The following is a 92,001-nucleotide window of genomic DNA, read 5'->3' as shown; positions in this document are numbered from 1 at the left end:
CGCCAACTGGCACCTTTCGCTCTCTGAGGTGATAAAGACGGCGACGATCGGCGAGGGTGAACTGCTGATAGCAAAGCGACATGCCAAAATCTCCAAAGTGAAGCCATTGAAATTACTGGCATGTCGCACTTGGAAATAGAATGTACCCCACTACACACAAAGATCGCATAAGATAGGTTATGGAACTAAAAGCCGTACCCTAAACCGCACCCACTACTGCGCCGCCTGCATCTCCGGCTGTGGCCACCGCTGCAGCGCTTCCCGTCCAGCATCCGTCAAGCCATAGACGCCTCTGTCGAGTCGTTCGAACCAGCCATAGACGTTGGACAGCAGGATCTTGCCGGCCTCCGGTACACCGGATCTGATGTCACGCACACGCAACGGCCCAGATGCCAGCGCCGCAGCGCAGCCAAGCGCCTGCTGGCGATATGCCGTCATGAGCGGTGTGCGCGTGCTGCCGCCGAGCGCCGGGTCGCCGCGGCGTTTCTGGTGCTCGCGCATCAGCCGCGACCGGCGCTTCGGATTGGTCCGTGGCATCGGCGATACGGAGCCGACGATCACGCTGACGTCGCCGCTATCCGAAATGCCGAGCATGCCGATGCCGAGCCTGCGGCAGAGATCGCGGTAGCGTTTGTCGGCTTCCCGGCCTTTACCCTTGGCGGAAACCCGGCCCGCGATCCAGACCTCGTCAGAGACAGCCGCGCGATCGACTGCTTGCAGGATGAGTTCGAGATTGAAGCTGAGCTTCAGCTCGCAGACCACCACCACAGGCGGATCGTCGTCACTCAGGCCAACCAGATCGCAGCCGCCGACTTCGCCCTTGACGACGTAACCTGCCTTTTCGAGAAAGCCTTTGACGGGCAGATAAAGCGAAGTTTCCATGGGCCTGCGGATCGAAGAAAAGAATCGTTCCATAATCTACATCGATCCGTCCATGCGGGACACCGCATCGATCACATCCGCCCGGATTACACGGCATGACCGTGGACGCAGTCGTCAACGCATCCCTTCACCGGTTGACGGAAAACCCTCAAGACGCTAGCACGCTCGAAGCATATCCGGGGGTAATTCAATATGGATATTTTCACAGCGGCCGGTGTGACGGCCCTGCTGCAGGTCATTGCTATCGACCTTGTTCTCGCCGGCGACAACGCCGTCGTCATCGGCCTTGCTGCTGCCGGCCTGGAAGCCACGCAGCGCCGCAAGGCAATCATTGTCGGCATTCTGGCGGCAACGGTGCTCCGCATCCTGTTCGCCTCTGTCGCAGTCTATCTTCTGGCGATTGTCGGCCTTCTGCTGGCCGGCGGCTTGCTGCTGCTCTGGGTCTGCTGGAAGATGTGGCGCGAGCTGCGTGCCGGCCATGGCGAAGAACATGCGGCCGAGGCTGGCGCAGCTGCGCCGAGGAAGACCTTCTTCCAGGCTGCGACACAGATCGTCATCGCCGACGTTTCCATGTCGCTGGACAATGTTCTTGCCGTTGCCGGCGCCGCTCGCGAACACCCGAGCGTGCTGGTGCTAGGCCTCGGTCTTTCCATTGCGCTGATGGGCATCGCCGCGAACTTTATCGCCCGCCTGCTCAACAAACATCGCTGGATCGCCTATGTCGGCCTGTTGATCATTCTCTATGTCGCGCTCGACATGATCCATCGCGGATACCTCGAGGTTGCTCCATTTATCGGCAGCTAAACCTCGACTTGGAAGCTCATCTGGTCGAACGCCGGCACCACATGATCCGGCGTTTGCGCCATGACTACATCATAGTCGAGCGGCGTGTGCATATGCGTCAGGATCGCCCGCTTCGGTCTTAGCCGCTCGATCCAGTCCAGTGACTGTTCCAGCGAGAGATGGCTGGGATGATAGGCATATTGCAGGGCGTCGATGATCAGCATGTCGAGGTTCTGCAGCCTCTCCACCGTCTGCGGCGGGAAGTCGCTGATATCGCTGCAATAGGCCACATCGCCGATGCGGAAACCGAGCGAATGGATGTCACCATGCTGCTGCAGATGCGGCATGAAGGCGATCGTTCCGCCTGGCCCGTGGATTTCAATGGGCTCTTCCAGATCCTCGATCACGATCGGCAGCACGATTGGCGGATAATTGCTGCCCGGCGGCGTCTCCAGGCAATAGCCGAAGGCATCGCGCAGCCGGCTCATGGTGAACTGGTCAGCGAAGATCGGCACGCGCCGGCGGGTATTGTGAAAATAACCACGCAGATCGTCGATGCCGTGGATATGGTCTGCATGCGGATGGGTGTAGAGGACCGCGTCGACATGGTCGACCCCTGCCATGATCATCTGCTCACGAAAATCCGGCCCCGTATCGATGACGACGGTCGTTGCAGCGCCATCATCAGAAAACTGCTGCACCATAAAGGCAGCGCGTGTTCTTCTGTTCTTTGGATTGTCCGGATTGCAGGCGCCCCAGTCGCCGGTGATGCGCGGCACGCCGGGTGACGACGAACAGCCGAGAATGGTGAACCGCTGCCGTCGTGCCACGCCGCTAGATCCTCGGCATCTTCGAAAACAGCCTGAACGCATTGTCGGTGGTGATCCGCGCGACCTCCTCGTAAGGAAGGCCGATCGTATCGGCCAGTACCTCGGCCGTATTCACCACGTAAGATGGCTCGTTGCGCTTGCCGCGCCAGCGCTTCGGCGCGAGATACGGCGCATCCGTTTCGACGAGCAACCGGTTGTGCGGAATGGTCTTGGCGATGTCGCGCAGCTCTTCCGACTTCGGGAAAGTGAGAATACCCGAAAAGGAAATATAGCCGCCGAGCTCGACGCCCGTCTTCGCCAGCTCCGGGCCGGCCGAGAAGCAATGCAGAATGAAGGGGAAGGCCCCCTTCCCTGTTTCCTCGGTCAGGATCGCAGCCATGTCGGCATCAGCGCTGCGGCTATGGATGACGAGCGGAAGCTGCGTTTCCCGTGCCGCGGCAATGTGGCGACGAAAGCCCGTCTGCTGGTCTTCGGGCTTCTGCGTATCGTAGAAATAATCGAGACCGGCCTCGCCGATCGCGACGACCTTCTGATGGCCATTCGCGAGCCGTACCAAATCTTCCGTCTGGATATCCAGTTCGTCACCCGCATTGTTGGGATGCGTGCCGACCGAGCAGAAAACGGAGGGATATTTTTCAGTGATGCCGAGCAGCCCGTCGAGCTTGCGCACGCGGGTGCAGATCGTCACCATCTGCGCCACGCCCGACGCATGGGCGCGCGCCACTACTTCGTCGCGTTCCGCCTCGAAATCGGCAAAGTCCAGATGGCAATGCGTATCGATCAGCACGGCCTTAAGCCTCCGGAGCCACGTAGCGCGGGAAGACCGGCTTCGGCGCTTCGAGCGGCGTTCCCGGCACCAGACGGCCGGCTTCGCCAAGCGCTGCGAAGTCGCGCTTGTCGGCCGGCGCAGCCACCAGGTCGAGCAGCTTGCCGGACGATTCCGGCATGAAGGGCTGCAGCAGGATGGCGATCTGGCGTACCACTTCGGCAGTGACATAGAGCACCGTGCCCATGCGCGCCGGATCGGACTTCTTCAGCGCCCAAGGCTCCTGGCCGGCGAAATAGCGGTCGGTCTCGGAGACCACGGCGATGATCGAGGCCAGCGCGCGGTGGATGAGCTGCTTGCCCATGTCGTCGCGCGTGGAAGCGTGCAATGCATCGGCCTGTGCCAGCATCGCCTTGTCCTCATCGGTCAGCGGTCCGCATTCCGGAATCTGGCCATCGCAATTCTTGACGATCATCGACAACGACCGGCTGGCAAGGTTGCCAATGCCGTTGGCGAGGTCGGAATTGATGCGCGTGCCGATCGCCTCTTCGCTGTAGCTGCCGTCTTGGCCGAAGGAGACTTCGCGCAGGAAGAAGTAACGCACCTGGTCGAGGCCGAAATGGTTCACCAGATTGACCGGATCGACGACGTTGCCGAGCGACTTCGACATCTTCTCGCCCTTGTTGAGCAGGAAGCCGTGAGCAAAGACGCGCTTCGGCAGCGGCAGCTTTGCCGACATCAGGAAGGCCGGCCAGTAGACGGCGTGAAAGCGGATGATGTCCTTGCCGATGATATGCACATCGGCAGGCCAGTATTTCGCTCGCGGTCCGTTGCGGTCTTCGATATAGCCGGTTGCGGTAATGTAGTTCGTCAGTGCATCGACCCACACGTACATGACATGATCAGGGTCATTCGGTACCTTGATACCCCAGTCGAAGGTCGTACGCGAGACCGAGAGATCCTTGAGACCGGACTTGACGAAGGAGATCACCTCGTTGCGGCGTTCGGCCGGACCGATGAAATCGGGGTTTTCCTCGTAATGCTTCAGCAGCCGGTCCTGGTACTCCGAGAGCTTGAAGAAGTAGCTCGCCTCTTCCACCCATTCGACAGGCGTGCCCTGAGGCCCATAGCGCACACCATCGGCTCGCAGCTCGGTCTCGTTTTCCTGGTAATAGGCTTCGTCTCGCACCGAGTACCAGCCAGCATAGGAATCCTTGTAGATGTCGCCATTTGCGGCCATCAGGTTCCAGATGTTCCGAGAAGTCTCGTGGTGACGTTCCTGCGTGGTGCGGATGAAGTCGTCGTTCGACGCATTGAGCAGCTTCGCCATCGCCTGGAATTCGCCGGAATTGCGGTCGGCAAGCGCCTGTGGCGTGATGCCTTCGGCACGCGCCGTCTGCTGCATCTTCTGGCCGTGCTCGTCGGTCCCCGTCAGGAAGAAGACATCCTTGCCGTCGAGGCGCTGGTAGCGTGCCATGGCGTCGGTCGCGATCAGCTCATAGGCATGGCCGATATGCGGCTTGCCGTTGGGATAGGAAATCGCGGTCGTAATGTAGAAGGGGGTCTTGTCTGTCATGGCGGCCAATTCCGGCTTACTCTATAAAAATCGTCAGCCGCTATTAGCGCATGTCTCGCACAAGCGAAACATCAAGTTTGGCAGCCGCCTACGATTTCAGGGGCGCGCGGTGAGGAACTTGACTCGCGTTCTGGCGCAATCTACCCCTTGTCCGGCAAGAGGGCGGGACAAAAAGCGAAGTGCTATTTTTCATCGATCGCAATAGTCATGGCCTCGCGCCGTCGGAGGCGCGTATTTGACGTTCGAGCCTCTCTATTCCCTGTCCGGTCTTGTCGTAGGAGCGCTGGTCGGTATCACCGGCGTTGGCGGTGGTTCGCTGATGACGCCCCTGCTCGTGCTCCTTTTCGGTGTCCATCCGGCGACGGCCGTCGGAACCGATCTTCTCTACGCAGCAATCACCAAAACGGCCGGCACGGCTGTTCACGGCATGCATGGCCGCGTCAACTGGAAGATCGTCGGCAGTCTTGCGGCCGGCAGCGTCCCTGCCGCGCTTTCGATGCTCTGGCTGATGGCCGGCGTCGACCGAAAAAGTATTGGCGTCACGAATACCATCACCACCGCGCTCGGCTGGCTTCTGGTCATGACCGCGATCATGCTGGTTTTCCGCGGCCAGATCCTTGAATTTGCCGGCCGTGCCATCGGCGAGCGCATGCCGCCGAAACCGGCGACCATCGCAGTCTTCACCGTCGGTCTGGGCGTTGTGCTCGGCGTGCTCGTCACCTTGACGTCGGTCGGCGCCGGCGCCTTGGGCGTGACGATCCTGCTCATCCTCTACCCCCGCCTCGACGTGCGCGAGATCGTCGGCTCGGATATCGTCCATGCGGTGCCGCTCACCCTGATCGGCGGCATGGGATACTGGTTCATCGGCGAGATCGACTGGGCAATGCTGCTTGCCCTGCTGGTCGGCTCCATTCCCGGCATCATTGTCGGCAGCCTGCTTGCGCCGAAACTGCACGAGCGCACTATCCGCATCGTACTGGCCGTCACGCTCGCCGTGGTTGCCTGGAAACTGCTGGCCGGCTGATCAGGCGCGCGGCTGCTTGATCTCGGAAAGCACTTCCATGATCGTCTGCTTGCGGTCGAGATTGTAAGCGTCGGAGACGGTCAGCTTCTCGGTGATTTCGGAATAGAGCCGCGCCAGACGTTCGGCCGCCGCAATCTGCCCCTCGCCCGCAGCAAGGCGCGCGCGGTTCATGATGTCATCGCCTACATGGCTGACGAAGAAATCGAAGATCGTATCGGCTTCCTTGCCCGAAAGCGCATCCGCAAGCCGGTGCATGGCCTTGCGTGCCGCCGGCCCCTCGGAGGACAGAACGTCGTTATAGGCCTGAATGATCTCACCGCCGCCGTAGTTCAGCAGTTTCAGCGCCTCACCGACGCTGCCCTTTGCGGCGGAAAGCAGCGCCTGCCCCTCCCCCTGAATGCCGAGATGGGCAAGTGCTGAAACCAGCGCACCATCGTCAAGGGGTGCAAGCTTCAGCGGCAGGCAGCGTGACCGGATCGTCGGCAGTAGCTTTCCCGGCGCATGCGACAGAACGAGGAACATCGCCCGCTTCGGCGGCTCCTCGAGGATCTTCAGGATGGCGTTTGCCGCATTCCGGTTCATGTCGTCGGCAGGGTCGATGATGACAATGCGCCAGTTGCCGGTGCCCGAGGTCTGCGAGAAGAACTTGCCGGCCCGGCGTACCTCATCGACAGTAATCGCCGATTTCACCTTCCCGGTCTTCTCATCCACGGGTCTGGCAAGATGCAGGAGATTGTGCGAGGCGCCTGAGGCAATCTGCCTGCTGATGGCAGATCCGAGATCCGGATCGGCGATGCGGTCCGGCGCGGTGGCCGGATCGGGATGCGACAGAACATGATTGGCGAAGCGGAAGGCCAATGTCGCCTTGCCGATCCCCTCAGGCCCTTCGATCAGGATTGCATGATGGCCTTTGCCGGAGCGGTAGAACTGCGCCAGGAAATCCTCAGCATCTTCATGGCCGAAGAGCTTAGTGTTCTCGGCCGGCCAGATGGCGCCGTCGAGCAGTCCGGGCCTGTCCTCACTCATGATGCGCCGCTTCCGGCATCCGCGCTTCGGCTGATGGTTTCAGCAACTGCCTGACTATGGTGAGGATCTCCGCGGCAATCGCCTCTTCCGGCTGCGTGGCGTTGACGACATGGCAGCGTTCCGGCTCGCGCGCGGCGATATCGAGATAGGCTTCGCGGCGCTTCTCGTGCGTTTCGAGCGTTTCCTTCTCGAAACGATCAGGGCCGTCGGCGTTTCGCTTGATAACGCGCTCCAGCCCCAGCTTGGCCGGAATATCGAGGATCAGCGTACAATCAGGCATCACGCCGTTGATGGCGATCCGCTGCAGCGTCTCGATGAATTCTGGCTCCAGGTTGCCGGTAACGCCCTGATAGACGCGCGAGGAATCCATGAAGCGGTCGCAGAGCACGATCTTGCCCTTGTAAAGCGCCGGCCGGATGACTTCTTCCACGTGATCGTTGCGGGCGGCGGCAAAGAGGATCGCTTCCATGCGGGTGCCAAAGGCTTCCGCAGCGCCCGAAAGCAGCACATGGCGCACCGCTTCGGCGCCCGGCGAGCCCCCAGGCTCCCGGGTCAACAGCACGTCATGGCCTTCGGCTTTAAGGGCCTCGGCAAGACGGCGGATCTGCGTGGACTTCCCAGCCCCCTCTCCGCCTTCAAACGTAACGAACAATCCTGTACCGGACGACAATGATACTTTCCCGCATTCTGAGCGCCACGCTCTGCCTCTATCTATCCGAAGATGGTGCGGAACGAAACCTTTTGCCGCGGCGACATATTCACCTTCCCCGGCAAATTGCGGCAAAATCCGCGGGCAAAAAGGATCTCAGCTCTGCTCGGACTTGTCCCAGAGCCATGAGAAGAACAGCGATTCGCCAAGCTCCAGCAGCGCGTCGACCGCCCGGCTGGTGAGCGATCCAACCTCCACCGATTGCACTGTATAGAGTGGCACTTCGCGCAACATCCTGTTGCCGGAAACGATGCGCAGCGTGCCGACTTCCGTGTCGGCCTTCACCGGCGCCATCAGCGGCCAGTGGTAGACGATGCGGGCTGCGAGCCGGTCTGGATTGTTAATCGGAACATAGACGCTGACCGGTGCCTTGGCGACGAGATCAACGGTGCGCGCCGTACCGCCATAAACGCTTGCAGCACCGATGACTTCCTTGTCGGCAAAGACCTGACGGCTCTCGAAGGCTGTCAGCCCCCATTCCAGCACGCGCTTGGCTTCTTCTGTCCGTTCCTTGTCCGAGGCGATGCCTGCAAGCGCCACTAAAAGCCGCCGTCCGTTGCGCTGCACCGAGGCGACGATCGAATAGCCCTCGCCTTCCGTAAAGCCCGTCGCCAGCCCGTCAGCGCCGAGATCCATGCCGAGCAGCGGATTGCGGTTGCGCTGGAAGATCTTGTTCCATTCGAAATCCGCTTGGGCAAAATAGGGATAGAGATCGGGATAGGAAGCCTGCAGATCGACGGCGAGCGTCACCAACTCCCTAGCCGTCACCTTGCTCTTGCCGTCGGGAATCCCGGTTGAATTGCCGAAGATAGCCTTTTCCATGCCAAGCTCGCGAGCGCGCCGGGTCATCGATGCCGCAAACTGGTCCTCGCTGCCGGCCATGCCCTCGGCAAGGATGATGCAGCCGTCATTGGCGCCCTGGATCGCAACGCCCTTGATCAGATCCTCGACGCGAACCTTCGATTTCAGCGCTGCAAACATCGTGGCCGCACGCGAAGGCGCGCCGCCGGTACGCCAGGCATATTCGGAGACGGGATATTCGGTATCGAGCGAAATCTGTCCCTTGCTGACGGCACTGAAAACGAGATCCATCGTCATCAGCTTGGCAAGCGAGGCAGGCGCAAAGACCTGGTTCTCGTTCTTGGCGAGAAGCACAGTCCCGGTCGAGGCCTCGATCATATAGGCCTGCGCGGCCTTGGTGACGAAACCGGCCTCGGTGCCTTCTGCGGCAAAGGCTGCAGAAGCAGGCAAAAGCAGGCATGCAAGGAGGCGAAGCAGCGGCTTCAACATCGCTAATCCCATTGATCGTGCGGGTTGATTCAGGAGGGTAAAGCGAGCCGGAAGCCGATGCAATTACACTTTGTTGTAGGCTTTCATCGCACCTTTGCGCTGCCGCCATTCTGACGCTTGAAGGAGGCGAGGATAGACTCCTGCGTCAGGCCATCATTGCGTACCATCACAGCGTCGAAAGCGAGCGGAACGTTGACTGTCCTCGCCTCCTCCTGATAGCCCATGGCAAGCGATGTGCCCTTCGACCAGCCATTCGGACGCTCAAAGGGAATGGGTCCGATTTCCGGCAGAACCACCATCTGTTCCATCGTCTGAGCGCCATTGGTGAAGGCCGGCGGCGGCGTCAGGAAATGGCCGCCTGCCGGCGCCTGCATCGGCGCAGGAACTGGAGCCGCATTATACTTGGCGCTCGGCGTGGAGCCCGCATAGGCAGTCGAGCGGAATGGTACCGGCACGTTGGCCGGCGAAGGACTGGAGTAATCGCCGAGGCTCTGGAGTTGGTCGCCGGTGATTTTCTTGTTGTTGGAGGCGACCATGACGCCGGAGGCGATCTGGCCCCCGCCCGGATTGATGCCCGGGATGCGGCTACCCTTCGGAATATAGGAGGCCATCAGATAGGGCATGTCGTGACCGTCGAGCGGCGCCTTTCCGACATATTGCACGCGAACATTGCCCGTGCCGCTGTGCTGCAGGTCGAGCATGGAGGCGGTCTTGTTCGAAAGGTCGATGATGCGACCTTCGTGATAGGGCCCACGGTCGTTGACGCGGACGATCACGGAAGAACCGGTTTCGACGTTCGTCACACGCGCATAGCTCGGCAGTGGAAAGGTCGGATGCGCGGCTGAAAGATGCATCTGGTCGTAGACTTCGCCATTCGCCGTCAGGCGGCCGTGGAAGGCAGAGCCGTACCAGGAAGCGATGCCCACTTTGTTATAGGAGTAATCCTCCCTGGGGTAATACATCTTGCCCTTCACCACATAGGGATCGCCCACGATGTAGCGGCCGCCGCCCTTGGGAATATTGTTGCCGTTGGCAACGCGCGGGCTGGCTTTGACGCCATATTCGCTTTCGGAGAAATATTCCTTGCCGTGGGATTTCTTCTTGGGAACCGCCTGCGTCGTGCCGCAGGCCGCCACTGTTGCGCACATGGCCGACAATGCCAGCCACCGTGCCGTCGTTGCGAAAGACGCCGCCCCGTAATTCAGTTTCATATGCCCCACGCCACTCAAGACCGTTTTATGGTTAAGGAACTCATTCGTGAATGAGTTGGAGTTGCCTTATTCCCTGCCTGCCTAACGAGACTTTAATCTTGTGGATATCGTGGCTAATTTGCGAACAATTTCGGGGCGATAGCGAGAATTCTAATGGTTATGGTTAATATTTGGTTGATTTTAATCTGTGCGGGAATGAAATCGCGAATGTATTTCCGCATGTTGGACCGTTTCGGCTCGTGACAGCAACTTTCGGCGGACATGACCGCCCTGCCCCGCGTCAGAACATATTGAAGCAGTTTATCTGCTCAATTGCCGCCCGATCTGTCAGAGCACGTTGACGCTGAAATCCGAACCGCTATAAAGCCTGCCAAACCACGATTTGGCCGTCGTTGGAAGGAGGCTTCGTCAAAACGAAGGCCTGACAACAAAGACGAGCCGGATCAACTGGATGGAAGAGTGTCCGAGTGGTTTAAGGAACCGGTCTTGAAAACCGGCGTGCGGGAAACCGTACCGTGGGTTCGAATCCCACCTCTTCCGCCATAAATCGTTGAAATTATCAGTTATTTATCCTTCTGAAGCCGAATTTCCGCGTCGCTCGCGCCGACGAAGATGATCCAGGCTAAATGCATCGAATCGTATTTCATCATCCTCTTGATTTGGGATAGGTTCGCCCGAACGATACCTAAAAGCTGGATTGCGTTGTCTGAGCTCTCCAAAACGGCGAGTTCAATGGCGCAGTTGGAGGATGAGAGGGGAATTGCATGGCGGAGATGCTGGACCTCGACTGCGTCGTCGTGGGCGGAGGGGTCGTGGGGCTTGCAATAGCGCGCGAACTTGCAATGTCCGGCCGCGACGTGGTTCTTCTCGAGGCGGAGCCGATAACCGGCAGCATCACATCGGCCCGCAACAGTGAAGTCATCCATGCCGGGCTCTACTATGCCACCGGCAGCTTGAAGGCTGAACTCTGCGTTTCCGGAAAACACAGGCTTTACGACTATTGCCGGGAGCGAAATATCCTCCATAGAGCCTGTGGCAAACTCGTCGTCGCTGCGAGTGAGGAGGAAGTCGGATATCTTGAAAAGCTATCCAGGCAGGCCGCCGCCAATGGCGTGGAGGATTGCTATCTGATCGATACTGCGGAACTCGCCCGCAGGCAACCACAGATTAGAGGCTTTGCGGCGCTTGTTTCTCCCTCGACCGGCATCATCGACAGTCACGGCCTCATGCAGGCATACACTGCGGATATCGAGGCTAATGGCGGAGCCGTTATCTGCAATTCTCCTGTCATCGAAGGTGAATTCACTGCGGACAAGGTTCGCCTCGCAGTCGGCGGCCGCGATCCGGTAGAGATCGAGACACGCCTTGTGATCAATGCCGCTGGCCTGAATTCCTGGGCCTTGTCAGAAAGCCTGTCCGGGCTGGACGCCAGCACCATCCCGCCGCGTCACTACGCCAAGGGATGTTATTTTGCCCTGACTGGCCGCGCACCTGCAACGCAGCTGATCTACCCGGTCCCCGAACCCGGCGGTCTCGGGGTGCATCTGACACTCGACCTTGCTGGCCAGGCGCGCTTCGGTCCTGATGTCGAGTGGATCGAGACGATTGACTACGACGTCGATCCCAGTCGTGCGGACAAGTTCTATTCCGCAATCCGCCGCTATTGGCCCAATCTGGTGGATGGTGCGCTACAGCCTGCCTACTCGGGCGTCCGTCCGAAGATCGCCGGCCCGGCTGCGGGCGGTGGTGGTGACTTCGTGATCCAAGGGCCGGAGCAAACTGGTCACCCCGCCTATGTGGCGCTCTACGGAATTGAGAGCCCCGGACTGACCGCTTCGCTCGCCATCGGGCAGAGGGTCGCGCGACTTGCCGAATAGATAGCTTTCTATGTCCATCGGCCTTATGGCCAGCTGATATTTCGTCTCAGTACGCTGCTCGCTTTTTCGGCCGAGTTAGCCATGAGGCAAGAGCCGTGGAGGTGGTATCGACCAAAGCCTCTCCTTTGCTAATGCAAATTGAGAAAGCTCCGGTTCCAGATGATTTAATATTAGGTGTAATGCATGTTGCGTCGTGAAAATTTTACTTAAACTTCATGCTTAACTACTTATTAATAAGCAGCTTGCGCAGTTAAGGCGATGAATTATGCTTGCTCCCAACAACGGGAGGATTTGATGTTCACGAAGAGTTTGCTGGTGCCGGCCGGTTTTGCCGCACTGGCCTTTTCAGGACTGATGTTTCAGATCGCGGCTCATGCGTTTTCCGCGCCGGTTACATTACTTCATCCCTGACAGCGCTAAGCCGCTGCCATACCGGAACTTTTTTCGATTGCGCGCGTTCTATCCCACGTTTTAACCAGGAGGGAGATTATCATGGAAAACGCAGGTGTAGGTTGGATTGCAGCCATCATTATCGGCGGTTTCGCCGGATGGCTGGCGGAGAAGGTCATGCACAGCAATATGGGCGTGTTCATGAACATATTGCTTGGCATCATAGGCGCGATCGTCGCCAACTGGATTCTCGGTATCCTTCACATCCAGCCACTCAGCGGCTGGCTCGGATACCTGATCACGGGCTTTGTTGGCGCATGCATCCTGATTGCGATCGGACGCCTCATCCGCCGCTGACCTGACACGGAAAAGATTGCCAAAAAAGATTAAAGGCCGGACGTCCTGCGTCCGGCTTTTTTCGTCTATCGACGGCTGAGGAGACCAAAGAGATAGGCGACGCCTGCTGTAATGGCGATTGCGGTCAGCGGCTCTTCACGCACCTTGTCGCGGACACGCTCGGTCATGATGGAGGCTTCGTCGGTCACTGCGGTCTTTGCGCCCTGCCCCAGCGCAATCACGCTCTCCGAAAGGCGGGCCAGATCATCGCGCAACGCAGCAACCTGCGCGGACAGATCTTCGGCGGCTACTTCGGCCTTGACGCGCGCAGCGGTGGATTCGGCGGAAGCGGTTTTCAATTCGGCCATGGTCTGCTCCTGTTTGATCGAATGCCGCTTCAACGAAATGAAGACTGTAAAGGTTCCGCAACCAAGCATCTTTTGTCGCTTGCGGCGGGTTGGCGAGAGCGTGTGCAAGTCCCGCAAGCTTTTCATGCGAGAAGCCTTCATTTCCTCGCAGCTTTGTTTTATGGAACGACGAATGTCTGCCCTTCTGGGCCAATGATAATGCGAGGTTTGCGTTTCCATGTTCCATCTTCTGAGAAGAGCTGCTCAGACCTGGGTTGCCAAGCTGCTCCTGCTCCTGCTCGTCGGCTCCTTCGGCATCTGGGGCGTATCGCGAGAGCTGATAAGCGGCGGCAATAGCACGACGGTGGTCACCGTCGGCGACCAGCATGTGGACGTCAATGAATTCCGCCTTGCCTATCAGCGCCAGGTCGCCCAACTCGGCCAGCAATATGGCGTGCGCCTGACGCCCGAGCAGGCCCGCGCTTTCGGCGTTGAACAGCAGGTGCTTGCCCAGCTTCTGGCCGGTGCCTCGCTGGACCAGCTTGCCGATGATATGGGTCTCGGCCTTTCCGAAGACCGCCTTGCCCAGCTGATCGGCGACGATCCGGCTTTCAAGGCAGTCAACGGCCAGTTCGACCGCTCGCTCTTCACCTCTCGTCTGCGCAATGCCGGCATCCGGGAAGACGACTATATCAAGGATCGCAGCAAGCAGGCTGTCCGCAGCCAGATCATCGAAGCCGTAGCCAACGGCTTCCAGGCGCCTGCAACGCTCGTCAACGCGCTGAAACTCTATGGCAATGAGAGCCGCAGCGTCGATTACCTGCTGCTCACCAACGCCAATATCGAGCCGATCAAGGCGCCAGCCGTCGATGTGCTCTCCAAGTGGTTCGAAGACGCCAAACAGCGCTACCGCGCGCCGGAATACCGCAAGATCGCCTATCTGAAGCTTCAGCCTGATGATATCGCTGATCCCACGACCGTTACCGACGACCAGATCAAGGAAGCTTTCGACAAGGCCAAGGCGGCTTATACGACGCCGGAAAGCCGCACCCTGGAACAGCTGACCTTCGCCAGCAAGGATCTCGCCAATGCAGCCGAAACCGCGCTGAAGAGCGGCACGAGCTTCGACCAGCTCGTCACCGATCAGGGCAAGACCGCAAGTGACGTGCTGCTTGGTGAATTCACCAAGGACAAGGTTCCCGATCAGGCCGTTGCCGAGGCTGCCTTTGCGGTGAAGGCGGATGGCGGTACCACGGCTGTCGTCGACGGTACCTTCGGTCCTGTGATCCTGCGCGTGACCAATATCAAGCCGGAGACCACCAAGAGCTTCGACGAGGTGAAGGAAGAGCTTCGCAAGCAGCTTTCGGTTGCCAATGCTTCGCAGGAAGTCATCAACGTTCACGACCGTATCGAGGATATGCGCGCCGGCGGCACCTCTCTTGAAGAAATCGCCAACCAACTCAAGCTGAAGGCCGTCGTCATCGACGCCGTCGACATGACGGGTGCGGACAAGGACGGCAATCCGCTCAAGGATATCCCGGCACAGCAGCAGCTTCTGCCGGAAGCTTTCAAGACCGATGTCGGCGCTGATGCGGTCGCAATTTCCCTCGGCAATGACGGCTATGTCTGGTTCGACGTGCGCGACGTCATGCCGGATCGCGATCGTCCGCTCGCCGAAGTGCGTGACAAGGCCGTTCAGGACTGGACAGCCGAGCAGCAGAAGGCCGAGCTCGCCAAGAAGGCCGACGAGCTGAAGGCTCAGGCGCAGAAGGGTACCTCGCTTGCCGATATCGCCACCCCGCTCGGCATCGCCGTCGAAAGCAAGAGCGGCGTTACCCGCTCGACCGACGATCCCGTTCTCGGCCGCGCCGGCGTCAATGCCGCATTCTCCGGTCCTGTAGATACCGTCGCAACGGCCGTCGGCGCCGATCCGAGCACGCAGATCCTGCTGAAGGTGACCGACGTCAACGAAGAGCCGACGACCGATGCCTTGAACAACCGCGACCAGCAGATCGCCACCATCGCAAATCAGGCCGGTGACGATATTCTCGATCAGATGGTCAACCTGTTGCAGAGCCAGTATGGTGCAGAGGTCAACCGGACTCTCGCCGAACAGGCAACCGTCCGCTAGGGAGAAGCGACGCATGACCGATCTGAAGCCGCTTCTGGCCAAGGCAGCAAGCCGCGAGCCACTGACCCGTGACGAGGCCCGCCAGGCCTTCGATATCCTGATGTCCGGACAGGCAACGCCTTCGCAGATCGGCGGCTTCCTGATGGCGCTGCGCGTCCGCGGCGAGACGGTTGACGAGATCGTCGGCGCCGTCACCACGATGCGGTCCAAGATGCTGCGGGTGGAAGCGCCCGCCGACGCGATCGATATCGTCGGCACAGGCGGCGATGCCAGTGGCACCTATAACATCTCGACGCTGGCGGCGCTTATCGTCGCCGGCGCGGGTGTTCCGGTTGCCAAGCACGGCAACCGCGCGCTCAGCTCCAAATCCGGCGCTGCCGACAGCCTTGCCGCCCTCGGCGTCAATCTCGAAGTCACCCCGGAGATGATCTCGCGCTGCATTGCCGAGGCCGGCGTCGGCTTCATGTTCGCGCAGCAGCATCATTCGGCCATGCGCCATGTCGGCCCAACGCGCGTCGAACTCGGTACACGCACCATTTTCAACCTGCTTGGGCCGCTCTCGAATCCGGCTGGTGTCAAGCGGCAGCTTCTCGGTGTCTTCGCGCCGCAATGGGTCGTGCCGCTTGCCGAAGTCATGCGCGATCTCGGCTCCGAAAGTGTCTGGGTTGTCCACGGCGATGGCCTCGATGAAATCACCACGACCGGTAAGACCAGCGTTGCTGCACTCGAGAACGGCCAGATCCGCACCTTTGAGCTGTCGCCGGCCGATTTCGGCGTAACGCCCTGCGTGCTCGCCGATATCAGGGGGGGCGACGGCACGGTCAATGCCGCCGCGCTTCGCAATGTGCTCGGTGGCGCAAAGAATGCCTATCGCGATATAGCGCTCGCTAATGCCGCCGCCTCCCTCGTCATTGCAGGCAAGGCCGGGACGATCCGTGACGGCATGAAGCTCGCAACGGAATCGCTGGATAGCGGGGCCACGGCCGCAGCGCTCGACAAACTGATCGCCGTATCCAACGATATCGACTAGGATTGCCTCATGACCGATATCCTGAAGAAGATCGAAGCCTATAAGCGTGAGGAAATCGCTGCCGCCAAGGCAAAGACCTCGCTTGCCGATCTGAAAGCCATACAGGCCGGGCAGTCCGCGCCGCGCGGCTTCCACAAGGCGCTCGTCGCCAAGCGCGATGCCGGCCAGTTCGGCCTGATCGCCGAAATCAAGAAGGCAAGCCCGTCCAAGGGGCTGATCCGTCCGGATTTCGATCCGCCTGCGCTCGCCAAAGCCTATGAAGCCGGTGGCGCCGCCTGCCTTTCGGTTCTCACCGATACGCCGAGCTTCCAGGGCGCGCCGGAATTTCTGACGGCCGCGCGTGCTGCCTGTGCCCTGCCCGCGCTGCGCAAGGATTTCATGTTCGAGACCTACCAGGTCCACGAAGCCCGCGCCTGGGGTGCTGATTGCATCCTGCTCATCATGGCCTCGCTGACGGATGACGACGCGCAGCGCCTGCAGGACGAGGCCTTCTCGCTCGGCATGGACGTGCTGGTCGAGGTTCATGATACGCCGGAAATGGAACGTGCCCTGAAGCTGTCTTCGCCGCTCGTCGGCATCAACAATCGCAACCTGCGCACCTTCGAAGTCAGTCTTACGGTGAGCGAAACGTTGGCAGCCATGGCCCCGGATGACCGGCTTCTGGTCGGCGAGAGCGGCATCTTCACCCATGAGGATTGCAAACGCCTGCAAGCCGTCAGGATCAACACTTTCCTCGTCGGCGAAAGCCTGATGCGCAAGGACGACGTGACGGCCGCCACCCGCGCGCTGCTGTTTGGTGAAGCCGCCATCGCGGCCGAATGATATGAGCGGCGCAAAACCCGGCCTCACCCATATCGGCGCGTCCGGCGAGGCGCATATGGTCGATGTCTCGGACAAGGCCGAAACGGTGCGCATCGCCACCGCCGAGGGGCATGTGAAGATGGCAGCGGAAACATTGGCGCTGATCCGCGAAGGCAATGCGAAAAAGGGCGATGTGATCGGCACTGCTCGCCTTGCCGGCATCATGGCCGCCAAGCGTACCGCCGACCTCATACCGCTCTGTCATCCGCTGATGCTGACCAAGGTCACGGTCGAGATCGAGGAAGACGCCGCCCTGCCCGGCCTGCGCGTTACCGCAACCGCAAAACTCAGTGGCAAGACCGGTGTGGAGATGGAGGCGCTGACCGCCGTCTCGGTCGCGTGCTTGACGATCTACGACATGGCCAAGGCTGTCGACAAGGCAATGGAAATCGGTGGCATCAGGCTGCTGGAAAAATCCGGGGGCAAATCCGGCGATTTCCGCCATCCGGAGGCGAGATGAACCTTCTGCCGGTCGCCGAGGCCCTGAGCCGCCTGCTCTCCAGCGCAAATCCCGTCACGGCATCCGAAACGCTGCCCCTTGCCGAGGCCGAAGGCCGTGTTCTCGCCGTTGATCTGACGGCTGGCCTGACGCAACCGCCCTTCAATTCCTCCGCCATGGATGGCTATGCGCTGCGCCGCGAGGACGCGCCAGAGCCCGGCGCGGTGCTGAAGGTCATCGGTACATCGTCTGCCGGACATGGCTTCGAGGGAAGTGTCGGTCAGGGGGAGGCCGTTCGCATCTTCACCGGCGCGCCTGTTCCTTCGGGTGCCGATAGTGTCCTGCTGCAGGAGGATGCGGAAAAGATCGAAGGCGGGATCAGAACGAATTTTCCCGTACGGCAGAACCAGCATGTTCGCCCCCGCGGCCAGGATTTCGTCGAGGGTGAGGCCGTGCTCTCCGCCGGTACGGTGCTCGATTTCTCGCGGCTGACGGTAGCCGCCGGCATGAACCGGCCTGATGTCGAGGTGTTGCGTCGCCCGCTGATGGCGATCCTCGCGACCGGCGACGAACTGCTGCCGCCCGGAAGCACGCCGGGCCCGTCGCAGATCATCGCATCCAATACCCTTGGCATCACAGCTCTTGCCCGCAGGGCCGGCGCCGACGTGCTCGATCTCGGCATAGTGCCTGACGACAAGGCTCAGATCACTACGGCGATCGACAAGGCGCGTAACGCCAAGGTCGACGTGATCGTGACACTCGGCGGGGCTTCCGTAGGCGACCACGATCTGGTGCAGGCCACGTTGATCGAAGCCGGTATGGAGCTCGATTTCTGGCGCATCGCCATGCGCCCCGGCAAGCCGCTGATGGTCGGCAGCTTCGGCAAGACGCAGGTGCTCGGCTTGCCCGGCAATCCGGTCTCGAGCCTCGTTTGCTCGCTGCTTTTCCTTGAGCCGCTGATCCGCAAGCTCGCCTCGCTGCCAGCTGTCCAACGGGAGATAACGGTGGAAGCCGCCGCGACGCTGCGCGCCAATGATCACCGCCAGGATTACGTGCGCGCGAAGCTTTCGAAATCGGCCGCCGGCGGATGGTTGGTCGAACCCTTCGACAAGCAGGATTCGTCGATGATGAAGGCTTTCGCCCATTCGGACTGCCTGATCATCCGCCCGCCGCATGCACCGGAATTGCCGGCAGGAACCATCTGCCCGGTCATGCTTCTGCGGCCAGATCTCTTCGCCTGATATTTCCTGAAGTCACCGCGATCCAGAAGCAGATCTGAGCCAGTACGCTTGCGCCTAGAATGACGGTAGCAGCCGCAAGACCGGGATCGCTGCCGATGCCGGAAAGTGCGCTGCAGACGGCTCCAATAGCCATCTGCGTGAAGCCATAAAGGCCGGAAGCCGAACCGGTGACCTTTGGATTGACGCTGACGGCGAGCGTCAGCGCGTTGGGCGAAGCTACACCCGCCCCGACCGTATAGACCATGATCGAGGCCATCATCGGCAGCAGCGTCAGATGGTGGGTAGCGGCAAAGCCGAAGAAGACGAGCGCGGCCGCGATGCTGACGAGGTTGGACATCACCATCAGCCGCTTCATCGCAAACCGGCCGATCAGCCGTGTGGCGATCATGCTGCCGATCCAGTAGCCGAAGATCAGCAGCGCAAGACAAATGCCGACTTCGGTTGCCGGACGGCCGAGCTCGTTGATGACGATGAAGGGCGCAGACGCCGTGAAAGCATACATGGAGGTCGTCGCGCAGCCGCCGCCGATGGCGTAGCCGACGAAGGAGCGCGACGCGAGCAGGCCGAGATAATCGCGGCTCAGCGATTTCACCGAGGTCTCGACATTGCGCGTGCCGGTTTCCGGTACCTTGCGCCACGTCAGCAGGAGGTTAACGATGCCGAGAACGCAGAGCGCCACGAAGATCGAGCGCCAGCCAAGCGTGGCGGCAAGAGCGCCGCCGACGATCGGTGCAAGCCCCGGCCCGACCGTGACCATCAGGTTCATGATCGCAAGCCGCTTCGCCGTTTCATCGGGACTGGACATGTCGCGCACGATGGCGCGTGCAATCACGAGACCGGCGCAGCCGCCGAAGGCCTGAAAGAGCCTTGCTGCGATCAGCGCATGCACGCCGGGTGAAACCAGCGCCGCAACGCCGGCAATTGTATAGAGCACAAGCCCGCTCATCAGTACCGGCCGCCGCCCGTAACGGTCCGAAAGCGGCCCGTAGATAAGCTGGCCGACGGCAAGACCGAAGATGTAGAGGCTGACGGTCAGTTGCATTTCGCCGATCGATGCGCCGAGATCGGTTGCCGCTGCCGGCAAAGCGGGCACGAAAATATGCATGGCAAGCGTGCCGCTGAAGGTGATCAACCCGAGCAGCCAGATCGGTATGTGAAGCTTTGCGCCAAGCGGTCGGGCTTCGGTTATCGGGCCGGGATGCGAGTTCACTGTTCAGGCTCCTCAAGCTGCCGGGCAAGCACGTCGCTGATGTGATCGAGCACGCGCCATGTGGTTTCGATGTCCTCGCGCGGGAGAAGAGTAAGCGCCTCCTCGCGGATACCTTGTGCCACGCGCTCTACCTCCTCCACGGTCTTCCTGCCCTCCTCCGTCAGCAGAATCTCCTTGGCCCGCCTGTCCCCGCCTTCCCGCCGCTCGACGAGTCCGGCTTTCTCCAGATTGTCGATCAGGCGCACGACAGATGAATTGTCGAGCGAGAGCGAGGCGGCCAGTTCTTTCTGGTGCATTGCTGTCGGTGAACGGGCGATGCGCAGCAGCGGCAGCCATGTCGCTTCGGTCAGTCCGAAGGGCTGCAGGCGCAGGTTCGCGACCCGGCGCCAGTAGCGCGCGGTCTGGGAGACGAGGCTCCCGAATGAGGTTGTGATCTTGTCGTCGGTCATAGGAATATCGATGAGATAGCAATAGATGACATGTCATCTATTTTGGTGCAAGGCCAAAGTGTCGCCACGTAGCTTGATGAGAGGCATTCGCCTCGTTTCACCTCAATCGGAAAACCGCGCTACTGGCGGTCGAGTTGCCCTTGGCTCCGCCAAAATCCGGCACGGCATAGTCCGCAATCTGCAGCAGGGAGCTCATAGGAAGAGACGCCCTGCCCGGATCGCCGATGAGCACATCGAGACCGGCCGTGCGGCAACGTTCAAGGAAAGGCAGAACACGTTCCACCAAGGCCTCGTCATAAAAGATATCGCCGGCCAGGATTATGTCGGCGACAGGCGGGGCATCCTCGATGATGTCGCCGAGTCGCGTCTCGATCACGACATCATTGGCATTGGCATTCAGCTGCGCCGCAGCAATCGCCTTCGCATCGATATCGATGGCGAGCACATGGGCTGCACCGCATTTCATCGCTGCGATGGCGACGAGGCCGGAGCCGGTGCCGAGGTCGACGACATGTTTGCCGGCCACCTCTTCGGAATGGTCGAAAAGATAGCGCGCAAGCACGGCGCCGCCCGCCCAGGGATAGGCCCAGTAAGGCGGCATCAGATCGGAATCATCAGCCATTGCAAGGCGATAGAGGCCGCTCCTCGGTGTCGCCATATGCAGTCTTACGTTAGGGATGCAAGGAACACTCGCAAGCGGCAGGTTCGCTTCGATGAAGGCCGTCAGGTCGAGACGATCATCTGCTGAAACCGGTCTCATCTGGTATCAATTGCCCTCGTCGTGACAGGCTATCAGGCCCCGCTGGATGGCATAATACCTCGCTGGACCTTTGTATAGTTATGGAAGCCCACGTCTCGGGCTAACTTTTCTCGGGCGATCCCGAAGGGCATCGCCCCAGATTTCCTACAAGCCGGAGGACACGTTATGCAACCGATCACCAGACGCTCATTCTCGGCCGCGCTCGTTGCAGGGGCCGCACTCGGCATGTTTCCGGCTGCCGGCCGGGCCGCCGATATCGTCAAGGCGAAGAATGTCGTTCTCGTCCATGGCGCCTATGCCGATGCATCCTGCTGGCTGGACGTCATCCCTCATCTCCAGGCTGCCGGCCTGAATGTGATGGCCGTGCAGAACCCCCTCACCTCATTTGCCGATGACGTCGAGGCGACCAAGCGTATCCTGGCGCTGATGGACGGCCCGACCGTACTCGTCGGCCATTCCTATTCGGGCATGCTCGTCACCGAGGCCGGCGTTGATCCCAAGGTAACGGCTCTCGTCTATATCGCCGCCCGCGCCCCTGATGCCGGCGAGGATTATACCGCGCTCGCCAAACAGTATCCGACGCCGCCTGCAAGTGCAGGCCTCGTTCACAACGGCGGTTATGCGCAGTTGAGTGAAGAAGCTTTCGTCAGGGATTTCGCCGGCGATCTGCCGGTTGCCCGCGCCAAGGCGCTTTATGCCGTGCAGGGCCGCATTTCCGATACACTGTTCAACGCCAAGACGACCGTCGCTGCCTGGCGCTCGAAGCCATCCTGGTACGCGGTCTCGAAAAACGACCGCACCATCAATCCGGATCTCGAACGCTTCATGGCAAAGCGTATGAACGCAACGACGATCGAACTCGACGCCAGCCACGTTTCGCTGATTTCACAGCCGCTCGCCGTCGCCCATCTCATCCTCGCAGCAGCGGGTCAAAGCGACAAGATCTGAGACCGCTGCGGCCTGCCGGCCGCATCACCTTATTGGTGCGGCCGGCGACCCGCCTCAGCGGTCTTTCTTCTTGGTGAATTTGCCCTTGCCACCATCGAACTTGGGGCCATCGAACTTGGGACCGTCGAATTTTGCACCTTCGGACCTGTTCTTGCCGCCCTCGAATTTGGCGCCTTCGAATTTCGGCTTCGGGCCTTTCTTCGTCCAGGGCTTGTCGTCCTGACGCCCGGCGCCGACGGGCCTGTCCGTCCCGAACTTGCCCTTCGGCTTGTCGCTGCGGAAACGGTCTTCGCCGCGGTCTTCGAACGGCTTCTTGGCGTAGGCGGGCTTGGCCTGCTTGCTGAAATCGGGCGTACCGTTCAGCTTCACCACCCGGATGCCGCGCTCCATTGTCTTGTTCGGGCCGAGGGCGCCGAGAAAGCTCTCAGCGCTGTCAGCGGCGATTTCCACGAAGGTCTCATCCGGCTGCATCTTGATCGCGCCGATCTCCCGCTTGGTCACGTTGCCGGCGCGGCAGAGCATCGGGATCAGCCAGCGCGGCTCGGCATTCTGCTTGCGGCCGACGGAGACTGAGAACCAGACGCTGGGGCCGAAATCATCGCGGGGCCCTTTCTGCGCCGGCGCGAATTCGCGTCCCTCGCCATTGTCGCGGCGCTTGCGGGCGCGATCGTCCTGCACCGTAACTTCGATCAGGTCTTCCGGCGCCGACTGGTTGGCGCGGTAAAGACGCACGAAAGCGGCGGCAAGCGTCTCGGCGCCATGGCTGGCGATCAGCTTCTGCACCAGCCCCTGCTCTTCCTCCTGCGGCTTGTCGGCGAAGATCGGGTCCGCCAGCAGCCGCTCGTCATCACGCTCCGTCACTTCTTCCACGGAAGGCGGCCGCGCCCAGGTGGCGGCGATGCCGGCATTGTCGAGCAGCCGCTCTGCCTTGCGGCGAACATTGAGCGGCACGATCAGAGCGCTGACACCTTTGCGACCCGCACGGCCCGTACGGCCGCTGCGGTGAAGCAGCGTTTCCGGATTGGTCGGCAGATCGGCATGCACAACGAGGTCGAGGCCCGGCAGGTCGATGCCGCGTGCAGCAACGTCGGTTGCGATGCAGACGCGAGCCCGTCCATCACGCATTGCCTGCAGCGCGTGGCTGCGTTCGTTCTGCGTCAGTTCGCCCGACAGCGCCACAACGTGGAAATTGCGGTTGTGGAACCGTGCCGTGAGATGATTGACGGCAGCACGCGTCGAACAGAAAACGATCGCATTGCGCGCTTCGTAGTAGCGCAGCACGTTGATGATCGCGTTTTCGCGGTCACTCGGCGAGACGGCAAGCGCGCGATACTCGATATCGATATGCTGCTTTTCTTCCGCCTGCGTGCTGATGCGCACGGCATCACGCTGATAGCTCTTCGCCAGCTTGGCGATGGCCGCGGGAACGGTGGCGGAAAACATCAGCGTACGCCGCTCGTCCGGTGCCGCGTCAAGGATGAATTCCAGATCTTCGCGGAAGCCGAGATCGAGCATCTCGTCCGCCTCGTCCAGCACTGCGGCCTTCAGCTCGCTCATATCCAGCGCATTGCGACGGATGTGGTCGCAGAGGCGTCCCGGCGTGCCGACGACGATATGGGCGCCACGCTCCAGCGCGCGGCGCTCGCTGCGGATATCCATGCCGCCGACGCAACTGACAATCACGGCGCCAGTCACTTCATAAAGCCATTCCAACTCGCGCTTCACCTGCAGCGCCAGTTCGCGCGTCGGCGCGATCACAAGGGCAACGGGAGCGGCGGCGGGGCCAAACCGCTTCGCGCTTCCCAGAAGCGTCGGTGAGAGTGCTAGCCCGAATGCAACGGTCTTGCCCGAGCCGGTTTGTGCGGAAACGAGTGCGTCAGACGCTGCGAGCGCCGGATCGAGCATCGCCTTCTGGACAGGGGTGAGCTCGGTATAGCCGCGCTTCTGCAACGCCTTGGCGATCGCCGGAGAGACGCCGTTATAGTCAGTCATGTGTTCGATCTTTCGGAGCTGTCAGACGCATAACGCGTCGTAGCCGGAATCGTCCGGCCGAAGAGTTGGGCCGTTCCTACTCGCTCCGGCTGCGAATGTCAAAGTGTCTCGCCACGCCATGTGTAGATGGCGATGCTGCCGGAGCGTCCGCGAATCCTCGTCTCGAACGGTCCGGTCAACTGGCCTGCCTGCGATGGAACGGCCTCCGGACCCGCTGCGTTGAGCAGGTTCGCGCTGAGTGCAAGCTCCGCACCGCGGCTTGCCGCCACCTCCATGAGCCGCTGTGCGACATTGACGGTATCACCCGTCGCGGTGATCTGCTGCCGGTCGCCGCTACCGAGCCGTGAGGCGACGATCGGGCCGCAATGGGCACCGAGCTTGAAGCCTATCTTCCTGCGGCGAAGCTCCGGATGGCCTGCAAGGAAGCTGCGTGTGTGGTCGGCAAGCCGCACGGCGCAGGCTGCTGCCCGGGCTGCATCGTCCGCCGTTGGTTCGGGCAGCCCGAAGAGGATCATGGCTCCATCGCCCATGAAGCTGGTGATCGCCCCGCCAAGCAGCTGCACTTCCTCGTCGATCAGTTCGAAGAAGCTGCTGAGAATCTCCCGCACTGCGGCCGGTCCGACTGCCTCGCTGAGGCCGGTGAAGCCCGAGAGGTCGATGAAGACGATAGAGGCATTCTGGCGCACCGGCTCGGCTAGGAAAGCCGGGTCACGCGCCAGCCATTCGCCGAGGCCCGGCGCCTCGATGCGCTGCAGCCGCTCGGACTGATCGGCGAAGTGCCGCGCACGGCTGCGGTCGCGCCAGAGTTCTGCAGCCCCGAAAATAACTGCGGGTGGCAGGGCGGCCGCAATCGGCAATGCAGCACTCAGCCAATAGCCGTTCGCGAAGGCAGCAAGGTTGAGCATCGCCCAGACAATGACCGTCAGGCCGATGATGACGAAGCCGAGGGCGCTGCGGCGCCATGCGATCAGGGCGACCAGAAGAATAGGCAAGGCCGTCGCAATGCCGGCATCCGCCTGCCGTGTCCTGCTATCACGCACCATGCCGTCGCCGGCTATCAGATGCGTGATCGCGGTCGACATCACTTCGACACCCGGCAGGATTGGATCGAACGGGGTCGGAAAGACATCGCCGCCGCCGGTCACGGTCGCACCGATCACCACCACCTTGTCGGTGATGGCATCCGCCGGCAGCTTCCCATCGAACGCATCGGCAGCGCTGAAGGTGCGGATGCTGCCTGCAGGACCATAGAAGGTCAGCGGCAGGCGCTGGCCCGTGTCCGTTGGAATGCGGCGGGCGCCAAGCCGGATGCCATCGCTTTCGATCAATGGTTCGACACCGAGCGCAACCGAAGCGACGCGCAACGGAAAGGCTGCATCCAACCGGTCGGCGGCGCGAGAAAACAGCGGAATGAATCGCGGCACGCCGCTCTGGTCCGTCGCCACATTGACGATGCCGAGCGCTGCAGCCTCTGCGAAGCGGGGTTGCGGCAGCAGAAGCTGATGCGCTTCAGGGATCGCGGCAAGCGGATCCTCCGCATTCGCTGTCACTGATTGGAGACTCTGTGGGAAAGTCGCAGCGCCGGCGATGATGCTGGGCGTCGCCTTGATAGCCGTTGCAAGCGCCGCATCCCCCTCCTCCGTGTCGGGATCGACAAGCAATATATCGAGAGCCAAGGCCTTTGGTTTCAACGCGCCGATGGACGTGACGAGCTGCGCAAGCCTCTCCCGCTTGAGCGGATAGCCATGTGCTGCGGCGGTACGATCATCGATAGCGATAATGGAAACGATATCGGGCGGCGCGCGGACGCCGACGATCGTGCTGCGCAGATCGGCTAGCGTGGCCTCCATGCGCTCCATGAGGCCGGAGTCCGACTGCAGATGGAAATAGCCGAGCATAGCGCCCCACAGACCGGCGAGCAGCAACGCGATCACAGTCTGAAGCCGACGGTTCATGAGACGACTTATTGACCGAGGCGTGAAAGAAGGGCCGCGACGCGGGGCGCGGGCCACGTGCGGACGGTGAGCGCAGCGGTTCCGCGCGTTACGTCCACACCCTCGCCCGGTCCAAGCACGACAGCCGCACCTGCCGGACGCCGTACGCCAACGCGCCCGCGTGTGACCAGTACGGAGGTCGTGCCGCCTTTGACATCGACGGCCCATTGCGTGCCGCGAACGGCGGCGATCGCCTGCGGCGTCACCACCTGGAAGCCGCCGCGGTGCTGGCTGCTGTCGACGTCGACGAGAGCAGCCTTGCTGCGCAATGCAAGCGAATCCGGACTGCCATCGCGATTGCGGTCGGTGAGCTTGAAGGATGCGCCACGCTCAGCGGTGATGTTGACGCCACCAGGACAACGGAAAATCTGGTTGCCGTTTGCCGCACGCGAAATCGCGCAGCCGGCAGACTGGGCATAAGCTGTGCCATCAGGCAGCAGGCTGATGATCAGCACAGCGGAAAACAGGCTGCGGGAGATTGCTGACATGGCTTTCATGATCCGCCCCTCGTGACTCGCCGGTACATTCGCGAATGCGCCGGCCGGCCCATACTAGCTGAATTCGCCGGTTTCCCTATGCAAAAACGTGAAATTGCGCAAGCCATTCAGAGCGCGCGTCGCTCAACTCATGCGTCGGCTGGCGAAGGCCCGACATAGCGGGCACGCGGGCGGATCAGATGGCCGCTTTCGATCTGCTCCATTGCATGCGCCAGCCAGCCGGCGGTGCGCGCCAGCGCGAAGATGATGATCGGTGCCTCCTCAGGCAGGTCGAAGGCTGCGGTCATGGCGGTAAGCGCGAAATCGACATTGACCTTCTCGCCCACCATTTCTTCGCCGGCCAGCTGCACATCGCGAAAGACCGGCGGCACGTCGAAAGAGGAGAGCAGCACGCCCGCCCGCACATCGCCATCGGGGTAAAGCGGGTGCCCGAAGGCGACAGGCTTACCTCCCCGTAGCAGCAGGTGGCGGATCGCATGCTCCGCCCCAGCGCCGGATGCTGCCTTGGCAAGGGCATCGACGCTTCGCCATGCCGAACCATGCAATGGTCCGGTCAGCGTTGCGAGACCCGAGAGCACGGCGGCAGAAAGTGCTGGCCCCGTCGAAACCGTGACGCGGACGGCGAAAGTAGAGGCATTGAGCTCATGATCGGCGAGCATGACAAGCGCCCGCCTGAGGCAATCGGCAGCCTCCGGCCTGCCCCAGCATGCAGCAAGACGGTGATGCAGCGGATGATCCGTCGATCCCGGCGCCAGCGCATCGGCGACGGTTGAAAGCACGCTGCATGCTTCCATCTGCAAGGCAGCGCGTGCACGTCCGAGAGACGGCAGATCGGCGCTCACCCGTCCCGCCAGCGCCAGCAGCACGGCTTGAATGGACGGCGGCGCCGGCTCCAGGGCAGAGGCCGGTACGCAGGCAAAACTCTCTGCATTCCACAGTATCAGCGCCGTCTCCTCCAGCGTCGCATAGGCTGAAAGCTCCGCTGCATCCTGCCCCCGATAGAGCAATCGTCCTGCGGCGATGGTCGAGATTGACGATGTCAGTACCGGATCGCCCCAGCTGATCGCTTCGGCGGCGACCGTCTCGCTCTTGCGCCTGCCGGCATGCCGCTCGGCAAGCCGCTTGACATCGCTTTCCTGATAGAGGCTGCGGCGTGGATCGGCGGGGTCGGCCTTGGCGCGGATCCGCCCGCGGCTGACATTGGCATAAAGTGTCTGCGGCTTGGTGCCGAGTTCGGCTAACGCTTCCTCCGCTGTCAGCCAGCTCATGTCAGCCTCACATTGATCAATTACGTCAAGATTGACGTCAACTAAACTAGAGCCGATCTTTCATCCGGTAAAGGAGAAGACCTATGAAAAATGGTTTGGAAGATGTCATCGCCGCTGAAACCCAGCTCTCGGATGTCGACGGCGAAGCCGGCCGGCTGATCATCCGCGGCGTATCGCTGGATCATCTGGCAGGAAGCAGCGCCTATGAGGATGTTGCTGCCCTGCTGCTGGACGGCCTGATCGAGCCGCATCTTGACGCAAGCGAATTGCGCCGCCGGCTCGGCCAGGCGCGCATGGAAGTTTTCGCCGAAGTCAAGACTGCCGATACTCGCCTGCTAAAGCTGCCGCCGGTCGATGTTATGCGTGCTCTTGTTGCCCGCCTACCTGACGGCGAGGATATAGATACCGTGCTCCGTCTGCTTGCCGCACCCGCCGTCTTCCTGCCGGCGGTTCTGCGCCTGCAGCGAGGCGAAAAGCCGCTAAAGCCCGATGCGGGCCTCTCACAGTCGACCGACATCCTGCGCATGCTCTCAGGCGCGGTGCCGAGCGCCGAGCAAACCGCAGCCCTCGACACCTATCTCGTGACGATCTCGGATCACGGCCTGAACGCCTCGACCTTCGCATCGCGTGTCATCGCCTCCACGCGCGCCGGCCTTACCTCCTCGGCGCTGGCGGCGATCAGCGCGCTGAAGGGGCCGCTGCATGGCGGCGCGCCGGGACCGGTGCTCGATATGCTTGATGGGATCGGAAGCGAGGCCAATGCCGGCCCCTGGCTGCGTTCCGCGCTCGATCGCGGTGAGCGGCTGATGGGCTTCGGCCACCGCGTCTATCGCGTGCGCGACCCACGTGCGGACGCCCTGAAAAATGCGCTGAAGCCGCTCGTTGCCGCAGGCCAGGTCAATGCCATCAGAATCGCACTTGCCGAAGCCGTGGAGCAGGCAGCGCTCGCAATCCTCAGGGAACGCAAGCCCGACCGGCCGCTGGACGTGAATGTGGAGTTCTATACCGCGCTGCTCTTGGAAAGCCTCGGCTTCCCCCGCGACGCCTTCACTGGCGTATTCGCCATCGGCCGCACCGTCGGCTGGATTGCCCATGCCCGCGAACAGGCACTGGAAGGTCGCCTCATCCGCCCGCGCTCGGTCTATGTCGGGCCGTTGCCGGAAGCGGCGTGACGAAAAGAAAAAGCCGCTCCCTCGTTTCTGAGGGAGCGGCCGAATTTTAAACCAACCGGCTCTGTTCCGTCGCAGCTTCGATGAAGCTTGCAAAGAGCGGATGCGGGTCGAGCGGGCGGGACTTCAGTTCCGGATGGTACTGAACGCCGATGAACCAGGGATGGTCAGGATATTCGACCGTCTCCGGCAACACGCCGTCAGGCGACATGCCGGAGAAGACCAGGCCGCAATTTTCCAGCCGGTCCTTGTAGTCGATATTGACTTCATAGCGGTGGCGGTGACGCTCGGAAATATCGGTCGAGCCGTAGATATCCGAAATCTTGGTGCCCTTCTTCAGGGACGCCTTGTAGGCGCCGAGGCGCATCGTGCCGCCGAGATCGCCGGCAGCGTTACGCTTCTGCAGCTCGTTGCCCTTAACCCACTCGGTCATCAGACCAACGACCGGCTCCGGCGTCGGTCCGAATTCGGTCGAGGAAGCGTTCGGGACATCGGCGAGGTTGCGGGCAGCCTCAATGACGGCCATCTGCATGCCGAAGCAGATGCCGAAATACGGCACCTTGCGCTCGCGGGCAAAACGCGCCGCATGGATCTTGCCTTCCGAACCGCGCTCGCCGAAGCCGCCGGGCACCAGGATGCCATGGACCTTTTCGAGATAGGGAGCCGGATCTTCCTTTTCGAAGACTTCCGACTCGATCCATTCGAGCTTGACCTTGACGCGATTGGCAATGCCACCGTGATGCAGTGCCTCGATCAGCGACTTGTAGGCGTCCTTGAGGCCGGTGTACTTGCCGACGATCGCAATCGTTACCTCGCCTTCCGGCGTGCGGATGCGGTTGCAGACCTCTTCCCACTGGTCGAGGCGCGGCTTCGGAGCCGGTTCGATGCCGAAGGCCGCGAGCACTTCGTCGTCCAGGCCTTCCTTGTGATAGGCCATCGGCACGTCGTAAATATTGGCGACGTCGAGCGCCTGGATGACGGCGGAGGGACGCACGTTGCAGAACAGCGACAGCTTGCGGCGTTCAGCTTCCGGGATTTCCCGGTCGGCGCGTACCAGCAGGATGTCGGGATGAATACCGAGCGCCTGCAGTTCCTTGACGGAATGCTGCGTCGGCTTGGTCTTCAACTCGCCGGCTGCCGGAATATACGGCATCAGCGTCAGGTGGACGTAAACAGCCGTGCCGCGCGGCAGGTCGTTGCCGAGCTGGCGGATCGCTTCCATGAAGGGCATCGCCTCGATGTCGCCGACCGTGCCGCCGATCTCGCAGATGACGAAGTCGTAGTCGTCATTGCCTTCGGTGACGAAATCCTTGATCTCGTTGGTGACGTGCGGAATGACCTGAACGGTCGCGCCGAGATAGTCGCCGCGGCGTTCCTTGTCGATGATGTTCTTGTAGATACGGCCGGTGGTGATGTTATCGGTCTTGGTCGCCGAGCGCCCTGTAAAGCGCTCGTAGTGGCCGAGATCGAGGTCGGTTTCAGCGCCGTCATCAGTGACGAAGACTTCGCCGTGCTGGGTCGGGCTCATAGTGCCCGGATCCACGTTCAGATAGGGGTCAAGTTTGCGAAGCCGCACCCGATAACCACGGGCCTGCAACAACGCTCCGAGAGCCGCGGCCGCAATTCCTTTTCCGAGGGAAGAAACCACGCCGCCAGTGATGAATACGTATCGCGCCATGGGAGTCACCGGATACCTTTTCAAAAACGATTCCACCAGCCCAAAAATTCTTTTCCAGAACTTTTGGTGCATGGCGCAGGAATCTGAACAAAAGAAAACCGGCAGACCCGAGGGCCTGCCGGCGGTTTATTTTCAGGACCGGCTTATTGTCCCGTGGGGACGCCGGAAGGCTGTGCCGGCGCAGTCGCGGCCGGTGCCTCAGGCTGAGCCGGAGCCGTCGTCGTCGGAGCTGCCGGAGCAGTCGCCGCAGGGGCGCTCGCAGCCGGAGCCGGGGTTGCTGGTGCCGAAGCTGCAGGGGCAGCCGGTGCCGGAGCGGCAGCGCCGCCGTTCGGAATGCCGCTATTGTCAGCCGGCTGTGACGGAGCCGGCGTATTGGTGCCGCCGAGCGAATCGAGGATGCCGTTGCCCTGCCCGCTCGTTGCCGGAATGCGGTTGAGAATATCGGTCGGGCGGCTTTCGTAACGGGTCAGGATACCGAGGCCGAGCGAGGTGAGGAAAAACAGCGTCGCCAGGATCGCCGTCGTGCGCGTCAGCGCATTGGCCGTGCCGCGGGCCGACATGAAGCCCGATCCGCCGCCGATGCCGAGGCCGCCGCCTTCGGAGCGCTGGATGAGCACGACGCCAACGAGCGCGAGCACGATCATGAGATGGATGACAATCAATACGGTCTGCATGGGTCCAGTCCTGCCCGTCTGAGGACGGACATAAAGTAAAAATCTGGCGGCTCTTTACATGAGGTCTTGAGCTATTCCAAGCCCTTCGGCCAGGAATATACAATCGCCTCAGGCAAGCAGCGCTTCATATGTGCCGTAGATGGCGAGGAAGTCCGTGGCTTTCAAGCTCGCCCCGCCGATCAGCGCACCATCGACATTGTCGACGGCGAGCAGCTCGCGGGCATTTGCGGGCTTGACCGAACCGCCGTAGAGAATGCGCATACCCTTGCCCTCGTCGCCGAAGCGCAGGACGAGTTCGTCGCGGATGAAGGCATGGACGATTTCCACATCCTTTGCCGTCGGCGTCAGTCCCGTGCCGATCGCCCAGACGGGTTCATAAGCGATGACAGTATTTTCGGCCGTCGCCTCCTCGGGCAGCGAGCCGGAAAGCTGGCGCTTGAGGATGTCGAGCGTCTGATAGGCGTCACGCTCGTCGCCGGTCTCGCCGACGCAGACGATTGCGGTGAGATCAGCCAGATAGGCGGCCTGCGCCTTGGCCCGCACCATATGATCGGTCTCGGCATGGTCAATGCGCCGTTCCGAATGGCCGACAATCACATAGGTGCCGTAGCAATCGGCAATCATTTCGGCCGAAATGTCGCCGGTATGCGCCCCGGATTGCGCCTGATGGCAGTCCTGGCCGCCGATCGCGAGCGGGCTGTCGGTGGCGAGCGCGGTCGCCACATAAAGCAGCGTGGCCGGCGGGCAGATCAGGGCTTCGACTTTTTCCGACAAGGGGGAGCTGACGCCTTGGGCAATCGCCTTGATCTGGTCCAATGAGGCACGTGTGCCGTTCATCTTCCAGTTCCCCGCCACGAGCGGGCGTACGTCAGGTGTCATGCTGCTCCTCCCAAAATCCGCATATCGGGCGGCCTTAGCAAAAGCTTGCGGTAAAGGAAAGCGCCCCGCGTAACGTTGGGGGAATATGATCGTTTAAAAGCTCTGCGCGGTGTGAAATCCGTCCGTTCAGGACGCCAGAATCCAGTTCAGCACTTTCCGCCAGTCGATCATGCGGATCGGCGTCCCGTGGTTGCCATTCTGGAAGAGCGTGAAATGCGTCGGGTACTTCGCCTTGTCGAGCTTTTCGAACAGCGCCTGCTGGTCGGTTGCCGCATAAACAGGATCGCGGCTGCCATGGGCAAACCACAGCGGCAGCTTCGCTTTGTAGAACGGGCTCTTCGCAAAATCCGGATCAGAGACCCCGCTCATGATCAGCATGCCCTTCAACCGCTTGACGCTTTCGGCATCGCGCGTGATGCCCCAGCAGATCTGGCTGCCCATGGAGGCGCAGCTCAGAATGACCGGCCGGCCGGGCGATTGCACGCTCGCGTAGCGGATCAGCCCGGCAATGGCTGCAACGCCATTGGCGTCGAAGGTCCTGACGGTCGGCGAATAATAGACGCCGCCATTGCCGGCCGTAAGGTTCTTCAGCCGGTTGAAATTGCCGCCGAAGGAATAGTCGTTGGCGCCGAGCCGCCGGTCGCCGTCGCGACCGTGGATGAAAATGACCGTGAAGGCGGCATTCTGAGTCGGTCCCACCCTGGTGACATCGAGCCTGATGCCGTCGAGCGACAGCGTTTCATCTGCCTGCAGCTTCTTCACGCCAAGCGAGACATATTTCTGCTGCACCCGCTTTTGCGGGATCTGGTCGCGCCCGTTGATGTCGCGCATCTCGTCGTAATCGATCACATCGAAGGCGCCGTCATCGCCCGTCTGCAGCACTTTCTGCGTTGAAAACAGATCGTCCTTGTAGGGCGGCAGGGCATCGGCTGTGGCGGTCGTGATGGCCGCGGACAGGAAAAAGGCCGCAATTGCGGTAATTATGGTGCAATGACTTGTGGACATCGGCATGCGGATGGTTCCCAGAGAGCTGCCGCGACTTGCCATTCGGCGTCCAGCAACGCAAATCACATCTTGAAAAGCTCCGCAAATCCGGGGCGCGTCGCGTATCGGGGCGCTTTCTGTCAGAATCCCCCTGATTCGCAAATGCGATGCGGACTGTGACTATTGTGGGCCAGCGGCGGCCCTTCACGAGAATAAGATCTGAACGGTTCCATGGAAGACAGCAACGACCTCTTTTCCGGAATGCCCCTGTCACAGAAGCAGGAGGAGGCTGCAAAGCCAGCCGCGCCAGCCGAACGGCCCGCTGCAGCGGCACCGGCAGCCCCTCGCCCCGCCCCGGCGACGTCGAACGGCGATGATTACGGTGCATCCTCGATCCGCGTTCTGGAAGGTCTGGAACCGGTTCGCATGCGCCCCGGCATGTATATCGGCGGCACCGACGAAAAGGCGCTGCACCACCTCTTCGCCGAAGTCATCGACAACTCGATGGACGAAGCGGTGGCCGGCCATGCCGATTTCATCGATGTCCATCTGGATACCCAGGGCTATCTGACGGTCACCGACAACGGCCGCGGCATTCCAGTAGAGAACCATCCGCAGGTTCCCGGCAAATCGACGCTCGAAGTCATCATGACCAAGCTGCATGCCGGCGGCAAATTCGACGGCAAGGCCTATGAGACCTCGGGCGGTCTGCACGGCGTCGGCGTCTCTGTCGTCAACGCTCTGTCGGATCATCTCGAAGTCGAGGTCGCCCGTAACCGCAAGCTCTATCGCCAGCGCTTCTCGCGCGGGGTGCCGCAGGGCGGGCTCGAAGAGCTGGGCGATGTGCACAACCGTCGCGGCACCAAGGTTCGCTTTCATCCCGACCCGCAGATTTTCGGTGATCATGCGAAGTTCGATGCGGCGCGTGTGTTCCGCATGGCCCGCTCCAAGGCCTATCTCTTCGGCGGCGTCGAGATCCGCTGGAGCTGCGAGCCGGGAGTGCTGCCTGAGGGATCGGATCTGCCCGACAAGGCCGTCTTCCACTTCCCCGGCGGCCTCAAGGATTACCTGCAGGCAACGATGGGCAAGGAATTCACGGTCACCCGCGAGATCTTCGCCGGCAAGACCGAGAAGGTAGCCGGCCACGGTGCACTGGAATGGGCGATCACCTGGTATGGCGGCGATCCGCAAGTCCATTCCTACTGCAACACCATCCCGACGCCCGAAGGCGGCACGCATGAGGCCGGTCTTCGCATTGCGATGACCAAGGGCCTGAAGAGCTATGCCGAGCTGACGCAGAACAAGCGTGCCGCACAGATCACCACCGATGACGTGATGATCTCGGCAGTCGGCATGCTCTCGGTCTTCATCCGCGAGCCGGAATTCGTCGGCCAGACCAAGGATCGTCTCGCGAGCGTCGAAGCCCAGCGCCTTGTCGAAAATGCGCTGCGCGACCCCTTCGACCATTATCTCGCCGACAATCCGAACGAGGCCGAGAAGCTTCTCGACTGGGTGATCGAGCGCGCCGAAGAGCGCTTGCGCCGCCGCAAGGAGAAGGAAGTCAACCGCAAGACAGCAGTGCGCAAGCTGCGCCTGCCCGGCAAACTCGCCGACTGCTCGCAGAACACCGCCGAAGGCGCCGAACTCTTCCTGGTCGAGGGTGACTCGGCAGGTGGTTCCGCCAAGCAGGCGCGCAACCGCGCCAACCAGGCGATCCTGCCGCTACGCGGCAAGATCCTCAACGTCGCCAGCGCCGGCCGCGAGAAGCTCTCGGCCAACCAGCAGATATCCGATCTCGTCCAAGCGCTCGGCTGCGGCACGCGCTCGAAATACCGCGAAGAGGATCTGCGCTACGAACGCATCATCGTCATGACCGATGCCGATGTCGACGGTGCGCATATCGCCTCGCTGCTGATTACCTTCTTCTATCAGGAGATGCCTGAGCTGGTGCGCGGCGGGCACCTCTTCCTCGCCGTGCCGCCGCTCTATAAGATCACGCAAGGGGCAAAATCCGCCTATGCCCGCGACGACGAACATCGTGCCGAGCTGATGGAGACGGAATTCAAGGGCAAGGCCAAGATCGAGATCAGCCGCTTCAAAGGTCTCGGCGAAATGCTGCCCGCCCAGCTCAAGGAAACCACGATGGATCCGTCCAAGCGCACGCTTCTGCGAGTGCTGATCGACGAAGTGGATTTCGAGGGCACGCGTAACGCTGTCGACGACCTGATGGGGACCAAGGCCGAAGCCCGTTTCCGCTTCATCCAGGAGCGTGCGGCCTTCGCAGAGGATCTGGATATTTAACGCATGTCGCGCAAAAGTGTGTAGCGGTTTTGTGACGACGACATGCGAAAACAAAGGCTTAAAAGCGTGAAGCGGATCTGAAAGATCGCGGCCCGCTTTTAAGTCATGGCGAATTCATCGAACTGACGAAGAACCGTTACGAGTCCGTCAAATTACCGGCGCAATAGAACGGCCGGCGCTCTGTCCTCCAGCGAGGTCCACGCAGCGCCGGCCGTTCTGTTTCAACCCTTTGCCGGATATTTGCCATGACCAAGCGTTTTCTTGCGACTGCCGCTTTCGTTCTTCTGTCCAGCGCCGCTTCCGTTTACGCGACCGATATTGGCGCGACCGTCGAGACCGCCTGCCCGTTCGGCGATTGCGCGGCAGCGATCTCCCTTTCCTATCTCGGTGAATTCGTCATCCCGACCGGCCAGATGGAAAACGGCGTCGAATTCGGCGGCATTTCCGGCCTCGATTTCGATGCTGCGACCGGCCATTACATCGCCATCAGCGACGACCGCTCCGAAAAGGCCCCGGCCCGCTTCTACGATCTGGATATCGATGTCAGCGCCGAAGGCCTCAAAGGCGTCACCATCGTCAAGCACGTTACCTTTCAGGACAAGAACGGCCAGCCTTTCGCTATCCGCACCGTCGATCCGGAATCCATCCGCTTCAGCAAGGACGGCATCTACTGGGGCAGCGAGGGTGACGCCAAGGCGCTGATTGCCCCCTTCGTCCGCGTCACCTCGCCTGACGGTGCTTTCGTGCGCGAGTTCAAGCTGCCGGACGGTTTTGCACCGACCGCCGACAAGTCGACCGGCATCCGCGACAATCTCGCTTTCGAGGATCTTGCCGTATCCCCATCCGGTGACGTTTTCGTCGGCGTCGAGGCAGCCCTCTACCAGGACGGCCCGAACCCCAGTCTGACAACCGGCAGCCTCTCATGCATCATCCGCTATGACGGCGCAACCGGCGAGCCGAAGGCTCAATATGTCTATCCGGTCTCACCGATCCCACAGGCTGCCGCCAAGCCCGACGGCGGCAACGACAACGGCATGTCGGAAATGATCGCCCTTGACGATCATCGCCTGCTCGCCGTCGAGCGCAGCTATGCCCAGGGATTCGGCAACAACATCAAGCTCTTCATGATGGATCTCGACGGCGCGACCGACGTTTCCGGCATCGCTTCGCTTGCCAAGAACGACCAGCGCGTCGTCCCGGCTCGCAAGAGCCAGGTGCTGGATCTGCGCGCCATCGGCCTGACGCCTGATAATATCGAGGCCATGGCGATCGGTAAGGCAAAGGACGGGACCGACGTTTTGATCCTCGGCGCGGACAATAATTTCTCGACCGGCCAGAAGACTCAGTTCTACGCCTTCAAGATCAACCGCCGCCCGCAATAATATCTCAAGGATTTACGGACCAGATAACCACGCTTTGTATACGCTTTGTCCGGGCGGACCTTGAAACCGCCCGGTTCATAGCCCATAAACTAGGACAACAATAAAAAGAGGCGCGCGTGGGTGTGTTTGATCGTCAGAAAACCAATACGGAGCCGCGATGGCTGGGGCCGTCGGCGACGATACGTACGCCGCTGATACCCTCCATTTCGGCTGCCCGCTGGCTGCTCGTGCTTGTTGCCGCAGCCGGCGTCTATTTCTTCTATGGCTTCGTGGTGCCTGTGCTCGCAGCCCTCGTCATAGGCTTTGCGAGCTGGCCGCTTTACCGCAAGCTGGTTGCCCGCGTCGGTGGCAATACGACGATCGCCGCGACGATCGCGATCATCCTCATCGTCACCTTCCTCGTCATTCCGATCAGCCTTGCGGTTGCCTATACGACCGGTGAAGTGCGCACCTGGGTCGCATGGGCGATCCACGCCAACCGCTTCGGGGCGGAAACGCCCCAATGGATCGTCGCCTTGCCTCTGGCCGGTTCCTACCTCGACGAACTTTGGACGAAATATATCGGCAGCCCCGGGGCCATGGGTGAGCTCATCCAGGCCGTCAGCGGTGCCAATATCGGCAATATCTACCGCGCAATTCTAGCGGCCGGCGGTGGTGCCTTCCACCTGTTCCTGACGCTGCTCTTCATGCTGATCGCGCTCTTCTTCGTCTATCGCGACGGTTTCTCCTTCTCCAAGCAGATTGACATGCTCGGCGAGCGTATCCTGCCGAACCGCTGGGAGCGTATTTCCCGCGTCGTGCCTGCCACCATCAGCTCGACCGTCATGGGCATGACGCTGATTGCCATCGGCGAAGGCATCGTGCTCGGCGTTGCCTATTGGATTGCCGGCGTACCCTCGCCCGTCACCCTTGGCGTGCTGACCGGCGTCATGGCGCTGATCCCGGGCGGAGCGCCGCTCTCCTTCACCCTGGTATCCGTCTATCTGCTGGCCAGCGGCTCGCATGTCGCCGGTATCGGTCTGTTCGTCTGGGGCACGGTCGAACTCTTCATTGTCGACAAGACACTGCGCCCCAAGCTCGTTGGCGGACCGATCAAGCTGCCGTTCCTGCCGACCTTCTTCGGCCTCGTCGGCGGCGTGAAGACGATGGGCTTCCTCGGCCTGTTCATCGGCCCGGTGCTGATGGCGCTGCTGGTCGCGATCTGGCGCGAATGGATACATGAAGTCCGCGCCGCCGATGCGGGACCGCAGATCATCCTCGACGAGCAGGCGCCGCCGGTGCAGCGTGCTGCCGAAGGCTAGGGCCTTTCCGACTTAGGCCAGCCGCTTTTCCATGAAGAGGCTGAGCGGATCCGGCTGATAGGAGCCGAACGGCTCGATCTCGCGATATCCGTATTTCCTGTAAAGGCTGATCGCCTCCGGCTGATAGATACCGGTCTCCAGGCGGATTGCGTCGAAACCGTTCTCCCTGCCGATCTCCTCCAGCCGGTCCATCAGGCGGCTGGCGATCTTCAGGCCCCTCGCCTCGGGATCGACGAACATGCGCTTGATCTCGGCCGTCCCGTCACCTGCCTCCACCAAAGCACAGCAGCCGACGATCTCGCCGCCGTTACGCGCCACGAAGAAGCTCACGGATGGCTTTTCCAGCGTGGAGATATCGACGCGGTGGTTGCTCTCGGGCGGATAGAGCGACTGCGCATAGGCGTCGGAGAGATCAAGAAGGCGGATCACGCCATCCTGGCGCGGCGGTTCCAGAGCGATGGTGACGGACATTTTCTCTCTCCTGTTCCGGCGAAACGCGTGATTTTTCCCTTGATGACAAGGAGTTAATATCGCTGCCTTCATTCCGTTGGAATTGTGCTTTCGAAGGGGATGACACGCTCAATAGCCATGGAGGCAAAATATGCAAGCCGTCCTCATCGCCATGACGATCCTCGGTTGCGACGATTCCGTCAGCCAGTGCAATTACGTCGCCACGGTCGACAAACACTGGGAAACCGTCGTCGCCTGCGATGCCGAGGCCGAACAGCGGCTGAAGACCTATGCCAATGCCAGCTATCCGACCGTCATTGCCGTCTGCGAGGCGCCGAAGTCGCTTGCCGCTACCGAACCGGCCAATCCGGCGCCCGCTGCGCCAGCAGCGCCCGAGGTAGCCGAACAACGGGATGGCCTTGGCGGTTTTGTGGATACTATTGCCGGGCGCGTGCGCGCCAACTTGCCTTCCGGCCAGGACGTGAAGAACAGCCTGGCGAAACCGCTGCACTTCGTCTCTGCAAGCTATTCCTGGGCTGCGGCCCGGTTTACCGACTAGGCCGCTGCAAGCGAGGCATAAACACGGGCCGACCGGCGCTGCTCGGCCACATGAAGCTTCTCGACCATATCGAGCAACTCGCCGACCGCGTCATGCTGCCCGACCCGGCTGTGGAATTTCTGGAGCAAGCGCCCGCAGATGCTGCCGAGCAGCGAGGCCGAGGTGTTGCGCGAAGCCTCGCGCCACAGGAATGTCGCTTCCACGAAAATGATGCTGATATCGCGCGGCAGGCCCGCCGATTCATAGAGCGCGCGCACGGCATGCATGCGGCCCGTGGCAAGGATTGCCCGCACGCGCCGGTCGCTGCAACCTGACAGGTTGACGATGGCGCAGGCGAAGAATTCCACCTTGCCGCAGCAGAGCGCGTGCATAAGGAAGGAAGGCGTCAGCCGGTCGTTCAGGCGAAGATGTTCGACGAGATCTGGCACTTCGATCGGCGCGATATCGCCGGCGATGGAAACGATCGCCGCTTCCGTCGCCTCGCGGCTGATGCGCTGCAGCCTCTGCAGGCCGATTGCCGCCTGCGCCAGCGGCAGGCCGACCAGCGCATTGCTGACATGCTGCGTCAGAAGCTGGCGGGCATCGGCCGGCAAATCGATGCGGTCGAGAAGCAGGTTTCTGATGTCGCTGACATCACCGAGCCGTTCGGCAATCCGCTTCAGGGATTGGGCGGAAATCGCCGCGCCGTCATTTTCGAGCAGGCAGAGAATTTCGTCCTCGTCGCCGACTTCGGCAAGTGCCGCCGAAACGGGGCGGGTCAGATGGGCGCGTGCCGCAATCAGCATGCGCGTTGCACCGCTGCCGCGTGCTGCGAGATCGACGAGATCGGCATCGGTCAGGACCGGCGAGCAGGTCACCGCATGGCAGGCGATCTCCGGCTGGTCTTCGGCAAGCGAGAGAATGATGTTGCGCGGCGAATGCGGCGCCCAGGCGATCGCTTCGGCGAGCGCAAGCCGCACACGCGGCGACGGATCGTCGAGCAGGTAGGTCATCGCCTTTTCAGCAGCGTCGCGCCGCTCGTCCGACATTTCCGATTTGAGATAGACGCGTCCCAGAGCATTTGCAGCGGCCGCCCTGTCAGCCGTCTTGGCCGTTTCGACCCAACGAAGAAATGCTTCAATGATCACGACAACGCCCCAGCACTGAACGCGATTCCTTCGCGTCTTATTTAATACAAGGACGATAGCCGGAAAAAGTTTATGATTGGTTCACCATATTTATTAGGCTTTGTTCAAGCCTTGTGCCGAGGTCAGACCTTCGGCCTGAACATTTCGAAGACCTCGCTGCCTTCGCAATAGTCCATGTAGCCCATGCGTGCGATCGGCCGCGCCAGCGCCACATCGAACCGGCCATCTCTGACGATCGCCTCATCGATATGGATGCCGACGACCTCTCCGAAAACGAAGACATTCTCGGATGCTTCGCCGGACAGCGTCTTCGGCTCAATGATCTCGGTCACCTTGCATTCCAGCACGGCGAAGGCCTCTGTCACATAGGGCGCATCGATGAGCTCTGCCTGCTTTGGGGTCAGCCCGGCGAATTCAAACTCGTTGGTGCCGTAGGGCAAGGCGGCCGAGGTCAGGTTCATCTTCTCCGCGAGGTTGCGGCTGACGAAATTGCAGGTGAAGACGCCGGTCTCCCTCGCGTTTTTCTGGCTATGCTTGTGCCCGCTCGATGAGAACATCACCAGCTTCGGCTTGTCGGCTACCGCATTGAAGAAGGAATAGGGCGCGAGATTGATCGACCCGTCCCTGCCCTTGCTGCCGATCCAGCCGATCGGCCGTGGCGCGACGATCGCCTTGAAGGGATCATGCGCCAACCCGTGCCGGTTGGTGTCCGTTGTGTAGAACATCAGTCTTCACCGCCGAGCCAGGTGACCGTCTCGGTTAGCTCAGGGCGTGGACGCTCGACGGGTGGAAAGGTAGTGGAGCCGATGTGGATGAAACCGGCAACCTTTTCGCCCGGCTGGACGCCGAGCAGCGGATAGGCGCGCTCGTCGAAGGCGAACCATTCTGTCAGCCAGTTGGCGACATAACCATGCGCATTGGCAGCCAGGATGACGTTGAGGCACAACGCGCCCGCCGACATGATCTGTTCCCATTCCGGGATCTTGAAATGCGGACCGGCCTTGCTGACGATGCCGACGACGACAGGCGCACGGGTAAAGCGTGCGCGTTCCACCAGGATCATTTCCTCTAAGAGATCGGGTTTTGCTTCGAGCGCCAGCTTCAGCAGTTCTTCGCCCAGCCGCACGCGCTCTTCGCCGCGATAGACGATGAAGCGCCAGGGGGCGAGCTTGCCGTGATCGGGAACGCGCGATGCAAGGCGCAGGATTTCCTCGATCTCGTCCCTTGCCGGTCCCGGTTCGCACATCTGGAACGCAGGGATGGAGCGGCGCACGGCGAGATAATCGATCAGCTTGATGTCGGATTTCATGCGGGAGAAACTCTCATTTGTATGCAGAGGCTGGCCACAGGTCTTGAATTTGCCATGGCATTGGTCTTGAAGTGGACTCTGCGATTTCAGAAGTCAATCGGTTCACGAACAGGATGTTTGGCATTTTGCCTTTTGCACGGATCGGCCTTGCTGTTGCCCTGATGTTGCTGACGCCGTTTGGCGCCGCCGCCCAGGACGCCTTCAAGGAGTTCAAGCAGCTCGAATCGACGCCGAAAATGCCGAAGCTCAACGCGTTCATCGCGCCAGGCACGACGCAGGAGGGCGTGCATCTGCGTGACGTCTCGCTGGAAGCCAAGCTCACGGCCGATGGCGCGCCTGTCGAAGACGGGCTTTCCTGGTATGTATTCAGTCCCGTCGCTGGAAATGATGGCAAGCTGCCGCTCATCGCAAGCTCCCGCGGTGGCACCGCAGCCTTCCAGCTCGCTGCCGGCGATTATTTCGTCAACGTTTCCTTCGGCCGCGCCGGCGTCACCAAGAAGCTGACGGTGTCGGATGAAGGCGCAGTCGACAAGCAGGTGATGGTTCTCGATGCCGGCGGGCTGCTGCTCAACGCCGTCTCCGGCTCCGATGTCCGCATTCGGCCCAACCAGCTGAGCTTCTCGATCTATTCCGCGGAAGTCCGCGACGACGGCGAGCGCGGCCTTGTCATGGCCGATGTGCCACCGAATACGGTCGTGCGCCTCAACGCCGGCACCTATCACGTCGTCTCCGAATACGGCAATGTCAACGCGACCATCCGTGCCGACATCCAGGTGGAGGCCGGCAAGCTCACCGAAGCGACGATCCAGCACAGGGCGGCACAGATCAATTTCAAGCTGGTCTCGGAAACCGGTGGCGAAGCGATCGCCGATACCGCCTGGTCGATCCTGACGGCAGCCGGCGACAGCGTCGGCGAAAGTGTGAGCGCCTTTCCGGCCATGGTCCTGGCGGAAGGTGAATACACGGCGGTCGCCCGCAACAAGGACAAGATCTATCAGCGTGACTTCACCGTCGCTGCCGGCGTCAATACCGATGTCGAAGTGCTGATGAAGAACCAGCAGGCCCAGCAGCCGATTGCTCCGGCCGCCACAGCCGTGCCGCCAGGACAGGCCGCAGCCGGGCCGAAGGGTGTGCCCCAGCCGGGCGGCGAGATCCCGCCGCAGCCGCCCTTGCCGTCGTATGAAGATCTGCAAAGCGGCGACGGCGCCAGCCTCGACTGACGCCGCGTCCGAAATCTCCGGAAATGCTCAGCTTGCGCGCTTGAGGAAGGCCTTCTTCTTCGGCGCCATCGAGAAGACTGCGTCAAAGAGACGGGCGAGCAGATCCTTGCGGTCGCTGCCGCTGCTGAGTTCTTCCCAGGACAGTACCCTACCCACATGCGCGGTGATCGTGCTGCCTGAAAGACGGCGGAATTCGCGGATGAGCAGCGACAGGCGCAGCGTCATCGAAACCCTGCTGGCGAGATGGAAGAGCCGGCCGTTCTGGCCCTCGAAATAGATCGGCAGCACGCTGGCGCGGGTCGCCTGGATGAGCTTGGCCGGGAACATCTTCCACGGCAGGTCTTCGGCGCGGCCGAAGCCCTTCTTGGCGGTGGCCACGCCACCAGCCGGAAAAATCACGATCGTCGTGCCTTCCTTCAGCAGGCGAACTGCCTCGTGCCGGCTCTTCATGTTCATCGCCATCGCTTCCTTGGTCTCCTCGAAGGAGATCGGCAGCGAATAAGGCGCCATTTCCGGCACCTTCAGGAGATCATTGTGGATCAGTACCCGGAATGGACGACCAATCTGCTCGGCTAGCGCCAGCACTGCAATGCCATCGCCGATGCCGAAGGGATGGTTGGCGACGATGACGATCGGCTCGTCCGGCACCGGCTCGAGCGGCCAGCTGCCCTTCACATTGATCTCGACATCGATGAGGTCGAGCATCTTGCCGAAGACGCGGTCGCTTTTGCCGACAATGTCGGAGCGCCAGATGTCGTAGAGCCGTACATAGCGGTCACGGCCGGAAAGGCCCTCGATGGAGCGGATGAGCCAGCGCTTCAGGCGCGGATCCCGTTCGTTCGCGTAGGAAAGCTCTTTGAAGCGCACTCGAATGCCTGCCGGGATGAAACCCGTCCCCTGTTTTTTGGCGGCTATATTACTGTTGCATGTCAGATTTCTGACAGCGCCGAGCAGATCAATGCCGGGCGCTGCCAATATCCAAAAGGCAATTTTCAGGCTGCCTTGGCCTTCTTTGCCTCGAGCTTACGACGGATATCGGGCGCAGTCGCCTCCAGGGCAAGGCTTTCGACAGCCGAATCCAGCGACATCGATGTCTGCTCCTGGCTGCCGAGGCGGCGGATATTGACCGTGCGCTCCTCGGCTTCCTTCTTGCCGCAGACGATGATGACGGGAACTTTCGTAACGGAATGTTCGCGGATCTTGTAATTGATCTTCTCGTTACGGAAGTCGGTCTCGACATGCAGTCCGGCTTCGCGCAGCGCCTCGGCCACTTCCTGGCCGTAGCCGTCAGCTTCCGAGGTGATCGTGGCGACGACGACCTGCAGCGGCGAAACCCACAGCGGCAGATGGCCGGCGAAGTTCTCGATCAGGATGCCGAGGAAGCGCTCCATCGAGCCGCAGATGGCGCGATGGATCATCACGGGCTGCGTCTTTTCCGAATTGCTGTCGATGTAGAAGGCGCCGAAGCGTTCCGGCAGGTTGAAGTCGACCTGCGTCGTGCCGCACTGCCATTCGCGGCCGATCGCGTCCTTCAGCGTATATTCGAACTTCGGCCCGTAGAAAGCGCCCTCGCCCGGCAGGATGCCGGTCTTGATGCGTCCCTCGGACTGCGCCTCGATCGTCTTCAGCACATCGGTCATGACGGCTTCCGCCCGATCCCAGAGCGCATCGGTGCCGACGCGCTTGTCCGGACGGGTGGAGAGCTTCACGACGATTTCCTTGAAGCCGAAGTCTTCATAAACCGAGAGGATCAGGTCGTTGATCTTCAGGCATTCGGCTGCCATCTGCTCGTCGGTGCAGAAGATGTGCGCGTCGTCCTGCGTGAAGCCGCGCACGCGCATCAGCCCGTGCAGTGCGCCGGAGGGCTCGTAGCGATGCACAAGGCCGAATTCGGCGAGACGGATCGGCAGTTCGCGATAGGATTTCAGGCCATGCTTGAAGATCTGCACGTGGCCGGGGCAGTTCATCGGCTTTAGCGCAAAGACGCGGTTATCCGCTTCCTTGTCTTCGGGATGCGTCATGGCATGGGCCGATTTCACGGCGAACATGTTTTCCTGATACCAGCCCCAGTGACCCGAGGTTTCCCAGAGTGCGGTGTCGAGCACCTGCGGCGCGTTGACCTCTTGATAGTCGACGGCGAGCCGACGACGCATGTAGGAGACGAGCGACTGGAAGATGCGCCAGCCCTTGCCATGCCAGAAGACGACGCCCGGACCTTCTTCCTGGAAATGGAACAAGTCCATTTCGCGGCCGAGCTTGCGGTGGTCGCGCTTCTCGGCTTCGGCCAGCATATGCAGGTAGTTATCGAGATCGGCCTGGTCGGCCCATGCCGTGCCGTAGATGCGCGACAGCATGGCGTTGTTGCTGTCGCCGCGCCAATAGGCGCCGGCAACCTTCATCAGCTTGAAGGCGGTGCCGATCTGGCCGGTGGAGGCCATGTGCGGGCCGCGGCAAAGGTCGAACCACTCGCCCTGGTGATAGATCTTCAGATCCTGCCCTTCGGGAATCGCATCGACGAGCTCGACCTTGTACTGTTCGCCCTTGGCGGCAAAAACTTCCTTGGCCTTCTCCCGCGACCACACTTCCTTGGTGAAGGGCGCGTTGCGGGCGATGATTTCCTTCATCTTCTTTTCGATCTTGGGCAGATCGTCGGGCGTGAAGGGTTCGTTCTTGGCGAAGTCGTAATAGAAGCCGTTCTCGATCACAGGGCCGATCGTCACCTGCGTGCCGGGCCATAGTTCCTGTACGGCTTCAGCCATCACGTGTGCGGCGTCATGCCGGATGAGCTCCAGCGCGCGGCCATCCTTGCGTGTGATGATCTCGATCTTGCCGTCGGTCACGGCATCGGAAAGGTCGCGCACGGTGCCGTCGATCGCAATGGCGACGGCGCTCTTGGCAAGCGACTTGGAAATGGATTCGGCAACATCCTTGCCGGTCGCGCCAGCCGGGAAGCTGCGTACCGAACCATCGGGAAATGTCAGGGAAACGGATTGGGACATTCAAATTCTCCTTGTCCAGTCCCGCCAACGAATGCGGGTGGTTGAAACGGAAGCGTCATCCACCGGGAATGCCGCTGCCGCCTGATACTGATATTTGGTGTCTGAGTAAAGGAGAAGCGAGCCTAGAGGACCATATCGAAAAGGCCGCGCACTGTGTTCCAGTTGCGCATCGTCCCCACGCCCATGCGCTTGGTCGTGAGCGCCGATAGCAGCTTCGATTGGCTCGGCTTGCCGTGGAAATCGATCCAGAGATCGCAACCGACAAGCTTCATCCGCTGCCCTTCGGCAAGGAGCGGCTTCAGCGCTTCCACCTTGTCCGGGTCGATCGGCAGCCGGTTGACGCGCACGATCACCTGGTCGCCAACGCCGTCCTTGAAGGGATTGGCGCTGCAGAGCGCCATCCAGGTGCAGTCGCTGCGCACGATGATATCGACATGCTTGCCGAATTTTTCTTCAAAAGCCTCCTCCAACTGCTCTTCGACTTCGTGCGGCCGCATTTCATCTGCCTCGAACACGAGGTTGCCGGTGGAGACCAGCGTGCGCGGTTCACGATAGCCCAACTCTTCGGCAAGCTTTCGCAGATCTTCCATGATCACGCGCCGCTCGGAGGTCAGGACGATGCTGTGCAGAAGTGCGATGAAGGTACACACCTTATGCCTCCTTCCGCCCGAGCCCGAAATAGCGCCACGGCGTAAACCAGCGGAAACGGGATTCGAGGTTGTCAGGTACCGGATCGAGCCCACTTGTGCCGCCCGGACCGCACCGGCCGACGCGGAAGAGCGTCATCCAGCCGCCGGCCCAGAGCCCATGGCGGGCGACGGCCTCATAGCCATATTCGGAGCAGGTCGGGATATGCCGGCAGGAATTGCCGACGAAGCCGGAGAGCGTCAGCTGATAGAGGCGGATGAGCCCCATGCCGAAAAGCCGGTCAGGCGTCTTGCGGAACGGGCCTTGGTAGTTGCGCGAAAATCTCTGCAGCGGTCGGGCGCGAGGCTTCGGCGCGGCGGCACCGCCCTCGTCTTCCTCTTCTTCGCGCAGCAGACAGAATTCGCACATAGCTTACGCCTCGACGGTTTCAGCGCGCTTTGCCTCTATCTGGCCGATGGCATCGACGACGGCGTCGAAGGTCAGCATGGTGGAGGCATGACGCGCCTTGTAATCACGCACGGGAAGGAGATAGCGCATGTCGGCGAACCGTCCATCTGGCCCCTCGCCATCCGCTTTCAGCATGGCGAGCATATCCTCGCGCGCCTTGCGCACTTCGCCTGATGTCGCGCCGACAACATGGCGGGCCATGATCGAGGAGGAGGCCTGGCCGAGGGCGCAGGCCCTCACGTCATGCGAAAAGGCGCTGATCCTATCGCCATCCATTTTCAGCCAGATGCGCACTTTCGAGCCGCAGAGCCTGGAATGCGCCTGGGCGCTCGCATCCGCATCGTCAAGCGTGCCGGTCAGAGGAATATTGCCGGCAAATTCGAGGATTTTGCTGTTATAGATGTCATCCATGACGGATTTGGCTCCAAAAACGCCTAAAAGCGACGCTAATTCCTATGTGATTGTCATGTAAACAAAAAACACACAGTCAAACGACAGCATACTTACATACCAGGGTCGTCTTCCTATATGTATGTCGTTCGAGGGCCATTGAAATGCAATGGCCCCGGATAAGTTTGATTGGGAAACCGTGCCGGAAGGGTTCGAGAAAGCGAGCCTGGAAAGCCCCGGAGCCTGCCAAAGGTGCAAGAATTCCCGCTTGGGGTACCAGTGGCTAGTCCGAATAAGGTCCGCGTTGCGGACCAGGAGACCATTGAATATGGACGCCATCGTCAAGAATTTTCCGCAGACCGCCCGTGAATCCGATCGCCCCTCCCAGCAGGAGGCAGAGGACGCCGTTCGTGTCCTGCTGCGCTGGGCTGGCGACGATCCGTCGCGTGAGGGCCTGCTGGATACGCCTGCCCGCGTCGCCAAGTCTTATCGCGAGCTCTTCGCCGGCTACGAGATGAGCCCGGAAGACGTGCTCGGCCGGACCTTCGAGGAGGTTGCCGGTTATGACGACATGGTGCTGGTGAAGGACATTCCCTTCTTCTCTCACTGCGAACATCACATGGTGCCGATCATCGGCAAGGCGCATGTCGCCTATATGCCGGACGGACGCGTTCTCGGCCTGTCCAAGATCGCCCGCGTCGTCGAAATCTACGGCCGCCGCCTGCAGACGCAGGAAACGATGACCTCGCAGATCGCCAAGGCCATTGATGAGACGCTGCGCCCGCGCGGTGTCGCCGTCATGATCGAGGCCGAACATATGTGCATGGCCATGCGCGGCGTTCAGAAGCAGGGCTCGACCACATTGACGACAACCTTTACTGGAACGTTCAAGACTGAACCGGCCGATCAGGTCCGATTCATGACAATGGTAAGGGGCCGCTGAGATCAGCTCCCTCAGGAGGGCCGCGATGAGTGAACTGATTTTCAATCGGCCGTCGGACGACAAATCCGAGCTGGAGGATGCTGGCGATTTCACGCCACGCTTCGATGATCGCGGTCTGATCGCGGCCATTGTCACCGATGCCGGTGATGGCGAACTGCTGATGGTCGCCCATATGAATGCGCAGGCCCTGGCGCTGACCATCCAGACCGGCTTCGCCCACTATTTCAGCCGCTCGCGCGGCAAGCTCTGGAAGAAGGGCGAGACCTCGGGCAATCTCCAGACCGTCAAGGAGATCCGCACCGACTGCGATCAGGACGCCATCTGGCTGAAGGTCGAGGTCGCCGGCCATGACGCGACCTGTCACACGGGCCGCCGCTCGTGCTTCTACCGCACCGTCACCCTGGAAAATGGAAAGCCCATGCTGACCATCGTCGATGACGACCTGCATTTCGATCCCAAGGACATCTACGGAAAATAGGCCAAATATCCCAGCCACCTGCTCCTTATTGCGACGCCGGTCGTCTCTATATACAATTTGGAAAGGGTTCGGGGCGGTTAATAGGAACCCAGTGTTCTGCCGGGAGGAAGGAACGCCATGTTGGGCTGGAGTATGAATCGTCAAAGCTCCGATGGGGGCGGTTCCGGCTTGGCGGTGCGTGATGATACGCCCGTTTCTCCCGTGCTCGCCGTTCCCGAAAAGAAAGCAAAGCTTGCCCTGGCGCTTGGCGGCGGCGCCGCTCGAGGCTGGGCGCATATCGGCGTGCTGCGTGCGCTCGATGAGGCCCGCATCGAGATCGGCATGATCGCTGGCACCTCGATCGGCGCGCTTGTTGGTGGCTGCTATCTGGCCGGCAAGCTGGACGAGCTGGAAGGTTTCGCTCGTTCGCTCACTATGCGCCGCATCGCAAGCCTGCTCGACCTGACGATCGGCGGCTCCGGCCTCTTCGGTGGCATGCGGCTGACCAAACGCATGCAAGAACATCTGGAAGGACTGACGATCGAGGATCTCGACCGGCCCTTTGTCGCCGTCGCGGCCGAGGTCAACACCGGGCACGAAGTCTGGATCGCCAATGGTTCGCTGATCACGGCGATCCGCGCATCCTACGCCCTGCCCGGCATTTTCGAGCCGGTGCGCAGCAATAACCGCACATTGGTCGATGGCGCGCTCGTCAATCCCGTGCCGGTTTCCGTCTGCCGAAGCTACGAGCAGCCGCTCGTCGTCGCCGTCAACCTCAACTATGATCTCTACGGCCGTTCCGCCGTCGTTCGCCACAATGCCAGCCTCTCGCCTGCCGAAGTGCAGCAGCAGAGGGATGCGCCCTATGCCGCCAGGATGGGCATGACCGGCGTCATGGTGCAGGCCTTCAACATCATTCAGGACCGTATCGCGCGAGCGCGCCTTGCCGGCGATCCGCCCGATATCTCACTGCAGCCGCGCCTGTCGGACATCGGCCTGTCGGAATTCCATCGGGCGGGGGAAGCCATCGAACGTGGCTATGAAGAAGCCCGGGCAAGGCTGCCCGAGCTGCAGCGTATGCAGGAACTCTACGCCAGGCACCCCTGACGCCCAAGCAATTCCAGCAAAAGTGTGCAGCGGTTTTGCGTTCGGAATTGCGTAGAATAGAGAGTCACTCAGCTTGCAATATATGCCTTGATCTCTTCGGCTTCTCGCTCGACCTCGGCGATGCGCGACTTCACGACGTCACCGATCGAAATGATGCCGGCAAGCTTGCCGTTGGCTTCCACGGGAACGTGGCGGAAACGCTTGCTGGTCATCAGCTGCATAAGCTCGTTGACCGAGGTCTGCTCGTTGCAGCGGAGGACCTTCGAGGTCATGACGGAAGAAAGCGTCTGATCTAGCCCGTCCTTGCCGGACTTGGCGATGACATGCACGAGATCGCGCTCGGTGAACATGCCGGAAATCTTGTTTTCCATGCCGACGACGACGATCGCGCCGATCTTCTTCTTGCTCAGAATCGAAGCCGCCTCCGCAACCGTGGTGTTCGGCCCGGTGGTGACGACGTCACGACCCTTCAGATCGAGTATTGCCTTGACGGAACTGGCCATTTGTACCTCCCATGGCGAAAGTGAAACACTTGTCGGGAACACAGGCTCCGCGGCGGTTTCTCCTCCCATCGCGGATTGATCAATGGTGCACTGCTTGGGTCAGGATTGCAACTCGTCGTCAGGATGGGGCACGGGTTCTTCAGGCAGTTTCCGGTCGAAGAGAGCGAAAAGGAAGAAGCCGAAGACGAAACCGCCGATATGCGCATCCCAGGCAATCTCCTGGCTGCCGTCGCCGACGAGCGGGATGCCGACGGCGATCAGCGCGTTGCCGACCAGCCATAACAGCGTGAAGATGATCACCGTGCGGCTCTGCATCGCCTGCAGCACCGACAGTCGCGGATTGAGGTGCGCGGGGCGGACCATCTGCCGCCCGGAGGGGAAGGCAAAGCGGCAGGCCGCGCCCATGAGGCCCGAGACCACACCCGATGCACCGATCAGCAGCCCTTCGCTGCCCCAGTTCAGGGCCGCATGCAGGGCCGCCGAGGCGACAGAGGAAAGAATCCAGAAGACGATGAAGCGGAACGCGCCGATGCGGCGCACGACGGGCGCGCCGAAGGCCATCAGCCACAGGCCGTTGAAGACGATATGCTCGATGCTTCCGTGCAGCAGCGAATAGGTGACCGGCGTCCAGTACAGCTGCGGGCCCTGCTCTGCAAGCGAAACAGCATAGCGCAGCGGAATGAAGCCGAAGTTGAACAGGAACCAGGAAAGCCCGTCGGGAGACAGTAGTGACTGCCCGGCGTAGATCAGGATCAGAAGCAGCAGGGTGGCAAACAGCGCAGGCGGAAGATTGAAAACCGGCTGGCGTGGCGGCCTGGCCGGCGGTTCGGGCTGCATAGGCTGGAAAGCCTGATCAGGCCCGGACGTCTGTTCGTTCATGCTCATCTCGCCTCGTTGGAGGTCACAGCCATACAGGAGCCAGCTTCAAAAAAAAAGCCGTCCGGAACTGGCCGGACGGCTCGCCTGGGTTCCCCGAAGGATGCCCCTCCCCCTGGCAGTCCTGTGCAGAACTTCACTGTTCGAAGTGATGGAGAGACGGTCTCATGACAGGTCCCGGCACTCAAGCGAAACCCTTTCTTAACCTTAACTCGCCGGATTTGGCATGAAATCCGCAAGGTAGAAGGTGAAGGGGCGAAAACCGCGCCCCAATGAACCGAAATGAGACACTGCCATGCGCCTTCAGATCACGATCGACATATTCGACTACTGGAATGCACTGCGCGGCGGGCGGGATGCACCGCTGAAATCGCAGATCGAGCCCGGCGCGATCCCTCATCTCCTGTCGAGCCTCTTCATCTTGGAGACGGCGGCAGACCGGCATATCCGCTTCCGCCTCGCCGGCACCAAGATCTGCGATCTCTTTGGCCGCGATCTGCGCGGCGAGCGTTTCTCCGCCCTTTGGGCTAACGGCCAGCACGAGGATATCGAAAAGACGGCACAGGGCGTCATGGCTCACGCCATTCCAACGCTTTTCAACGCGACGGGCTACAGCACCGCCGGCCATCATGCGGCCTTTGAGATCATCATGATGCCGCTGCGTTCGCCCGAAGGTGGCTGCGACCGGCTGCTTGGCGCCATCGCGCCTGCCGCCGCTGCAAGCTGGCTGGAGATCGTGCCGCTGGAGCTTCTCGCCCTCGATCGCAGCCGGCTGCTGCACGACAAGTTCGGCCGCACGGCTGAGGCCGAACCGCGTCGCCCTGTCGAGGTCGCCACCGAAAAACAGGCCACGTTCGGCCGCGCCATGCTGCGTGCCATGTCGCATTTCCTGCATGGGGCAGCCGCTCGCTGACTGTCGCATTTTGGGTCGCCGCCCATAGTACTTTAGGGTTATGCGGCGGCTCGTTCCACAACCTTCTGTTAAGGGATTGCAGGTAAGGATTGGGCTCAGCGATTTCATAAAGAAGCCCTTTGATGCACTCGTTCCAGCCCGCTCAGACGCACCGGCCTGCGCCGCGCCCAGAACAGGGAGTGTTCCAGCGCGTGCCCATCAATATGCAGGGCCGGCTGATGCTTGCGAACTACGAGGAATTCGAGTGCGTGGTGATCGATATGTCGCCCGGCGACATGTATGTCACCTGCGCCGGCCGCCCACGCGCCAATGAACGCATCGTCGCCTACATCGACCATCTCGGCCGCGTCGAAGGTCATGTACAGACCGTCGATATGCGCGGCTTCACCATGTCGATCAACGCCACCGAGCGCAAGCGCGAGAAGCTCGCGGCCCAGCTCACCTGGCTTGCCAACAAACACGAGCTCGGCCTGCCGGAAGATCGCCGTCATGATCGTCTGACCCCGCGCGAGACCAAGACCGACCTCACGCTCGAAGACGGCACGCGCTACACCTGCCGCATCATGGACCTTTCGCTCTCGGGCGCCGCCGTCGATTGCGAAGTGCGCCCGCCGCTCGGCACGCCTGTTCGCCTCGGCAACATGCGCGGCCGCGTCGTTCGCCACTTCTCGGAGGGTGTTGCGATCGAGTTCCTGTCGGTCCAGTCGCGCGAGACGTTGCGCGAATTTCTCTAAAGCAATTCCAGCAAAAGTGCGCCGCGGTGTTGCGCCCGGAATTGCGTAAAACAAGAAACCAATTCCAGCAAAAATGATCAGCGGTTTTGCGCCCGGTTTTCGGGCCTGTACTACACGGGATAGGACTGACAATTTCAGTGTTGGGTTGAATAATCTCCTGCATCCCGTGTGGCAGATGCCATAGAATGCCGCCACTCTTGTCATTTATCCGTCACAGACTTGAAGGATACAGCGCACCTCAGCAAGCGGCACGGTCATGTCGGTCCTGTTTCCGGAAATCGAACCCTATGAACACGGCCTGCTCGATACAGGCGACGGCAACCTGATCTATTGGGAGGCCTGCGGCAATCCGGCAGGCAAGCCGGCGCTTGTCCTGCACGGCGGACCAGGCTCCGGCTTTTCCACCGCTGCACGCCGCTATTTCGACCCGTCCGTGTACCGCATCATCCTCTTCGATCAGCGCAATTGCGGGCGCAGCCTGCCGAATGCCGCCGACGCCGCGACCGACCTCTCCCGCAACACGACCGCTCATCTCATCGAGGATATAGAGAGGCTGCGCAGCCTCTTTAGCGTGAAAAAGTGGATCATCTTCGGCAATTCCTGGGGTTCGACGCTGGCGCTCGCCTATGCGCAATCCCATCCGGATCATGTCAGCGGCATAGTTATCGCAGGAGTCACCACGACACGGCGTTCCGAAATCGACTGGCTCTATCGCGGCATGGCGCCGCTCTTTCCCGAGGAATGGCACCGTTTCGGCAAGGCGCTGCCACCGGAGCTCCGTGGCATCGACAGGGTGAGCGCCTATCATCAACTCCTCAACGATCCCGAAGAGCAGGTACGGCTGAAAGCGGCGCGCGACTGGCATGAATGGGAAGCGGCGACAATCCTTCTTGCCGATCCCGCCGGTCTGCCCGGGCGCTGGTCCGATCCGCGCTACCTTCTGACGCGCGCCCGCATCATCACCCACTATTTCCGCGAGGGCGCGTGGCTCGAAGACGGCATCCTACTGAAGAATGCTGATCGCCTCGCCTGCATCCCCGGCTTTCTCATCCACGGACGCTTCGACATGGAAGCACCGCTTGTCACCGCCTGGGAACTTGCCCGCGCATGGCCGGGCGCCGAGTTCATCGTGCTGCCAAAGGCGGCCCATTCGACTGCAAATGCGGATATTGCCGCCGCAATCGTCGCTGCGACGAACAGATTCCGCGATCCCTGACGAAATTATTTTTACGGCGGAAAATCGGGACGTAAGGCGAAATCGGCTTTCTGCACGGCGATTCCGCCTGTTTGTACGCTTCAATCGGATCTCCGCCGGCCGCCATCCCCACTGCAGCTTGTTGCAGAAATTTATCCGGCTTATCGAAAATCGTTAACAGCCTGTCCGTTTTTCGGCCATTTCCCGCCCGAAAGCCTTTTTCCCAATCCTTCAATTTTAATCGAATTCGAGACGAATGCGCTTTTAATTTTAAGCGTATTCGATGTGGATTTGAATCAAGTTCGATGCGCTTTTGAATAAACTAAGCCATTAATTTGATTGCGTAATTTTGCGTGAGATAAAAACGTCCGTGTCATTGTCGTCCTCATAACGGGGAGACGATAATGTCAATTCGAAATCTACTGAAGAGCGGCCTTCTGGCCGTTAGCGTAACGGTGGCAATGGCGGGCGCAGGACAGGCATCACCCGCCAGCATGACACTTGCAGGCAATGCGAGCCCGCCGATCGGGCACTATGAATTCTGTCAGACCAATCCGAGTGAATGCGCTTATGCCGGCGGCGATGCCGGCCCGGCGATCCTGACCGAGGATCGCTGGAAGGAGATCCTCAAGGTCAACTACACCGTCAACTCGACCATCCAACCGATGACGGACATGGAGATCTATGGTGTCGAGGAGCGCTGGGCCTATCCGCGCACTGTCGGCGACTGCGAGGATTTCGCGCTGCTGAAGCGCAAGATGCTGATCGATGCCGGCTTCTCTCCATCAGATACGCTGATGACTGTCGTGCTGCAGCCGAATGGCGAGGGCCATGCGGTGCTGACCGTGCGTACGGATCACGGCGACTTCATTCTCGACAATATGCGCAACAAGGTGCTGCTGTGGTCGGATACCGAATACACCTACCTGAAGCGCCAGTCCGCCGATGATCCGGCCCGCTGGACGAAGCTGCAGGACGGCCGCGCCGTCGCTGTCGGTAGCGTGAAGTAACAGGCATACCGGCCCCGGTCAGTCCCCGCATCCCCGTCCCGACCGGCGCCCAGAGCCGTTCCCGCTGTCCCGGGAACGGCTCGCTTCTTTTGTGGCACTTCCTTTTGGTTGAGTTAACGGCCCGTTAACTCCCGCCGCTCCATCCTCATCAGGAGATTCTTCACCGGCACCGACGACTCGCGTTTTTCTTACGGCGGCCCGATATCCGAGGACGACGATGAGCAATTCCGCCGTGGGCCACCCTGGTGAGCAGCCCCTTCTTTCGACCCGCTTCCTGGTTCGCGTCACGGCGACGATTGCGGTCTTGGCGCTGCTGACGGTTGCGATCAGCGTTGCCGGCCGCTGGTTCGGCCGTCACATCTCGCTTGCGGGCAATACTGAAAGCACTGCCGGGATCACGCTCACCATCGGCCTCGACACGGTCGGCCTGCCTGCCAACACGATTCGCTTCCCCAGCGAACGTCATGACGGCACGGCCGAACGGGTCGATCTCTATCTCACCTGGCCGGAAATGGAGGGCTACAGCAAGGAAACGCGCCAGCGTTTCGACGACGTTGCCCAATCGTCAGGCCTGATTTTCCTGCAGATCACCCAAGGCACGATGTCGCGGGACATGTCGGGCCGGCTGGAGCCAATCTATTCGCACCTGATGGATGGTGCCTCGGAAACCTTTGCCCATGGCCTGACGCTGCACCGCCTGCGAGCCGATGCCGGCTACAACGGCGAGGTGCTGCTGACCGCGCCGCGCGAAGGAAGCGCCGATTACGTCGTGCGCTGCGTCCTGCCCTCGTCTGCGGAAATGGCAACCAGCGGCGATTGCCAGCGCGATATCAAGGTCGGCAAGGATTTAAGTGTGCTCTACCGGTTCTCGAGCCGTCATTTGGCCGACTGGGACCATATTGATGCCGCGATCAGGACTTTTGTGGGAAGCCGGCTTGTGAGCCGGTCTGCAACACTCCGCTAAAATCCCCGCAAATGTCTGAAGAAACGATTCATCATAAACGGATTGGTAACGCTGAACCGGTAGTTTTCCAAGACAGCCGGTTACGCAGTAGGGGGCGCGTGACCCGCCGAATATCCAAAATGCAAGCGAAGAGTGGAATAGTGTCAAGGTCAATTTCCTCCGTATCATCGCCGCGGTCTGCCGGTTTCCTCGCAAAGGTGCTGACGATCCTTTCGATGGCTATCGCGATCGTCGCGGTCGACTCGGTCAATGCCGAAGCGGAAGCTGCAAATCCGAAATATGCCGGTATCGTCGTCGATGCCCGGACGGGGAATGTTCTCTACAGCGAGAATGCCGACCGTCTGCAATATCCGGCGTCGCTCACGAAGATGATGACGCTCTACATGACATTCGAGGCGCTCGAGCAGGGTCGCATCCGCCTCGATACGCCCGTCCCCTTCTCCGCTCACGCTGCCGCCCAGGCGCCGACCAAGCTTGGTGTGCGCGCCGGCGGCACGATCACCGTCGAACAGGGTATCCTCGGCCTTGTGACGCTGTCTGCCAATGATGCTGCGACCGCCCTCGGCGAAATGCTCGGCGGTTCGGAAGATCGTTTCGCCCAGATGATGACAGCCAAGGCCCATGCGCTCGGCATGACGCGCACGACCTATCGCAATGCCAACGGCCTGCCGAATACCGCGCAGATGACGACGGCCCGCGATCAGGCCCGCCTCGGCATCGCCCTTCGCCAGCATTTCCCGCAATATTACGGCTATTTCAACACCCGCGCCTTCAAGTTCGGCAACCGCGTGATCCGCAGCCATAACCGTCTCGTCGGCTCCGTGCGCGGCGTCGATGGCATCAAGACCGGTTACACCCGCGCCGCCGGCTTCAATCTGGTCAGTTCCTTACAGGCTGATGGCAAGTCGATCGTCGGCGTGGTTCTCGGCGGTGCATCCACCCCTGCCCGCGACTCGCAGATGCGCAATCTGCTCGCGACCTACATGCCGAAGGCTTCCAGCAGCGGCGGCGCGCTTGTCGCCCAGTCGAAGCCGATGCCCGAGATGATCGAAACACCTGCTCCGGTTTCCCCTGCCAAGGTTGCCCAGGTGGCTGAAAAGAAAACGATCACAGCCAATCAGCCGCCGGTCACGGCAGCCGCTGCCGATCTCGGCCTGCCGCACAAGGGTCCGCTTCCGGACAGCCGTTATCAGACGGCTAGCACCGAAGTTGCCTATGCGGAAACCGCCGCACCCAAGACAAACAATCCCTTGCTGACGCAGCCGATGCCGTCTCCGACCAAGGTCAAGACCGTGCCGATCAAGCAGCAGCAGGAACAGGCTTCCGTCGCCGTGCCGACGCCGGCACCTGCCTATATACCGCCGGAACAGGGCGACACTTCCGTCGACGAGTTGACGACAGCCTCCACCAAGGCTGCCCCGGCAAAGGAAGTTGCCGCCAAGGAAGTGCCACAGCCATCCGGCTGGGTCGTCCAGATCGGCGTTTCCTCCAGTCGTGAAATGGCGATGGACCTCCTGGCAAACGCCAAGGCCAAGGGCGGCAAGGCGCTGAGCTCCGCCAAGCCCTTCGCCGTCGCCTATGCCAATGACGGCGATCAAATCTACCGCGCACGTTTCGGCGGCTTCGATGGCCAGCGTGATGCGGTCAACGCCTGCAAGGCCCTGAAGAAGGCCGGCGTCAAGTGCTGGGCGGCTGCTCAATGAGATATCCGGCGCTGCCTATGAATGATTTGGCGGCGCTCCCGCCTGCCGGCTGCGGTGTTCGCGCCGCCGGCAGTCGATCCTAGTTCGATTTGTATTGCGTACGAGGAAGATGATGTCGATCAACGAGAATATTCCAAATGCGCCTGCAGGGCGCCGGGCGGTCAACAAGGGCCGTTCCGGCCTGCATCCGCTGCACGAAGCAGCGCTGCGTCTTGCCGAAATCGGGCTGCAGCGCCCAAGAGCGAAGTCGCCGAAGACCCGTGATCTCATCAACCTGCTGCTGTGCCACGGTGCGCGCGCCTGGCGCTACTCGCAGCCGGAGGCGCATATCCACCTGCACATCACGTCGCCCGATGGCAATTCGCCGGTCGTGCTGCGTTTGCGCTGAGGCGTCAAAGCAATTCCAGCAGTGCGCAGCGGTTTTGCGTAAAAACAAACGGCTTTAAAGCAATCCGAGTTCCGACAGCTCGCGGCGAAGATCTGCTGGCATTTCGGCAATACCGGCGCCGAGACTGTGGAGATCGCGCGGCACATCCTCATCAGGATAATAACGCCAGCCCTGGAAGGCCCGCTTTGGCTGCACCGAGGTTTCGATCACCTCAGGACCGAGCACCAGATGGCAGCGGCCGATCCCCTCACCGTCCGTGAATGTCTGGATATCGAGGATCTTCTGGCGGGCTTGTACCTGCCCCTTGATCACCCAATAGAGCGAGCCGCCGTCGAGCAGTTCTTCCACGCGCTTCGGTACCATGCGGGTCGTATGGACCGAATGCGGTTCCAGTCCAGCGGCGATGGCGCGCAACGACCGTTCTGCCACCCATTCGCGCAGGTCTTCGATCGAGTCGCAGCCGACGCAGAGCTTGATGAGATTTAGTGCCATGCTGCCGTTGAAATCCTTTTGACCGGCAGCGTCAAGGAGGAAGCAACGGGCGTCCACAAACTCAGCATTCTACGACGTTGACGGCAAGGCCCCCAGTCGAGGTTTCCTTGTACTTCTCGCTCATATCGTAACCCGTCTGGCGCATCGTCTCGATGCAGGCGTCAAGCGGCACGAAATGCTGGCCGTCGCCCTTTACTGCGAGGGATGCGGCCGTGACCGCCTTCACCGCACCCAGCGCATTGCGCTCGATGCAGGGGACCTGCACCAGGCCGGCGATCGGATCGCAGGTCATGCCGAGATGGTGTTCGAGCGCGATTTCCGCGGCGTTTTCGATCTGGGCCGGCGTGCCGCCCATGACGGCTGCGAGGCCGGCTGCTGCCATCGCGGCGGCCGAGCCGACCTCACCCTGACAGCCCACTTCCGCGCCCGAGATCGACGCATTGTGTTTGATGATGCCGCCGATCGCCGCTGCGGTCAGCAGATAGTCGTGGATGCCGTTCCGGTCCCAGTCCTCGTGGAAATGCTCGTAGTAGCGGATCGTCGCGGGAATGACGCCTGCCGCGCCATTGGTCGGCGCGGTCACGACGCGTCCGCCGGCAGCATTCTCCTCGTTGACTGCCATCGCATAGACGCTGAGCCAGTCGTTGGCGAGCAGCGGGTTGACGCGGTTGCTGCGCCATTCTTCCTGCAGCTTGTCGTGAATATGCTTGGCCCGGCGTTTGACGTTCAGCCCGCCGGGCATGATGCCCTCGACCTTGAGCCCGCGCTCGATACAGGAGCGCATCGCTTCCCAGATGCGGTCGAGGCCGGAATCCAGCTCCTCGCGGCTGCGCTGGCTTTCCTCATTGGCGCGCTTCATCTGCGCGATCGACAGGCCGGAACGTTCTGCCATTTCCAGCATCTGCTTGGCACTGGCGAAAGGGTAAGGCACCTTGTAATTGCCTTGCGAGGTCTTCTTGCGCGCTCGCATCTGCTCCAGCTCCGTATCGGTAACGACGAAGCCGCCGCCGACGGAATAATAGATGCGCTTGACGAGAAGCCGACCGTCCTTGTCATAGGCGGAGAAGCTCATGCCGTTGGCGTGACCCGGCAGCGGCTGCTTCTTGTCGAAGATCAGGTCCGTCTTCGGCTGGAACTGGTAGGCCGGATGCCCCTCGGGCGTGATCCGGCCACTCTTTTCCACCCCATTGATGATCGCATCCATGCGATCGGGGTCGACCTTGTCGGGCGCCTCGCCCATCAGGCCGAGGATGACCGCCCTGCCTGTTCCATGGCCGATCCCTGTGTGGGCGAGCGAACCGTGCAGGCTGACCTTGATGGCGGCCACCTGTGCGCCGGTGGAAGGACGCGGCCATTCGTTGGACAGGATGAGTTCAAGGAACCGGTTGGCAGCCGTCATCGGCCCCATCGTATGCGAGCTCGACGGCCCGACACCGATCTTGAACACATCGAATACCGAAAGAAACATGGAAGCGCCTTTTAAATTTCACGATGCACACTATGCGAGCCCGGTTCCGCATCCGCGTGGCGGACCGACATCGCCTTGAACCGGTGCGACATCCGGCCGGACACTAGAGCCTTTCCCGGTCAGATTGAAGCATTCTGTTGGCTCAAACGGAGTCGGATGATCGACCGGCCGGCGCGCGTCGTAGCCCAGATCTACGGCCAAGCCGGCCGGTCGATCAGGCGGCCCGTTTCAGCCAACCCGAAGGGCCGGGCATCTTTCCGCCAGGATCAGAAGCGATCGGCTCGGACATACCCCAGAGGTATGCCCTTCGCCAATCGCTTCTGCCCTGACGAAAACCTGCTCCGGCAGAATGCTTCAAGCTGACCGGGAAAGGCTCTCGTTCGAAGCGGCCCATCTTGCTAGTCATTCTCATCTTTGCCGGTCATTGCAGCAATCGCATGCATATGTAGAGTGGCCACGTTTGATGCGGGAAATGAATCACTGATGATGACGACGGCGGATTATATCGCGCTTGCCTTCTTTATCTTTATCTGGATGGGCTATTCGTGGCTGTTGCACGGCCAGACCTTCTTCGGGCGCACCAGCCTGACCCATGCCATGGCAGAGCGGCGGCGTGAATGGATATATAATTCCCTGCGCCGCGATTTGAAGATGATCGATACCCAGATCATGGCCGGGCTGCAAAATGGCACCGCCTTTTTTGCTTCCACATCCATTTTCGCGATCGGCAGCTGCTTCGCCTTGCTCGGCGCCACGGAAAAGGTGGATGCGGTCTTCGCCGACCTGCCTTTCGTCTTCCACAGTGGCCACGCCGTCTTCGAAATGAAGGTCGGCGGCCTTGCTGCCCTTTTCGGCTACGCTTTCTTCAAGTTCGGTTGGTCCTACCGCCTCTTCAACTATTGCACCATTCTCTTCGGCGGCATTCCGATGGTGCATGATACGGAAAAGGACATCATTGCCGCCGAGCGGGCGGCGGAGCGTGTCATCCGCATGAACGTCATCGCCGGCAGCCATTTCAACGAGGGTCTCAGGGCGATCTTCCTGTCGATCGGCTATCTCGGCTGGTTCATTAACCCCTATGTTTTTATGGGTACGACATCAATCGTGGTTTTCGTCCTTACCCGCCGGCAATTCTTTTCGGAAGCGCGCCTCGCCATCATGGACGCAAACCCGCCACCAAATCTCCACCTTTCTCCTGTTCAGCGCAACAAGCCGTCAGCGAGTGACGGTGATGAGCTGTCCGAGGGATTGTGAATGATAGTGTCGGCAACGGAAGCGGCGGCTGCCGCAAAACCGCCGCGTATAGGCCTTGTGGATACGGTGCGTGGCGCGGCGCTCATTGCCATGGCCACTTACCATTTCAGCTGGGATCTGGAGTTCATGGGCTACCTTACGCCCGGAACGGCCGAGAGCGGCTGGCTGAAGATCTATGCCCGGGCGATCGCCACCACCTTCCTCTTCATCGTCGGTGTCAGTCTTGTGCTTTCCAGCCGGCCGGACATCCGCTGGCCTTCCTTCTGGAAGCGTTTCGCCATGATCGCCGGCGCGGCCGTGGTGATATCGGCAGCGACAGCCTATTTCGTGCCCGGCGGATGGATCTATTTCGGCATCCTGCATTCCATCGCGGTTCTGAGCCTGATCGGTGTGGTCTTCCTGCGCCTACCCTTGCCCGTGACCCTGCTCGTCGCGCTGGCACTGTTCGTCGCCTGGATCGCCGATGCCTTCGTCATGCCCGGTGTGCTGGATTCGCACCTGTTCGACCCGAAATATCTGGCCTGGATCGGCTTTGCGGCCACGCCAGACCGGTCGAACGATTTTGTGCCACTCTTCCCCTGGGCAACGCCCTTCTTCCTCGGCATGGGCCTCGCGCGTCTTTCCTTCCGTACGAACCTGCCGCAGAAGCTGGCATCATTGGGCACGGGTGGAACATGGCTCGCGCGCCTCGGCCGCCACAGCCTCGCCTTCTACCTCATCCACCAACCGGTGCTGATCGCCATCGCCTATGGCCTGACCTTCATCGTCGCGCCGCCAAAGCCCGATCCGGCCGCGACCTATCTGCGCCAATGCAACACGTCCTGCACGGTCGAGCAGGGCGAAGCGCTCTGCCGCGGCTTCTGCCAGTGCACGCTCGATCAGCTGCAGGCGCAACAACTCTTCGCGCCGTTCCAGGCCGGCGAGGTCAAGGCGGATGATGAGCGGATTATGGCGCTTGCAAGCCAGTGCAGCGCCGAAATAGAGCCTGCGCCGCAGTCACAGCCCGAGCCCCAACAATAATCAGGTGGTGACGCCGATCTCGGCGAGGCGGCCGAGGCAGGCCTCCTCGATATTGTCGAGCTCGGTAATCGTCTCGTCGATATCCTTGCGCTTCTGGCGCAGGTCTTCGCGCTTTTCGTCGACGCGCTTCATGAGCAGCTTGATCTGGCCAAGTTCGCCCGGCGGCTCCTTGTAGACCTGAATGATTTCGCGGATTTCAGCAATGGTGAAGCCGATGCGCCGGCCGCGCAGGATTTCCTGAATGAGGCGCCGGTCGGCAGGCCGGAACAACCGCGTGCGTCCGCGGCGCTCCGGATGGATCAAACCTTCGTCTTCATAGAAGCGAAGCGTGCGCGTCGAGACTCCGAATTCGCGCGTCAGCTCCGTTATGGTATAATACTTGTTCACTAACATCTCATCCCCGTCATCGACCCGGCATAATATTGACTTTTACGTAATAGTCAATTTCGGCATCTGCTCAGATACCGAACCACCATGTCGCGAGGCCGAGAAAGGCGAAGAAGCCGGTGCAGTCGGTGACGGTCGTGACGAATACGGACGAGGCGATTGCCGGGTCCGCTCCCATCTTGTCGAGCAGCAGCGGCAGCAGGATGCCGGCAAGCGCCGCTGCAATCAGATTGATGATCATTGCCGCTCCGATGACGGCGCCGAGCTGGTAATTGTGGAACCAGGTGCCGGCGATCACGCCCAGCAGCAAGGCGAAGAGCATTCCGTTCAGTATGCCGACCCCCGCCTCTCTGCGGATGATGCGGCCGGCATTGTAGATATCGAGATCACGGGTCGCGAGCGCACGCACCGTCACGGTCATGGTCTGCGTGCCCGCATTGCCGCCCATGGAGGCGACGATCGGCATCAGCACCGCAAGCGCGATCATCTTCTCGATCGAGCCGTCGAACAGGCCGATGACGCTGGCAGACAGCATCGCCGTGCCGAGATTGATCAGCAGCCACAGGAAGCGCGAACGCACGGTCGAGATGACGTTGTCTGACAGTTCTTCGTCGCCGACACCACCGAGGCGCTTGATGTCTTCGTCCGCCTCTTCGTGGATCACGTCGACCACGTCATCGATGGTGAGCACGCCGACGAGCCGTTCGTTTTCGTCGACGACGGCTGCGGAGAGAAGGTCATACTGCTCGAAGAGCTGGGCAGCCTCTTCCTGGTCCATCTCGGCGGGGATCGGATGGTTCGTTTCCCGCATGATGGTTTCGATCTTCATCTGCCGCTTGGTGCGCAGGATCTGGTCGAGATCGACCGCGCCGAGCAGCTTGAAGGTCGGATCGATGACGAAGATCTGCGAGAAGGAGTAAGGCAGATCCTCTTCGTCGCGCATGTAATCGATCGTCTGGCCGACCGTCCAGAATGGCGGTACGGCGACGAATTCCGTCTGCATGCGGCGGCCGGCGGAGCTTTCGGGATAATCGAGCGCGCGGCGAAGGCGCACGCGCTCCGTGAACGGCAGCTGCGCGAGAATCTCTTCCCGGTCTTCCTGGTCGAGATCTTCGAGAATGTAGACGGCGTCGTCCGAATCCAGTTCACCGATGGCAGCCGCAATCTGCTCGTTCGGCAATTGGTCGACGATCTCGCGGCGGATCGTCTCGTCCACTTCGGTCAGCGCCGTCATGTCGAAATCGTCGCCGAGCAGGCGCACCAGCGCCAGGCGCTGATCCGGCTGCAGCGATTCCAACAGGTCGCCTATTTCCGATTCGTGCAGGCGCGCGACATTCTGGCGAAGAAACAGCGTGTCGCGGTCGGCGATGGCGGCACCCAGGCGCGCCAGGAAGTCGCTGCGCACATTGCCGTCTTCGTTGTAGATGTCGACGTCCCCGTCGGCCGGACGTCTGCGATTGCGGTCTTCCGTGTCGGTCGTCGTCATATGCCGCCCTCGCATCTCAATTTGATTTCAAAGACTAACGAGCCGCATTCGAGAATGTCGGCTGAAAATGCATTGTCAACAAGCGGATAAGCGAATTCCGCCCTGCCCTTGCGGCCGTCGGAATTCTCATTGACCAGCTAGCCGAAAGCATTTCTGCCGTAAAGCGCAAACCTATGCTTTCTGATGACAATGCCTGCGGTCGGTTATAGTTTCCGCTGCCATTTGCCGAAAGGAAGCTTAGCTGTGCCGATCCGCCCGATTCTCCGCTATCCGCATCCCGGCCTGAAGACGGTCTGTGCCCCCGTGACGGTGTTCGATTCGGCCCTGTCGCAGCTTGCCGACGATCTGCTGCTGACGATGCGCGCAGCCCCCGGCGTCGGCATCACCGCTGCCCATACCGGCGTCTTCCAGCGTCTGACGGTGCTGGAGCTCGACAAGGCGGATGACGTGCGCATCTACGCCAATCCCGAGATCACGTGGTTTTCGGACGAGACGATGGTTCATATGGAAGGCAGCGTCTCCATGCCCGGCGCAACGGACGAGGTCACGCGCCCGAAGGCAATAAGGTTCCGCTATCAGGATCTGGATGGCCATCAGCACGAAGAAGAGGCATCGGACTTCCTCGCCATCTGTATCCAGCACGAAGTCGACCAGCTCGACGGAATTTTCTGGCTGCAGCGCCTGTCACGGCTGAAGCGTGATCGGCTGATCAGGAAATGGGAAAAGACGAAAAGCTGAGGTCCTGCTACGATCGGCCGAACCATCAGCACCCTTGCGGCGTTTGCCTTGCAGAACGAAACCCGGAAGGAGACGGAAATGGCAAAGTCAAAGATCGATGACAAGACCCCGCTTTCCCGCGAAGAGGATTACCGCGACTTCGAAGAACGCAATCTGGATGACGGCTGGCCCTATGCCGACGGCAGCGGCGCAAGGGCTGAGGCAACCGGAAACCGTGCGTATGGCGAAACCTCGGCTAATTTCGACCGCGACCGCAATAGCGGCTTCCGCATCGATGGCACGGATGAGGATGGCAATGAAAACCGCCTGAAGGATTCGCTTGAGCCCGATACGATCGACCGCGACGAGAGTGACGACCTCGAAGCCCGCGTGACCGAGACTCTGGAGAACATCCCTGACGTGGATATCGACAGTGTGGAAGTTCACGCCGACGGCCATACCGTGACGCTGGAGGGTTCCGTCGAAACAATCGGCATTGCCCGCAAGGTTGAGCTCGCCGCCCTGTCGGTGGATGGTGTTCGTCGCGTGCGCAACCGGCTGCAGATGACAGGTGTCGATGCCCACATCCCGAACGAGGATTAAGGCCGAAAAACACAAAGTTGCCGCATTTCAAAACCGGAAAGCGACCTGCTTTCCGGTTTTTATGTCTCTAAAATTACAAATAGTTAATCAATTAAAGATTGCAGGATTGTCATGTTGGCGAAAGCGCTGACATCTCAGGCAATTAACTGTGCCGGCTAAGGTAACGCGCCCCTCAAGAACATTGACAAATATGTGATTTCATTTGGACAAAACGTCGCAAGATGGCTGTCATCACTCTCACAAAATTGCCCGAATTGGGGAGCGGACTCGATCTTGCCGAGGGTTGGTTTTGCGTTGTTGAATTCAACAACAGATTGAGGAGATAGACCCATGCGCATGAAATTCGCCGTCGCCGCCACCCTGTTTGCCGTCAGCATGGCAAGTGCCGCTTTCGCGCAGCCGAAATTTATGGACGATTATTCCAACGATGGTGATGGCCTCTACCAGACGCCGGTCGCGCCGGCAAAGCCCGTCCACTACCCGACGCGTGTGGCCCCCCCGGCCTATTCCAGCGACTATACGAATGACAGCGACGGCTTCGCACCTGCCGCGATGTCTAAGCCCGCGAAAGTCGACAACACCGCGACCGCCAGCATCAAGCCGCTTCCGGATTGCCACAGCATGATCGGCCCGAAAGGCTCGCGTCAGAAAGGTGCCGATAGCGGTGCAAGCCGCACAGAGGCATGCCGCGCAATGCATTGACATGATCTAAGAAAGGGCCGGTTTCCGGCCCTTTTCTCTTGTAAATTCAATGTCCCGCGCCGCGTAATCCACACCTGTGGCAAGCTTTTAAAAAAAACTGTCACATCGCGCTTGTGTCCGTCTGAGGCTTTTGCTACATGCTGCCTCGCCGACGCAAATCGGCTCTACCACGATGCGGTCGTGGCGGAATTGGTAGACGCGCAGCGTTGAGGTCGCTGTGGGGCAACCCGTGGAAGTTCGAGTCTTCTCGACCGCACCAAAGAAACCCGCTTCGGCGGGTTTTTTCTTTTTTGGCCATAGGCTTAGTTCTCCGGTGCTGATGTCCTTGCCGCAAGACGAGCGCGCGGCAGCCCTTTCCCGCCGATACCGCCCCTCGTGGATATCACAGCAACGCCTGCTGGCACCGGCTGATTGCATCTGTGAGACGGCTGCCCGCCGCAAAGAGCGATTGAATCGCTCTGCGCCTGCGTCCATATAGAAGCCCGCGCCCGCCCTCTCTTTTTGCGGATAGCGTCAAGGACTGCCATGCTACGCACCGATCTCGACTTCTCCATGCTCCCGAAACTTGGTTCGCGCCCCGTTCGCTGGCGCATCGCCGATGGGCTCGTTCCCTATCAGGAAGCGGTGGAGACGATGGAACGGGAAGTGGCTGATATTGCAGATGGCGGCGACGAGCTTGTCTGGCTGCTGGAACATCCGCCGCTCTATACGGCGGGTACCAGCGCCGATGCTAAAGATCTCGTCCAGCCGGATCGTTTTCCGGTCTTCGCCACAGGACGCGGCGGCGAATACACCTATCATGGCCCCGGCCAGCGGGTCGCCTATGTCATGCTCGATCTCAAGCGCCGCAGGCAGGATGTGCGTGCCTTCGTCGCTGCACTGGAAGAGGTCATCATCCGCACGCTCGATTCGATGAATGTGCGCGGTGAACGCCGCGAAGATCGCGTCGGCGTCTGGGTCCGCCGGCCGGAGAGACCCCTGCTGCCTGACGGCACCATGGCGGAAGACAAGATTGCGGCACTCGGCATCCGCCTGCGCAAATGGGTGACCTTCCACGGCCTGTCGCTCAACGTCGATCCCGATCTCGATCATTTCAGTGGCATAGTGCCCTGCGGTATCTCGGCCTATGGCGTCACCAGCCTCGTCGATCTCGGCCTGCCGGTCATGATGACCGATGCCGATATCCGCTTGCGTGCCGCCTTCGAAGAAATCTTCGGCGAAACCGTCAACGATACCGGACACTGTCCCTGATTGCCGTCCTTGATTGCCCAGGCTTCCTGTGGTTCATGACACCATCCGCAAGAAGCAGCCATCATGTCCGAATCTCCCTCCGCACAGAATCCGCTCCAGGGCATGGCCATCATGGCCGGTGCCATGGCCATCCTGCCGACGATGGATGCGATCGCCAAATATATGGCGACCTTCGAGGGCATGTCGCCCGGACAGGTAACCTTCTACCGCTTCTTCTTCCAGCTCGTCTGCACCCTGCCGATCCTCTTTGCCATGTTCGGCATGCGGGCTCTGTCGGCCAAACGCCCGTGGATGAACCTGCTGCGCGGCGCGCTGCATGGTGCGGCGAGCCTGCTTTTCTTCGTCGCAGTCAAATACATGCCGCTCGCCGATGTCTTCGCCATCTATTTCGTCGAGCCTTTCATGCTGACGGCGCTTTCCGCGCTCTTCCTGGGAGACAAGGTCGGCTGGCGGCGCTGGATGGCAATTGTCGTCGGTTTCGGCGGCGCCATGATCGTCATCCAGCCCAGCTATGAGATCTTCGGCCTGAAAGCACTGCTGCCAGTCTTCTGCGCCTTTCTCTTCTCGCTCTATCTCTTCCTCAATCGCGCCATCGGCGAGGCGGATTCGCCGCTGACGATGCAGACCATGTCCGGCATCGGCGGCACGATCTTCATGACCGCGGCACTTTTCGTCGGAAACAGCATCGGCAGTGCCGACTTCACGCCCTCCCTGCCCGCCTCCTGGCTCGGCCTCGTGCTGCTGCTCATTCTCGGCACGATTTCGGGCTATGCGCACATGCTGGTTGTTAAGGCTTTCCGGCTGGCGCCGCTCTCGCTGCTCGCTCCGTTCCAGTATTTCGAGATCATTTCGGCGACCGTGCTTGGTTACGCCCTCTTCGGCGATTTTCCGAATGTTTCCAAATGGATCGGCATCGCCATCATTGTTGCATCGGGGCTTTTTATCATCTGGCGCGAGCGTCTCCAGGCGCGATCACTAAAATCCGCACGAAATGCGGCATCGAAGGTTAACCCTGCTTCTTGAGGGATCTTCAATTCGGGATCGCTAAAACCATTTCCGACTTCATGATGAAGTCTGGAGATAAAACATGAGTGAGTTCCGTCTCGCTTTTCCGGCGTGTGTCATCGCCGGGAAGCATCGGCTGACGGCCGAAGACATAGTGCTGCTGCGCAAACACACCTTTCCGGAGGGAATCCGGACATCCGATCATGTCGTGGTGATGTTAGCGCTCAATAATTCCTGCCCCGAAAAATGCGCCGAATGGAACACGTTCTTCGTTGAACAGCTGGCAGGCTTCATCGTCGATTATACCTATCCGCAGGGCTCGCTGGACGAGATCAACGTCGCATGGATCGTGCGCATGTTCACGACCGACGGCGTCGTGAATTCCGCGCTCGAGCTTGAGCTCATCCTGCACGTCATGGAACTCAGCGCTCACGTGCCCGATGAGCTGCGGGCGCTAGCGCTGGATCAGCTCCGCCTGGCGCTCGGCGAGGATATCGGCGGTTACAAGCTGACCCGTGCCACCGACCGCAGGAGCATCACACGGCAGGACGTGGATTACGTCATGCGCGTTTTGAGAAGCGTCAGCGAAGGCGGCGTCATCGGCGTTTCGTCGATCGAATATGGCGTCCTGCAGCGCATCGAGACGACAACGCTATCAGGCGCCAATCATCAGCGCTGGGGCGAGATCATGGCTTCGGTCGAACTCCGGGATTATGCCCAGCCGAGGCGCAGCCGCTGGCTGCGCATCATCGACGAAGAGCCTGTCGCCGCAGCCGCAGTTGCCTGATCTCCCAAATCTTCAGACTGCCTCTGATTCTTCAGCCCAATTGTGCGTTCCGGCTTTTTATGCGTAAAACTCCGGAACGCATTTCCTGGGTGGAGTCTCGATGTTCAAGAAAATCCTGATCGCGAATCGCGGCGAGATTGCCTGCCGCGTGATCAAAACCGCGCGCCGCATGGGCATTGCCACCGTTGCAGTCTATTCGGATGCGGATCGGGATGCTCTGCATGTCGAGATGGCGGATGAGGCCGTCCATATCGGCCCTGCTCCGGCCGCCGAAAGCTATCTTGTCGCTGACAAGATCATCGCCGCCTGCAAGGAGACAGGTGCTGAAGCCGTGCATCCCGGCTACGGCTTCCTGTCGGAACGCGCCTCCTTCTGCGAGGCGCTGGAAAAACAAGGCATCATCTTCATCGGCCCGAAGCCCAAGGCCATCATGGCGATGGGCGACAAGATCGAATCGAAGAAATTCGCCAATGCCGCCAAGGTCTCGACCGTTCCAGGCTATCTCGGCGTCATCGAGGATGTACCCCACGCTGAAAAGATCGCAGCCGAGATCGGTTATCCCGTGATGATCAAGGCCTCGGCCGGCGGCGGCGGCAAAGGCATGCGCATTGCCTGGAACGAAGCGGAAGTGCGCGACGGTTTCGACCGCGCCCGCTCTGAAGCCAAAAGCTCCTTTGGCGACGACCGCGTCTTCATCGAGAAATATGTCGTCGATCCGCGCCATATCGAAATCCAGGTTCTGGCGGATGCCCACGGCAATGTCGTCTATCTCGGCGAGCGCGAATGCTCCATCCAGCGCCGGAACCAGAAAGTCGCCGAAGAAGCGCCCTCGCCTTTCCTTGATGAAAAAACGCGAGCAGCCATGGGCGCACAGTCGGTGGCGCTGGCAAAGGCCGTCGACTATCAGAGCGCCGGCACGGTGGAATTCATCGTTGATCGCGACCGCAATTTCTATTTCCTCGAAATGAACACCCGCCTGCAGGTCGAGCACCCGGTGACGGAACTGGTGACCGGCATCGATCTCGTCGAACAGATGATCCGTGTCGCCGCCGGCGAAAAGCTGCCCTTCGCCCAGAAGGATATCAAGCTGAGGGGCTGGGCGGTCGAAAGCCGCCTCTATGCGGAAGATCCCTACCGCAACTTCCTGCCCTCGATCGGCCGCCTGACGCGCTACCGCCCGCCGGCCGAAGGCCGCAACGGCGATGTGATCATCCGTAACGATACCGGCGTCTTCGAAGGCGCTGAGATCTCCATGTATTACGACCCGATGATCGCCAAGCTTTGCACATGGGCGCCGAGCCGTCTGCAGGCGGTGGAAGCGATGGGACAGGCGCTCGACGCCTTCGTGGTCGATGGCATCGAGCACAACGTTCCCTTCCTCGCAGCACTGATGAAACATCCGCGCTGGCGCGAAGGGCGTCTTTCCACCGGCTTCATTGCCGAGGAATATCCTGAGGGCTTTGCGCCGATCGCGCCGGATGCTTCGGAGGAGGCAGCCCTTGCGGCTATCGCGCTGTCGGCGACCCTGGTCGATGCTATCAGGCGCGAAGGCTTCGCCGATCGCCTGCGTCACCCCAGCGGCCCGCTCCGCGAAGAATGGGTCGTCAAGCTCGGCGGCAATTATGTGCCGGTCAAACTGGTCGATGGCCTCGTCACCATTCCCTTCGAAATGGAAATGGAGGTCGGCGGCCGCACGGAAACCGTTGTCACCGATTGGAGACCGGGCGATCCGGTCTGGCACGGCAGGGTCGCCAGCCGGCAGGTGACGGCGCAGATCCGCCCGATCCTCAACGGCCTGCGCATCGACTGGCAGGGCCTGTCGGTCAAGGCGCGTGTCTTTACGCCCCGCCATGCCGAGCTTGACCGTCTGATGCCCGTCAAGCTGCCGCCGGATACGTCCAAGCTGCTGCTTTGCCCCATGCCCGGCCTCGTCGTTTCCATTGCCGTCTCCGAGGGCCAGGAGATCAAGGCGGGCGAAACGCTTGCCGTGGTGGAAGCCATGAAGATGGAAAACGTGCTGCGTGCCGAGCGCGACCTCGTTGTCGGCAAGATCAAGGCCGCTCCCGGCGAGAGCCTCGCGGTCGATGCCGTCATCATGGAATTCGCCTAAAGCATCAGCCCGAAAGTCGGAACCGATTTTCGGATGGCGCTCCAAGTCCTTTTTCCGCTTGAGCCATCCTTGCCGGGCGTGCAAGAGTCCGACACGCAAATCACGAGGAGATCGAAGATGGATGTTCGCGCCGCCGTTGCCGTTCAGGCAGGAAAACCGCTTGAGGTAATGACTGTTCAGCTGGAAGGTCCGAAGGCCGGCGAAGTGCTGGTCGAGGTCAAGGCGACGGGCATCTGCCACACCGACGATTTCACGCTGTCGGGCGCTGATCCGGAAGGCCTCTTCCCGGCAATCCTCGGCCATGAGGGCGCAGGCATCGTCGTCGACGTCGGCCCGGGCGTCACGTCCGTGAAGAAGGGCGACCACGTCATTCCGCTCTACACGCCGGAATGCCGCGAGTGCTATTCCTGCACCTCGCGCAAGACCAATCTCTGCACCTCGATCCGCGCGACCCAGGGCCAGGGCGTGATGCCGGATGGCACCTCCCGCTTCTCGATCGGCAAGGACAAGATCCACCACTATATGGGCTGCTCGACTTTCTCCAACTTCACTGTCCTGCCGGAGATCGCCGTTGCCAAGGTCAATCCGGACGCGCCCTTCGACAAAATCTGCTACATCGGCTGCGGTGTGACGACCGGCATCGGTGCCGTCATCAACACGGCCAAGGTCGAGATGGGCGCGACGGCCATCGTCTTCGGTCTCGGCGGTATCGGCCTCAACGTTCTGCAGGGTCTGCGTCTTGCCGGTGCCGATATGATCATCGGTGTCGATATCAACCCGGATCGGAAGGCATGGGGCGAGAAGTTCGGCATGACGCATTTCGTCAACCCGAAGGAAGTCGGTGACGACATCGTGCCCTATCTCGTCAACATGACGAAGCGCCACGGCGACCTGATCGGCGGCGCCGATTACACGTTCGATTGCACCGGCAACACCAAGGTCATGCGCCAAGCGCTGGAAGCGAGCCACCGCGGCTGGGGCAAGTCCATCATCATCGGCGTCGCAGGCGCCGGCCAGGAGATCTCGACGCGTCCCTTCCAGCTCGTCACCGGCCGCAACTGGATGGGTACGGCCTTCGGTGGTGCCCGCGGTCGCACCGACGTGCCGAAGATCGTCGACTGGTACATGGAAGGCAAGATCCAGATCGACCCGATGATCACACACACAATGCCGCTCGAAGACATCAACAAGGGCTTCGATCTTATGCACAAGGGTGAAAGCATCCGTGGCGTCGTGGTCTATTGATGGCCACGCCTGCCTACATGGCCGACCTCAAGGGTCTCGATGAGCTCTCCGCGCGGGAGCTCTACGATCTCTTGAGGATGCGTGTCGACGTCTTCGTCGTCGAGCAGAACTGCTCCTATGCGGAACTCGACGGCAAGGATATCGACGCCCTGCATCTGCGGCTGCTGGATGACGGCGAACTGCTCGGCTCGACGCGGCTCCTGAAGCCATACAGCGCGCAGGATCCGGTAAAGATCGGCCGCGTCGTCGTCTCGCCCACCCATCGCGGCAAGCGGCTCGGTGACGCGCTGATGACCGAATCGATCGCCGCCTGCGAGCGGCTTTATCCGGAAAATCCCATCGCGCTTTCGGCGCAGGCGCATCTGCGCCGCTTCTACGAATCCTTCGGTTTCATGAAAACCTCGGAGGAATATCTGGAAGACGGAATTCCCCATCTCGACATGGTCCGCCAGCCGGCCACCCAGCTGGCGTGAGGATATCGCCATGATCTATGTCGATGCGGACGCCTGCCCCGTCAAACCCGAAATCCTGAAAGTGGCCGAACGCCTCGGCATGGAAGTGACCTTCGTCGCCAATTCGGGCCTCCGCCCGTCGCGCGATCCGATGGTGCGCAACGTCATCGTCTCCAACGCCTTCGACGCTGCCGACAACTGGATTGCCGACAATACCGGCCCGACAGATGTGGTCGTCACCGCCGATGTGCCGCTTGCGGTTCGTTGCGTTGCCAAGGGCTCCTTTGTCACAGGCCCGACCGGTCGCGTCTTTGATGAAACCAATATAGGCATGGCAAGTGCCATGCGCGATCTCGGCGCGCATCTGCGTGAAACCGGCGAGAGCAAGGGCTACAACGCTTCCTTCAGCCCGAAAGACCGTTCGCGTTTCCTGGAAACCTTCGACCGTCTCTGCCGCCGGGCAAAGAATGCGTGATCATCGCCTCGCGTGCTGGAATCGGGTGGCATGGCAGCTATGCCAATTCCTAGCTTGAAGTCAGCCGTTCCCTCGTACATATGGGATGTGACGCAGACGACTGCGGCGCTCGGATCAGTCCGGGTCGCAAAGTCGCGGGGACGGCCTCGCTCTTGACAAGGAGAGTATGATGGCTTGGTTCCTGCTTTTTCTCGCTGGCCTTTTTGAATGCGGTTGGGCAATCGGTCTGAAATATACCGATGGCTTCACCCGTCCGATGCCGACGATCCTCACGGTCATTTCCATGGTGGTGAGTATCATCCTGCTCGGTCTTGCCGTCAAAAGCCTGCCCATTGGCACCGCGTATGCGATCTGGACCGGTATCGGCACGGTCGGCACTGTGCTGCTCGGCATCTGGCTTCTGGGGGACGCGGCAAGCGCCTCTCGTCTGATCTGCATCGCGCTGATCGTCGCCGGCATTGCCGGCCTCAAAATGACCGCCTGAAAGAGAAGTATCTGAAATGAAGAAGAGGCTGCGAGCGATGAAGCACCCGCAGCCTCTTCTGTTAAAGCATGTCGCGCAAAAGTGTGCAGCGGTTTTGCGACAACGACACGCGTAAAAACAAAGACCTAAAGCGCAGCAAGCCGATCTGAAAGATCGCGACGCGCTTTAGGCTGTCGCGTTTCTGTTATCGACGGACCATGCACCGGCGCCGGCAAAGAACAGGTAGAGGAAGACGAAGCAGAACAGGATCGCGCCGTCGCCCTGGTTGAGAGCCGGGAAAAAGCTGTGCGGCATATGCGCCATGAAATAGGCGATCGCCATTTCGCCCGACAGCAGGAAGGCCACCGGCCGTGTTGCGAAGCCGATGAGAATGAGGATACCGCCAAAGGTTTCCAGCAGTGCCGCTACCAGGAACAAAGTGGACAGCGGGCCGTCGCCCTGCGCTGCCGGGAAGCCAAAAAGCTTCATCGTTCCGTGCTCGATGAACAGAAGCGCGGTCATGATTCTGAGAGCGGCCAGACCATAGGGGCGGTAGGCGGATAGACGCTCGAAAGTTGACATAAAGACTCTCCTTAAGGGTGTACTGCCGAGCGTTACCGTGTCTCTAACAGGGATTGAAGACACAGTTTGCTGACAGGCGTTCACAACTTCGACAGTGGATAAACACCTGAAGAACCTCCTTTATTCGTTCACAACGGGATGTTGTCGTGCTTCTTCCAGGGATTGCTGAGATCCTTGTTCCGCAGCATCTTCAGGCCGCGAGCCAGTCGGCGCCGTGTCGAATGCGGCATGATCACCTCGTCGACATAGCCCCGCTCGGCCGCCACGAAAGGCGACAGGAAGCGATCCTCATACATTTTCGTATGCGCCGCGATCTTTTCGGGATCGGCGATATCCTTGCGGAAGATGATTTCGACGGCGCCCTTGGCGCCCATGACGGCGATCTGCGCCGTCGGCCACGCATAGTTGAGATCGCCCCGCAGATGTTTCGACGCCATCACGTCATAGGCGCCGCCGAAGGCCTTGCGGGTAATGACGGTCAGCTTCGGCACGGTCGCCTCCGCATAGGCGAAGAGCAGTTTGGCGCCATGCTTGATGAGCCCGCCATATTCCTGCGCCGTGCCCGGCAGGAAGCCCGGCACATCGACGAAGGTGACGATCGGAATGTTGAAGCAGTCGCAGAAGCGCACGAAGCGCGCCGCCTTGCGCGAGGCGTCGCTGTCGAGCACGCCGGCAAGCATCATCGGCTGATTGGCGACGAAACCGACAGTCGAGCCCTCGATGCGCCCGAAGCCGCAGACGATGTTCTTGGCGAAGCTCGCCTGTATCTCGAAGAAATCCCCCTCGTCCGCCACCTTCTGGATCAACTCCTTGATGTCGTAGGGCTTGTTGGCATTGGCCGGGATCAATGTATCCAGCGAATTGTCGGCATCGGTCACCGACTGGTAACATTCGATCTCAGGCACCGGCGAGGTGTTCGACTGCGGCAGGAAATCGATAAGCCGGCGCACCTGCAGGAGCGTATCGACATCATTGTCATAGGCGCCGTCGGCAATCGAAGAGCGCGTCGTATGCACGCTCGCGCCGCCGAGTTCTTCGGCCGTAACAGTCTCGTTGGTGACGGTCTTCACCACATCGGGACCGGTCACGAACATGTAGGACGTATCGCGCACCATGAAGATGAAATCCGTCATGGCAGGCGAATAGACGTCGCCGCCAGCGCACGGCCCCATGATGACGGAGATCTGCGGAATAACGCCAGAAGCCAGCACATTGCGCTGGAAGACCTCGGCATAACCGCCAAGGGCCGCGACACCTTCCTGAATACGCGCGCCGCCCGCATCATAGATGCCGATGATCGGCGCGCGGTTCTTCAGCGCCATATCCTGCACCTTGATGATCTTCTCGGCATGGGCTTCCGAGAGCGAGCCGCCGAAGACGGTAAAATCCTTGGCGAAGACGAAGACGGTACGGCCGTTGACCGTGCCCCAGCCGGTCACCACGCCGTCGCCGGCAATGCGGCTCTTGTCCATGCCGAAATCGGTGGAGCGGTGCTCCACGAACATGTCGAACTCTTCAAAGGAATCTTCGTCGAGAAAGAGATCGATGCGTTCGCGTGCCGTCAGTTTGCCGCGCTGGTGCTGCGCGTCGATGCGCGTTTGTCCGCCACCGAGACGAGCGATACCACGGCGGCGTTCGAGCTCTTCCAGAATATCCTTCATGATCTCCCCTCGCCGCCGTTGACGGCCGATTTTACAGCTAGAGCAATTCCAGCAAAAGTGTGCAGCGGTTTTGCGTCCGGAATTGCGTTAAAACAAAGAGATAGATCATTTCCGGGTTTCGAAGAAAAACGAAATGATCTAGCGTCCGCTGAGTGCGAAGGCGGAGCGCACGCGCGCGGCGATATCTTCCGCCAGAATGTCGTCGGCCAGGTTAGGATCGGCGGTCATGCTTGTGACTTCGAAGGAGGTCACGGCGATCACAGATCCGTCTTCCACGGAGGCGGCATCGATGCTCACCTTCGCGACATTGCGGTCCTTCTGGAACCCGAGGCCCTTTGCGACGGAAACGATGCGGATCGTCAGCACCACACGCGGCAATTCGCTGGTACGGACCGTCCCGCGAATCGCGGCATTGACACGATCGCTGATGCCGGAAAGCAATTCCGCCGACATAGTCGTGCTCGAGAGCACGACGGCGCCGCGCACGTCATAGACAGGCTTTTCCTGCTTCTTCGGCATGAGGCTGGCGCAGGCCGTTAGCGCCACGCATGCAAGCGCTATCAGGCAAAATCTCAACCTCGGCCAATTCATTCCAAATTCCCGCACATCCCCGTCTGGAGTCGCAGATTTGGTCATAAAGCCCATCAACGCAATATGATTCAGGCCCTTAGCGCGAAAAAAACATCCGTCGCGGCTTTGAAATCCTCAAAACGCTTGGCCCGGCGCTGCTCGGCTTCTTCGTCGCTTCCCCAATGTTCGATGGTCCAGTCCTCATCGAGATGGGCGAGCGACCAGGCTTCGTCAGGCGTGATCTCGCCTTCGGCAATGGCAAGCGCCAGCACCGCCGAACCGGTGATCGTCGTTACCGTGTGTAGGGCCGCCAGCTCCAGTGCGCTGTCGTGCCGGCGCAATGCCAAGCCGAAGGCGGCGATTGCCTCGCGTGGCTGCTCATGATGCATCACGCCCTCGACGAGGATGAAGCGCGCGCCGAGATCGGCGGCTGCCCAGTCGAGCACCGGATCCCAGCGCTCCGTCTGCCGCTCGACAAGCTTTTCCGGGCCATCGGCGCGGTAGCAGAGCAGGTCGCTCGACGAAAAGCGCAGGATATCCTCGAAGACGGCCTGTGTGTCGGTCGCGACACCATCGATTGCCGTGTTGACGAGGCGCGTCACCGGCATCAGCGACGGATCGATCACCTCGGCCTGCGCATCCCATTCGGCGGCAACGAGCTTTGCCAGCGTCTCGCTCGGTACGGCCAGGATCTGACGGGCCGGCGTGCGCACCATCTTGCCATCGAGTTCGATCGCAAAACGATCCTCGTGGGGCGCAACGGCAACGGCCTGATAGAAGCGCTTCGGCAGCGGCTTCTTCATCTGGATCTGCGCGCGGCGGATCGGATCGGGATGGCTCAGGCCTTCGGAAAGGTCGTTCAGCAGGTCGCGCATGGGCTCACCTCAGGAAAAATGGCGCAATATCTCGTTCGGATGGTAGGCAATCGCATCGGCGCCGTTGGCGATCAGCTCATCCACGCTGGCATAGCCCCAGGCAACGCCGATCGCCTTGGCACCGGCAGCCTTTGCCATCTGCATATCGTAAATCGCGTCACCGATGACAATGGCATCAGCGGCATTCATTCCGGTTTCGTCGCAGCACTCCGTCACCATGGCCGGATGCGGTTTGGAGGGGCAATCGTCGGCGGTGCGCGCGACGGTGAAATGCTTGTCGAAGCCGTGCGTTTCCATGACAAGGTTCAGCCCGCGCCGGGACTTGCCGGTCACCGCGCCGATCAACAGATCCTCGCGCCCGCTGATGGCGTCGATCATCTCGCGGATGCCGGGAAAGAGCGGCTCCCGGTAGTCGAGATCCTGCCGCACGACCGAAAACAGCGATTTGTAATGCGCCGTCATGTCGATATCTTCCTGCTCGACATGCGGCTTGCCCTGCATGCGGGCAATGGCGATATCGAGCGTCAAACCGATAATGGCCTTGGTGTCTTCAAACCGAGGCTCTGGCTTACCGAACTTATCGAAGGTGCGGCGCATCGTTTCGTGGATCAGCCCGGCACTGTCGACCAGCGTGCCGTCGCAATCAAAAAGCGCGAGCTTCATTCGCTGTCCCTTTCGGCGCCTGCAAGGTCGAGACCGAGGAGGTTCCAGGTCTGCACCATATGCGGTGGCAGTGGCGCGCTGATGCGCAGACGCCCGCCCGAAGGGTGCGGGATGTCGATGTGACGCGCGTGCAGATGCAGCTTCTTCTGGATGCCGCCGGGGAAATCCCAGTTGGGATCCTCGTCGTAATATTTCGGATCGCCGATGATCGGGTGGCCGATATGCAGTGCATGGACGCGCAGCTGGTGGGTGCGGCCGGTATAGGGCTCCATCTCCAGCCATGCGAGGTTCTGTGCCGCCGTCTCCAGGACGCGGTAGAAGGAAATCGCGTGATCGGCGCCATCCTCGCCGTGCTTGGCAATGCGCATGCGGTCACCATCGGCCGTCGGTTCCTTGACGAGCCAGGTCGAGATCTTGTCCTCGTGCTTGCGCGGCACGCCCTTCACCAGCGCCCAGTAGGTCTTCTTGGTGTCGCGCTCGCGAAAGGCGGCCGTCAGCTTCTGGGCGGCACCGCGCGTGCGGGCAATGACGAGTACACCTGATGTATCGCGATCGAGGCGGTGAACGAGGCGTGGCTTCTCGCCCTTCGGGCTGGTCCAGGCTTCCAGCATCTGGTCGATGTGCCTTGCGACACCGGAGCCGCCCTGCACCGCAAGGCCGGGCGGCTTGTTGAGCACGATGACCTTTTCGTCTTCATGCAGCACCATGCGGGAGAGAAGCTCGAAATCACTCGAATGCTTGAGGTCCTTGCCGGCGATCGGCCCGGACTTCGCCTTGGCATCGACATCGAGTGGCGGTATGCGCACCATCTGGCCGGGCTGCACACGCGCATCCGATTTGACGCGGCCGCCATCGACACGCACCTGGCCGGAGCGCAGCAGCTTCTGCAGCGGACCGAAGCCGAGCCCCGGATAGTGGATCTTGAACCAGCGGTCGAGCCGCATGCCCGCTTCATCGGGCTCCACCTTGATGTGTTCTATACCTGCCATGGAATTCTTTCGGAAAATATGGGCGCGGTCGGAGCCGGCGCCTCTCTTGCCGCTGCCTTTAGAGCATTTTTCACAAAACGGAAATCGGAATCGAAATCAGAGCCACACGCGCATCAGGCCGAGGCCGGCCATGACGGCAACCATCGAAAGCCCGACGCTTGCTGTGATATAGATGCCGCCGGCAAATACATCACCGCGCTCGAACAATGTGATCGCATCCAGAGAGAAGGCGGAGAAGGTGGTGAAACCTCCGAGAAAACCGGTGATCAGCAGCAGCCTCAGCTCCACCGATGCATTGAAACGGCGCATGATCATCTCGGCAAAGACACCGATGATGAAGCAGCCGACGACATTGACGATAAGCGTGCCCCAGGGAAAGCCCGGCCCCATGAGCCGCAACGAACCCAGGCCGACATAATATCTCAGAAGCGAACCGATTGCGCCGCCGACCGCGACGAGCAGAGCCTGGAACATGCCTCCGGTTTATTGCGATTCCATCCTGATTCCAATCGCATCTGCGGAATTCTTACCATTCGGTAAAATGCGAATGATTTTCTTAAGCCGAACGCGAAGATCGCACCGGTATGACGGGCGCATGACACAGCTTGTTTCCATATCGGCAAGTACAGCTGCCCTCGCCTTCGAATCCCTGCGCATTCCTCAGCGCGTGGCGACGGGCACGGCCGCGCGGGAGGCCCGAAAGATTGCCGAACGCCAGCTCAATCAAAGCGGCGAAGATCCGGAAGAATCGACCAATATCATCCAGAATACCGAAGTTGCGCTTGATCTCATGACCAAGGGTTATCGGCAGCCACAGGCAGGCTTGCAGCAGGCCCTGCAGTCCTACGAGGATGTCTGAGATTTAAATATTGCTGGGAGGAGCAAGGCTCGCGACTTTGGTCGCGGGCTTTTGTTTTTCAGCACTTATTTGCCTTGGGCCGACAGCACGTTGAGCACCAGATCGACCTTTCCAGCCTTTTCGAAAGTCAGTGTGACCGGTACTTTGTCGCCCTGCTTGAAGGGCGTCTTCACTTTCTGGAACATCAGATGCAGGTTGCCGGGCGAAAGCTCCACGGTCTGGCCCGCGGGAACCGCAATGCCATCCTTCAGCTCGCGCATCTTCATGACATTGTCCTTCATGGCCATCTCGTGAAGCTGTACCGCGCCGGCATCGGGCGACGTGACCGACACAAGGCGGTCATCGGTCGAGCCGTTGTTCTTCACTGTGAAGAAGCCGCCGCCAACGGGTTGGCCGGGCAGCATCGCTTTGGCAAAACCGCCGGAGACTTCGAGATCGCCGACTTTCACGACGTCGCCGTCAGCGGCCATGTTCATGGAACCCATGTTGCCCATGTCCATGCCCTGCATGTGCTGATGGTCCTGGCCGACAGCGGATCCGGCAAAGCCGCAAGCGCAAAGCAGCGCCGCCAAAGCTGATGTCCTGACAATCTTCATCGAATATCTCCTCGCTCTCAGAGCCTTTCCTGATCAGAATGTTTCAATCTGATCAGGAAAGGCTCTCGGCTGCCGATAGCCAATTTCGCCTACGAATGCAAAAGCCCATTTGCCGCGGACCGCAACCGGCTTTTCAGAGCCGCGACAAAAATTTGTGCGGTCGCGACATTTTGCTTGCCAAGCCCTGCCACCCCCGGATAATTGCCGCAACCTTGTTGGGAGAATCCGGCGCGCAATGCCGGTGCCGAAGGAGCAACCGCCCCGGAAACTCTCAGGCAAAAGGACCACAAGGGGCAGACGGAACTCTGGAGAGAGGCGTTCTCGAAACGTCCGCCGAAGGGATAACAATCTCAGGCACAGGGACAGAGGGGGCTCAAGGAGACAAGGCGCAACCGCGCCTTCAGTTTTGAGCCCGCGCCCGGAATATCCGGCGCAAACCCCGGAGGCGTCGTTTGGACGATACTGCTGCCCTCAAGAAAACCCCGCTACACGCGCTGCACCTGTCGCTCGGCGCCCGCATGGTGCCTTTCGCAGGCTATGACATGCCGGTGCAATATCCGGCCGGTGTCATGAAGGAACACCTGCAGACCCGTACCGCCGCCGGTCTTTTCGATGTCTCCCATATGGGCCAGCTCATCATCAAGGCGAAGTCCGGCAAGTATGAGGATGTGGCGCTTGCGCTCGAAAGCCTCGTGCCCGTCGATATTCTCGGTCTTGCCGAAGGACGCCAGCGCTACGGTTTTTTCACGGATGAGAATGGCGGTATCCTCGACGACCTGATGATCGCCCATCTCGACGACCACCTCTTCGTCGTCGTCAACGCCGCCTGCAAGGAGCAAGACATCGCGCACCTGCAGAAGCATCTTTCCGACACCTGCGAGATCACCGTCCTCGACCGCGCCCTGATCGCACTGCAGGGCCCGCGCGCCGTCGAAGCGCTGGCTGAACTCTGGGCAGATGTCGCCGCCATGAGGTTCATGGACGTGCGTCACTGCCGCTTGCACGACGTTTCCTGTCTCGTCTCGCGTTCTGGCTATTCCGGCGAGGACGGCTTTGAAATCTCCATTCCCACCGACAAGGCCGTGGATGTCACCAACCGGTTGCTCGAGCATCCCGATGTCGAGCCGATCGGCCTTGGCGCCCGCGACTCGCTGCGCCTCGAAGCCGGCCTCTGCCTCTATGGCAACGACATCGACACGACCACCTCGCCGGTCGAGGCGGCCATCGAATGGGGCATGCAGAAGGCCCGCCGCACCGGCGGTGCGCGCGCCGGCGGTTTCCCGGGTGCAGATCGCATTCTCGGCGAGCTGGACAAGGGTGTGGCCCGCAAGCGCGTCGGCCTGAAGCCTGAGGGCAAGGCGCCGGTGCGTAGCCATGCCAAGCTCTATGCCGATGCCGAGGGCAAGACCGAGATCGGCGAAGTCACCTCGGGTGGTTTCGGCCCCTCGGTCGAAGGCCCCGTCGCCATGGGCTATGTTCCGGTCTCCCATGCCGCAGCCGGCACGCAAGTCTATGCAGAAGTGCGTGGCAAGTATCTGCCTGTCACCGTTTCCGCCCTTCCCTTCATCACGCCGACCTACAAACGCTGACCCCTATTGCGAGAGGATTTTTCCATGCTGAAATTTACTGCTGAACATGAATGGCTGAAGCTCGAAGGCGATGTCGCGACCGTCGGCATCACCACCTACGCTGTCGAGCAGCTCGGCGACCTCGTTTTCGTGGAATTGCCTGAAGTCGGCGCTACCTTCTCCAAGGATGGCAATGCTGCGACAGTCGAATCCGTCAAGGCGGCTTCGGATGTCTACTGCCCGCTCGATGGCGAGATCGTCGAGGTTAATCCGGCCATCGTTGCCGACCCGTCGCTCGTCAATTCCGATCCGCAGGGTGCTGGCTGGTTCTTCAAGCTCAAGCTCACGAACCTTGCCGATGCCGATGGCCTGCTCGATGAAGCGGCTTATAAGGAGCTGACTGCGTAATGACGACGCCTACCGAATTCCAGTTCACCGACTATCAGCCCTATGACTTCGCCAATCGTCGTCATATCGGCCCCTCGCCGTCTGAAATGTCGGATATGCTTGGCGTTATCGGCTACAAGAGCCTCGATGCGCTGATCGACGCCACCGTGCCGCCCGCCATTCGCCAGAAGGCGCCGCTCGTCTGGGGCGCGCCGATGACGGAGCGCGAAGCGCTCGACAAGCTGCGCGAAACCGCCAACAAGAACAAGGTCCTGACCTCGCTGATCGGCCAGGGCTATTACGGCACGATCACGCCGCCGGTGATCCAGCGCAACATCCTGGAAAACCCTGCCTGGTACACGGCCTACACGCCCTACCAGCCGGAGATTTCGCAAGGACGCCTCGAAGCGCTCCTGAATTACCAGACCATGATCTGCGACCTGACCGGCCTCAACGTCGCCAACGCCTCGCTGCTCGATGAAGCGACGGCCGCTGCCGAAGGCATGGCCATGGCCGAGCGCGTTTCCAAGTCGAAGGCCAAGGCGTTCTTCGTCGATGCCGACTGCCATCCGCAGACGATCGAGCTGATCAAGACCCGCGCCGAGCCGCTCGGTTGGTCTGTCATCGTCGGCAACCCCTTCATCGATCTCGATCCGGTCGATGTCTTCGGCGCGATCTTCCAGTATCCGGGCACGCACGGTCATGTGTGGGATTTCACCGGCCTGATCTCCCGCCTGCACCAGACGGGCGCGATCGCCGTCGTTGCCGCCGATATCCTGTCGCTGACGCTTCTGAAGTCGCCGGGTGAAATGGGTGCCGATATCGCCATTGGTTCCTCGCAGCGCTTTGGCGTTCCGGTCGGCTACGGTGGCCCGCATGCCGCCTATATGTCGGTCAAGGACGCCATCAAGCGCTCCATGCCCGGCCGTCTCGTCGGCGTTTCCGTCGATGCCCGCGGCAACCGTGCCTATCGCCTGTCGCTGCAGACGCGCGAACAGCATATCCGCCGCGAGAAGGCGACGTCGAACATCTGCACCGCGCAGGTCCTGCTCGCCGTCATGGCCTCCATGTATGCCGTCTTCCATGGTCCCAAGGGTATCAAGGCGATTGCCCAGCAGGTCCACCAAAAGGCAGTGCTGATGGCCAAGGGCCTGGAAAAGCTCGGCTACAAGGTCGAGCCGGATACCTTCTTCGACACGATCACCGTCGATGTCGGCCACATGCAGGGCCTCATCCTGCGCGCAGCCGTCGCCGAAGGCGTCAACCTTCGCAAGGTCGGCCAGACGAAGATCGGCATGTCGCTCGACGAACGCACCCGCCCGGCAACGCTGGAAGCCGTCTGGCGCGCCTTCGGCGGCAATTTCCAGATTGCCGATTTCGAGCCGTCCTATCGCCTGCCGAAGGATTTGCTGCGCACCAGCGAATACCTGACACACCCGATCTTCCACATGAACCGCGCCGAAAGCGAAATGACCCGCTACATCCGCCGGCTCTCGGACCGCGATCTGGCGCTCGACCGCTCGATGATCCCGCTCGGCTCCTGCACGATGAAGCTGAATGCCACGGCCGAAATGCTGCCGATCACCTGGCCGGAATTTTCCGACATCCATCCTTTCGTGCCGGCCGACCAGGCGCTCGGCTATCGCGAAATGATCGATGACCTGACGGAAAAGCTCTGCGCTGTCACCGGCTACGACGCTTTCTCCATGCAGCCGAATTCCGGCGCGCAGGGCGAATATGCGGGTCTTCTGACTATTCGCAATTACCACATTGCGAACGGCCAAGGTCACCGCGACGTCTGCCTGATCCCGACCTCGGCGCATGGCACCAACCCGGCTTCGGCCCAGATGGTCGGCATGAAGGTCGTGGTCGTCAAGGTCCGTGAAAACGGCGATATCGACCTCGACGATTTCCGCGCCAAGGCGGAGCAGTATGCGGATAATCTCTCCTGCTGCATGATCACCTATCCGTCGACGCATGGCGTGTTCGAGGAAACCGTCAAGGAAATCTGCGACCTCGTGCATCAGCACGGCGGTCAGGTCTATCTCGACGGCGCCAACATGAACGCCATGGTCGGTCTGTCTCGCCCTGGTGACATCGGCTCCGACGTCTCGCACCTCAACCTGCACAAGACGTTCTGCATCCCACATGGCGGCGGCGGTCCGGGCATGGGCCCAATCGGCGTCAAGTCGCATCTGGCGCCTCATCTGCCCGGCCATCCGGAAACGGACGGCCGTTCGGGTGCGGTCTCCGCAGCAGCTTTCGGCTCGGCCTCCATCCTGCCGATCTCCTGGAGCTACTGCCTGATGATGGGCGGCGAAGGCCTGACGCAGGCGACGAAGGTTGCGATCCTCAACGCCAACTATATCGCGGCTCGTCTGAAGGGCGCTTACGACGTGCTCTACAAGTCGGCTGCCGGCCGTGTGGCGCATGAATGCATCATCGACACCCGCCCGCTGGTCGACAGCTGCGGCGTGACCGTCGATGACGTCGCCAAGCGCCTGATCGACTGCGGCTTCCATGCACCGACCATGAGCTGGCCGGTTGCCGGCACGCTGATGATCGAGCCGACGGAATCCGAGACCAAGGCCGAACTCGACCGCTTCTGCGAAGCGATGCTGGCGATCCGTCAGGAAGCCCGCGACATCGAAGAGGGACGTTCGGACAAGCTGAACAACCCGTTGAAGAACGCTCCGCATACGGTCGAAGACCTTGTCGGCGAATGGGATCGCCCCTATTCGCGCGAACAGGCCTGCTTCCCGCCCGGTGCCTTCCGCGTGGACAAGTACTGGTCGCCGGTCAACCGCGTCGACAACGTCTATGGCGACCGCAACCTGATCTGCACCTGCCCCCCGGTTGAGGCCTACGCAGAGGCAGCTGAATAGCAGTCAGGCCAGACGCCCAGCGTTGAGCAATCCAAGCCCCTTCCATCATGGGAGGGGCTTTCCTAATTCTGATAGAGAATGCGCGAAGAAAGGCCACAACAAATGCCCCAGGATCAAAGCGAAGCCAGAATGCAGGCGCCATGGTCGAAGCCTGTACTCCTCGCCCTCGAAGAGCCCGACCAATACGTGACCATCGATAATACCCAGGCTGCCTCCTGGGCGATGATCGAGGACTGGCCGACGGAAGATGGCGCCGCACTCGACCAGGCGCTGCTGATCTGCGCCGACGTCATCAAGGGCAAGCGCACCGGCGAGGATGCACGCAAGGCATTCATCGCCGCCGCAGTCGAAGCGGGCCTCGATATCAAGGCCTGAACGGCGGCGATTGGCAAGGAGCTGCGGAGACGGATGATGCGCAGCTATGCATTCCTGACGATGAAGGACAGCCGCCAGACTTTTTCGGGACTTTCATCCGCACTAGTGAACCATTTTCGGTTCTCTGCGTAACTATCGTTGCTGGACGCTGCAAAACCAGCAGGGAGAAGGGTCGCCTGCCCCTGTACCGGGCACCCTTCTCCTGTATCGCCTTACGCACCGGGTTAACCTTACTCTCTAACCGTCGATCGAAACTCCGTTCGCCTGCGAACGTAATTTCTGGCACAAAGACACTACGCCCCTCGTAGCTCAACGTAAGAGCAGCTGTCTGGTTTGCAGCCGATCCAGGTTCAATTCCTCGGCAGGGGCACCAGTTTCCCAGTCCCCCTGCTTTCTATCTGCGTCGAAGCGGGACGATTTGCGGCTTAGAAGCGCTCGCCAACCAGCTCTTCGCTCTTGGCCCACAATGCCTTGGCCGTCTCGGGATTTAGCGCGTAGGAACGCACCCCCTCGGAAATCGGGCTGATCTCGGCATCCGTCACTTCGGAGACGTGGCAATTCTCGCAATATCTGCCGCCGACCGCATCTGCCGGGGCGACGAAACCTGCCCAGACGGAGGTAGCCGCACCTTGGGGAATCGTCTTCCACTGGAAGGGCGGTTTGCCCTCGGCGGCGAGTGCCGCATTGATCTGCGCCATTATGCCTTCGATCATGCCGGGGTCGAGATGACGGCCGAGCTCGGTCTGGATGCCGCCGGGATGCAGTGCCGTTGCACGGATGCCGCGCTCGCCAAGACGCCGGTCGAGCTCCACCGCGAACAGGATATTTGCGGTCTTCGACTGGGCATAGGCTGCCCAGGGCTCATAGGTCTTGCTCTCGAAATTGAGGTCGTCGAGGCTGAAGGGCGCCATGCGATGGCCCGAGGATGCGACGATCACCACGCGGCCGCCGGATTTGACGATTGACGCGATGCGGTTGACCAGCACGAAATGACCGAGATGGTTGGTGCCGAACTGCGTTTCGAAACCATCGGCGGTGTGGCCGAAGGGAGCGGCCATCACGCCGGCATTGGCAATGACGACATCGAAGGGGCGGCCATCCGCAATGAGCGCATCGGCGCAGGCGCGCACGCTTGCCAGAGAGGCAAGATCGAGCTCGACGATATCGAGGCTGCCGCCATTGGCAGCATCCGCGCGCACGACTTCCGTTGCCGCCCTCGCCTTTTCAATGTCACGTGCCGTGCCCACCACCTGCGCCCCGTGGGCTGCCAGCACGCGTGCGGTTTCCACGCCGAGGCCAGCCGAAACACCCGTCACCAGCACGCGCTTGCCCTTGAGATCGACGCCGGCGAGCACCTCGTCGGTGGTCGATCTCGCGCCAAAAAGTCCACTCATGATTATCTCCTTGATCATGGACGCACCGCTCCGGACTGGTGAACCATTGCCCACCGGCCTCAAATGGAATAAAAAGAGGATGCCTCCAGATAAATACGGAGGGCGCCTCCGCTTATCAAGGGGACTTCTCGTAAATGGCCGAAAAAAGTGACGGGTCCACCGTCCGAAAGCCGCGTGCGGATGCCGAACGCAACCGCCTTCTGTTGATGGAAACGGCAAAGACCGTATTTGCCGAAAAGGGTTCCAGCGCCAGCCTGGAGGAAATCGCCCGCATTGCCGGCGTCGGCATCGGTACGCTCTATCGTCATTTCCCGACGCGCGATGCACTGGTTTCCGCCATCTACCGCAATGAGACGGCGCAGCTTGCCGCTGCCGCCAAAAGCCTCGCCGAAACGCATCCGCCTGTCGAAGCGCTCCGCCTGTGGCTTGTCCAGTTCGTCGACTATGTGGTGACGAAACATGGCATGTCGGAAGTGCTGGATTCGCTTGTTGGCGGCACCTCCGAGCTCTATGCGGATTCTGCCGATTTGATTATCGGTGCCGTCAATCTGCTGGTGGAGCGCGCAGTCGCCACCGGAGAAATCCGTCTGGCGATGGACCCTCTCGACATTTTGCGCGCGCTGGCGGGCGGCGCAAGCATCAGCTGCGGCCCGGCTTGGCGGAATGCAGCAAGGCAACTCATCGATATCCTGATTGCGGGTATGAAAGCCGGTCGCTGAGGCTGTCGTGCCATTCCGGCACAGCCGTCCCAGATCCCCTCGCCTTTCGCTAACCGAAGCCGTTCAGCATTCCCTAAATCCTTGTCGGTAAAACGCTGGATGTCCGGAAATAGGGAAACGGTCGATGAGCATTTCTGCAATTACGCATACGGCTCTCTCGGGAATGCTGGCGCAGTCGACGCGCGCCAGTGCGATCGCCAACAATGTCGCCAATGCGAGCACGCCAGGTTATGGCCGGCTGAACACCAGCTTCCAGTCCGTCGAACCTTCAGGCGTGCAGGCAAGCGTCACCGAGACGGATCAGGGCGTGGATTTCGCGACCGAGCTGACCGACCTCGTCGGGACCGAACAGAGCTACAAGGCAAACGCATCAGTCTTCGAGACCGGGGCCGATCTCTGGGATGTGCTGATGAGCATCAAGCGCGATTAAAGCGCCCTTCGCTATACGATCGAATAAGCCACCGAACCGAGCGCCACCGCGCCGAAGGCGATCAGCATATAGCTCGTCGCTCGGCCGACCTTCGCCGTGAAATCGGCCGAGAGCCGGTCTCTTGCAAGGCTGACCGCGCCACTGAGGCAAAACCACCAGAGGAGCGACCCCAGGAAGACGCCCGAGACGATCATCGCCGAGCTGAAGCGGCGCGTCTCTTCGGTCAGGCCGAGGCCGGCAAACAGCGCCCCGAAGGAGAGGATCGTCGCCGGATTGGAGATGGTCAGCAGGAAGGTCGAGATGGTCGTGTGCAGGAAGTCGGCCGCATCGATCTTCGCAGCCTTTATCTTTCCTTTGTTCTTCAGTCCCCGCCAGCCGAGCCAGAGCAGCATCAGCCCGCCGCCGAGCGCCAGCGGAATAGTGGCTGTCGACATGGCCTCGGAGAAAACAGCAATCCCGGTCACCGCGACCAGCGCGTAGCTCGCGTCACCCAGCGCCGTCCCCAGCCCGCCGGAAAAACCGTACCAGAACCCCTTCTCGAGGCTTCTGTTGATGCAGAGCGTTCCGATCGGCCCGAGCGGCGCGGTGATGATGACGCCCAGCAGGGCGCCCTTCAGGAACAGAAAGAGCATTGTCCGCTTCGTTTCTTCTTGGTCGCTTGTCGGTCTCGGACAGGCTCATAAAAATCAAAAGGCCGCCAATTATGGCGGCCATCAGGCAATTTCAATGAAAAATTGCTTAGCATGTCGCGCAAAAGTGTGCAGCGGTTTTGCGATAACGATATGCGCAAAACAAAGACTTAAAGCACGTCACGCGATCGGAAAGATCGCGACACGCTTTAATGCTGAGCCGGAACCACGGCATCGCCGCGTGCGGCAAGCGCTGCCAGATCGGCGGGCTTCAGCTCGACGGACTCACCGCAGCCGCAGGCCGATGTCTGGTTCGGATTGGTGAAGATGAAGCCGGAACGTAGCGTCGTCGTTTCGAAGCCGAGTTCGGTGCCGAGCAGGTAGAGAACGGCTGACGGCTCGATCCAGACCTTGGCACCGTCACGCTCGATCAGGTCGTCCTTGGCATTGGCCTCCATCACCAGGTTGATGGTATATTCCATCCCGGCGCAGCCGCCTTTCTTGATACCGACACGAATGCCCTTGGCATCCGGTCCACCGTTGCCAACGATCGCCTTCACGCGTTCTGCGGCAGCTTCCGTCATGCTCATTACTGCAAAGCCCATGGGCTCAATCTCCTTCCGCAACCGGGGTCAAGATCCGGTGCTTCATGATTCAATGTAAGGCGATCACCTTAATCGATCAATACCAGCCGACAGCGACCTGCGCCTCTTCGGACATGCGCTCCGGCGTCCACGGCGGATCGAAGGTCATGGCGACCTCGACGCCCGAAACGCCTTCAACAGCGCCGACGGCATTTTCCACCCATCCCGGCATTTCGCCGGCAACCGGGCAGCCGGGGGCCGTCAGCGTCATCATGATCTTCACCATGCGGTCGTCTTCGATGTCGATCTTGTAGATGAGGCCGAGCTCGAAGATGTCTGCTGGAATTTCCGGGTCATAGACGGTCTTGAGAGCGCCGATCACGTCGTCGCTGAGACGCGCCAGCTCCGCTTCGGGAATGCTGGAATGCACGATGCCTTCGCGTACGTCGATCTTCTCTTCATTCAGGCTCATGGCTTCTTCCTCAAGCAAAGAACTTGCGCGCATAGTCGAGCGCATCTGCGAGCGCATCCACCTCGGCGCGGGTATTATACATGCCGAAGGATGCACGGCATGTGGAGGTCACGCCGAAGCGTTTCAAGAGCGGCATGGCGCAATGCGTGCCAGCGCGAACGGCAACACCCTGGCGGTCGATCACCATCGAGACGTCATGGGCATGAATGCCCGCCAACTCGAAGGAGAAGATGGCGCCCTTGCCGGGCGCATTGCCGAAGACGCGCAGCGAATTGACCGCCTTGAGCCGCTCCTCGGCATAGGCAGTCAGATCCGCCTCGTGGGCCGCGATATTCTCGCGGCCGATCTTGTCCATATAGTCGAGCGCATAACCAAGCCCGATCGCCTGCACGATCGGCGGCGTGCCAGCCTCGAAACGGTGCGGCGGATCATTATAGGTGACGATATCCTCGCTCACCTCGAAGATCATCTCGCCACCACCCTGGAAGGGCCGCATCTCCTTCAGCCGGTCCTTCTTGCCGTAGAGCACGCCGATGCCCGACGGGCCATAGAGCTTGTGACCGGTCATGACGTACCAGTCGCAATCGATATCCTGCACGTCGACGGGCAGATGCACGGCACCCTGCGAACCGTCGATCAGCACCGGAATGCCGCGCTCATGGGCAATGCGGCAGACTTCCTTGACCGGAACGATGGTGCCGAGCGCATTCGACATATGGGTGATTGCGACGAGCTTGGTCTTGTCGGTCAAGCTCTTCTCGAAATCCTCGATATGGAAGGCGCCCTCGTCATCGACAGGAACCCAGACGAGCTTCGCGCCCTGCCGTTCGCGGATGAAATGCCAGGGCACGATGTTGGAGTGGTGCTCCATGATCGTCAGCACGATCTCATCGCCCTCGCCGATCTTGGGCATGCCCCAACCGTAGGCGACGGTGTTGATCGCCTCGGTCGAGTTCTTGGTGAAGACGATGTCATCAACCGAAGGCGCGTTCAGGAAGCGGCGAACCTTTTCGCGCGCCGCTTCATAGGCTTCAGTTGCGGCATTCGACAGGTAGTGAAGGCCGCGATGCACATTGGCGTATTCGTGGCTGTAGGCATGCGAGATCGCATCGATCACCGCCTGCGGCTTCTGTGCGGAGGCGCCGTTGTCCAGATAGACCAGCGGCTTGCCATGCACCTTCTCCGCAAGGATCGGGAAATCCCTGCGGATGGCTTCGACATCATAGGCGGTTGCCGGCACGATCTTGTCCATGGCGATATCCGATCAGGCGTGCTTTTCCAGCCAGGCCGAAATGACGCCTTCCAGCGCCTCGACCAGGGCTTCGTCTTCCAATTCCTCGACGATCTCGGCAACGAAGGCGTTGACGAGCATCGCGCGCGCCTTGTTCTCCGGAATGCCGCGGGCCATCAGGTAGTAGAGATGGTTGTGGTCGATATCGGCAACCGTCGCACCATGGCCGCACTGCACGTCATCGGCGAAGATTTCGAGCTCGGGCTTGACCGAGAATTCGGCATCGTCGGACATCAGCAGCGTGTTGCAGGCCATCTTGGCGTCGGTCTTCTGGGCATCGGGCGCGACCCGGATCATGCCCTGGAAGACGCCCTTGGCGCGATCGAAGACGACGTTGCGGATCACTTCCGTCGAGCCGGTGTGCGGCACGTCGTGGCC

Annotated in this window: 93 protein-coding genes, 3 tRNA genes, 2 pseudogenes and 1 riboswitch (1 of these 99 running past the window's edge); of the genes and pseudogenes, 49 read left to right on the top strand and 49 right to left on the bottom strand. The window is 60.8% G+C overall.

All coding sequences use genetic code 11. The features are described from left to right. Positions 1–213 precede the first annotated feature (213 nt). A complete protein-coding gene (locus AB4Z13_RS04220) occupies positions 214–882 on the bottom strand; it encodes a DUF2161 domain-containing phosphodiesterase (protein WP_442205888.1) in 669 nt (222 codons plus the stop codon). A 192-nt stretch (positions 883–1,074) separates the two neighbouring features. On the opposite strand from AB4Z13_RS04220, the gene AB4Z13_RS04215 reads away from it, so the two are divergent. Next, positions 1,075–1,686, top strand: coding sequence for a TerC family protein (locus tag AB4Z13_RS04215; protein ID WP_439014965.1), 612 nt, complete (start codon positions 1,075–1,077; stop codon positions 1,684–1,686). On the opposite strand, the gene AB4Z13_RS04210 is transcribed toward AB4Z13_RS04215, so the two are convergent. From AB4Z13_RS04210 to metG, 3 genes are read right to left on the bottom strand one after another with little or no spacing between them, the layout of a single operon-like run. Beyond that, positions 1,683–2,495, bottom strand: a complete 813-nt coding sequence (locus AB4Z13_RS04210) for an MBL fold metallo-hydrolase (RefSeq protein WP_442205887.1) — start codon at positions 2,493–2,495, stop codon at positions 1,683–1,685. The genes AB4Z13_RS04215 and AB4Z13_RS04210 overlap by 4 nt on opposite strands. A 4-nt stretch (positions 2,496–2,499) precedes the next feature. Next, positions 2,500–3,282: a TatD family hydrolase gene (locus AB4Z13_RS04205; RefSeq protein WP_442205886.1), complete on the bottom strand. Its 783-nt coding sequence runs from the start codon at positions 3,280–3,282 to the stop codon at positions 2,500–2,502. Positions 3,283–3,286: 4 nt separating this feature from the next. Next, a complete protein-coding gene (gene metG / locus AB4Z13_RS04200) occupies positions 3,287–4,837 on the bottom strand; it encodes a methionine--tRNA ligase (RefSeq protein WP_442205885.1) in 1,551 nt (516 codons plus the stop codon). Positions 4,838–5,072: 235 nt separating this feature from the next. Between metG and AB4Z13_RS04195 the strand changes: the two genes are divergently transcribed. After that, on the top strand, positions 5,073–5,861 hold the full coding sequence (locus tag AB4Z13_RS04195; protein WP_442205884.1) for a sulfite exporter TauE/SafE family protein: 789 nt from the start codon (positions 5,073–5,075) through the stop codon (positions 5,859–5,861). On the opposite strand, the gene AB4Z13_RS04190 is transcribed toward AB4Z13_RS04195, so the two are convergent. The 4 genes from AB4Z13_RS04190 to AB4Z13_RS04175 form a co-directional block, all read right to left on the bottom strand. Next, entirely contained in the window at positions 5,862–6,887 is a 1,026-nt protein-coding gene (locus tag AB4Z13_RS04190) for a DNA polymerase III subunit delta' (RefSeq protein WP_442205883.1), read from the bottom strand. Then, on the bottom strand, positions 6,880–7,557 hold the full coding sequence (gene tmk / locus AB4Z13_RS04185) for a dTMP kinase (protein WP_439014974.1): 678 nt from the start codon (positions 7,555–7,557) through the stop codon (positions 6,880–6,882). The genes AB4Z13_RS04190 and tmk overlap by 8 nt, the downstream gene beginning before the upstream one ends. A 135-nt stretch (positions 7,558–7,692) precedes the next feature. Next, a complete protein-coding gene (locus AB4Z13_RS04180) occupies positions 7,693–8,886 on the bottom strand; it encodes a D-alanyl-D-alanine carboxypeptidase family protein (RefSeq protein WP_442205882.1) in 1,194 nt (397 codons plus the stop codon). 83 nt (positions 8,887–8,969) lie between these two features. After that, positions 8,970–10,097 (bottom strand): septal ring lytic transglycosylase RlpA family protein, encoded by a 1,128-nt coding sequence (locus AB4Z13_RS04175; protein WP_113319946.1) that lies wholly within the window; start codon positions 10,095–10,097, stop codon positions 8,970–8,972. Positions 10,098–10,550: 453 nt separating this feature from the next. Between AB4Z13_RS04175 and AB4Z13_RS04170 the strand changes: the two genes are divergently transcribed. The 3 genes from AB4Z13_RS04170 (at position 10,551) to AB4Z13_RS04160 (ending at position 12,721) form a co-directional block, all read left to right on the top strand. Next, positions 10,551–10,640: transfer RNA gene (locus AB4Z13_RS04170), tRNA-Ser, on the top strand. Positions 10,641–10,861: 221 nt separating this feature from the next. Further along, positions 10,862–11,974, top strand: a complete 1,113-nt coding sequence (locus AB4Z13_RS04165; RefSeq protein WP_442205881.1) for an NAD(P)/FAD-dependent oxidoreductase — start codon at positions 10,862–10,864, stop codon at positions 11,972–11,974. Between the two features lie 492 nt (positions 11,975–12,466). Then, positions 12,467–12,721 (top strand): GlsB/YeaQ/YmgE family stress response membrane protein, encoded by a 255-nt coding sequence (locus AB4Z13_RS04160; RefSeq protein WP_037102415.1) that lies wholly within the window; start codon positions 12,467–12,469, stop codon positions 12,719–12,721. Between the two features lie 65 nt (positions 12,722–12,786). Here AB4Z13_RS04160 and AB4Z13_RS04155 read toward each other — a convergent pair whose 3' ends face one another. Continuing rightward, on the bottom strand, positions 12,787–13,068 hold the full coding sequence (locus AB4Z13_RS04155; protein ID WP_113319955.1) for a hypothetical protein: 282 nt from the start codon (positions 13,066–13,068) through the stop codon (positions 12,787–12,789). 217 nt (positions 13,069–13,285) lie between these two features. Between AB4Z13_RS04155 and AB4Z13_RS04150 the strand changes: the two genes are divergently transcribed. The 5 genes from AB4Z13_RS04150 to AB4Z13_RS04130 are packed head-to-tail and all read left to right on the top strand — an operon-like array spanning position 13,286 to position 18,749. After that, entirely contained in the window at positions 13,286–15,178 is a 1,893-nt protein-coding gene (locus tag AB4Z13_RS04150; RefSeq protein ID WP_442205880.1) for a SurA N-terminal domain-containing protein, read from the top strand. 13 nt (positions 15,179–15,191) lie between these two features. Beyond that, a complete protein-coding gene (gene trpD, locus AB4Z13_RS04145) occupies positions 15,192–16,208 on the top strand; it encodes an anthranilate phosphoribosyltransferase (RefSeq protein ID WP_442205879.1) in 1,017 nt (338 codons plus the stop codon). Positions 16,209–16,217: 9 nt separating this feature from the next. Then, positions 16,218–17,030 carry an indole-3-glycerol phosphate synthase TrpC gene (gene trpC, locus AB4Z13_RS04140; protein WP_442205878.1) on the top strand — a complete coding sequence of 271 codons (813 nt, stop codon included), beginning with the start codon at positions 16,218–16,220 and terminating at the stop codon, positions 17,028–17,030. Between the two features lies 1 nt (position 17,031). Further along, complete coding sequence (gene moaC / locus AB4Z13_RS04135) at positions 17,032–17,529, top strand: cyclic pyranopterin monophosphate synthase MoaC (protein WP_442205877.1); 498 nt, start codon at positions 17,032–17,034, stop codon at positions 17,527–17,529. Beyond that, positions 17,526–18,749 carry a molybdopterin molybdotransferase MoeA gene (locus AB4Z13_RS04130; RefSeq protein WP_442205876.1) on the top strand — a complete coding sequence of 408 codons (1,224 nt, stop codon included), beginning with the start codon at positions 17,526–17,528 and terminating at the stop codon, positions 18,747–18,749. Before moaC ends, AB4Z13_RS04130 begins: the two co-directional genes overlap by 4 nt. On the opposite strand, the gene AB4Z13_RS04125 is transcribed toward AB4Z13_RS04130, so the two are convergent. The 3 genes from AB4Z13_RS04125 to AB4Z13_RS04115 form a co-directional block, all read right to left on the bottom strand. Further along, positions 18,718–19,959: a multidrug effflux MFS transporter gene (locus AB4Z13_RS04125; protein WP_439014989.1), complete on the bottom strand. Its 1,242-nt coding sequence runs from the start codon at positions 19,957–19,959 to the stop codon at positions 18,718–18,720. The genes AB4Z13_RS04130 and AB4Z13_RS04125 overlap by 32 nt on opposite strands. Next, positions 19,956–20,408: a MarR family winged helix-turn-helix transcriptional regulator gene (locus tag AB4Z13_RS04120; RefSeq protein ID WP_439014990.1), complete on the bottom strand. Its 453-nt coding sequence runs from the start codon at positions 20,406–20,408 to the stop codon at positions 19,956–19,958. The genes AB4Z13_RS04125 and AB4Z13_RS04120 overlap by 4 nt, the downstream gene beginning before the upstream one ends. A 97-nt stretch (positions 20,409–20,505) precedes the next feature. Beyond that, the gene (locus AB4Z13_RS04115; protein WP_442205875.1) at positions 20,506–21,168 is read right to left on the bottom strand and encodes a class I SAM-dependent methyltransferase; all 663 of its coding nucleotides are present in this window, start codon (positions 21,166–21,168) and stop codon (positions 20,506–20,508) included. Positions 21,169–21,333: 165 nt separating this feature from the next. On the opposite strand from AB4Z13_RS04115, the gene AB4Z13_RS04110 reads away from it, so the two are divergent. Beyond that, on the top strand, positions 21,334–22,116 hold the full coding sequence (locus tag AB4Z13_RS04110) for an alpha/beta fold hydrolase (protein WP_442205874.1): 783 nt from the start codon (positions 21,334–21,336) through the stop codon (positions 22,114–22,116). A 54-nt stretch (positions 22,117–22,170) separates the two neighbouring features. Here AB4Z13_RS04110 and AB4Z13_RS04105 read toward each other — a convergent pair whose 3' ends face one another. The 4 genes from AB4Z13_RS04105 to AB4Z13_RS04090 form a co-directional block, all read right to left on the bottom strand. After that, on the bottom strand, positions 22,171–24,108 hold the full coding sequence (locus AB4Z13_RS04105) for a DEAD/DEAH box helicase (RefSeq protein ID WP_442205873.1): 1,938 nt from the start codon (positions 24,106–24,108) through the stop codon (positions 22,171–22,173). Positions 24,109–24,206: 98 nt separating this feature from the next. Continuing rightward, positions 24,207–26,063: a CHASE2 domain-containing protein gene (locus AB4Z13_RS04100; protein WP_442205872.1), complete on the bottom strand. Its 1,857-nt coding sequence runs from the start codon at positions 26,061–26,063 to the stop codon at positions 24,207–24,209. An 8-nt stretch (positions 26,064–26,071) separates the two neighbouring features. Then, a complete protein-coding gene (locus AB4Z13_RS04095; RefSeq protein ID WP_442205923.1) occupies positions 26,072–26,590 on the bottom strand; it encodes a FecR domain-containing protein in 519 nt (172 codons plus the stop codon). A gap of 137 nt (positions 26,591–26,727) precedes the next feature. After that, positions 26,728–27,867 (bottom strand): citrate/2-methylcitrate synthase, encoded by a 1,140-nt coding sequence (locus AB4Z13_RS04090; RefSeq protein WP_442205871.1) that lies wholly within the window; start codon positions 27,865–27,867, stop codon positions 26,728–26,730. A gap of 83 nt (positions 27,868–27,950) precedes the next feature. Between AB4Z13_RS04090 and AB4Z13_RS04085 the strand changes: the two genes are divergently transcribed. Further along, the gene (locus AB4Z13_RS04085) at positions 27,951–29,039 is read left to right on the top strand and encodes a citrate synthase/methylcitrate synthase (RefSeq protein ID WP_113323455.1); all 1,089 of its coding nucleotides are present in this window, start codon (positions 27,951–27,953) and stop codon (positions 29,037–29,039) included. Positions 29,040–29,085: 46 nt separating this feature from the next. On the opposite strand, the gene AB4Z13_RS04080 is transcribed toward AB4Z13_RS04085, so the two are convergent. From AB4Z13_RS04080 to AB4Z13_RS04065, 4 genes are all read right to left on the bottom strand, one after another. Continuing rightward, entirely contained in the window at positions 29,086–30,714 is a 1,629-nt protein-coding gene (locus tag AB4Z13_RS04080; RefSeq protein ID WP_113323454.1) for a CTP synthase, read from the bottom strand. A gap of 143 nt (positions 30,715–30,857) precedes the next feature. Then, positions 30,858–31,388, bottom strand: a complete 531-nt coding sequence (secG, locus tag AB4Z13_RS04075; RefSeq protein WP_442205870.1) for a preprotein translocase subunit SecG — start codon at positions 31,386–31,388, stop codon at positions 30,858–30,860. Positions 31,389–31,496: 108 nt separating this feature from the next. After that, positions 31,497–32,267 carry a triose-phosphate isomerase gene (gene tpiA, locus AB4Z13_RS04070; protein ID WP_310388097.1) on the bottom strand — a complete coding sequence of 257 codons (771 nt, stop codon included), beginning with the start codon at positions 32,265–32,267 and terminating at the stop codon, positions 31,497–31,499. A gap of 126 nt (positions 32,268–32,393) precedes the next feature. Next, positions 32,394–33,278 (bottom strand): alpha/beta hydrolase, encoded by an 885-nt coding sequence (locus AB4Z13_RS04065; RefSeq protein WP_442205869.1) that lies wholly within the window; start codon positions 33,276–33,278, stop codon positions 32,394–32,396. 204 nt (positions 33,279–33,482) lie between these two features. Here AB4Z13_RS04065 and parE point away from each other — a divergent pair, with 204 nt between their 5' ends. The 3 genes from parE (at position 33,483) to AB4Z13_RS04050 (ending at position 38,235) form a co-directional block, all read left to right on the top strand. Continuing rightward, positions 33,483–35,552 carry a DNA topoisomerase IV subunit B gene (gene parE / locus AB4Z13_RS04060; RefSeq protein ID WP_113323450.1) on the top strand — a complete coding sequence of 690 codons (2,070 nt, stop codon included), beginning with the start codon at positions 33,483–33,485 and terminating at the stop codon, positions 35,550–35,552. A 245-nt stretch (positions 35,553–35,797) separates the two neighbouring features. Next, positions 35,798–36,934: an esterase-like activity of phytase family protein gene (locus AB4Z13_RS04055; protein ID WP_442205868.1), complete on the top strand. Its 1,137-nt coding sequence runs from the start codon at positions 35,798–35,800 to the stop codon at positions 36,932–36,934. A gap of 116 nt (positions 36,935–37,050) precedes the next feature. Beyond that, a complete protein-coding gene (locus tag AB4Z13_RS04050) occupies positions 37,051–38,235 on the top strand; it encodes an AI-2E family transporter (RefSeq protein WP_113323448.1) in 1,185 nt (394 codons plus the stop codon). A 12-nt stretch (positions 38,236–38,247) separates the two neighbouring features. Here the strand turns inward: AB4Z13_RS04050 and AB4Z13_RS04045 are convergent, their stop codons facing one another. Continuing rightward, entirely contained in the window at positions 38,248–38,706 is a 459-nt protein-coding gene (locus AB4Z13_RS04045) for a GNAT family N-acetyltransferase (RefSeq protein ID WP_442205867.1), read from the bottom strand. 130 nt (positions 38,707–38,836) lie between these two features. On the opposite strand from AB4Z13_RS04045, the gene AB4Z13_RS04040 reads away from it, so the two are divergent. Next, the gene (locus tag AB4Z13_RS04040; protein ID WP_310388107.1) at positions 38,837–39,244 is read left to right on the top strand and encodes a hypothetical protein; all 408 of its coding nucleotides are present in this window, start codon (positions 38,837–38,839) and stop codon (positions 39,242–39,244) included. Here AB4Z13_RS04040 and AB4Z13_RS04035 read toward each other — a convergent pair. From AB4Z13_RS04035 to AB4Z13_RS04025, 3 genes are all read right to left on the bottom strand, one after another. Next, positions 39,241–40,371 (bottom strand): DUF2336 domain-containing protein, encoded by a 1,131-nt coding sequence (locus AB4Z13_RS04035; protein ID WP_439015010.1) that lies wholly within the window; start codon positions 40,369–40,371, stop codon positions 39,241–39,243. The two genes, AB4Z13_RS04040 and AB4Z13_RS04035, sit on opposite strands and share 4 nt — an antisense overlap. A 122-nt stretch (positions 40,372–40,493) precedes the next feature. Continuing rightward, a complete protein-coding gene (locus tag AB4Z13_RS04030) occupies positions 40,494–41,096 on the bottom strand; it encodes a flavin reductase family protein (protein ID WP_113323444.1) in 603 nt (200 codons plus the stop codon). Beyond that, positions 41,096–41,680 (bottom strand): nitroreductase family protein, encoded by a 585-nt coding sequence (locus AB4Z13_RS04025; RefSeq protein ID WP_439015013.1) that lies wholly within the window; start codon positions 41,678–41,680, stop codon positions 41,096–41,098. Before AB4Z13_RS04025 ends, AB4Z13_RS04030 begins: the two co-directional genes overlap by 1 nt. Before the next feature lie 113 nt (positions 41,681–41,793). On the opposite strand from AB4Z13_RS04025, the gene AB4Z13_RS04020 reads away from it, so the two are divergent. Next, positions 41,794–42,900, top strand: coding sequence for a hypothetical protein (locus tag AB4Z13_RS04020; protein ID WP_439015015.1), 1,107 nt, complete (start codon positions 41,794–41,796; stop codon positions 42,898–42,900). 27 nt (positions 42,901–42,927) lie between these two features. Here the strand turns inward: AB4Z13_RS04020 and AB4Z13_RS04015 are convergent, their stop codons facing one another. The 5 genes from AB4Z13_RS04015 to AB4Z13_RS03995 all read right to left on the bottom strand — a co-directional run bounded on the left by AB4Z13_RS04015 (position 42,928) and on the right by AB4Z13_RS03995 (position 47,405). Next, positions 42,928–43,767: a lysophospholipid acyltransferase family protein gene (locus AB4Z13_RS04015; protein ID WP_439015017.1), complete on the bottom strand. Its 840-nt coding sequence runs from the start codon at positions 43,765–43,767 to the stop codon at positions 42,928–42,930. A 125-nt stretch (positions 43,768–43,892) separates the two neighbouring features. Next, positions 43,893–45,899 (bottom strand): threonine--tRNA ligase, encoded by a 2,007-nt coding sequence (gene thrS, locus AB4Z13_RS04010; protein ID WP_439015019.1) that lies wholly within the window; start codon positions 45,897–45,899, stop codon positions 43,893–43,895. A 122-nt stretch (positions 45,900–46,021) separates the two neighbouring features. Further along, entirely contained in the window at positions 46,022–46,549 is a 528-nt protein-coding gene (locus AB4Z13_RS04005) for a DUF1697 domain-containing protein (protein ID WP_439015021.1), read from the bottom strand. A 1-nt stretch (position 46,550) separates the two neighbouring features. Beyond that, positions 46,551–46,955 (bottom strand): membrane protein insertion efficiency factor YidD, encoded by a 405-nt coding sequence (gene yidD / locus AB4Z13_RS04000; protein WP_310388121.1) that lies wholly within the window; start codon positions 46,953–46,955, stop codon positions 46,551–46,553. A gap of 3 nt (positions 46,956–46,958) precedes the next feature. Next, positions 46,959–47,405, bottom strand: coding sequence for an iron-sulfur cluster assembly scaffold protein (locus tag AB4Z13_RS03995; RefSeq protein WP_037102481.1), 447 nt, complete (start codon positions 47,403–47,405; stop codon positions 46,959–46,961). Between the two features lie 307 nt (positions 47,406–47,712). Between AB4Z13_RS03995 and folE the strand changes: the two genes are divergently transcribed. The 3 genes from folE to AB4Z13_RS03980 all read left to right on the top strand — a co-directional run bounded on the left by folE (position 47,713) and on the right by AB4Z13_RS03980 (position 49,891). Further along, a complete protein-coding gene (gene folE / locus AB4Z13_RS03990) occupies positions 47,713–48,327 on the top strand; it encodes a GTP cyclohydrolase I FolE (RefSeq protein WP_037102484.1) in 615 nt (204 codons plus the stop codon). A gap of 25 nt (positions 48,328–48,352) precedes the next feature. Further along, positions 48,353–48,805 carry a phosphoribosyl-AMP cyclohydrolase gene (gene hisI / locus AB4Z13_RS03985; protein WP_439015024.1) on the top strand — a complete coding sequence of 151 codons (453 nt, stop codon included), beginning with the start codon at positions 48,353–48,355 and terminating at the stop codon, positions 48,803–48,805. A 117-nt stretch (positions 48,806–48,922) separates the two neighbouring features. Beyond that, positions 48,923–49,891: a patatin-like phospholipase family protein gene (locus AB4Z13_RS03980; protein ID WP_310388127.1), complete on the top strand. Its 969-nt coding sequence runs from the start codon at positions 48,923–48,925 to the stop codon at positions 49,889–49,891. Between the two features lie 68 nt (positions 49,892–49,959). Here AB4Z13_RS03980 and AB4Z13_RS03975 read toward each other — a convergent pair whose 3' ends face one another. Together AB4Z13_RS03975 and AB4Z13_RS03970 are read right to left on the bottom strand one after the other, a co-directional pair. Beyond that, positions 49,960–50,394 carry a CBS domain-containing protein gene (locus AB4Z13_RS03975; protein WP_113323437.1) on the bottom strand — a complete coding sequence of 145 codons (435 nt, stop codon included), beginning with the start codon at positions 50,392–50,394 and terminating at the stop codon, positions 49,960–49,962. 99 nt (positions 50,395–50,493) lie between these two features. Then, on the bottom strand, positions 50,494–51,273 hold the full coding sequence (locus tag AB4Z13_RS03970) for a rhomboid family intramembrane serine protease (RefSeq protein ID WP_113323436.1): 780 nt from the start codon (positions 51,271–51,273) through the stop codon (positions 50,494–50,496). Between the two features lie 292 nt (positions 51,274–51,565). On the opposite strand from AB4Z13_RS03970, the gene AB4Z13_RS03965 reads away from it, so the two are divergent. The 7 genes and pseudogenes from AB4Z13_RS03965 to AB4Z13_RS03935 all read left to right on the top strand — a co-directional run bounded on the left by AB4Z13_RS03965 (position 51,566) and on the right by AB4Z13_RS03935 (position 58,177). Continuing rightward, positions 51,566–52,183, top strand: coding sequence for a PAS domain-containing protein (locus AB4Z13_RS03965; protein WP_442205866.1), 618 nt, complete (start codon positions 51,566–51,568; stop codon positions 52,181–52,183). Between the two features lie 122 nt (positions 52,184–52,305). After that, positions 52,306–52,917 (top strand): PilZ domain-containing protein, encoded by a 612-nt coding sequence (locus AB4Z13_RS03960; RefSeq protein WP_113323434.1) that lies wholly within the window; start codon positions 52,306–52,308, stop codon positions 52,915–52,917. 256 nt (positions 52,918–53,173) lie between these two features. Continuing rightward, a complete protein-coding gene (gene pip, locus AB4Z13_RS03955; protein ID WP_442205865.1) occupies positions 53,174–54,133 on the top strand; it encodes a prolyl aminopeptidase in 960 nt (319 codons plus the stop codon). A 383-nt stretch (positions 54,134–54,516) separates the two neighbouring features. Next, complete coding sequence (locus AB4Z13_RS03950) at positions 54,517–55,122, top strand: transglutaminase-like cysteine peptidase (protein WP_442205864.1); 606 nt, start codon at positions 54,517–54,519, stop codon at positions 55,120–55,122. A 203-nt stretch (positions 55,123–55,325) separates the two neighbouring features. Continuing rightward, positions 55,326–56,086, top strand: a pseudogene (locus AB4Z13_RS03945) (hypothetical protein). 119 nt (positions 56,087–56,205) lie between these two features. Next, positions 56,206–57,789, top strand: a complete 1,584-nt coding sequence (locus tag AB4Z13_RS03940) for a serine hydrolase (RefSeq protein WP_442205863.1) — start codon at positions 56,206–56,208, stop codon at positions 57,787–57,789. Between the two features lie 112 nt (positions 57,790–57,901). Continuing rightward, positions 57,902–58,177, top strand: coding sequence for a hypothetical protein (locus AB4Z13_RS03935; RefSeq protein WP_310388317.1), 276 nt, complete (start codon positions 57,902–57,904; stop codon positions 58,175–58,177). Positions 58,178–58,231: 54 nt separating this feature from the next. Here AB4Z13_RS03935 and AB4Z13_RS03930 read toward each other — a convergent pair whose 3' ends face one another. Then, positions 58,232–58,669 (bottom strand): DUF1489 family protein, encoded by a 438-nt coding sequence (locus AB4Z13_RS03930; protein WP_310388143.1) that lies wholly within the window; start codon positions 58,667–58,669, stop codon positions 58,232–58,234. 61 nt (positions 58,670–58,730) lie between these two features. Beyond that, a complete protein-coding gene (locus AB4Z13_RS03925) occupies positions 58,731–60,137 on the bottom strand; it encodes an L-serine ammonia-lyase (protein ID WP_442205862.1) in 1,407 nt (468 codons plus the stop codon). Positions 60,138–60,623: 486 nt separating this feature from the next. Between AB4Z13_RS03925 and AB4Z13_RS03920 the strand changes: the two genes are divergently transcribed. Both AB4Z13_RS03920 and AB4Z13_RS03915 read left to right on the top strand, forming a co-directional pair. Next, positions 60,624–61,391 (top strand): DUF599 domain-containing protein, encoded by a 768-nt coding sequence (locus AB4Z13_RS03920; RefSeq protein ID WP_113323430.1) that lies wholly within the window; start codon positions 60,624–60,626, stop codon positions 61,389–61,391. Continuing rightward, the gene (locus AB4Z13_RS03915; protein ID WP_442205861.1) at positions 61,392–62,411 is read left to right on the top strand and encodes a heparan-alpha-glucosaminide N-acetyltransferase; all 1,020 of its coding nucleotides are present in this window, start codon (positions 61,392–61,394) and stop codon (positions 62,409–62,411) included. Here AB4Z13_RS03915 and AB4Z13_RS03910 read toward each other — a convergent pair whose 3' ends face one another. Next, positions 62,412–62,804 carry a MerR family transcriptional regulator gene (locus AB4Z13_RS03910; RefSeq protein WP_037102513.1) on the bottom strand — a complete coding sequence of 131 codons (393 nt, stop codon included), beginning with the start codon at positions 62,802–62,804 and terminating at the stop codon, positions 62,412–62,414. A gap of 64 nt (positions 62,805–62,868) precedes the next feature. Continuing rightward, positions 62,869–64,284, bottom strand: coding sequence for a magnesium transporter (gene mgtE / locus AB4Z13_RS03905; protein WP_113323426.1), 1,416 nt, complete (start codon positions 64,282–64,284; stop codon positions 62,869–62,871). Positions 64,285–64,527: 243 nt separating this feature from the next. Here mgtE and AB4Z13_RS03900 point away from each other — a divergent pair, with 243 nt between their 5' ends. From AB4Z13_RS03900 to sugE, 12 genes are all read left to right on the top strand, one after another. Beyond that, positions 64,528–65,022, top strand: a complete 495-nt coding sequence (locus AB4Z13_RS03900) for a peptide deformylase (RefSeq protein ID WP_439015041.1) — start codon at positions 64,528–64,530, stop codon at positions 65,020–65,022. 78 nt (positions 65,023–65,100) lie between these two features. Further along, a complete protein-coding gene (locus AB4Z13_RS03895) occupies positions 65,101–65,604 on the top strand; it encodes a BON domain-containing protein (protein WP_439015043.1) in 504 nt (167 codons plus the stop codon). A gap of 330 nt (positions 65,605–65,934) precedes the next feature. Then, positions 65,935–66,306: a hypothetical protein gene (locus tag AB4Z13_RS03890; protein ID WP_439015045.1), complete on the top strand. Its 372-nt coding sequence runs from the start codon at positions 65,935–65,937 to the stop codon at positions 66,304–66,306. A 174-nt stretch (positions 66,307–66,480) separates the two neighbouring features. Continuing rightward, a tRNA-Leu gene (locus AB4Z13_RS03885) sits at positions 66,481–66,565 on the top strand. A gap of 266 nt (positions 66,566–66,831) precedes the next feature. Beyond that, the gene (gene lipB / locus AB4Z13_RS03880; RefSeq protein ID WP_037102521.1) at positions 66,832–67,557 is read left to right on the top strand and encodes a lipoyl(octanoyl) transferase LipB; all 726 of its coding nucleotides are present in this window, start codon (positions 66,832–66,834) and stop codon (positions 67,555–67,557) included. A 63-nt stretch (positions 67,558–67,620) separates the two neighbouring features. Continuing rightward, positions 67,621–68,580, top strand: coding sequence for a DMT family transporter (locus AB4Z13_RS03875; protein ID WP_113323421.1), 960 nt, complete (start codon positions 67,621–67,623; stop codon positions 68,578–68,580). Between the two features lie 64 nt (positions 68,581–68,644). Then, complete coding sequence (locus AB4Z13_RS03870) at positions 68,645–69,349, top strand: hypothetical protein (protein ID WP_442205860.1); 705 nt, start codon at positions 68,645–68,647, stop codon at positions 69,347–69,349. Between the two features lie 100 nt (positions 69,350–69,449). After that, positions 69,450–71,459 carry an acetyl-CoA carboxylase biotin carboxylase subunit gene (locus tag AB4Z13_RS03865; protein ID WP_442205859.1) on the top strand — a complete coding sequence of 670 codons (2,010 nt, stop codon included), beginning with the start codon at positions 69,450–69,452 and terminating at the stop codon, positions 71,457–71,459. Between the two features lie 117 nt (positions 71,460–71,576). Beyond that, positions 71,577–72,704 carry an S-(hydroxymethyl)glutathione dehydrogenase/class III alcohol dehydrogenase gene (locus tag AB4Z13_RS03860; RefSeq protein WP_007826120.1) on the top strand — a complete coding sequence of 376 codons (1,128 nt, stop codon included), beginning with the start codon at positions 71,577–71,579 and terminating at the stop codon, positions 72,702–72,704. Beyond that, positions 72,704–73,177 (top strand): GNAT family N-acetyltransferase, encoded by a 474-nt coding sequence (locus AB4Z13_RS03855; RefSeq protein ID WP_442205858.1) that lies wholly within the window; start codon positions 72,704–72,706, stop codon positions 73,175–73,177. The genes AB4Z13_RS03860 and AB4Z13_RS03855 overlap by 1 nt, the downstream gene beginning before the upstream one ends. 10 nt (positions 73,178–73,187) lie before the next feature. After that, positions 73,188–73,631: a YaiI/YqxD family protein gene (locus AB4Z13_RS03850; protein ID WP_007826122.1), complete on the top strand. Its 444-nt coding sequence runs from the start codon at positions 73,188–73,190 to the stop codon at positions 73,629–73,631. A 169-nt stretch (positions 73,632–73,800) separates the two neighbouring features. Further along, on the top strand, positions 73,801–74,115 hold the full coding sequence (gene sugE / locus AB4Z13_RS03845; RefSeq protein ID WP_113325762.1) for a quaternary ammonium compound efflux SMR transporter SugE: 315 nt from the start codon (positions 73,801–73,803) through the stop codon (positions 74,113–74,115). A 165-nt stretch (positions 74,116–74,280) separates the two neighbouring features. Here sugE and AB4Z13_RS03840 read toward each other — a convergent pair whose 3' ends face one another. From AB4Z13_RS03840 to crcB, 7 genes are all read right to left on the bottom strand, one after another. Next, positions 74,281–74,676: a DoxX family protein gene (locus AB4Z13_RS03840; protein WP_439015052.1), complete on the bottom strand. Its 396-nt coding sequence runs from the start codon at positions 74,674–74,676 to the stop codon at positions 74,281–74,283. A 128-nt stretch (positions 74,677–74,804) separates the two neighbouring features. Then, positions 74,805–76,337, bottom strand: a complete 1,533-nt coding sequence (locus tag AB4Z13_RS03835; protein WP_442205857.1) for an acyl-CoA carboxylase subunit beta — start codon at positions 76,335–76,337, stop codon at positions 74,805–74,807. A gap of 138 nt (positions 76,338–76,475) precedes the next feature. Next, the gene (locus tag AB4Z13_RS03830; protein WP_442205856.1) at positions 76,476–76,928 is read right to left on the bottom strand and encodes a hypothetical protein; all 453 of its coding nucleotides are present in this window, start codon (positions 76,926–76,928) and stop codon (positions 76,476–76,478) included. A gap of 68 nt (positions 76,929–76,996) precedes the next feature. Continuing rightward, positions 76,997–77,782 (bottom strand): ATP12 family chaperone protein, encoded by a 786-nt coding sequence (locus tag AB4Z13_RS03825; RefSeq protein WP_442205855.1) that lies wholly within the window; start codon positions 77,780–77,782, stop codon positions 76,997–76,999. Positions 77,783–77,791: 9 nt separating this feature from the next. Continuing rightward, positions 77,792–78,445: an HAD-IA family hydrolase gene (locus AB4Z13_RS03820; protein WP_442205854.1), complete on the bottom strand. Its 654-nt coding sequence runs from the start codon at positions 78,443–78,445 to the stop codon at positions 77,792–77,794. Beyond that, positions 78,442–79,434 (bottom strand): RluA family pseudouridine synthase, encoded by a 993-nt coding sequence (locus tag AB4Z13_RS03815; protein ID WP_442205853.1) that lies wholly within the window; start codon positions 79,432–79,434, stop codon positions 78,442–78,444. The genes AB4Z13_RS03820 and AB4Z13_RS03815 overlap by 4 nt, the downstream gene beginning before the upstream one ends. Before the next feature lie 96 nt (positions 79,435–79,530). After that, complete coding sequence (gene crcB, locus AB4Z13_RS03810; protein WP_442205852.1) at positions 79,531–79,908, bottom strand: fluoride efflux transporter CrcB; 378 nt, start codon at positions 79,906–79,908, stop codon at positions 79,531–79,533. Positions 79,909–80,029: 121 nt separating this feature from the next. Here crcB and AB4Z13_RS03805 point away from each other — a divergent pair, with 121 nt between their 5' ends. Further along, positions 80,030–80,293 (top strand): hypothetical protein, encoded by a 264-nt coding sequence (locus AB4Z13_RS03805; protein WP_439015065.1) that lies wholly within the window; start codon positions 80,030–80,032, stop codon positions 80,291–80,293. Positions 80,294–80,358: 65 nt separating this feature from the next. Here the strand turns inward: AB4Z13_RS03805 and AB4Z13_RS03800 are convergent. Continuing rightward, positions 80,359–80,835: pseudogene (locus AB4Z13_RS03800) on the bottom strand (copper chaperone PCu(A)C); the annotation flags it as partial. A 259-nt stretch (positions 80,836–81,094) separates the two neighbouring features. Continuing rightward, a riboswitch (glycine riboswitch) is annotated at positions 81,095–81,186 on the top strand. A 155-nt stretch (positions 81,187–81,341) separates the two neighbouring features. Between AB4Z13_RS03800 and gcvT the strand changes: the two are divergent. From gcvT to AB4Z13_RS03775, 5 genes are all read left to right on the top strand, one after another. Further along, positions 81,342–82,478 (top strand): glycine cleavage system aminomethyltransferase GcvT, encoded by a 1,137-nt coding sequence (gene gcvT, locus AB4Z13_RS03795; protein ID WP_442205851.1) that lies wholly within the window; start codon positions 81,342–81,344, stop codon positions 82,476–82,478. A 24-nt stretch (positions 82,479–82,502) separates the two neighbouring features. Next, positions 82,503–82,865 carry a glycine cleavage system protein GcvH gene (gene gcvH / locus AB4Z13_RS03790; protein WP_113325599.1) on the top strand — a complete coding sequence of 121 codons (363 nt, stop codon included), beginning with the start codon at positions 82,503–82,505 and terminating at the stop codon, positions 82,863–82,865. Then, positions 82,865–85,729, top strand: a complete 2,865-nt coding sequence (gene gcvP, locus AB4Z13_RS03785; protein WP_442205850.1) for an aminomethyl-transferring glycine dehydrogenase — start codon at positions 82,865–82,867, stop codon at positions 85,727–85,729. Before gcvH ends, gcvP begins: the two co-directional genes overlap by 1 nt. 129 nt (positions 85,730–85,858) lie before the next feature. After that, complete coding sequence (locus tag AB4Z13_RS03780) at positions 85,859–86,104, top strand: DUF982 domain-containing protein (protein ID WP_442205922.1); 246 nt, start codon at positions 85,859–85,861, stop codon at positions 86,102–86,104. Positions 86,105–86,401: 297 nt separating this feature from the next. Then, positions 86,402–86,477: transfer RNA gene (locus AB4Z13_RS03775), tRNA-Thr, on the top strand. Positions 86,478–86,529: 52 nt separating this feature from the next. Here the strand turns inward: AB4Z13_RS03775 and AB4Z13_RS03770 are convergent. Next, a complete protein-coding gene (locus AB4Z13_RS03770; protein ID WP_442205849.1) occupies positions 86,530–87,498 on the bottom strand; it encodes an SDR family NAD(P)-dependent oxidoreductase in 969 nt (322 codons plus the stop codon). A gap of 134 nt (positions 87,499–87,632) precedes the next feature. Between AB4Z13_RS03770 and AB4Z13_RS03765 the strand changes: the two genes are divergently transcribed. Further along, the gene (locus AB4Z13_RS03765; protein ID WP_439015072.1) at positions 87,633–88,217 is read left to right on the top strand and encodes a TetR/AcrR family transcriptional regulator; all 585 of its coding nucleotides are present in this window, start codon (positions 87,633–87,635) and stop codon (positions 88,215–88,217) included. A 124-nt stretch (positions 88,218–88,341) separates the two neighbouring features. Then, positions 88,342–88,647 (top strand): flagellar basal body protein, encoded by a 306-nt coding sequence (locus AB4Z13_RS03760; RefSeq protein WP_310388179.1) that lies wholly within the window; start codon positions 88,342–88,344, stop codon positions 88,645–88,647. 11 nt (positions 88,648–88,658) lie between these two features. On the opposite strand, the gene AB4Z13_RS03755 is transcribed toward AB4Z13_RS03760, so the two are convergent. The 5 genes from AB4Z13_RS03755 to sufD all read right to left on the bottom strand — a co-directional run. After that, positions 88,659–89,279, bottom strand: coding sequence for a LysE family translocator (locus AB4Z13_RS03755; RefSeq protein WP_113325604.1), 621 nt, complete (start codon positions 89,277–89,279; stop codon positions 88,659–88,661). Positions 89,280–89,485: 206 nt separating this feature from the next. Then, positions 89,486–89,881 (bottom strand): Fe-S cluster assembly scaffold SufA, encoded by a 396-nt coding sequence (sufA, locus tag AB4Z13_RS03750; protein ID WP_113325605.1) that lies wholly within the window; start codon positions 89,879–89,881, stop codon positions 89,486–89,488. A 76-nt stretch (positions 89,882–89,957) separates the two neighbouring features. Further along, positions 89,958–90,332, bottom strand: coding sequence for an SUF system Fe-S cluster assembly protein (locus tag AB4Z13_RS03745; RefSeq protein ID WP_113325606.1), 375 nt, complete (start codon positions 90,330–90,332; stop codon positions 89,958–89,960). Positions 90,333–90,342: 10 nt separating this feature from the next. Then, a complete protein-coding gene (locus AB4Z13_RS03740) occupies positions 90,343–91,584 on the bottom strand; it encodes a cysteine desulfurase (RefSeq protein WP_112968179.1) in 1,242 nt (413 codons plus the stop codon). A 12-nt stretch (positions 91,585–91,596) separates the two neighbouring features. Further along, positions 91,597–92,001: the 3' end of a Fe-S cluster assembly protein SufD gene (sufD, locus tag AB4Z13_RS03735; protein ID WP_442205848.1), read on the bottom strand. The gene runs 870 nt beyond the window's last position; 405 of the gene's 1,275 nt are visible here — the last part of the coding sequence; the start codon falls outside the window, past its right edge; the stop codon is at positions 91,597–91,599.

Source organism: Rhizobium sp. YAF28, assembly GCF_052113285.1.
Taxonomy (GTDB): Bacteria; Pseudomonadota; Alphaproteobacteria; order Rhizobiales; family Rhizobiaceae; genus Rhizobium.
This window is presented reverse-complemented; position numbering and strand designations above follow the sequence as displayed.

Excerpts from the sequence above, each read along its gene's own strand:
- metG (WP_442205885.1), bottom strand. The coding sequence starts at position 4,837 with ATGACAGACAAGACCCCCTTCTACATTACGACCGCGATTTCCTATCCC.
- AB4Z13_RS04020 (WP_439015015.1), top strand. The coding sequence starts at position 41,794 with ATGTTTGGCATTTTGCCTTTTGCACGGATCGGCCTTGCTGTTGCCCTG.
- AB4Z13_RS03920 (WP_113323430.1), top strand. The coding sequence starts at position 60,624 with ATGACGACGGCGGATTATATCGCGCTTGCCTTCTTTATCTTTATCTGG.
- lipB (WP_037102521.1), top strand. The coding sequence starts at position 66,832 with ATGCTACGCACCGATCTCGACTTCTCCATGCTCCCGAAACTTGGTTCG.
- AB4Z13_RS03910 (WP_037102513.1), bottom strand. The coding sequence starts at position 62,804 with ATGTTAGTGAACAAGTATTATACCATAACGGAGCTGACGCGCGAATTC.
- AB4Z13_RS03820 (WP_442205854.1), bottom strand. The coding sequence starts at position 78,445 with ATGAAGCTCGCGCTTTTTGATTGCGACGGCACGCTGGTCGACAGTGCC.
- AB4Z13_RS04105 (WP_442205873.1), bottom strand. The coding sequence starts at position 24,108 with ATGACTGACTATAACGGCGTCTCTCCGGCGATCGCCAAGGCGTTGCAG.
- trpC (WP_442205878.1), top strand. The coding sequence starts at position 16,218 with ATGACCGATATCCTGAAGAAGATCGAAGCCTATAAGCGTGAGGAAATC.
- AB4Z13_RS04175 (WP_113319946.1), bottom strand. The coding sequence starts at position 10,097 with ATGAAACTGAATTACGGGGCGGCGTCTTTCGCAACGACGGCACGGTGG.
- AB4Z13_RS04180 (WP_442205882.1), bottom strand. The coding sequence starts at position 8,886 with ATGTTGAAGCCGCTGCTTCGCCTCCTTGCATGCCTGCTTTTGCCTGCT.
- AB4Z13_RS03950 (WP_442205864.1), top strand. The coding sequence starts at position 54,517 with ATGTCAATTCGAAATCTACTGAAGAGCGGCCTTCTGGCCGTTAGCGTA.
- AB4Z13_RS03915 (WP_442205861.1), top strand. The coding sequence starts at position 61,392 with ATGATAGTGTCGGCAACGGAAGCGGCGGCTGCCGCAAAACCGCCGCGT.
- trpD (WP_442205879.1), top strand. The coding sequence starts at position 15,192 with ATGACCGATCTGAAGCCGCTTCTGGCCAAGGCAGCAAGCCGCGAGCCA.
- gcvP (WP_442205850.1), top strand. The coding sequence starts at position 82,865 with ATGACGACGCCTACCGAATTCCAGTTCACCGACTATCAGCCCTATGAC.
- AB4Z13_RS04100 (WP_442205872.1), bottom strand. The coding sequence starts at position 26,063 with ATGAACCGTCGGCTTCAGACTGTGATCGCGTTGCTGCTCGCCGGTCTG.
- AB4Z13_RS03815 (WP_442205853.1), bottom strand. The coding sequence starts at position 79,434 with ATGGCAGGTATAGAACACATCAAGGTGGAGCCCGATGAAGCGGGCATG.
- AB4Z13_RS04160 (WP_037102415.1), top strand. The coding sequence starts at position 12,467 with ATGGAAAACGCAGGTGTAGGTTGGATTGCAGCCATCATTATCGGCGGT.
- AB4Z13_RS04220 (WP_442205888.1), bottom strand. The coding sequence starts at position 882 with ATGGAAACTTCGCTTTATCTGCCCGTCAAAGGCTTTCTCGAAAAGGCA.
- AB4Z13_RS03780 (WP_442205922.1), top strand. The coding sequence starts at position 85,859 with ATGCAGGCGCCATGGTCGAAGCCTGTACTCCTCGCCCTCGAAGAGCCC.
- AB4Z13_RS04090 (WP_442205871.1), bottom strand. The coding sequence starts at position 27,867 with ATGAGCTGGCTGACAGCGGAGGAAGCGTTAGCCGAACTCGGCACCAAG.
- hisI (WP_439015024.1), top strand. The coding sequence starts at position 48,353 with ATGAGTGAACTGATTTTCAATCGGCCGTCGGACGACAAATCCGAGCTG.
- AB4Z13_RS04110 (WP_442205874.1), top strand. The coding sequence starts at position 21,334 with ATGCAACCGATCACCAGACGCTCATTCTCGGCCGCGCTCGTTGCAGGG.
- mgtE (WP_113323426.1), bottom strand. The coding sequence starts at position 64,284 with ATGACGACGACCGACACGGAAGACCGCAATCGCAGACGTCCGGCCGAC.
- AB4Z13_RS04095 (WP_442205923.1), bottom strand. The coding sequence starts at position 26,590 with ATGTCAGCAATCTCCCGCAGCCTGTTTTCCGCTGTGCTGATCATCAGC.
- thrS (WP_439015019.1), bottom strand. The coding sequence starts at position 45,899 with ATGTCCCAATCCGTTTCCCTGACATTTCCCGATGGTTCGGTACGCAGC.
- AB4Z13_RS03825 (WP_442205855.1), bottom strand. The coding sequence starts at position 77,782 with ATGCGCGACCTGCTGAACGACCTTTCCGAAGGCCTGAGCCATCCCGAT.
- AB4Z13_RS03765 (WP_439015072.1), top strand. The coding sequence starts at position 87,633 with ATGGCCGAAAAAAGTGACGGGTCCACCGTCCGAAAGCCGCGTGCGGAT.
- secG (WP_442205870.1), bottom strand. The coding sequence starts at position 31,388 with ATGCAGACCGTATTGATTGTCATCCATCTCATGATCGTGCTCGCGCTC.
- AB4Z13_RS03930 (WP_310388143.1), bottom strand. The coding sequence starts at position 58,669 with ATGGCACTAAATCTCATCAAGCTCTGCGTCGGCTGCGACTCGATCGAA.
- AB4Z13_RS03980 (WP_310388127.1), top strand. The coding sequence starts at position 48,923 with ATGTTGGGCTGGAGTATGAATCGTCAAAGCTCCGATGGGGGCGGTTCC.
- AB4Z13_RS03760 (WP_310388179.1), top strand. The coding sequence starts at position 88,342 with ATGAGCATTTCTGCAATTACGCATACGGCTCTCTCGGGAATGCTGGCG.
- AB4Z13_RS03855 (WP_442205858.1), top strand. The coding sequence starts at position 72,704 with ATGGCCACGCCTGCCTACATGGCCGACCTCAAGGGTCTCGATGAGCTC.
- AB4Z13_RS03975 (WP_113323437.1), bottom strand. The coding sequence starts at position 50,394 with ATGGCCAGTTCCGTCAAGGCAATACTCGATCTGAAGGGTCGTGACGTC.
- AB4Z13_RS04045 (WP_442205867.1), bottom strand. The coding sequence starts at position 38,706 with ATGTCCGTCACCATCGCTCTGGAACCGCCGCGCCAGGATGGCGTGATC.
- AB4Z13_RS03830 (WP_442205856.1), bottom strand. The coding sequence starts at position 76,928 with ATGAATTGGCCGAGGTTGAGATTTTGCCTGATAGCGCTTGCATGCGTG.
- AB4Z13_RS03755 (WP_113325604.1), bottom strand. The coding sequence starts at position 89,279 with ATGCTCTTTCTGTTCCTGAAGGGCGCCCTGCTGGGCGTCATCATCACC.
- AB4Z13_RS03860 (WP_007826120.1), top strand. The coding sequence starts at position 71,577 with ATGGATGTTCGCGCCGCCGTTGCCGTTCAGGCAGGAAAACCGCTTGAG.
- AB4Z13_RS03850 (WP_007826122.1), top strand. The coding sequence starts at position 73,188 with ATGATCTATGTCGATGCGGACGCCTGCCCCGTCAAACCCGAAATCCTG.
- AB4Z13_RS04150 (WP_442205880.1), top strand. The coding sequence starts at position 13,286 with ATGTTCCATCTTCTGAGAAGAGCTGCTCAGACCTGGGTTGCCAAGCTG.
- AB4Z13_RS03890 (WP_439015045.1), top strand. The coding sequence starts at position 65,935 with ATGCGCATGAAATTCGCCGTCGCCGCCACCCTGTTTGCCGTCAGCATG.
- AB4Z13_RS04065 (WP_442205869.1), bottom strand. The coding sequence starts at position 33,278 with ATGCCGATGTCCACAAGTCATTGCACCATAATTACCGCAATTGCGGCC.
- AB4Z13_RS04120 (WP_439014990.1), bottom strand. The coding sequence starts at position 20,408 with ATGACCGACGACAAGATCACAACCTCATTCGGGAGCCTCGTCTCCCAG.
- yidD (WP_310388121.1), bottom strand. The coding sequence starts at position 46,955 with ATGTGCGAATTCTGTCTGCTGCGCGAAGAAGAGGAAGACGAGGGCGGT.
- AB4Z13_RS03895 (WP_439015043.1), top strand. The coding sequence starts at position 65,101 with ATGGCAAAGTCAAAGATCGATGACAAGACCCCGCTTTCCCGCGAAGAG.
- AB4Z13_RS04115 (WP_442205875.1), bottom strand. The coding sequence starts at position 21,168 with ATGAGACCGGTTTCAGCAGATGATCGTCTCGACCTGACGGCCTTCATC.
- AB4Z13_RS03965 (WP_442205866.1), top strand. The coding sequence starts at position 51,566 with ATGCGCCTTCAGATCACGATCGACATATTCGACTACTGGAATGCACTG.
- AB4Z13_RS03875 (WP_113323421.1), top strand. The coding sequence starts at position 67,621 with ATGTCCGAATCTCCCTCCGCACAGAATCCGCTCCAGGGCATGGCCATC.
- folE (WP_037102484.1), top strand. The coding sequence starts at position 47,713 with ATGGACGCCATCGTCAAGAATTTTCCGCAGACCGCCCGTGAATCCGAT.
- AB4Z13_RS04080 (WP_113323454.1), bottom strand. The coding sequence starts at position 30,714 with ATGGCGCGATACGTATTCATCACTGGCGGCGTGGTTTCTTCCCTCGGA.
- AB4Z13_RS04215 (WP_439014965.1), top strand. The coding sequence starts at position 1,075 with ATGGATATTTTCACAGCGGCCGGTGTGACGGCCCTGCTGCAGGTCATT.
- AB4Z13_RS03740 (WP_112968179.1), bottom strand. The coding sequence starts at position 91,584 with ATGGACAAGATCGTGCCGGCAACCGCCTATGATGTCGAAGCCATCCGC.
- AB4Z13_RS03770 (WP_442205849.1), bottom strand. The coding sequence starts at position 87,498 with ATGAGTGGACTTTTTGGCGCGAGATCGACCACCGACGAGGTGCTCGCC.
- AB4Z13_RS04155 (WP_113319955.1), bottom strand. The coding sequence starts at position 13,068 with ATGGCCGAATTGAAAACCGCTTCCGCCGAATCCACCGCTGCGCGCGTC.
- AB4Z13_RS03960 (WP_113323434.1), top strand. The coding sequence starts at position 52,306 with ATGCACTCGTTCCAGCCCGCTCAGACGCACCGGCCTGCGCCGCGCCCA.
- AB4Z13_RS03995 (WP_037102481.1), bottom strand. The coding sequence starts at position 47,405 with ATGGATGACATCTATAACAGCAAAATCCTCGAATTTGCCGGCAATATT.
- moaC (WP_442205877.1), top strand. The coding sequence starts at position 17,032 with ATGAGCGGCGCAAAACCCGGCCTCACCCATATCGGCGCGTCCGGCGAG.
- AB4Z13_RS04040 (WP_310388107.1), top strand. The coding sequence starts at position 38,837 with ATGCAAGCCGTCCTCATCGCCATGACGATCCTCGGTTGCGACGATTCC.
- AB4Z13_RS03745 (WP_113325606.1), bottom strand. The coding sequence starts at position 90,332 with ATGAGCCTGAATGAAGAGAAGATCGACGTACGCGAAGGCATCGTGCAT.
- AB4Z13_RS04055 (WP_442205868.1), top strand. The coding sequence starts at position 35,798 with ATGACCAAGCGTTTTCTTGCGACTGCCGCTTTCGTTCTTCTGTCCAGC.
- AB4Z13_RS03970 (WP_113323436.1), bottom strand. The coding sequence starts at position 51,273 with ATGAACGAACAGACGTCCGGGCCTGATCAGGCTTTCCAGCCTATGCAG.
- AB4Z13_RS03925 (WP_442205862.1), bottom strand. The coding sequence starts at position 60,137 with ATGTTTCTTTCGGTATTCGATGTGTTCAAGATCGGTGTCGGGCCGTCG.
- AB4Z13_RS03935 (WP_310388317.1), top strand. The coding sequence starts at position 57,902 with ATGTCGATCAACGAGAATATTCCAAATGCGCCTGCAGGGCGCCGGGCG.
- AB4Z13_RS03835 (WP_442205857.1), bottom strand. The coding sequence starts at position 76,337 with ATGAAGGATATTCTGGAAGAGCTCGAACGCCGCCGTGGTATCGCTCGT.
- AB4Z13_RS04190 (WP_442205883.1), bottom strand. The coding sequence starts at position 6,887 with ATGAGTGAGGACAGGCCCGGACTGCTCGACGGCGCCATCTGGCCGGCC.
- tpiA (WP_310388097.1), bottom strand. The coding sequence starts at position 32,267 with ATGACACCTGACGTACGCCCGCTCGTGGCGGGGAACTGGAAGATGAAC.
- gcvH (WP_113325599.1), top strand. The coding sequence starts at position 82,503 with ATGCTGAAATTTACTGCTGAACATGAATGGCTGAAGCTCGAAGGCGAT.
- parE (WP_113323450.1), top strand. The coding sequence starts at position 33,483 with ATGGAAGACAGCAACGACCTCTTTTCCGGAATGCCCCTGTCACAGAAG.
- AB4Z13_RS04025 (WP_439015013.1), bottom strand. The coding sequence starts at position 41,680 with ATGAAATCCGACATCAAGCTGATCGATTATCTCGCCGTGCGCCGCTCC.
- AB4Z13_RS03865 (WP_442205859.1), top strand. The coding sequence starts at position 69,450 with ATGTTCAAGAAAATCCTGATCGCGAATCGCGGCGAGATTGCCTGCCGC.
- pip (WP_442205865.1), top strand. The coding sequence starts at position 53,174 with ATGTCGGTCCTGTTTCCGGAAATCGAACCCTATGAACACGGCCTGCTC.
- AB4Z13_RS03870 (WP_442205860.1), top strand. The coding sequence starts at position 68,645 with ATGAGTGAGTTCCGTCTCGCTTTTCCGGCGTGTGTCATCGCCGGGAAG.
- AB4Z13_RS04030 (WP_113323444.1), bottom strand. The coding sequence starts at position 41,096 with ATGTTCTACACAACGGACACCAACCGGCACGGGTTGGCGCATGATCCC.
- AB4Z13_RS03805 (WP_439015065.1), top strand. The coding sequence starts at position 80,030 with ATGACACAGCTTGTTTCCATATCGGCAAGTACAGCTGCCCTCGCCTTC.
- AB4Z13_RS04165 (WP_442205881.1), top strand. The coding sequence starts at position 10,862 with ATGGCGGAGATGCTGGACCTCGACTGCGTCGTCGTGGGCGGAGGGGTC.
- AB4Z13_RS04085 (WP_113323455.1), top strand. The coding sequence starts at position 27,951 with ATGAAAAATGGTTTGGAAGATGTCATCGCCGCTGAAACCCAGCTCTCG.
- AB4Z13_RS03840 (WP_439015052.1), bottom strand. The coding sequence starts at position 74,676 with ATGTCAACTTTCGAGCGTCTATCCGCCTACCGCCCCTATGGTCTGGCC.
- AB4Z13_RS03940 (WP_442205863.1), top strand. The coding sequence starts at position 56,206 with ATGCAAGCGAAGAGTGGAATAGTGTCAAGGTCAATTTCCTCCGTATCA.
- AB4Z13_RS04130 (WP_442205876.1), top strand. The coding sequence starts at position 17,526 with ATGAACCTTCTGCCGGTCGCCGAGGCCCTGAGCCGCCTGCTCTCCAGC.
- crcB (WP_442205852.1), bottom strand. The coding sequence starts at position 79,908 with ATGTTCCAGGCTCTGCTCGTCGCGGTCGGCGGCGCAATCGGTTCGCTT.
- sugE (WP_113325762.1), top strand. The coding sequence starts at position 73,801 with ATGGCTTGGTTCCTGCTTTTTCTCGCTGGCCTTTTTGAATGCGGTTGG.
- sufA (WP_113325605.1), bottom strand. The coding sequence starts at position 89,881 with ATGGGCTTTGCAGTAATGAGCATGACGGAAGCTGCCGCAGAACGCGTG.